This window comes from Pseudoalteromonas sp. SR43-3, from assembly GCF_014163875.1.
GTDB classification, from domain to species: Bacteria; Pseudomonadota; Gammaproteobacteria; order Enterobacterales; family Alteromonadaceae; genus Pseudoalteromonas; species Pseudoalteromonas distincta.
In genome coordinates this window covers 1-115,343 of record NZ_JACJEC010000004.1, presented here as the reverse complement: position 1 = coordinate 115,343, position 115,343 = coordinate 1, and the positions used below count along the sequence as shown (strand labels likewise).

97 protein-coding genes and 2 pseudogenes (1 of these 99 running past the window's edge) are annotated in these 115,343 nt (G+C 39.7%); 47 read left to right on the top strand and 52 right to left on the bottom strand.

The annotated features are described in order from the left end of the window. The 3 genes in view from H5088_RS06920 to H5088_RS20285 are tightly spaced (at most 56 nt apart) and all read right to left on the bottom strand, a layout consistent with a single transcriptional unit that may run on beyond the window. A protein-coding gene (locus H5088_RS06920) for a hypothetical protein (protein ID WP_182752528.1) crosses the window boundary here: on the bottom strand, window positions 1-318 show its 5' portion. It extends 63 nt beyond the left edge of the window; the window shows 318 of its 381 coding nt (coding positions 1-318); it begins with the start codon at window positions 316-318; its stop codon lies off the left edge, out of view. Between the two features lie 56 nt (window positions 319-374). After that, a complete protein-coding gene (locus H5088_RS20290) occupies window positions 375-869 on the bottom strand; it encodes a nucleotide-binding protein (protein ID WP_259398094.1) in 495 nt (164 codons plus the stop codon). Window positions 870-904: 35 nt separating this feature from the next. Beyond that, on the bottom strand, window positions 905-1,174 hold the full coding sequence (locus H5088_RS20285; RefSeq protein WP_259398093.1) for a hypothetical protein: 270 nt from the start codon (window positions 1,172-1,174) through the stop codon (window positions 905-907). 282 nt (window positions 1,175-1,456) lie between these two features. On the opposite strand from H5088_RS20285, the pseudogene H5088_RS06910 reads away from it, so the two are divergent. After that, a pseudogene (locus tag H5088_RS06910) lies at window positions 1,457-2,389 on the top strand (ChaN family lipoprotein). A gap of 39 nt (window positions 2,390-2,428) precedes the next feature. Here H5088_RS06910 and azu read toward each other — a convergent pair. The 5 genes from azu to H5088_RS06885 are packed head-to-tail and all read right to left on the bottom strand — an operon-like array spanning window position 2,429 to window position 6,252. Further along, a complete protein-coding gene (azu, locus tag H5088_RS06905) occupies window positions 2,429-2,872 on the bottom strand; it encodes an azurin (protein WP_182752527.1) in 444 nt (147 codons plus the stop codon). Then, complete coding sequence (locus H5088_RS06900) at window positions 2,869-3,612, bottom strand: HugZ family protein (protein WP_182752526.1); 744 nt, start codon at window positions 3,610-3,612, stop codon at window positions 2,869-2,871. Before H5088_RS06900 ends, azu begins: the two co-directional genes overlap by 4 nt. Then, window positions 3,609-4,397: a heme ABC transporter ATP-binding protein gene (locus H5088_RS06895; RefSeq protein WP_182752525.1), complete on the bottom strand. Its 789-nt coding sequence runs from the start codon at window positions 4,395-4,397 to the stop codon at window positions 3,609-3,611. The genes H5088_RS06900 and H5088_RS06895 overlap by 4 nt, the downstream gene beginning before the upstream one ends. After that, window positions 4,394-5,446: an iron ABC transporter permease gene (locus H5088_RS06890; RefSeq protein WP_182752524.1), complete on the bottom strand. Its 1,053-nt coding sequence runs from the start codon at window positions 5,444-5,446 to the stop codon at window positions 4,394-4,396. Before H5088_RS06890 ends, H5088_RS06895 begins: the two co-directional genes overlap by 4 nt. Continuing rightward, window positions 5,443-6,252 (bottom strand): hemin ABC transporter substrate-binding protein, encoded by an 810-nt coding sequence (locus H5088_RS06885; RefSeq protein WP_182752523.1) that lies wholly within the window; start codon window positions 6,250-6,252, stop codon window positions 5,443-5,445. Before H5088_RS06885 ends, H5088_RS06890 begins: the two co-directional genes overlap by 4 nt. A 139-nt stretch (window positions 6,253-6,391) precedes the next feature. Between H5088_RS06885 and H5088_RS06880 the strand changes: the two genes are divergently transcribed. Continuing rightward, window positions 6,392-8,473 (top strand): TonB-dependent hemoglobin/transferrin/lactoferrin family receptor, encoded by a 2,082-nt coding sequence (locus H5088_RS06880; protein WP_182752522.1) that lies wholly within the window; start codon window positions 6,392-6,394, stop codon window positions 8,471-8,473. Between the two features lie 262 nt (window positions 8,474-8,735). On the opposite strand, the gene H5088_RS06875 is transcribed toward H5088_RS06880, so the two are convergent. Next, complete coding sequence (locus tag H5088_RS06875; protein ID WP_182752521.1) at window positions 8,736-9,407, bottom strand: hypothetical protein; 672 nt, start codon at window positions 9,405-9,407, stop codon at window positions 8,736-8,738. 108 nt (window positions 9,408-9,515) lie between these two features. On the opposite strand from H5088_RS06875, the gene H5088_RS06870 reads away from it, so the two are divergent. Further along, window positions 9,516-10,391 carry a LysR family transcriptional regulator gene (locus H5088_RS06870; protein WP_182752520.1) on the top strand — a complete coding sequence of 292 codons (876 nt, stop codon included), beginning with the start codon at window positions 9,516-9,518 and terminating at the stop codon, window positions 10,389-10,391. 51 nt (window positions 10,392-10,442) lie between these two features. On the opposite strand, the pseudogene H5088_RS20480 reads toward H5088_RS06870, so the two are convergent. Continuing rightward, a pseudogene (locus tag H5088_RS20480) lies at window positions 10,443-10,550 on the bottom strand (hypothetical protein); the annotation flags it as partial. Between the two features lie 104 nt (window positions 10,551-10,654). Then, window positions 10,655-14,677, bottom strand: a complete 4,023-nt coding sequence (locus H5088_RS06860) for a rhombosortase-dependent M36 family metallopeptidase (RefSeq protein ID WP_182752519.1) — start codon at window positions 14,675-14,677, stop codon at window positions 10,655-10,657. A 149-nt stretch (window positions 14,678-14,826) separates the two neighbouring features. Here H5088_RS06860 and H5088_RS06855 point away from each other — a divergent pair, with 149 nt between their 5' ends. Beyond that, window positions 14,827-15,351 (top strand): hypothetical protein, encoded by a 525-nt coding sequence (locus H5088_RS06855; protein ID WP_154902851.1) that lies wholly within the window; start codon window positions 14,827-14,829, stop codon window positions 15,349-15,351. Here the strand turns inward: H5088_RS06855 and H5088_RS06850 are convergent. After that, window positions 15,348-16,865, bottom strand: coding sequence for a sensor domain-containing diguanylate cyclase (locus H5088_RS06850; protein WP_182752630.1), 1,518 nt, complete (start codon window positions 16,863-16,865; stop codon window positions 15,348-15,350). The two genes, H5088_RS06855 and H5088_RS06850, sit on opposite strands and share 4 nt — an antisense overlap. A 370-nt stretch (window positions 16,866-17,235) precedes the next feature. Here H5088_RS06850 and H5088_RS06845 point away from each other — a divergent pair, with 370 nt between their 5' ends. The 3 genes from H5088_RS06845 to H5088_RS06835 all read left to right on the top strand — a co-directional run bounded on the left by H5088_RS06845 (window position 17,236) and on the right by H5088_RS06835 (window position 21,956). Then, window positions 17,236-19,047: a glycoside hydrolase family 3 protein gene (locus H5088_RS06845; protein WP_182752518.1), complete on the top strand. Its 1,812-nt coding sequence runs from the start codon at window positions 17,236-17,238 to the stop codon at window positions 19,045-19,047. 1 nt (window position 19,048) lies between these two features. Next, a complete protein-coding gene (locus tag H5088_RS06840; RefSeq protein WP_182752517.1) occupies window positions 19,049-19,783 on the top strand; it encodes a 5-oxoprolinase subunit PxpA in 735 nt (244 codons plus the stop codon). A gap of 154 nt (window positions 19,784-19,937) precedes the next feature. Beyond that, window positions 19,938-21,956, top strand: a complete 2,019-nt coding sequence (locus H5088_RS06835) for a S9 family peptidase (RefSeq protein WP_182752516.1) — start codon at window positions 19,938-19,940, stop codon at window positions 21,954-21,956. Between the two features lie 549 nt (window positions 21,957-22,505). Here H5088_RS06835 and H5088_RS06830 read toward each other — a convergent pair. Further along, window positions 22,506-24,107 carry an isocitrate lyase gene (locus H5088_RS06830; protein WP_002959200.1) on the bottom strand — a complete coding sequence of 534 codons (1,602 nt, stop codon included), beginning with the start codon at window positions 24,105-24,107 and terminating at the stop codon, window positions 22,506-22,508. Between the two features lie 239 nt (window positions 24,108-24,346). Here H5088_RS06830 and H5088_RS06825 point away from each other — a divergent pair, with 239 nt between their 5' ends. Then, complete coding sequence (locus H5088_RS06825; RefSeq protein WP_182752515.1) at window positions 24,347-26,536, top strand: malate synthase G; 2,190 nt, start codon at window positions 24,347-24,349, stop codon at window positions 26,534-26,536. A gap of 210 nt (window positions 26,537-26,746) precedes the next feature. Here H5088_RS06825 and H5088_RS06820 read toward each other — a convergent pair whose 3' ends face one another. From H5088_RS06820 to H5088_RS06805, 4 genes are all read right to left on the bottom strand, one after another. Further along, window positions 26,747-27,472, bottom strand: coding sequence for a YebC/PmpR family DNA-binding transcriptional regulator (locus H5088_RS06820; protein WP_002959197.1), 726 nt, complete (start codon window positions 27,470-27,472; stop codon window positions 26,747-26,749). A 145-nt stretch (window positions 27,473-27,617) separates the two neighbouring features. After that, window positions 27,618-28,235 carry an HAD family hydrolase gene (locus H5088_RS06815; RefSeq protein WP_002959195.1) on the bottom strand — a complete coding sequence of 206 codons (618 nt, stop codon included), beginning with the start codon at window positions 28,233-28,235 and terminating at the stop codon, window positions 27,618-27,620. Between the two features lie 321 nt (window positions 28,236-28,556). Next, window positions 28,557-29,051, bottom strand: coding sequence for a DUF6702 family protein (locus H5088_RS06810; protein WP_138490128.1), 495 nt, complete (start codon window positions 29,049-29,051; stop codon window positions 28,557-28,559). Next, window positions 29,051-31,498 (bottom strand): M1 family metallopeptidase, encoded by a 2,448-nt coding sequence (locus H5088_RS06805; protein WP_154902844.1) that lies wholly within the window; start codon window positions 31,496-31,498, stop codon window positions 29,051-29,053. The genes H5088_RS06810 and H5088_RS06805 overlap by 1 nt, the downstream gene beginning before the upstream one ends. Before the next feature lie 579 nt (window positions 31,499-32,077). Here H5088_RS06805 and H5088_RS06800 point away from each other — a divergent pair. From H5088_RS06800 to H5088_RS06780, 5 genes are all read left to right on the top strand, one after another. Next, the gene (locus H5088_RS06800; RefSeq protein ID WP_002959190.1) at window positions 32,078-32,314 is read left to right on the top strand and encodes a hypothetical protein; all 237 of its coding nucleotides are present in this window, start codon (window positions 32,078-32,080) and stop codon (window positions 32,312-32,314) included. Window positions 32,315-32,392: 78 nt separating this feature from the next. Beyond that, entirely contained in the window at window positions 32,393-33,640 is a 1,248-nt protein-coding gene (locus tag H5088_RS06795) for an exonuclease SbcCD subunit D C-terminal domain-containing protein (protein ID WP_182752514.1), read from the top strand. Further along, window positions 33,637-37,287: an AAA family ATPase gene (locus H5088_RS06790; protein ID WP_182752513.1), complete on the top strand. Its 3,651-nt coding sequence runs from the start codon at window positions 33,637-33,639 to the stop codon at window positions 37,285-37,287. Before H5088_RS06795 ends, H5088_RS06790 begins: the two co-directional genes overlap by 4 nt. Before the next feature lie 28 nt (window positions 37,288-37,315). Beyond that, window positions 37,316-37,975 (top strand): class I SAM-dependent methyltransferase, encoded by a 660-nt coding sequence (locus H5088_RS06785; RefSeq protein ID WP_182752512.1) that lies wholly within the window; start codon window positions 37,316-37,318, stop codon window positions 37,973-37,975. Window positions 37,976-38,142: 167 nt separating this feature from the next. Further along, on the top strand, window positions 38,143-38,607 hold the full coding sequence (locus tag H5088_RS06780) for a hypothetical protein (RefSeq protein ID WP_182692390.1): 465 nt from the start codon (window positions 38,143-38,145) through the stop codon (window positions 38,605-38,607). A gap of 96 nt (window positions 38,608-38,703) precedes the next feature. Here the strand turns inward: H5088_RS06780 and H5088_RS06775 are convergent, their stop codons facing one another. The 3 genes from H5088_RS06775 to H5088_RS06765 are packed head-to-tail and all read right to left on the bottom strand — an operon-like array spanning window position 38,704 to window position 40,136. After that, window positions 38,704-39,096: an ACT domain-containing protein gene (locus H5088_RS06775; protein ID WP_182752511.1), complete on the bottom strand. Its 393-nt coding sequence runs from the start codon at window positions 39,094-39,096 to the stop codon at window positions 38,704-38,706. Between the two features lie 19 nt (window positions 39,097-39,115). Next, window positions 39,116-39,679 carry a DUF6942 family protein gene (locus H5088_RS06770; RefSeq protein ID WP_182752510.1) on the bottom strand — a complete coding sequence of 188 codons (564 nt, stop codon included), beginning with the start codon at window positions 39,677-39,679 and terminating at the stop codon, window positions 39,116-39,118. 1 nt (window position 39,680) lies between these two features. After that, window positions 39,681-40,136: a YaiI/YqxD family protein gene (locus tag H5088_RS06765; RefSeq protein WP_002959175.1), complete on the bottom strand. Its 456-nt coding sequence runs from the start codon at window positions 40,134-40,136 to the stop codon at window positions 39,681-39,683. Between the two features lie 130 nt (window positions 40,137-40,266). Between H5088_RS06765 and H5088_RS06760 the strand changes: the two genes are divergently transcribed. After that, entirely contained in the window at window positions 40,267-40,788 is a 522-nt protein-coding gene (locus H5088_RS06760; RefSeq protein WP_182752509.1) for a lipocalin family protein, read from the top strand. Between the two features lie 209 nt (window positions 40,789-40,997). On the opposite strand, the gene H5088_RS06755 is transcribed toward H5088_RS06760, so the two are convergent. From H5088_RS06755 to H5088_RS06745, 3 genes are read right to left on the bottom strand one after another with little or no spacing between them, the layout of a single operon-like run. Further along, window positions 40,998-41,333 carry a DUF3325 domain-containing protein gene (locus H5088_RS06755; protein WP_182695294.1) on the bottom strand — a complete coding sequence of 112 codons (336 nt, stop codon included), beginning with the start codon at window positions 41,331-41,333 and terminating at the stop codon, window positions 40,998-41,000. Continuing rightward, entirely contained in the window at window positions 41,330-42,931 is a 1,602-nt protein-coding gene (locus tag H5088_RS06750; RefSeq protein WP_182752508.1) for a PepSY domain-containing protein, read from the bottom strand. Before H5088_RS06750 ends, H5088_RS06755 begins: the two co-directional genes overlap by 4 nt. After that, window positions 42,928-43,269, bottom strand: a complete 342-nt coding sequence (locus H5088_RS06745) for a hypothetical protein (RefSeq protein WP_002959167.1) — start codon at window positions 43,267-43,269, stop codon at window positions 42,928-42,930. Before H5088_RS06745 ends, H5088_RS06750 begins: the two co-directional genes overlap by 4 nt. Window positions 43,270-43,496: 227 nt before the next feature. Here H5088_RS06745 and H5088_RS06740 point away from each other — a divergent pair, with 227 nt between their 5' ends. The 3 genes from H5088_RS06740 to H5088_RS06730 all read left to right on the top strand — a co-directional run bounded on the left by H5088_RS06740 (window position 43,497) and on the right by H5088_RS06730 (window position 45,550). After that, entirely contained in the window at window positions 43,497-43,853 is a 357-nt protein-coding gene (locus H5088_RS06740; RefSeq protein ID WP_024595859.1) for a VOC family protein, read from the top strand. A 150-nt stretch (window positions 43,854-44,003) separates the two neighbouring features. Continuing rightward, the gene (locus tag H5088_RS06735) at window positions 44,004-44,585 is read left to right on the top strand and encodes a uracil-DNA glycosylase family protein (RefSeq protein ID WP_182752507.1); all 582 of its coding nucleotides are present in this window, start codon (window positions 44,004-44,006) and stop codon (window positions 44,583-44,585) included. Window positions 44,586-44,671: 86 nt separating this feature from the next. Then, window positions 44,672-45,550 (top strand): bile acid:sodium symporter family protein, encoded by an 879-nt coding sequence (locus tag H5088_RS06730; RefSeq protein ID WP_182752506.1) that lies wholly within the window; start codon window positions 44,672-44,674, stop codon window positions 45,548-45,550. Window positions 45,551-45,866: 316 nt separating this feature from the next. Here H5088_RS06730 and H5088_RS06725 read toward each other — a convergent pair whose 3' ends face one another. Both H5088_RS06725 and dgt read right to left on the bottom strand, forming a co-directional pair. Then, window positions 45,867-47,465, bottom strand: coding sequence for a cell surface protein (locus H5088_RS06725; protein WP_182752505.1), 1,599 nt, complete (start codon window positions 47,463-47,465; stop codon window positions 45,867-45,869). A 72-nt stretch (window positions 47,466-47,537) separates the two neighbouring features. Then, window positions 47,538-49,004 (bottom strand): dGTPase, encoded by a 1,467-nt coding sequence (gene dgt / locus H5088_RS06720; protein ID WP_182752504.1) that lies wholly within the window; start codon window positions 49,002-49,004, stop codon window positions 47,538-47,540. Window positions 49,005-49,166: 162 nt separating this feature from the next. Here dgt and H5088_RS06715 point away from each other — a divergent pair, with 162 nt between their 5' ends. Next, the gene (locus tag H5088_RS06715; RefSeq protein ID WP_182752503.1) at window positions 49,167-50,387 is read left to right on the top strand and encodes an alkaline phosphatase family protein; all 1,221 of its coding nucleotides are present in this window, start codon (window positions 49,167-49,169) and stop codon (window positions 50,385-50,387) included. A gap of 89 nt (window positions 50,388-50,476) precedes the next feature. On the opposite strand, the gene H5088_RS06710 is transcribed toward H5088_RS06715, so the two are convergent. Both H5088_RS06710 and H5088_RS06705 read right to left on the bottom strand, forming a co-directional pair. Then, window positions 50,477-51,220, bottom strand: coding sequence for a zinc-dependent metalloprotease family protein (locus H5088_RS06710; RefSeq protein ID WP_002959157.1), 744 nt, complete (start codon window positions 51,218-51,220; stop codon window positions 50,477-50,479). Between the two features lie 120 nt (window positions 51,221-51,340). Then, window positions 51,341-52,045, bottom strand: a complete 705-nt coding sequence (locus tag H5088_RS06705; protein ID WP_182695288.1) for a hypothetical protein — start codon at window positions 52,043-52,045, stop codon at window positions 51,341-51,343. 378 nt (window positions 52,046-52,423) lie between these two features. Between H5088_RS06705 and H5088_RS06700 the strand changes: the two genes are divergently transcribed. Further along, the gene (locus H5088_RS06700; RefSeq protein WP_002959155.1) at window positions 52,424-53,581 is read left to right on the top strand and encodes a benzoate/H(+) symporter BenE family transporter; all 1,158 of its coding nucleotides are present in this window, start codon (window positions 52,424-52,426) and stop codon (window positions 53,579-53,581) included. A gap of 113 nt (window positions 53,582-53,694) precedes the next feature. Here H5088_RS06700 and H5088_RS06695 read toward each other — a convergent pair whose 3' ends face one another. The 5 genes from H5088_RS06695 to H5088_RS06675 form a co-directional block, all read right to left on the bottom strand. Beyond that, window positions 53,695-54,744 (bottom strand): DUF2955 domain-containing protein, encoded by a 1,050-nt coding sequence (locus H5088_RS06695; RefSeq protein WP_024595851.1) that lies wholly within the window; start codon window positions 54,742-54,744, stop codon window positions 53,695-53,697. A gap of 10 nt (window positions 54,745-54,754) precedes the next feature. Beyond that, window positions 54,755-55,819: an HlyD family secretion protein gene (locus tag H5088_RS06690; RefSeq protein WP_024595850.1), complete on the bottom strand. Its 1,065-nt coding sequence runs from the start codon at window positions 55,817-55,819 to the stop codon at window positions 54,755-54,757. Window positions 55,820-55,827: 8 nt separating this feature from the next. Further along, window positions 55,828-56,295, bottom strand: coding sequence for a MarR family transcriptional regulator (locus H5088_RS06685; protein ID WP_182752502.1), 468 nt, complete (start codon window positions 56,293-56,295; stop codon window positions 55,828-55,830). Between the two features lie 133 nt (window positions 56,296-56,428). After that, window positions 56,429-57,313, bottom strand: a complete 885-nt coding sequence (locus H5088_RS06680; protein WP_165723800.1) for a spermidine synthase — start codon at window positions 57,311-57,313, stop codon at window positions 56,429-56,431. Then, window positions 57,306-57,929: a fused MFS/spermidine synthase gene (locus H5088_RS06675; RefSeq protein WP_182711952.1), complete on the bottom strand. Its 624-nt coding sequence runs from the start codon at window positions 57,927-57,929 to the stop codon at window positions 57,306-57,308. Before H5088_RS06675 ends, H5088_RS06680 begins: the two co-directional genes overlap by 8 nt. A gap of 168 nt (window positions 57,930-58,097) precedes the next feature. Here H5088_RS06675 and H5088_RS06670 point away from each other — a divergent pair, with 168 nt between their 5' ends. The 13 genes from H5088_RS06670 (at window position 58,098) to H5088_RS06610 (ending at window position 69,677) form a co-directional block, all read left to right on the top strand. Further along, on the top strand, window positions 58,098-60,179 hold the full coding sequence (locus tag H5088_RS06670; protein WP_182752501.1) for a TonB-dependent siderophore receptor: 2,082 nt from the start codon (window positions 58,098-58,100) through the stop codon (window positions 60,177-60,179). A 152-nt stretch (window positions 60,180-60,331) separates the two neighbouring features. Beyond that, entirely contained in the window at window positions 60,332-60,985 is a 654-nt protein-coding gene (locus H5088_RS06665; protein ID WP_182752500.1) for a thermostable hemolysin, read from the top strand. Beyond that, entirely contained in the window at window positions 60,982-62,451 is a 1,470-nt protein-coding gene (locus H5088_RS06660) for an AMP-binding protein (RefSeq protein WP_182752499.1), read from the top strand. The genes H5088_RS06665 and H5088_RS06660 overlap by 4 nt, the downstream gene beginning before the upstream one ends. Then, window positions 62,444-63,133: a TenA family transcriptional regulator gene (locus H5088_RS06655; protein WP_182725014.1), complete on the top strand. Its 690-nt coding sequence runs from the start codon at window positions 62,444-62,446 to the stop codon at window positions 63,131-63,133. Before H5088_RS06660 ends, H5088_RS06655 begins: the two co-directional genes overlap by 8 nt. Then, a complete protein-coding gene (locus tag H5088_RS06650) occupies window positions 63,130-63,900 on the top strand; it encodes an SDR family oxidoreductase (protein ID WP_182752498.1) in 771 nt (256 codons plus the stop codon). The genes H5088_RS06655 and H5088_RS06650 overlap by 4 nt, the downstream gene beginning before the upstream one ends. A 21-nt stretch (window positions 63,901-63,921) precedes the next feature. Continuing rightward, window positions 63,922-64,569: a hypothetical protein gene (locus H5088_RS06645; protein WP_182752497.1), complete on the top strand. Its 648-nt coding sequence runs from the start codon at window positions 63,922-63,924 to the stop codon at window positions 64,567-64,569. Between the two features lie 7 nt (window positions 64,570-64,576). Further along, window positions 64,577-65,236 carry a response regulator transcription factor gene (locus H5088_RS06640; RefSeq protein WP_024605199.1) on the top strand — a complete coding sequence of 220 codons (660 nt, stop codon included), beginning with the start codon at window positions 64,577-64,579 and terminating at the stop codon, window positions 65,234-65,236. 26 nt (window positions 65,237-65,262) lie between these two features. Beyond that, window positions 65,263-66,576 (top strand): ATP-binding protein, encoded by a 1,314-nt coding sequence (locus tag H5088_RS06635; RefSeq protein WP_182752496.1) that lies wholly within the window; start codon window positions 65,263-65,265, stop codon window positions 66,574-66,576. Beyond that, complete coding sequence (locus H5088_RS06630) at window positions 66,569-66,922, top strand: cupredoxin domain-containing protein (RefSeq protein ID WP_165743981.1); 354 nt, start codon at window positions 66,569-66,571, stop codon at window positions 66,920-66,922. The genes H5088_RS06635 and H5088_RS06630 overlap by 8 nt, the downstream gene beginning before the upstream one ends. Then, on the top strand, window positions 66,909-67,649 hold the full coding sequence (locus H5088_RS06625) for an iron transporter (protein ID WP_182752495.1): 741 nt from the start codon (window positions 66,909-66,911) through the stop codon (window positions 67,647-67,649). Before H5088_RS06630 ends, H5088_RS06625 begins: the two co-directional genes overlap by 14 nt. Next, on the top strand, window positions 67,646-68,362 hold the full coding sequence (locus H5088_RS06620; protein ID WP_002959122.1) for a hypothetical protein: 717 nt from the start codon (window positions 67,646-67,648) through the stop codon (window positions 68,360-68,362). Before H5088_RS06625 ends, H5088_RS06620 begins: the two co-directional genes overlap by 4 nt. Before the next feature lie 240 nt (window positions 68,363-68,602). Beyond that, entirely contained in the window at window positions 68,603-68,812 is a 210-nt protein-coding gene (locus H5088_RS06615; RefSeq protein WP_002959120.1) for a cold-shock protein, read from the top strand. 82 nt (window positions 68,813-68,894) lie between these two features. Beyond that, a complete protein-coding gene (locus H5088_RS06610; RefSeq protein ID WP_309294877.1) occupies window positions 68,895-69,677 on the top strand; it encodes a transporter substrate-binding domain-containing protein in 783 nt (260 codons plus the stop codon). 2 nt (window positions 69,678-69,679) lie between these two features. Here the strand turns inward: H5088_RS06610 and H5088_RS06605 are convergent, their stop codons facing one another. From H5088_RS06605 to udk, 3 genes are all read right to left on the bottom strand, one after another. Next, complete coding sequence (locus H5088_RS06605; protein WP_182752494.1) at window positions 69,680-70,390, bottom strand: ABC transporter substrate-binding protein; 711 nt, start codon at window positions 70,388-70,390, stop codon at window positions 69,680-69,682. A gap of 294 nt (window positions 70,391-70,684) precedes the next feature. Next, window positions 70,685-71,911: a NupC/NupG family nucleoside CNT transporter gene (locus tag H5088_RS06600; protein WP_039488805.1), complete on the bottom strand. Its 1,227-nt coding sequence runs from the start codon at window positions 71,909-71,911 to the stop codon at window positions 70,685-70,687. Between the two features lie 17 nt (window positions 71,912-71,928). Further along, window positions 71,929-72,561 (bottom strand): uridine kinase, encoded by a 633-nt coding sequence (udk, locus tag H5088_RS06595; RefSeq protein ID WP_024596281.1) that lies wholly within the window; start codon window positions 72,559-72,561, stop codon window positions 71,929-71,931. 192 nt (window positions 72,562-72,753) lie between these two features. Here udk and H5088_RS06590 point away from each other — a divergent pair, with 192 nt between their 5' ends. Continuing rightward, complete coding sequence (locus H5088_RS06590; protein WP_182752493.1) at window positions 72,754-73,986, top strand: phosphopentomutase; 1,233 nt, start codon at window positions 72,754-72,756, stop codon at window positions 73,984-73,986. Next, entirely contained in the window at window positions 73,986-74,690 is a 705-nt protein-coding gene (gene deoD / locus H5088_RS06585; RefSeq protein ID WP_007376638.1) for a purine-nucleoside phosphorylase, read from the top strand. The genes H5088_RS06590 and deoD overlap by 1 nt, the downstream gene beginning before the upstream one ends. 885 nt (window positions 74,691-75,575) lie before the next feature. Here deoD and H5088_RS06580 read toward each other — a convergent pair. After that, window positions 75,576-76,466, bottom strand: a complete 891-nt coding sequence (locus H5088_RS06580) for a TPR end-of-group domain-containing protein (RefSeq protein WP_182752492.1) — start codon at window positions 76,464-76,466, stop codon at window positions 75,576-75,578. 904 nt (window positions 76,467-77,370) lie between these two features. Here H5088_RS06580 and katG point away from each other — a divergent pair. Beyond that, window positions 77,371-79,551 carry a catalase/peroxidase HPI gene (gene katG, locus H5088_RS06575; RefSeq protein ID WP_182752491.1) on the top strand — a complete coding sequence of 727 codons (2,181 nt, stop codon included), beginning with the start codon at window positions 77,371-77,373 and terminating at the stop codon, window positions 79,549-79,551. 103 nt (window positions 79,552-79,654) lie between these two features. Here katG and H5088_RS06570 read toward each other — a convergent pair whose 3' ends face one another. Continuing rightward, complete coding sequence (locus tag H5088_RS06570; RefSeq protein WP_002959106.1) at window positions 79,655-80,227, bottom strand: hypothetical protein; 573 nt, start codon at window positions 80,225-80,227, stop codon at window positions 79,655-79,657. Window positions 80,228-80,418: 191 nt separating this feature from the next. On the opposite strand from H5088_RS06570, the gene arfB reads away from it, so the two are divergent. Further along, entirely contained in the window at window positions 80,419-80,832 is a 414-nt protein-coding gene (gene arfB, locus H5088_RS06565; RefSeq protein WP_182752490.1) for an alternative ribosome rescue aminoacyl-tRNA hydrolase ArfB, read from the top strand. Window positions 80,833-80,957: 125 nt separating this feature from the next. On the opposite strand, the gene eat is transcribed toward arfB, so the two are convergent. Genes eat through H5088_RS06550 form a run of 3 tightly spaced genes read right to left on the bottom strand, consistent with a single transcriptional unit; the run spans window position 80,958 to window position 84,711 of the window. Beyond that, on the bottom strand, window positions 80,958-82,361 hold the full coding sequence (gene eat, locus H5088_RS06560; protein ID WP_182725021.1) for an ethanolamine permease: 1,404 nt from the start codon (window positions 82,359-82,361) through the stop codon (window positions 80,958-80,960). A 59-nt stretch (window positions 82,362-82,420) separates the two neighbouring features. After that, the gene (gene eutC, locus H5088_RS06555) at window positions 82,421-83,308 is read right to left on the bottom strand and encodes an ethanolamine ammonia-lyase subunit EutC (protein ID WP_182752489.1); all 888 of its coding nucleotides are present in this window, start codon (window positions 83,306-83,308) and stop codon (window positions 82,421-82,423) included. Continuing rightward, window positions 83,305-84,711 carry an ethanolamine ammonia-lyase subunit EutB gene (locus H5088_RS06550; RefSeq protein ID WP_182695276.1) on the bottom strand — a complete coding sequence of 469 codons (1,407 nt, stop codon included), beginning with the start codon at window positions 84,709-84,711 and terminating at the stop codon, window positions 83,305-83,307. Before H5088_RS06550 ends, eutC begins: the two co-directional genes overlap by 4 nt. 220 nt (window positions 84,712-84,931) lie before the next feature. On the opposite strand from H5088_RS06550, the gene H5088_RS06545 reads away from it, so the two are divergent. Then, window positions 84,932-85,888 carry a helix-turn-helix domain-containing protein gene (locus H5088_RS06545; RefSeq protein ID WP_182752488.1) on the top strand — a complete coding sequence of 319 codons (957 nt, stop codon included), beginning with the start codon at window positions 84,932-84,934 and terminating at the stop codon, window positions 85,886-85,888. Between the two features lie 70 nt (window positions 85,889-85,958). Here the strand turns inward: H5088_RS06545 and H5088_RS06540 are convergent, their stop codons facing one another. From H5088_RS06540 to H5088_RS06525, 4 genes are all read right to left on the bottom strand, one after another. Beyond that, window positions 85,959-86,942, bottom strand: coding sequence for an IS110 family transposase (locus tag H5088_RS06540; RefSeq protein ID WP_182752487.1), 984 nt, complete (start codon window positions 86,940-86,942; stop codon window positions 85,959-85,961). Between the two features lie 580 nt (window positions 86,943-87,522). Beyond that, on the bottom strand, window positions 87,523-87,723 hold the full coding sequence (gene arfA / locus H5088_RS06535) for a ribosome alternative rescue factor ArfA (protein ID WP_182693223.1): 201 nt from the start codon (window positions 87,721-87,723) through the stop codon (window positions 87,523-87,525). A gap of 205 nt (window positions 87,724-87,928) precedes the next feature. Next, the gene (locus tag H5088_RS06530) at window positions 87,929-90,469 is read right to left on the bottom strand and encodes a TonB-dependent siderophore receptor (RefSeq protein WP_182752486.1); all 2,541 of its coding nucleotides are present in this window, start codon (window positions 90,467-90,469) and stop codon (window positions 87,929-87,931) included. Between the two features lie 255 nt (window positions 90,470-90,724). Further along, complete coding sequence (locus tag H5088_RS06525) at window positions 90,725-91,678, bottom strand: sensor histidine kinase (protein WP_182693303.1); 954 nt, start codon at window positions 91,676-91,678, stop codon at window positions 90,725-90,727. Between the two features lie 224 nt (window positions 91,679-91,902). Between H5088_RS06525 and H5088_RS06520 the strand changes: the two genes are divergently transcribed. Together H5088_RS06520 and hemH are read left to right on the top strand one after the other, a co-directional pair. Then, the gene (locus H5088_RS06520) at window positions 91,903-93,231 is read left to right on the top strand and encodes an HD domain-containing phosphohydrolase (protein ID WP_182725023.1); all 1,329 of its coding nucleotides are present in this window, start codon (window positions 91,903-91,905) and stop codon (window positions 93,229-93,231) included. A 74-nt stretch (window positions 93,232-93,305) separates the two neighbouring features. Then, the gene (gene hemH / locus H5088_RS06515; protein WP_024597461.1) at window positions 93,306-94,325 is read left to right on the top strand and encodes a ferrochelatase; all 1,020 of its coding nucleotides are present in this window, start codon (window positions 93,306-93,308) and stop codon (window positions 94,323-94,325) included. Between the two features lie 420 nt (window positions 94,326-94,745). Here the strand turns inward: hemH and H5088_RS06510 are convergent, their stop codons facing one another. The 6 genes from H5088_RS06510 to H5088_RS06485 all read right to left on the bottom strand — a co-directional run bounded on the left by H5088_RS06510 (window position 94,746) and on the right by H5088_RS06485 (window position 100,837). Beyond that, entirely contained in the window at window positions 94,746-95,066 is a 321-nt protein-coding gene (locus H5088_RS06510; RefSeq protein ID WP_076924937.1) for a hypothetical protein, read from the bottom strand. A gap of 9 nt (window positions 95,067-95,075) precedes the next feature. After that, complete coding sequence (locus tag H5088_RS06505) at window positions 95,076-95,819, bottom strand: nuclear transport factor 2 family protein (RefSeq protein WP_002962106.1); 744 nt, start codon at window positions 95,817-95,819, stop codon at window positions 95,076-95,078. A 250-nt stretch (window positions 95,820-96,069) separates the two neighbouring features. After that, window positions 96,070-96,813 carry a ferredoxin--NADP reductase gene (locus H5088_RS06500; protein WP_182752485.1) on the bottom strand — a complete coding sequence of 248 codons (744 nt, stop codon included), beginning with the start codon at window positions 96,811-96,813 and terminating at the stop codon, window positions 96,070-96,072. Between the two features lie 639 nt (window positions 96,814-97,452). Then, window positions 97,453-99,051: an ABC-F family ATPase gene (locus H5088_RS06495; RefSeq protein WP_076914907.1), complete on the bottom strand. Its 1,599-nt coding sequence runs from the start codon at window positions 99,049-99,051 to the stop codon at window positions 97,453-97,455. A gap of 291 nt (window positions 99,052-99,342) precedes the next feature. Further along, on the bottom strand, window positions 99,343-100,083 hold the full coding sequence (locus H5088_RS06490) for an ABC transporter substrate-binding protein (RefSeq protein WP_182695268.1): 741 nt from the start codon (window positions 100,081-100,083) through the stop codon (window positions 99,343-99,345). Window positions 100,084-100,096: 13 nt separating this feature from the next. Then, the gene (locus tag H5088_RS06485) at window positions 100,097-100,837 is read right to left on the bottom strand and encodes an ABC transporter substrate-binding protein (protein ID WP_182695267.1); all 741 of its coding nucleotides are present in this window, start codon (window positions 100,835-100,837) and stop codon (window positions 100,097-100,099) included. Window positions 100,838-101,168: 331 nt separating this feature from the next. Between H5088_RS06485 and H5088_RS06480 the strand changes: the two genes are divergently transcribed. The 5 genes from H5088_RS06480 to H5088_RS20165 all read left to right on the top strand — a co-directional run bounded on the left by H5088_RS06480 (window position 101,169) and on the right by H5088_RS20165 (window position 107,764). After that, complete coding sequence (locus H5088_RS06480; protein ID WP_182752484.1) at window positions 101,169-101,768, top strand: bifunctional 2-polyprenyl-6-hydroxyphenol methylase/3-demethylubiquinol 3-O-methyltransferase UbiG; 600 nt, start codon at window positions 101,169-101,171, stop codon at window positions 101,766-101,768. After that, window positions 101,765-103,303 (top strand): HNH endonuclease, encoded by a 1,539-nt coding sequence (locus H5088_RS06475; RefSeq protein ID WP_182752483.1) that lies wholly within the window; start codon window positions 101,765-101,767, stop codon window positions 103,301-103,303. Before H5088_RS06480 ends, H5088_RS06475 begins: the two co-directional genes overlap by 4 nt. Window positions 103,304-103,951: 648 nt before the next feature. Continuing rightward, window positions 103,952-105,790 carry an RNA-directed DNA polymerase gene (locus H5088_RS20175; RefSeq protein ID WP_220488842.1) on the top strand — a complete coding sequence of 613 codons (1,839 nt, stop codon included), beginning with the start codon at window positions 103,952-103,954 and terminating at the stop codon, window positions 105,788-105,790. Further along, on the top strand, window positions 105,783-106,883 hold the full coding sequence (locus tag H5088_RS20170; protein ID WP_220488841.1) for a hypothetical protein: 1,101 nt from the start codon (window positions 105,783-105,785) through the stop codon (window positions 106,881-106,883). The genes H5088_RS20175 and H5088_RS20170 overlap by 8 nt, the downstream gene beginning before the upstream one ends. Then, complete coding sequence (locus tag H5088_RS20165) at window positions 106,850-107,764, top strand: hypothetical protein (RefSeq protein WP_220488840.1); 915 nt, start codon at window positions 106,850-106,852, stop codon at window positions 107,762-107,764. The genes H5088_RS20170 and H5088_RS20165 overlap by 34 nt, the downstream gene beginning before the upstream one ends. Before the next feature lie 405 nt (window positions 107,765-108,169). Here H5088_RS20165 and H5088_RS06465 read toward each other — a convergent pair whose 3' ends face one another. Further along, the gene (locus H5088_RS06465) at window positions 108,170-111,322 is read right to left on the bottom strand and encodes a DUF3427 domain-containing protein (protein WP_182752482.1); all 3,153 of its coding nucleotides are present in this window, start codon (window positions 111,320-111,322) and stop codon (window positions 108,170-108,172) included. Between the two features lie 381 nt (window positions 111,323-111,703). Here H5088_RS06465 and H5088_RS06460 point away from each other — a divergent pair, with 381 nt between their 5' ends. Next, window positions 111,704-112,495, top strand: coding sequence for a hypothetical protein (locus H5088_RS06460; RefSeq protein ID WP_182752481.1), 792 nt, complete (start codon window positions 111,704-111,706; stop codon window positions 112,493-112,495). A gap of 537 nt (window positions 112,496-113,032) precedes the next feature. Here the strand turns inward: H5088_RS06460 and H5088_RS06455 are convergent. Beyond that, window positions 113,033-114,037 carry a nuclease-related domain-containing protein gene (locus tag H5088_RS06455; RefSeq protein ID WP_182752480.1) on the bottom strand — a complete coding sequence of 335 codons (1,005 nt, stop codon included), beginning with the start codon at window positions 114,035-114,037 and terminating at the stop codon, window positions 113,033-113,035. A gap of 362 nt (window positions 114,038-114,399) precedes the next feature. Between H5088_RS06455 and H5088_RS06450 the strand changes: the two genes are divergently transcribed. Further along, window positions 114,400-114,726 carry a helix-turn-helix domain-containing protein gene (locus tag H5088_RS06450; protein WP_029753647.1) on the top strand — a complete coding sequence of 109 codons (327 nt, stop codon included), beginning with the start codon at window positions 114,400-114,402 and terminating at the stop codon, window positions 114,724-114,726. Then, window positions 114,710-115,093 carry a HipA N-terminal domain-containing protein gene (locus tag H5088_RS06445; RefSeq protein ID WP_259398092.1) on the top strand — a complete coding sequence of 128 codons (384 nt, stop codon included), beginning with the start codon at window positions 114,710-114,712 and terminating at the stop codon, window positions 115,091-115,093. The genes H5088_RS06450 and H5088_RS06445 overlap by 17 nt, the downstream gene beginning before the upstream one ends. Window positions 115,094-115,343: the final 250 nt, after the last annotated feature.

Below are 115,343 nucleotides of genomic sequence, written 5' to 3'. Positions count from 1 at the left end.
AAACATTACGCTTAATGTAAATAATATAAAGTTTTCATTTTTTGATATAGCTGCTCCTTTAAGGAGTATTTCACCGCTATTAAGTGCATCTACTCCTACATAGATCATCAACGGAATTACAAAAAATGCATTGCTGAGCTTAATAAGTAAGTCCTTTGATGAAAGACTTACTAATTGAGAAGCTTCATGGTCTTCTTCGTCTCTATTTAATAGTTCGGCTTTTAATAGCTCAAAGCGTTCAGGGTACAAAGCCCTATCAATAGACGTAATAGCTTCTTGCAATTCGGTAACAGAATATTCTGAATAATTTGGTTCCATCTATTAAACCTTCTCCAGTGCCTAGCACCTGTGTAAGCGTTAGTCTTTGATACTTATTAGAAAAATGATTTTAAAGTGTAGCCACATTGAACTAACTCTTTTGCTACTTGGTTTTTCCATGCACCAGGATCATCAATAGTGACATACAAAACACCACTTATATCATTTGGAGTTTCAAGAGCCCCTTTAACTAAAGGGCAGACATTTTCTCGACCAAGCTTCGCAATAAGGTAACCATGTTCAAACACTACATTTTGTCGTGCTCTATTTTTTGGAGGGTTTGGCTCTGTTATAGCTCTCCCTAAATCACATGGAGTATATAAAACAAGAGCAAAATCAGCATCATTTGAATAATGTTCAATTTTTTCAATAATTGTCATTCCTGCGTTAGCTTGCTCATGCAGGATAATAGCTTCTAAACCAAGTTGCTCGACAAAGCGACTTACTTCTTGTTTTACTTCGTTGTTATGTCCATGAACAATAAACACTTTCCGTTTGTTACGAGGAACTTCTTTAGCTGGAGGCACTGGTGTATTTGTAGTAGTTGGCATTATTCCCTGAGTTGGTTGCCCGAACTCCAATTGATCTAATATTGGTGTGAACTCACCAGATAAATACGTACGTCTTTCGGCGTAACTACTAAATTTGGCTGAATAAACCCCCAAAATGAATCTAAATTACGGTGCTGTCGTAACCACTGAGGAAGCATTGATGCAAGATTAGAATTACTCAGCAATTCAGAGCGTAATACTTCAAATTCACCTGAGTCAGATGCAAGTCCAGTTGCTCTTGCAGTGAGCAAATTCAAAAGGTAGCTAACCTTATCGAAATCCGTTTCTAAAAATTCAATACTCAATTAGATCTCCTATAATTCAATCTAGAACTTAAAAGCACAACAATTTTGCGTATATTCCTGCGGTTGTCACGCTCATTTTATACTTTACACAGTTTTAACAAATTACCTAAGATATTGCTATCAAAAGCTATTTAATATTTACAAGCAAAGTTAAGGCATATAAATGCGCATTTCGCTCATTTCCTTGATTATGTAAGTAAGCTGCAGTTTGGCTGGCTTAATACGCATTACAAGTATATGATATTGATAATTATTTGCATTAAAAGGTTTTGAAAGGTGTGTATGAAAAAGTCTATGTTAACTCTGGCGTTAGTTATGGGTTTGAGTGGTTGTAGTACAACAATTGTGCAGCCTGATAAAAGCTCATCGTTATATTTTTCAGCACTTTACAATGCACAAGCAAAACCTGTTAGCTCTATATCATTTGAGCCAACTCTTTTAAATGCCGATGTGATTTTAGTGGGAGAGTGGCATACACATCCAGGTGTGCATTTATTTCAGGCTGAGTTATTTGAGCAATTAAGTAAAGATAATAAACGCGCTGCCCTTTCGCTTGAGCAATTTAGCCGCGCCGATCAGCTTACTTTAAACCAGTACGTTAAGGGTGAAATTGGCGAGCAGTATTTAATTGATAACACGCAAGCGTGGCCTAATTACAAAAGCGATTATCGAGCGCTTATAGAGCTGGCTAAAGCGAACAATAGCGATGTAATAGCTGCCAATGCGCCTAAAAATATTGTTACCTGTATTGGCAGGCAAGGCATAAATTACCTAAATGAACTTGATGAAACACAGCAGAGCTATATTGCAGCCGCTATTGATACGTCCCCCAGTGATTATAAACAACGTTTTATGACCTCAATGCACCATGGTTCGCCCAGTTAAAACGAGAATTATTATGCTGCGCAAGTTACATGGGATGAAACCATGGGGGAGTCTATCGTTAACTATTTAAATAATCATAAAGATGCGCAGGTAATGCATATAGCGGGCGATTTTCATGTGAAAAATGGCGAAGGAATAGCGCGCGTTATTAAGCGTTTAGCGCCAGAGCTCAGGGTTGTGTGGATATCGCCGGTTACAAGTGTGCAAGCTAATCAAAGTGGATATCAGTTGCAGGTTAACTCTTTGCCAACCCGTTATGTACAAAAAGAACATCAGCAAGCCGCTTTTAAAGCTTTAGCCAAACGAGGCAAAAAAACACAGTGCCAATAATAGGTTGGCACTGTGTTTGTGTAATACAATTTTTGCTATTTATTTAAGTGTAAATGTGCCTTTCATCATGGCGTAATGCCCCGGAAAAGAGCAAAAATAAGTATAATCGGTTTCGGCGGTTAAGCCGCTGGTATCAAAGGTCACTTCGGTTGTTTTACCGCCACCAATAATGTCTGTTGCGGCAAGTACGCGGCTATCGTTAGGCTTTAAGTACTGGTTGCTAAGCCCTGCTGCGTTGCCATCGGTGATAATACCTTGCATGTTTTGCTCAGTAGATAGCACCCAGTTATGGCCCATTACATTGGCGGGTAATTTACCGGTGTGGCTAAGCTTTACGGTTACTTTTTTACAGCTTTTAGGGGCGCTTAGTGTTTTAGTTGAAAACTGCATCATGTCGTTTGCATCTACATTTAGTGTACATTCGTCTGCATATGCAGCATTGGCACTAAGTAGTAGTGCAAAGCTTAGTATTAACTTTTTCATATTGTTTCCTCTATATTCGCTAAGTTGTTGCGTGCTTGATTGGTTAGTGCAACCAACGCTTTACGAACCTCTAACGGGCTGTTGCACTGGGTTTTAAAGTTAATAAAGTAATTACGCTTTTGGTTTTGTATATAAAAACCAGTGGGTAATAGGCCGCTCATTATTGGGGTGTTATCGGCTACGCCGTAGTGCTGCATTAATATGAGCGACATAGCATCTTGGTGATCTTCATTCATATGGTTAATCATGCTTTGCTGTTGGCTTTCATCCCAGTTTTTTGCCTCGCCCTGCCACTCGATTTGTTCAAGCCAAAATATTTTGCCAAAGCCGCCAATGTAACGCACTCGCACTACGTCTAATTGCCATAACTGAAAGTCGTGCGCATTGCGATAGCTAGCGGCTTCGGGGTATAGGGCAATATAGTTATCAAGTAAAGTGTGTGCTTGCTCACTTGGCACAATAGAGCCATCGCCTACGAGTGTTACGCGGCCGTGCTCGTTTTGATCGCCGTAGTCGGCGGCATCATATACAGTTAGGCTCATACGAGAGTCGTGCTTTAGATTTTTAGTGTGCTGGGCTATATCGCTAATAAAAAAGTAAACACGGCCTTGTTCGTCGCACATATAGGGGGTTACTGAGCCAAACGGGTAGCCGCGTAAATTATTAGAAATGGTCGACATAACACCGGCATTGGTTTTGTAAACCAAGGTGCGTGCATCGTTTAATGCTTGCTCTCTCATAAAAACTCCTGACGTTGAGAAAAAACCATGGGTGCATCGTTATAAGGATGAGAATTTACGTGCAGTTTCATGGCGTACATTTGTTGTAAATTTTGTTCAGTTAATACGGTGTTTATAGGCCCACTTTGCAGCACTTTTTTGTTGTGCAGTAAAATAGCGTCGGTTGCATAAAGGCTGGCCAAATTTAGATCGTGTATTGCAATAATGGCGCTGTTACCCTGCCCTACAAACGCTTTAACGCAGCTGAGCAAAGCATGTTGATGGCGCATATCAAGTGCTGATGTAGGTTCGTCGAGCAGCATTAGTTTTGGCTCGGCTGATTGTGTAAAAGCGTTTAGCTGCGCTAAAGTACGCGCCATATGCACGCGTTGTTGCTCTCCGCCCGAAAGCGCACTTACGCGGCGAGTTAAATAATGGCTTAAATCCATAATAGCGGCGTATTTATTTACTTTTTCGCTTTGCATTTTTAATGACTCTACATACGGGTAACGGCCCATTGCAATAAGCTCAAATACAGTAAAATCAAACCCTACGTGGTTAGCTTGCATCATAACTGCGCGCTGTGTGGCAAGGCGCTTTTTAGCATGAGCAGCCAGCGGCTTAGCATTAAAAAGTACACTGCCTGTAAAGGAATGCATACCTGCTAAGGTATGCAGCAAGGTAGATTTACCTGCGCCATTTTCACCAAGTAGTGCTACAAGTTGCCCTTGTTTAGCGCTGCCATTAATAGCGTTTAAAACGCTGTGATTATCAAAGCCAACGCTTAGATTGTTAAACGTGATCATGACCAACCTCGCTTATTTTTCACTATTAAATAAATAAACAATGGCGCACCCAATAATGCAGTAATAATGCCAATGGGTAGCTCTGATGGCATGATCACAATGCGTGCTAGCCAGTCAGAAAGTAGCAATACCACTACGCCAATTAGCATACAAAGCGGCAGCATATTACGTAAATGCGGCCCCACCATTAAGCGGGCAATATGCGGGACTACCAATCCAACAAACCCTATTAAGCCGGTAAGTGCCACAACCGCCCCTACTCCTAGTGCAACAAGTATAATTACATATAGTTTGAGCTTGTTGGTGTCTACCCCTAGGTACTGAGCTTGTGACTCGCCAATAAGGAGTAAGTTCATGGGCTCTTTTAACCGCCACAGGCCAATTAGGCTGATAAACAGTAACGGCGCAGCTTGAATAATCGTGCTCCAGCTTGCTCCGCCTAATGAGCCCATGGTCCAGTAATTTATTAATCGTAATGCACTGTCATCGGCAAAAAAGCTCAGTAGCCCAATAACCGCAAAGGCTAATGCGTTAATAGCAACCCCCACCAATATAAGTGTGGTGATATTAATTTGCCCTTGCTGCTTGGCAATAAAATATACCAGCGAGGTAACACCAAGCGCCCCTAAAAACGACGCATAAGGTAAATACAACTGCGCGTTAAAATTAAACTGCGCGCTAAGTGCTATAAACGCCACAGCAACCATAGCCGCACCCGCACTAATGCCAATAATAGATGGATCGGCCAATGGGTTGCGGCACAGCGCTTGCGTTGACGCGCCTGTTTGGGCAAGCACCACCCCTACAAGCACTGCAAGCACAAAGCGTGGCAAACGTATTTGCATTACGACATTTATTTGCAGCGCATCAAACTGATTAAAGCGCTCGGGTGCAAGCCAAGCAATGGCTAAACGCCAATCCCACCCTGCTGGCCCATACCCTATGCTAAGTAGCGCCAAAGCAAAAAAACACACAGAGGCTAATAGCATCCATTTATGGGTTTGGCTAAGTGTTACAGGGTTAAAACGGCTCAATGTTAGGGTGTTCATAAGCGGGTTTTATACTCGTTAAGCTCATTAATTGCTGTGGCTATACGCGGCGACATGCCAAGCGAAAGTAGGCTATCCATTACAAGTAAGTTACAGGTTTGCGCCGCTTTTAATAAGTGTAGTGTAGGTTGCTCACAAAAAGCCTGCTTACCGCCAAGGCTTTGTACAACATGGGCTGAGGCTACTAAAAAGTCGGGCTGATTTACAGCCAGTACTTCACTATTTATTGCTTTAAAGCCTGAATGCGTAGCGCCTATATTGGTAATGCCTGCATAGCTAAATAATAAATTAGGGACGGTTTCTTGCCCGGCGGCAACAAGCCCGCGCTCATTAGCTGAGAGTAAAAATAGCGCGCTGTGTGTTTGCGCTTTTGCTTTTTCAGGTAACGATTTTGTAATGTGTGTAATAAGTGTTTGTGCTTTTTGCTTGGCGTTTAAATCGTCACCTAAGCGTTTTATTAGCTCAAGTAGCTCGTTAACTGAGGTCGGCTTTTTATAATGAATGAGCTTAACCCCTGTTGCCTCAATTTGCTTAAGTGCTTGGCTTCGCCCTGCGCCTTCAAGCGCTAACAAGGTGGTTGGACGCATTGAAAGTACGCCTTCTGCAGCTAAATCGCGATAATAGCCCACTTGCGGCAATTGCGTGGCTTGGTGCGGGTACATGCTCGATTGATCAACAGCTACAAGGGTATTTTGTTTGCCTAGCGCATAAATTATTTCAGTAAGGGTGCCGCCAGCGCTAATAACGCGCTCTTGTGCAAGTGCAGATTGGGCCATTAAAGCAAACAATATAAATAGGTATTTCATTACACACTCCGGTTTTATTTTTTGGCTATTATAACTAGTTAAATCTAAATGAAAATGATTATCATAATTAATTGATCTTATTTTGACTTAGTTGTAACATCTCTGTCGTAAATAATAACTATTATCATTTGGAGTTAAAATGAATCCCTCTGCGTTTAGAGTTACTGCTATAGCAACCTTACTACTTGGCTCGGGCACTGCCATTGCCGAAAACATAATTGACGATCATATTGTTGTAAGTGGCTCGCGCTTTGAGCAAAAACTTAAAGATGTAACAGGCTCAGTCACTGTTATTACCGAGCAAGACATAGAGCGTCAGTTAGCTGTAGATTTACAAACCATGTTTAAGTACGACCCAAGCATTGCAACGACAGGCAGTGGCGCAGGCGCGCAAACACTTACAGTACGTGGTGTTGGTGGTAACCGGGTTGTATTTATAAAAGATGGCCGACGCACCAACGATGGTTATGCAGGTGGAGGGGGCTATTTAGTTGGCCGTAATTATTTTGACGTAGCAGGTGTAAAACAAGTAGAAGTAGCCAAAGGTGCTGCATCGTCATTATATGGCTCTGATGCACTTGGTGGCATTGTGGTTATAACCACTAAAGATCCTAGTGATTATTTAAAAAATAACAGCAGCTTTGTAAAAATGGCGCTTGGGTATCAAGGTCAAAGTAATCAAGTTGCCGCCGATATTACTGCTGCAAAAGACTTAGGCGACTTTGCAGTAAGCGCCGTGTATAGCCACCGTGATAGCGAAGAAGTACAAAACTATGACGAAAACTTACCCGGTTATGATGCTAAGTCGGATGCTTTATTAGTTAAATTTGAGCAACAGCTTGATGAAAAACGCACACTTAAATACACCCTTGATTACTTTAATCAAACAACTGAGCAAGTAATAACCCCCGCTGTTCAAGAAACCGAAGAAGATGACACGAGTTGGTCACTGGCGCTCGATTACCATTCAGAAGTAGCAACCGCTGCGTTTGATAAATGGTACGGGCAAGTGTCTTATAGTAGTTACGAGCAACAAAGCGATCAAATTAGTGGCGCAAGCACCTACACCGATTATAACGACTATCGTTTTGAGCAAAATATTTTAGGTTTAAAAGCGGTATTTAATAAAGGGTTTAACGCAGAGAGTGCCGATCATGAAGTGGTATACGGTATTGATATAGACTTATACGACACCACCCGCCCACGTTTTAAAACCCGTATTTTAGCCGATGGCACTGTTGATTTTACAGATCAAAAACAAAAAGCATTCCCGGGGGCTGATACCTCTTTAATTGGCGCTTATGTACAAGACAGTATTTCGTTTAATAATAGCGCGTGGTCAGTTATTGCGGGTGTGCGATATGATTACTACACCCTAGAGGCTAAAAATGATGAGCTATACGCTGATGCGCAGCTTGGTGATATTACCGAATCTGCTTTTTCGCCTAAGCTAGGTGCTATATACCAAGTGGATGATAACTTGTCGTTGTACGGGCAATACGTACGAGGCTTTAAAATACCACCACACGACCAAGCCTATCAAAGCCACGGCGTTGAACCGTTTTATCAAATATTACCAAACGCCGATTTAGACCCTGAAAGCAGTGATTCGTTTGAGCTTGGGCTAAGATACGCCAGCAGCGATATTAGCGTAAATTTAAGTGCTTTTTATGCAGCATACGATGACTTTATAGAAACCGCCGTAGTGGGTGTTGAGCCAACGTACATTCCTGGCGTAAACAAAACGCTGTATCAGTACCAAAATATTAGCGAAACACAAATAAGCGGTGTTGAAGCAGGAATTGCCATGTATGTAGCTGAAAATATACTACTAGAGGCAAACGTGGCTTACGTTGATGGTGAAAATAAAGAAACCGATCAGCCACTTACCAGCATTAGCCCGTTAAATGGCTCAGTATTGTTAAGTACAGAACAGGGTAATATTAACTGGACCGCCGCGTTGCGTTTGGCTAAATCGCAATCGGATGTAGTACTTGATACAAACGGTAATAAAACTACGCAAGGACATGGCTACGGCGTTGTTGATTTATACGCAAACTACGAATGGCAAGCGTGGCAGCTAAATGTAGGTGTACTTAACTTGCTCGATAAAGAATATGTACCTTTTGAGTTGATTGCAGGTCAATCACAAGGTGCTGATTTTAGCCAATATACCCAACCTGGGCGTAACTTTTCAGCCAAAATAAGCTATGAGTTTTAATTAGCTCCTAGAAAATTAAATAGCAACAAACGCTGCATGAAGCTGCAGCGTTTGTTGAGTTTATTTTTATGATGACACCCAACCTAATTTTTTATTTATTGATTCCTAGATTCTAATTGGAAGTGCACCACCTAATTCATTATGGCTAAAGTACAAAATTAACGGTGGGTGTCATCTCAAAATTTCATCTTAAAATTTACTAAAAACAAAGCAACACTTCATAAAACCAGCGATTTAAAGCCAAAATTACTGGTTTTATAAATTAATTAACTGCAAAGTCTTTTGTTTCTAAATAGCTTGGTACGGTTTTAAAACATGCCTCTAGTTTGCTTTTAAGCGCAGTGCTTATCGAAGCATCACACTTCAATTTCCCGTTATATTTACTCATAGTAAGCGGTACTAAGCTTAACGAGTCATAGCTTGGCTTGCTTTGTATTTTATGAATTACTAAACCTTGCTGCTCTGTTAGCTTTATTAATGTAAACACATTTTTTTGTGCTTGATTAGTCGTTATTTTTTCAACATATAGCGGGTTTTTAAAGGTTAGCTTTGTAGTAAAAAGTGCGTTGCCACCGCGTTCAAAATGGCCGTTAAATACAGTTACATTTAAGGTGGGTGTCTTTTTATTTATTAATAAATTTAGGTCAAATTTGGTTGGTAAAATAGTGATCTGTTCTTGCTCGTCTGCTGCTTTATTTAAAATATTTTTGATTGTTTTTAAGTGGGTGTCATCCGTAGTTACTTCATACACTATTTGGTAGTTGTGTGGAGGGGCGTATAAAGGCATGTGGCTGGCAAGTACTTTATCGCCGGCTAAAATAAGCGCCATACCATGGAAGCCATTATAGCTGTGGGTTTTGTGTGAATTGTGTTGAGGTGTATTTGCGTGCGCTGCACTCGATAATAAAATAAAAAATAGCAGTATGTGTTTCATGTTAGTGCTCAAAAAATATATATAGCGCCACTATAAGCTGATTTTTATATACAAATAATCGATAATAAGTGATTGGTTGTTTCCTTTTAGTTAATACGGTTTGGCGCTATGCATTTAGATGACATTGAAAAAGTAATTCATATGGCGGGTTCGCAAAATCTGCATACAACCGCTAAGCACTTTAATATTACCCCAGGTGCGCTGTCTAAAACGCTAAAAAAGGTTGAGGCAAATTTAGCCACGGAGCTGTTTAACCGTGTAGGTAAAACCTTAGTACTTAATGATAAAGGCAAAGAATTTGTTAAGCACAGTAGCGATTTAGTTCATAATTACCAGCAGCTTACTAGCCGTTTTAAAAGCGATAGTCATAAATTTAATGCGGTTATTGCAGGCCCTGCCATTTTACTCAACAGTGGCGTTAAAAAGCTGCTTACACCTCTTAGCAACCTGCCTTGCTCGGTGCGTATTAATAATGTATTTGAAGGTGAAGCCATAAGCCAAGTTGCATCAGGTTCGGCGCATATTGCGCTAGTTACTCGCGAGGCATTAAACAACAGCTCACATACTAATTTAGTGGCGGTTGACGAATTTAATACTGAGTTTAGTGTAGCTGCGTCTCCTTCACATCAGCTAGTACAAAAAGGCTTTTTAACACTCAATAAAAACCAATTACTACAGTTGTCTTTTGCATGCCCGTTGTTTTCACCACTGTGCGGCCTTGAACAAGGTATTGGCTCCGACGGTTGGCAAGATGAAATAGCCCCGCGCAATATTGTATTTAGATGTAGCGATTACAGTGCATTAATAGAGGTGATACAAAGTGGCTTGGCGTTGGCATATTTACCAAATTTCGTGATTGATGATTTAGGGCTTAAAAAATTAACTGTAAAGGGGGTTAACAGTCGCTACAGCGAAGACATAGTAATGATTTACAAACCATCAAAAGCTGATGGCTGGCTTAATAAACTCATGCACTCTTTGTAGAGAATTTATCAATTTAAGTTCAATGTAAAGTATTACTTAGCTAAGCAGTGGTTAGCTAATATCAGCAACAATGCACTGATTACGGCCATGTTCTTTTGCATGGTAAAGTGCTTTGTCAGCACATTTGTAAACTTGGTTTATGTCGTTACTGTGCTCAGGACTAAAAAAATCAAACTAAGTGCATAAAAAAGGCCAGATGCAAACGCTACTGGCCTTTCATTAAAACCGTCATGTATTTAGAGATGACGGGATGTTATTTAAACTTATTTACTTACGTTTTTACGGCGTCTATTAAACCATACTAATGGAGTAAGTAATAAAGCTATAAAGCCAAAACTACCACCACCGCTAGATTTTGATTCAGTTACAGGCACTGTTGCTACCGCTTCATTTTTTACCATTACAGTACTTTGTTGAGTCACAGTTGTTACACCATCACTTACGGCAACTTCAAAAACAAGCTCTTCATCTGCAGTAATAGCTGCAGGTGTGAAGCTTAAAGTTTCAGTGTCAGTACCAGTGAGCGTAGCAGCACTACCGCTAACCTGAGTCCAAGCATAAGTTAGTGTTTGACCATTGCGATCTGTAGCTGTTGCTGTAATTGTTCCTGTAGCAGATTCAGTAATTTCCGCCGATGCACTTTCGACTAAAACAAGTGGGGCTGCGTTATCACATGCTAGTGAATCACCCGCTACAAGCTCTGAAAATACAGGAGATAAAACGTTAGACATAGTTAGGTTATCAATCCACCAACCTAAATCATCAACTGCGCCATCTGATGAGATTCTAAAGCGCACTTTTACTAAGTTGCCGTTTAGAGCATCACCAAAGTTGATAGTTTCATAATTACCATACGCGCCACTATCTTGTACGTTATTACCTGTAAAAGTTTCACGTTCTTGAAGTTCTTGCGAATCGTTTTCGATTAGAACAGCGTCGTAGCCAACATCAAATGTGCCGCCAATTTCAGTAGCATCAACCCAGTCACCGCCATTAACACTAACTTCTACAACACCACCATCCCAGTTTTGCTCAATACTATAGAAATGCCAAAACGAGATTTCAAAGTCGCCTGAGTAACCAACTTCGAATGGCTTACTCTCTATTGCTACATCTGATTGGAAGCCATTATTTACAAGGCGCATTGCCTGTGTGCCTAGCTCAAACCCACCTTGTTCAAAGAAGGCAATATTACCACTATTATCCATAACCTGAGTGCCAACAGCTAAGTCACCGCCAAACATTACGTTTTCTTTTAAATCTAATAGTGATGAACTTGCTACTTCCATATCATCTGAAACTACAGCTCCAACAGGCATTTCTGACTTAAAGCCCATATTTACTTCAAACGTAAGTGTTTGATCAAGTGCTTCAACGATATCATCGTCCGTTTCAATTTCAGGGAATGTGACTTCAATTTCTAGTGTTTCAGCTGTACCCGCTTCGTTCAAAGTAACTTTAATATCGTTACTAGTTATTGCTTCGTACGGTTGAACTTCACCAAAAGTAAGTAAACCATCATTTTCAAATGTTACATCATGATCGCTTATAACAGTCAGTTGTGCTGTTGTACCACTAAGTACTTCACTACCACGGTTAGTAATTGTTACGCTAACCGTACTCGTTTCGCCTTTATCTAAAATATTGTCGTTAGTACAAAAACCAAGCTCTGTACCATTGTACATGTTGTTTAAGTCAGCACTTGCAAATGCATAGCTAGAAAGCTGTGTTTTATCTGATTCAACCACACCAGTAAGGTCATTACTGAAACGATCTGGCGATACTGCGCCAAGACCCATACCACGTTTAGCAAATGCACCTACCATTAATTTGTAATCAGCAGGGTCTACTGCATAGGCAGCAGCTAAAATAGCATCACGTGCTTCAGTGTAGGTTGGTGCTATAGGTGTTAATTTGTAACCTGCAACTAAGTAATCTGCCATTCGAGTTTGTGCTTCATTAAAGCCATGCTCGTTAATAAGCGCTACATAGTTTTCCCATAATACAGTTGCCCAAATTTCGCCGGCAGCATGAGGAGAAGCCACGCTTGTTGGTGATATTCCAATATCAGCACCAGCATTTTCAGTAATATGGCGGAACGACAATGCATTTACATCTGTATCAGTTGAATAAGGAAGACGACGAATACCGAAGTAGAAGTCTTCTACAAATGTGCCGCTACCATATGCTTTTTGGAACTTATCGTTACCTGTAATATTTATATCGCTTTCTTTAGCGATAAACATTAATGAGTGGAAATCGCCCCAGCCTTCGCCCATTGCGCGGCCTTGGAAGTTAATAAGGCCTGATGAATTACCGACTAAGCGGTTACTAATGTAGTGACCCCATTCATGAGCAATAATACCATTATCAAACGTACCATCTTTTAATGTTGCTTTGGTAAACATGTCTACAGTAACAACTTCACCAGCATCAATTAGGTCATACATTGCATGACCATCAGCGTAATTTAAACCCATATTTGGAATGGTTACAGTATCGTCTTCACCGCCCATTGGTGCCGGTTCTGCCGTATCTGGGTCATTATTAACAACGATAGTTGCTATTGCACCTGCATCTTGTGCATTTTTTACTTTAACCGTAAAAGCACATGAGCCACGATCTACAATTGCAATTTTCCCTGCTAGTTCAGCAGCATTTATAGCAGGCTCACAACCATCATTAATACTTGTTGAATCTACTGTATTTCCATCATCTAAACGAACAACTTCTGCAGCCACATCACTGAATTGGTATTTACCAAAGCCAGATTCTTTTGTTGAAGCTAAAAGGCCTAAAGAGTCATGTGAAGTTACTGTAATACCAAAATCTACACCTACAGTGGCATCTTTACTGTTGTACAAGTACATTTGCATACGTGGGCTAGCACCATCGGCTGGTGTAGACATATTTGCATTATTACGACCTGAGTTATCTTGAGCCTGTGCTTCAATCGGGTCACCTTCTACGCCGCCACGACCAAAGTTAGATACCTGCGCTACATTTGATGTTTCATCAAAACCATGATCATAGAAAAAATCATGTAAAAAGTTATTCATATAAAACAAGTTAACAATAGCTGCTTTACGGTTTGCGTAGCTATTTGCAACTTCATCTACTTGGTAAGGGTAGTCAAATGTGAAGTCTGCAGTTGTTTCAGCGGTAAAGTCACCTTCACTAAAGTCTTGAGGTGCAATCACATCGGCGTAAGCAAATACGTTATTACCTGATGTTGTCGTTGCATCATCAGCTAACCATGGGTCCATTGTGCTTAGTTTGCTGTAGTAGGATAGAGATACCATTGGCGCGTCTAAAATCTCAGTCTCGTCTACTTGTCCTGGGCCATCTGCAGGAATTACGTCACCGTGCGGGCTTTCCATTGGGTAGCCATCTTGGTTAGCGTAAACACGGTAATTAAAGTCAGCTGCATGAGATTTCAAATCTTTCGCAAAATATACTTTGCTGTTATTCGAATCTACTACGTAACTAAAGTAGTCACTTTCTAAAGAGCCAACTTCTGCTACTTCTACTTCAATGTAATAAGCAGATTTAAGCTCGCCTGCCACTTCAAAAAACACTTCTTTTGCACGTGGCGTACCTAAAACAATCTTAGAGTCATCTAATGATTTAGCCTCATATTTTGCATAGCCACCTTCATTACCAATTTTACGAAGTGAGACATCAATATTAGCTAATTCACTAAATGCTTTTTTTATACTTTGCTCAGAGTTTACAAAACCCGTTAATGCAGCAAGTTTATTTTTAGATGACGACGTATCAGCAAAATACCCCGAGCTTGCTACTAGGTTGTACTCTTTATCCATTAACAAGTTGTATTCGCGGTTAAAAACTTCAACACCGTTTACTTGTTGCTTGTATTTTGCACTAATAGAGCCACGTTTTTGCTCTGATAAATCAACCATAACAGCAGAAGATGCTGTTGCTTTACGATTACTAATACCTGTTAAAGTTTCAATATAAAAGTCAGCAGCATATTGGTTACGGTTATCAGCAGCGATTAAAGCCATGTCAGGCTTACGCTGACCTATTGCTTGCCATAAAAACGTTGCTTTACCCATTTGTGCATCGTAAATTGATTTTTGACCCGAGACAGTGGCGCGTTCGGCTAAGGTTTTCTGCTGAACAGCAGCTAAAGAAGTACCCTGAGTAACTGCATTTGTTGCACTTACATCATAAAATCGAGTTTGTTCAGCGGCCGTTAGCTCACCTGCTGCTAATGTAGATGCTACAACCATGGCAATAGTTGTTAATTTAAATTGAGACATGTATCCACCTGTTTGTATTTATTATGTTTAAACACTTAATGTTTTTAAATTGATTATTTTATGTAAACGCCTGGTTAAGTTGTTAATATACAGACTTGAATAAGGCTGAATAGCTTTAAATTTAAAGAAAAGTAAACAAAGGTAAACGAATGCAAAAAATAATTTTTACAAGTGCAGTGCCAATAATCGCAGCTTTATTACTATCTGCATGTAATAACAGTGAAAAAACAGAGGTTAACAACTCTCAGGCACAACCTAAAACAGCAGAAATCATTATAAAAGAACCATCTAAGAACCAGAAAAGTGACACTATTTTCCCTAAAAAAGAAAGTAGTCAAGGTGTTATTAAAAATGCATCTAAAAGCATAAATTCATCGGGTGATAAACTTATCTTTAACTCTGAGCAGTTATTTAAAGGCGACGTTATTTATAATCAGAACTTAAAACAAAAAGGTGTAGTAACAGGTACTCTTACCATTACATTAAATACCGATTCTGTGCCTGATGAGTTAAAAAATAATTATGAATTAATCAAGTCAACAGCTCACAATTACACATTACTTGTTGAAAAAGGTGTTGATATTGCAGGATTGTCTAGTGCTTTAAACAGCTATAAATCAGTGACCAATGTAGAAATTGCAATTAACTATTCACCTATCGAAACACACTTTTAATCAGCAACAATGCACTGATTACGGCCATGTTCTTTTGCATGGTAAAGTGCTTTGTCAGCACATTTGTAAACTTGGTCTATGTCGTTACTGTGCTCAGGCCAAGTTGCAATCCCAATTGAAATTGTTATAAAGCCGATAGTTTCCATATTTGTAGACTCAACAGTTTTACGTAGTCGCTCTGCTATTTTGAGCGCACTTTGGCTGTTTTCATTAGGCAAGACAAGTACAAATTCTTCACCACCTATACGTGCTACGATATCGTCTTTTCGAGATAATTTTTTGATAATATCAGTAAGCGATTTAAGAGCTTCATCTCCTTTATCATGGCCAAAGGTATCGTTAACTCGCTTAAAGAAATCGATGTCTATCTCTAAAATAGCAAATGGAGTTTGCTTAAACATCAACTGGTTTAATAAACCGTTTAAACTCCTACGGTTGTGAGTATCAGTTAGGGGATCTGTTTGCGCATCATGACGAAGCTGACCTATCTGCATTTGCAAAGTATTAACTCCATTGAGCATTGCAATTTTTAGTCTTTGGCTTTCAAAGTACCAAGATTTAACACTTTTTAGCTCTTCAATACTTGTTGGATCGTCAAGTGTGTTTGCTTTGTCTGCTAGTTGTTTTAAAGGCCTAGAAATAAAGTGAGCAAAAAAACCGATTAAAAGAAACGTAATAACAGCCATCGGTAATGTACGTTTTATTACTTCAGTTATGAGTAAATCAAGTGACGAAAGCGTTGCTCTTACAGGGCGCTGAGCGACAATTACCCATTTTGCTTTAGGCACAGAGGAAAAGCCTGCTAGCATTTCTATCTCTTGGCTATTTTTAACAATAGAAGTACCGCTTTGGCCTGTAATCATATTATTAGTGATTGAATTATTTGTGACGACTGTCCCTATTAGTGCCTGATCTGGGTGATAGAGAATTCGCCTACTGGCGTCGACCACATAAATATATGTTCCACCCTCATAATAATGCTGCTCTAATAAGCTATTTAAAATATTACGCTCTTTTAGATAAAGAGAGCCACCAATATAACCAAGGTAATCTCCACTTTTATCAAACAAAGGATGAGAAATAAAAACAATAAAGTTCCCAGCAGCCGACATATAAGGCGCGCTGATTAATGGTCTTTTTTCTTGTAGCGCTTGTACAGCGCCAGGTGAGTGGATTGATTCACCAATAAGTTGCGGAAATTTAGGAGAGGTTGCGACAACAACACTATGCTTATTAATTACAACCGAGTTAAAGCTATTCGTTTGTAAGTGTAAGCGGGTCGCTTCTTGGTTTAATAAATCTTCATCATCAACTCTTTGCTCTATTTTTTTAGCTGAATAGGCCAGTTGTTGCATTGCGGATTCTAAAAAATTATCTGTTGCTGATGCCAGTTTATTGGCATAAGCATAGTTACTTTTTAGCGTGTAAGCTGTTAACTGCTCTTTTTGTACTTGGTAGGTAGAATAAAAGCTACTTACTAAAGTACTAATAGAAGCCGTAATCGCTAAAAGCAAAATAAGAAATCGAAGATTTAAGGCCGTTAATAATTTTTTTCGCAAACGTATGCCATCCTAAGTACAGGTATTCAGTACCCGAACCTATAATTGTATATAAAGCCCGCAATTATACCCTCTGGAAAATTTATTATCTAATATTAACAAAGCCACAAAAAATATAACTAAATATAACTTTTCGCTAATAGCAAAATTATAAATTTTCTTTAACTTTTACAATATGTTATTGGTTCCTCTGCAAAAAATCCTTCTTTTGCAGTTACCTCAAAAAGTAGTTAAGCTGCTTACACTTATCTACTTTTTAGCTTTGGAGTGTGTTTTGCTAAATAAGTGTATTGTATCGTCTATCGTTTTTTTATCTGGGTGCTTAATGCCATTACAATCCTCGCTTGCTAAACCCGTGCTTTCTCTTGAACAAAAACTTGGGCAAAAGCTAATACTCGACTTTCGTTACTTCTGCCAGCAAGGAGTAAGTAATAAATGCCGAACTCCAATGACCGAGTTACCTAATGAGCTCGCTACCGCTATTGCAAAATACGATATTGGTGGGGTAATTTTATTTTCTGAAAACACTCAATCGATAGAGCAAACAATTACGCTTAATAGCCAATTGCAAACAGCTGCAAGTAAATCCAGTAGTAAGCTGCCGCTATTTATATCAATAGATCAAGAAGGCGGACGTGTAGCGCGTTTACCACGCGATGTTGCCACCTCATTTACCGGTAATATGTCGATTGGCGCAACCTACAAAAAACACGGTACAAGCTTTGCGACAAAAACAGCAACAGTTATAGCTAAAGAACTAAACTCGCTGGGTATAAATGTAAACTACGCGCCCACGGTTGATGTAAACATGAACCCCGACAACCCAGTTATTAACGTACGCTCGTTTGGTGAAAACCCAGCATTAGTGAGTAAATTGGGCGCCGCACAGGTTGCAGGATTTGAAAGCAATGGCGTGATTACCTCGTTAAAGCACTTTCCGGGTCACGGCGATACAAACGTAGATAGCCATACAGGCTTGCCTAAAGTAAACCATGCAAAAGAAGTTATTTACGAGCAAGACCTAGCACCGTTTAAACACATTATCGCCAAGCAAAACCCAGGTATGATAATGACGGCGCATATTCAATACCCAGCGCTTGATAGCACAACGTTTATAAGTGTTAATGGCAAAACTATGGTAAAACCAGCAACAATGTCGCGCGCAATCATTACTGATATTTTACGTGGCGAGCTTAATTACCAAGGAGTTGTAGTAACTGATGCGCTTGATATGGCTGGTATTAGTAACTTCTTCACACCAACTCAAGCGGTAATAAATACATTTGCCGCTGGAGCTGACATTGCCCTAATGCCTATTGAAATTAGAACACCAGATGATTTAAATAAACTCGATGATCTTATTAAAGATCTTGTTGCAGCGGTTAAATCAAACCAACTTGATGAGCAAGAAATAGCACAATCGGCACAGCGTATAATTACACTTAAAAATAAATTTAGATTAAGCACTAATTTTGACCCTATTACCGCGCTCATAAATGCAAAGCAAACAATTGGCAGTGCAGCACATCGCGAAATAGAAGCGCAGCTTGCTGTAGAGGCAATAACGCAGGTTAAAAATAATAACAGTACTTTGCCACTTAATTTAAAAGCAGGAAGTAATGTTCATATTATTATGCCCGACACGCGTAAATGTATGGCAATGCAGCAAGCGATTGAAGCTATCAGCCAGCAAAAATTCACTTATAGCTGTAGTAGCTTACAAGGGTTCGACCCTGCACTCGCAAAAGCACAAATACACGCTGCTGATGTAGTTATAGCCGGCAATGCAACACCTAATCAAAGTGCGGTAGAAATTGGCGGTATGGATGATTTAAAAGACGACCCTAATTTTGCACTTAATAATGCAGAGCAACCAAAAGCACTTGAGTCATTATTAAATATGGCAAAAGAGAAAAACAAAAGCACTGTTTTTATAAGCCTAAGAGCCCCTTACGACATTGCTAAATTTGGCAATTATGCAAATGCTGTACTTGCATCCTACGCATATAATATTGATGTAGATAAAAACGATATTGTATCTGGTCCTGCTTTTACCGCACTTGCAAAAGTGTTACTAGGCGAAGCAACTGCTAACGGCGTATTACCTGTCACAATAAAACCGCAAAAGGCGCACTAATATGAAGCTCAATTGTGATTTAGGTGAAAGCTTTGGCGCATGGAAAATGGGACTAGACGATGACGTTATGCCACATATTGATATGGCTAATATTGCGTGTGGGTTTCATGCAGGTGACGCCGATGTAATGGCAAACACTCTTGTACTTGCCAAGCAACATAACGTACAAATTGGTGCTCACCCAAGCTACCCAGACAAGCAGGGCTTTGGTAGACGCTCAATGGTACTTAGCGAAAAAGAGCTTACAAATTGCCTGCACTATCAAATAGCCGCTATTGAGGGTATGGCAAAAGTACAAGGTTTAACACTTAGCTATGTAAAACCCCACGGCGCACTGTATAACGACATGATGGCAAATGATCAAATATTACAAACCGTTATAAATGCAATTGCCAGCTACCCAACAGATTTAAAACTAATGGTTTTAGCGACTAAAAATGCCAATAAGCACATTCAAATAGCTAAAAGTTTAGGAGTTGAGTTAATACTAGAGGCCTTTGCAGATAGGCAGTACACCGACGATGGGCATTTAGTGTCGCGAACACTTGAGGGCAGCGTTCACAACAAAGCCGCATTACTAGAGCAAGTAACTCAGCTTTTATCCGATGGTAGTGTAACAACACGAACAGGAAAAAAACTAACGCTCAACGCCCATAGCTTATGTGTACATGGCGACAACGCTGATGGCATATCACTTATAAAAGATATAAAAGCCCTGTGTAACTCAGCCAATTAGGCTTTCCACACAACCTTAAATTATAAGCTGTAAAGCCCCTTTACAGCTTTAACTCATAGAGTTAAATAAGAGCTTCATCGCATCCTACTGTTAATTTAATAATCCCTAACATATAACTACTTAGAAAATTAAAAAAGTAACAACAGGGATAAAAATGAAAAAGTTTTTAACACTTAGCCTCGTTTTAGGCTGTAGCAATTTAGCCTACGCTGAAAAAAATACACTACAACTGCAAGATGTATTTAATTTAGAATATGCCAATCAAATAGATATAACCGAAGACGGTAAAACGGTTTATTTTGTGCGTAATCGCATGGATATAAAAACAGATCGTAAAGTGGGGAATATTTGGTCTGTTGATTACAAAACCAAACAAATGCAGCCATTAACCTCTGGCGTGCACATGGATTACTCGCCAGTACTCTCTCCTGATGGCCAACGCCTTGCGTTTATATCAACCCGCGATGGCAGCAGCCAAATATATATTAAATGGCTTAAAACAGGTGCTATGGCAAAAATAAGTAACTTAACAAGTAGTCCTCGTTCGATTACATGGAGCCCTGATTCCAACCAATTAATATTTAGCATGTTTGTTCCAAGCGCTAATTCAGCACCAGTGAGCTTACCAGGTAAACCAAAAGGTGCAACGTGGGCAGAGCCTGCTAAATTTATTGATGATGTTTACTACCGTTCAGATGGTGGCGGTTACACACAAAAGGGCTTTAGCCAATTATTTTCCATAGATGCTAACGGTGGTAATGCCAAACAACTCACTCATGATGAGTTTGATAACGCGGGCGATGTAAGTTTTAGCAACGATGGTAAGTCGCTTTATTTTTCTGCAAACAGGCACACAAACAACCAACTAAAACCCACAAACAGTGAAATTTATAAACTCGATTTAGCTTCGCAAAATATAACAGAAATTACCGATAGAAATGGTCCTGACGAGCAGCCTAAAATCTCTCCCGATGGGCGTTACTTAGCGTACACAGGTTACGATGATAAACGCACTAACTACGAAAACGCTCAGCTTTATATTCGTAATTTAAAATCTGGAGAGACAGTTAGCTTAACGCCGAATTTTGACCGCAGCGTAGGTCAAATAAAGTGGAGTGCAAACTCCAAAGGCATATACTTTAGCTATGCAGATAAAGGCCAAACTGCCCTTGCGTATCAACCACGCAGTGGCAAGCGTAAAATAATAACAACCCAAATTGGCAGCGTTGCATTTGGTCGCCCTTATTCTGGTGGCGACTTTGATGTAAGCGAAGATGGCGAAATAGCCTTTACCCTTGCAGATACTCAGCGCCCTGCTGATATAGCAACAATTAAACGCGGTAAAGCGCAGCGTTTAACTACCCTTAATGCTGATGCTCTAGGTGATAAAGCTTTGGCTAAAGTGGAAGAAGTTTGGATTAAATCAAGCTACGATGAACTCCCTGTTCAAGGATGGATTGCCTATCCGCCAGGTTTTGACAGCAGCAAAAAGTATCCGTTAATACTAGAAATACACGGCGGCCCTGTCGCTAATTATGGGCCGCATTTTAGCGCCGAAATTCAACTGTTTGCAGCAAAGGGGAATATCGTTCTATACATGAATCCACGCGGAAGTGATTCATACGGTAACGAGTTTGCACAAACCATTCATCATAATTACCCAAGTAACGATTTTGACGACTTAATGACGGGCGTTGATGCGCTAATAGGGAAAGGCTTTATCGACGAGTCTAAATTGTTTGTAACCGGTGGCTCTGGTGGCGGTGTATTAACTGCATGGATTGTGGGTCATACCGATCGTTTTGCTGCAGCTGTAGTTGCTAAGCCTGTTATCAATTGGATCAGTTTTGTACTAACAGCAGATTTTTATCCGTTTTTTGCTGATTACTGGTTTCCGGGTAAACCGTGGGATCATATTGAACATTATATGAAACGCTCGCCTATTAGCTATGTTGGAAACGTCAAAACTCCTACTATGTTGCTCACTGGGGAATCTGACTACCGTACACCAATTTCAGAAACTGAGCAGTTTTATCAGGCATTAAAGTTACAAGGTGTTGATACCGCAATGGTGCGAATTCCTAATGCATCGCACGGCATTACAGCTCGCCCATCAAACTTAATGGCTAAAGTAGCTTATATTCAATGGTGGTTTGATAAACACTCTAAATAAACTCTGGGTAATAAATTTTAGCTCAAATAAAAGCCACTCTAGTTAAGTGGCTTTTGTATCTACCGCCGTAGTATTCAAACTGTAAACCCCCTTTACACTTCTATGACAGCTAAATATCGGACTTAGCTAAAACTTCAGTTAGTAAAATTTCGGTTTATAGCATTTTTTGTAACTTGAGTTGGTAAAAAATCGGTTTGAGTCACTGTTTATAACCTCTCAGTTAGTAAAATTTTGTTTTATAGCAACGAGAAGTTAGTAAAAAATCGGTTTATAAATTATCTGCGTTTGCCTATTAAAGCAAAAATCAGTCACTTATCCGCTTTTTTTAGTTGCCGTAAACGCTAATTACAGCAGAATCACCTAAAAAAGGTTGTTTTATGAAACGTTAGTTAAACTCTGATCTGTAAATTCACTCAGGTAGTTAAATCGTGATCCAAAATTATTTGGTTAGTTAAAGTCTGATCTGTAATTATGCTTCAATGTTCTAACTTTACTTAAAGCAATAAAAAAGGGCCTATTGGCCCTTGAGTAACACTATCTAGTTAGGAATTAAAATTGGTTCATGGTGTTGTCTTCACCACCGGCTTTTAGCGCGTTATCACCAGAGAAGTATTCTTTGTGCGTATCGCCCATGTTAGACCCTGCTAGGTCTTGGTGTTTAACAGAAGCTTGCTCACGGCGAATTTCTTGGCGTTGTACATCACGCACGTAAGCCAGCATACCCATATCGCCAAAGTAACCTTCTGATAAAATATCAGTGCTTAGCGCAGCTGTATGGTACGTAGGCAGAGTAATTAAGTGATGGAAAATACCTGCTTCACGTGCGCCATCGCGCTGAAAGTTTTGCACTAGTAAATCGGCTGCTTGTGCAAGCTCTGTTGCATCCATTTCTGGTGCCATAAGGCCTTTATTATCGCCAAGGCTTGGGTAAGCACTAAGGTCACGGCCTGCTTCTTCCCACTCTTGATACACTTGCTCACGAAACTTAAGCGTCCAGTTAAACGAAGGCGAGTTGTTGTATACCAGTTTTGCATTTGGCACGTGTTCTTTTACACGATTCACCAGTTCTGCAATTTGTTTAACATGTGGTTTTTCTGTTTCAATCCACAGTAAATCAGCGCCCGACTGCAAGCTAGTAATACAATCTAATACTACGCGGTCTTTTTCAGTGCCTTCGCGGAACTGGTATAAACCGTTATCTAGGCGAGTTGGTTTACATAACTGGCCATTAATTTTCATTGCCGTATCGCCTTCATTTAAATCATCAACACCGTTAATTGGCGTAGTTTCTAAAAATGCATTGTATTGGCTTGCTAAGTCACCAGGTGTTTGCGACACAGGTACTTTTTGAGTAAGGCTGGCACCCAATGAATCTGTACGTGCCACAATAATGCCGTTATCAATACCTAGCTCTAAAAAGGCGTAACGTACTGCGTTAATTTTTGCTAAAAAGTCTTCGTGTGGAACGGTCACTTTACCCGCTTGGTGACCACATTGTTTGGCGTCAGATACTTGGTTTTCTATTTGAATGGCACATGCACCGGCTTCAATCATTTTTTTAGCCAGTAAGTAAGTTGCTTCTTCGTTACCAAAACCGGCATCAATATCAGCAATAATTGGCACAACATGGGTTTCAAAGTTGTCTATTTTATCAATAACAGCTTGAACATCGCCGCCGTTCGCTTTTGCTTCATCTAGGTCGTTAAACAAGTGATCTAGTTCACGTGCATCAGCTTGCTTTAAAAACGTGTAAATTTCTTCAATTAGCGCAGGTACCGATGTTTTTTCATGCATGCTTTGATCTGGCAGCGGACCAAATGCAGAGCGAAGCGCTGCAACCATCCAGCCACTTAAGTATACATAGCTGCGTTTAGTTGTTTTTTGATGGCGCTTAATAGCCATCATCATTTGTTGGGCAGTAAAGCCATGCCAACAGCCTAAAGATTGCGTGTACTGGCTTGTGTCGGCGTCATATGCAGCCATATCTTCACGCATTACGTCTGCTGTGTATTGCGCAATTTCAATCCCTGTACGAAAACGGTTTTGTAAACGCATACGGCTTGCGTATTCAGGGTTAATAGCTTTCCATGCGCTGCCTTGTGTTTGGCAAAGAGTAGAGAGTGTGTCTGTTTCGCGTTGATATGTTGTCATAATAAAATCCTTCGAACGAGTGTGTAAATTATTTTAATGTTGTGAGAGTGGCTAGGAGTGTGTTCCATAGCGCTTAATTCAACATTAGGCTCCTTTTCTAGATTTAGTAAATTTATAGTTGTTATTGTGGCTATACATTTTGTGAATAGCTAAAAAGCACTCAACATTGCCTTTTTGAGTTATTGTTGCCTTACGCACAAGCACACAACAACATCGCGACCGTTTAAAGGAAGGCAACTATGTCCCACACTCTCACACATTCAGGACTCAGCGTAGATACACAACTCGCTGATTTCGTTAAAAATCAATTGCTACTAGGCACTCACTTAAGTGAGTCACAATTTTGGCAAAGTTTTGCACATATCGTTCAAACACTTACCCCTATTAATAAGGCACTGCTTGAAAAGCGAGAGCTGCTTCAACAGCAAATAGACGACTACCATCTTGCTAATAAAACCTGGGATAGCGCTAAATACCAAGCCTTTTTGCAAGATATTGGCTATTTAGTTAAAGAGCCTGCCAACTTTGAAATTGAAACCCAAAATGTAGAGCCCGAAGTGGCCCTTACAGCAGGCCCTCAGTTGGTTGTGCCTGTAAGTAATGCACGCTTTGCACTTAATGCCGCTAACGCTCGCTGGGGCTCGTTATACGACGCTTTATACGGTACTGATGTGTTAAGCGAAGATGACGGGGCTGAAAAAGGTAATACCTACAACCCTGTTCGTGGTTTTAAGGTAATGGCCTACGCTCGCCAGTTTTTAGATAAAGCATTGCCGCTGACCAATGGCTCGCATATAGAAAGCACGAATTACTCAGTAGTAGATGGCGCACTTTTAATTACCTTGCGTGACAGCTCTCAAACCACATTAGCTAACCCATCTCAGCTTATTGGCTATCAAGGAGAAGCACAAAACCCAACTGTAGTGTTATTAAAAAACAATGACTTACACATAGAGCTACATATCGATCACCACCACATTATTGGCCAAGCTGATAAGGCTGGTTTAAAAGATGTAGTGCTAGAGGCCGCTCTTACCACCATTATGGATTGTGAAGATTCAGTAGCTGCGGTAGATGCAGAAGATAAAGTACAAGTTTATAAAAATTGGCTTGGGTTGATGCAAGGTAACTTAGTTGAATCGTTTAAAAAAGGCGATAAAACTGTTGAGCGTACCCTGCAAAGTGATAAAACATACACCGCACTTGATGGCGGCACCGTTACTTTAAAAGGCCGTAGCATGATGTTTGTAAGAAACGTTGGCCATTTGATGACGAACCCTGCTATTACTGATGTGTTTAATCAACCGGTGTTTGAAGGCATTATGGATGCGATGTTTACAGCCACTGCTGCCCTGCACGACCTAAATAAAAAAACAGGTATCAAAAATTCAAGCGCGCAAAGTATTAATATAGTAAAACCCAAAATGCATGGCCCAGAAGAGGTGGCATTTACTAACACTTTATTTAGCTTAGTAGAGGAAGCGCTAAGCTTACCTAAAAACACGCTTAAAATGGGTATTATGGATGAAGAACGCCGCACTTCTGTAAACCTAAAAGCCTGTATTTGTGCAGCCAAAGAGCGTGTTGTATTTATAAATACTGGATTTTTAGACCGTACCGGCGATGAAATTCATACCTCTATGCAAGCGGGCGTTGTGCTTCCAAAAGCACAGATTAAGCAGCAACCATGGATACAAGCTTATGAGGATCGCAACGTCGATATTGGCCTTGCTTGTGGCTTAAGTCATAAAGCACAAATAGGTAAAGGCATGTGGCCAATGCCAGATAAAATGGCATTAATGATGGAGCAAAAACAAGCGCACCCTAAATCAGGCGCTAATACTGCATGGGTGCCCTCCCCTACAGCCGCTACCCTGCATGCAATGCATTATCACGATATAAACGTATTTACTGAGCAGCAAAGTATAGCTAAACGTACTATTGCGAGCCTTAATGACCTGCTTACACCGCCGCTAATGGCAGACCCTAAAACGCTTTCAAAAGAAGATATTCAAAGTGAGCTAGAAAATAACGCACAAGGTATTTTAGGTTACGTTGTACGTTGGATTGATCAAGGCGTAGGCTGCTCAAAAGTACCTGACATTAACCATATAGGTTTAATGGAAGACAGAGCCACACTGCGTATTTCAAGCCAGCATATGGCTAATTGGTTGCTAAATGGCGTGTGCTCACAAGCGCAAATAAAATCAACAATGGCTAAAATGGCCAAAGTGGTTGATGGACAAAACGAGCATGACACTGCGTATACACCTATGGCAACAAGCGAAAAAACCCTTAATAACAGCATTGCCTATCAAGCCGCTACGGCATTAGTTTTAGAGGGCGTAACGCAACCTAGTGGGTACACTGAACCACTACTACATAGCTACCGTATAAAATATAAAGCACAAAAATCGAATACGCTTTAACTGCTTAATCAAAGTTAAAATTAAGTACTAAACCAGCTTTAAAGCTGGTTTTTTATCGCCTAAAATTAGAATAACAGCACTTTTAAGGCATTTTAAAAATATATATTCAAATAAGCATAATACACATGAATATCTAACATTTATTTAAACGTAAAAAAGCGTGTTTTGCATACACAAAACACGCTTTTTAAAGCTTTTAACCTTTTACGTTTAATTTTTTACAATGGCATTGTGATAAATATTTTGTACATCGTCACAATCTTCAAGCATATTTATAAACTTATCAAAGTTAGCAATAACTTCTTCGTCTTCAATTTCAATATTAACTTGAGGGATAAACGTAATTTCATCTACTTCAAAGTTAATGCCTTCAAATGCGTCTTCAAGGGCAGTTTTAGCTTTAAAGTATTCTGTTGGCGGTGCAAATACTGATATTTTACCATCCTCGGCTTCAACATCGCTTACATCAACATCAGCCATCATTAATGCTTCTAATACGACTTCATCGTCATCGCCTGCAAAGCCAAGTACCGCATAATGATCAAACATATGCGCTACACAGCCAGGAGTACCAATTTTTGAGTCTGTTTTAGTAAATGGTAAACGTACATCTTTGATAGTACGGTTCGGATTGTCAGTTAAACAGTCAACAATAACCATGCAGTTACCAGGGCCATAGCCTTCATAACGGGCAACAGAGTAATCTTCTCCTGCGCCACCGGCTGCTTTTTCAATTGCTTTTTCGATAACGTGTGCGGGTACTTGGTCTTTTTTAGCTTTTTCGATTAGACGGCGAAGTGTTTGGTTTACTTCGGGATCGGGATCACCACTTTTTGCTGCAACGTAAATCTCTTTGCCGTACTTTGAGTTTACTTTTGTTTTTGCATTGGCTGTTTTGATCATAGAACTTTGACGAACTACAAATGCTCTGCCCATTTTGTGCCCCTAATGAATACGTTACGTTTTGCGGTATTTTACCAATTCAAAACGTATTGGGCTAGCTCCGCAATGGGCAAAACTTGATTAATAAAAACTTTTATAACTACATACTCATTTCAGAATAAATCAAATGGCATGCTATTTAACATAACTCTATTTTTTCAGAATAACTCTCAACTAATGTCACTAAGTCAGCAAAGTCATGTAAAACGTAATCGGCCTGATCGGCGTAAGCTGGCGTTAACTCTGGAGCGTATAAACATGCACGCATATTTGCATTATGCGCAGCTTGAATATCGTAAAGGTAATCTCCTACATAAAGTAAGTTTCTGGCATTTATGTTCCAAAGTGTAGCAATAGCATTTAAAGCGCTGGGATCTGGTTTTGCAGGTGCATCGCTTCTTGTTAAAACTGTACTAATAGGAAGTGGGTTATTTTGTAATTTAATTGCAGCCGCTTTATCAAAATTGCGAGTAACAATTGCCATCGGTATATTTTTAGACTTTAAAGCATTAATAGCTTCACTCACCCCAGGTAAAATACTGGCATGTTGTGCGTCTATTAATTCGTGTTGGTGAACTATATTCATTGCCTCTTCACGCATATACGGTGAGGGCAACTGAGCAATGTAATCAAGCAAGTCTTGCTCGCAAGGGCAACCTATTTGGGCTTTAATTAATGTAAAATCTAGTTCGGATGAAACTAATGTTCCATCTAAATCAAAAATTACTCCAAAAATAGCCTCAACCTGAGTAGTCATATCATTCCCTGAATTTAGTTATTACTAAATAAAATTTAAACATAAAATTCTCTACTGCTTATGCCCAAGCCAGTTATAGCTAAAGGGATAAATGAAACTAACTATATTTAAATTATTTATTTGCACTGCTATCAATCTATTGATAATACAGTAAATATAATTGGTAGTTGTAGCATGCGCAAAAAATGGTAAATATACAAATTGAACTACCAATTTTTACGTAAATTTACATATACCAGATCAAAAATGAACGTAGTTTAAACGTATAAAGAAAACGCGCACATTAACTGCAGTGCGCGTTGGTTGGGGAAGTTTTAACTGTTAATTTTGCTCAAAGCGGGCTTCGAGCCAAGTATCATCTTGTGCAAAGTTTAAAGTTTTAATCTTACCTTTGCCCTCAACGTTTACCATATTTACCTGAGATGGCCATAAATCACGAAGCGCGCCATTACTCATTTTGATTCCTTCAATGTTTTCAGGAATTGGTGCTTCTTGGTAAACCCAAAAAAACTTACCATCTACTTGCGCCCCTACAAAGCTAAGTGGTAAAGGTTCACCACTTAATGTTTGTAGAGCAACATGCGATTCAACATATTTAGCAAAACGTTGTTGGTCGGCTTTATTGCTAATAATATCGATTTTGCCTTCAAATAATGTTCCTACGGCGTGTTCGGTATCATGTAAATAAAAGCGATGCATTAACTCAACATTATGCGTTCGTTTATTAAAAAGCACGGTTGTAACTGACGATTTTAGTTGATGCGCCATACTCGGCGCAGCAACTAAAAGGCAAACAATAATAAGCAAAAAGCGCATTATTGCGGCTCCTCACCGTTATCTTTTTCGTCTTTCTTCTCATCAGTTTTAAGCTCAGTTTTAATATCTTGCATGATATCGCGACTTACTTTAGCTTTACTCTTTTCCTTTTTAAACACTTCAATACGTGAAGGAATAATGCGACGAGGGTAGTTATTATTTTCAATATCTACATCCGCAGTTTCCCAATTAGGATCTACAGTAACTGATACAAGCGGTTTGTTTTTATCGGTAACAATTAGCTTTTGAACATTTTTATAATTACGACGCCAAATTTCAGCAGGAATATAACGCTCTTCAGTTGTGCCATCTTCATATGTTAGCTCAAGTAATATAGGCATTACCAAACCACCTAGGTTTGAAAACTCCATAACGTAGTAGTTTTTATCTTCTTCTAAAGCACGTTCAAGCGTTTTACGCTCCCACGGCTCTAAGCCTTTTAAAAACTTATTGTACGAGTTACGTTCTTTATTGGTTACAGTAAAGCGGTCATTTTCGTCATAAAAATCGGTAACATCAGGGTTTTGCTCAACCCATGTTTTTTTACCTTCGGCGCGGTTACGCTCAACAAATAATGACGTAGGCTTGTCTGCTTCAATATCACGTAAACGGCTGTAATCAATATCAGGGTTTTTAGTGTCTAAACGTAGTTGATATACTTTATCTAAAGAGATATCAACATGGTCTGTGGTGTAAAACCAGCCACGCCAAAACCAATCTAAATCAACACCAGAGGCTTCTTCCATTGTGCGGAAAAAATCAGCTGGGGTAGGGCGCTTGTATTTCCAGCGCTGAGCATACTCTTTAAATGCAAAGTCGAATAAGTCACGGCCTAAAATTACTTCACGTAAAATATTAAGGGCTGCGGCAGGTTTAGTATAAGCATTAGGGCCTAAACGTAATACGCTGTCTGACTGAGTCATAATTGGTACTTGGACTTCTGACTTCATGTAGCTCACTATATCGCGAGGTTCAACACCCCAAGGAATAGTAGGATCCCATTCACGACCAGCAACACCATCTAAAAAGCTGTTTAAGCCTTCATCCATCCACGTCCATTGGCGCTCATCTGAGTTCACAATCATCGGAAAGTAAATATGACCAACTTCATGAATAACTACGCCAAGTAAAAAGCGCTTTTCAGCCTGAGAATAAGTACGAGTACCGTCATCTTGTAACTTAGTACGCGGACCGTTAAAGGTGATCATTGGGTATTCCATACCACCAACGGGGCCATTAACCGACTGTGCAGTTGGGTACGGGTAATCAAAAGAATACTTAGAGTACACTTCCATTGTGTGTACTACCGCTTCAGTTGAGTACTTTTTCCATAAGTCACCACCTTCTTTAGGGAAGAACGACATTGCCATAACTAAAGGCTGAACGTCACCACCTTGTTGATAACCTTTTGCATCCCACATAAACTTACGAGACGACGCCCAAGCAAAGTCACGAACATTCTGCGCTTTAAAGTGCCACGTTTTAGTTTTGTCGGTGCCTTCTTTTTCGTTTTCTAGCGCTTCTTCTGCGTTAACAATAAACACAGGGCGCTTAGATGTTTCAGCTTGCTTTAAACGTTTGCGCTGAGTACTTGTAAGTACTTTACTCGCGTTATCAAGCTTACCTGTTGCCGATACAATGTGATCCGCAGGAACGGTAATCTCAACATCGTAATCACCAAACTCAAGCGTAAACTCACCAGAGCCTAAAAATGGCTTGTTTGTCCATGCTTCGTAATCGGTATAAGCCGCTAAGCGAGGGAACCACTGAGCAATTAAGAATATGTCGTTGCCATCTTCTTCAAAGTGCTCGTAACCAGAACGTGCACCTACAGCATCTTCTTCAACAATGTTGAATGCAAAGTTCATGCTAAATTCTACTTCTTTACCTGGTTTTAATGGCTCGTTTAAATCAATGCGCATTAAAGTATCAACTACAGTTACGCGTAGCTCTTTACCATCGTCATCCTTTACGCCACTGATTGTATAACCCAGTTCGTTGTCGCTCATAAATTGCTGACGGCGTAAGTCACCTAAACTTAATTTAGCAGGCTTTTGAGCTGGTAGGCTTTCTAAAGTGCTTTTAAACGTTTTAGTTGTTTCGGCAATAGAATCACTTTTAAAAATATTTTGATCTAACTGTAACCATAAATATTTAAGTGTATGCGGAGAGTTATTTTTATATTCAATGCTTTGGCTACCGGTAATACGGTGCTTTTTTTCATCTAGCTTTACATCAATATCGTAGTTTACACGTTGCTGCCAGTATCTTTCACCTGGTTCGCCAGCGGCACTACGATAAACGTTGGGTGTAGGAAGCGCTTCGTCTAATTGACGAAATTTATCAACAAAAGAACCTTTTGTTTGCTCAACCGAAGACGCCATAACCGCACTAGATATTGCCAAAGGCAATACAAAAGCACTTAGCGTAAGACCTATTTTTTTCATTGTTAGTCCTAATATAATTTTGTGAGCATACTTTGACAAATATACCAGTTAGCTTCAATAAATTAGCGACCAAGTACCGTATTTTTAGGGTGATGTTCACTTAGTTTATTAGATTGAAAAGTACAATTATTTTGTAACAAAATACGAATAAATAAAAACTGTAAAGGGGCTTTACAAAAGTGGGTTTTAATAATGGTTTTGAGCTGTTAAATACAAGTTTTAGAGCTTGGTAAAAGCACATTAATTTTACCTACGTTGCTAAAAAAGTATTGCTTTAACATTATCAGGTAAACCAATAATCCTATGTATAAGTGTCTCAAATTTCCAACAAGTAAAATGAGCTAAAAGCCCACTCTACTGAACAAAAATACAGTGAAAACAGCTGAATTATTGGCTCAAATATTGCCGAACTTCCTTAATGTTCGCTATTTTTACGATAAATGATAAATAGTGCAATTTTAGGTTGATCTTTAGTGCAGTTTATATTTAAAATCGCCAACCTTTTTATTTGAGGCAAATAAATTCGTCACATTTATCCTCAAATTAATATCGATTACTAGCAAGAAATGCGGTGGGCTTATGGATTTTTACATCCTAAAAAAACAACAAGAACTAATTGCGATTCCAGCAAGTGAGAATAACTGTAAGCAGTATCTCGATTCGGGTTATTTTTATATCGATAAAGTAGCAGCGTGCAACGAAACTAATGCATTAAAGGCGCTACACGCAAAACAAACTAAAACGTTAAAAATTCCATTATTAATGGCACTTTTAGCATTACCGGTTGTTTTTTCAGCTTGGTACAGTTTAACCTAAGGTAATACACGGCTTGGGCTTGCATCTTTAACTGCCTTGGGTATATTGGCGCTCTTACGGTTTAATTAAGAGCGCGACATGAAAGTCCTCCACACCTCAGATTGGCACCTTGGCCAACAATTCTACGAACACGACCGCCGTGTTGAACATCAAGCCTTTTTTACATGGTTATTAGCCACTCTTGTTGAACAACAAATAGACTTACTTTTAGTTGCTGGCGATATTTATCATACCGCGACTCCAAGCGCTAGCGCCGAAAATCAGCTTTACCAATTTATTAAAGACGCCAAAAAGGCATCCCCACAATTACACGTAGTAATTATTGCGGGTAACCACGACTCTGCAAATCGTATTTTGGCAGCTCAGCCATTACTAGCGCAATTTGATACGCACGTAGTAGGGCGCTTTGATGTCGCAACACCCGATGAAACTGTTATTACCATAAATACCAATGGTAAACGCGCTGTAATCGTCGCTATGCCATTTTTACGTGTAAGCGATGTAAGTTTACTTAGCCAAACCGAAAGCGGCCCTAGTTATGCTCAAGGCGTTGCAAAAGCTTATGAACTTGCATTAGAGCAAGCTACTAATATAAACGAGCAAAACTCACCATTAATAGTTATGGGGCATTTACACGCAAAAGGCGGGGATATCTCAAGTGATTCTGAGCGTAACTTAGTAATAGGTGGTGAGGAGTCTATTTCAGCCAATGTATTTGGTAAACAAGCCAACTATGTTGCCCTTGGGCACTTACACAAAGCGCAACAAGTCGCTAAAAGCGATATTATTCGCTACAGCGGCACACCTATACCTATGTCGTTTTCAGAACGTAACTACACGCACCAAGTAAATGTTGTTGAGTTTATTATTGATGAAAAACAACATATTAGTACAACTGTAAACCCCCTTTACATTCCGCGCTCTGCCGATGTAATTGTTTTACCAAAAGGGGAGTGTGTGCCATTAAGCGAACTATGCGAGCAAATTAAAGCGCTCGACACTGCACAAAATACAATAGCGCCTTATTTACGTGTAAAGCTTAAATCAAGCGATACCGACACCACCTTCAGAGAACAAATAGAACAAGCACTTGAAGGCAAGCATATTAAATTTTGTGGTATTGAACGTGTACGTGAGCAATCGACTCAAAATGACGACAACACCGTATTTGAAGATTTAAGCGAAGTTGAAATGCTCAACCCGCTTAACTTATTAGAACAAGCATTTGCAAACGATAAAGATATGGCAGGGCAAAGCGTACCCGATGAGCTAAAAGTACTTTTAAGTGACGTGATAAACGAGCTAACGGAGCAAGAACAACTATGAAAATAACCGCAGTTCGTATTCATAATTTAGCTTCAATAGTTGATGCTGAAATAGACTTTACTCAAGCCCCATTAAAAGATGCAGGCTTATTTGCAATAACAGGCGATACCGGCGCTGGTAAAAGTACCTTTTTAGATGCGATTTGTTTAGCCCTTTATACAAAAACAGCGAGGCTACGCGGCGATAAAGGTAACTTAATTGAGTTTAATGGCGACAGCATTAAGCTTAATGATGCGCGAAACCTACTACGCAGAGGTACATGGGAAGGCCACGCCGAGGTTGACTTTTTAGGGCAAGATAAACAGCTTTACCGTGCGCGTTATACAATTGCACGGACCCATAAAAAAGTAACTGGCAAACTTAAAGTAGCAGAGCACACATTAGTAACCCTGCCAGACGAAACCCTTATAGCTGACAAAAGCCACACAATAAAAGAAGTTGAGAGCAAAATAGGGCTTAACTTTGAGCAGTTCTCCCGTGCCGTACTTTTAGCGCAACATGAGTTTGCTGCATTTTTAAAAGCCACTGGCGATGAGCGAGCGCAACTTTTGGAGTGCTTAACAGGCACCGATAAATTTAGCCGTATTGGCGTGCGTATTTTTGAGCGCCATAAAGAGCAAGTGGCAAAGCTTGAAGCGCTTAAAGCAGGCCTTGAAAGCTATACCTTATTAACACCAGAAGAACTCGAGTTACAACAAACCAAGTTAACCGATTTAAAAGCGCAAACCGAACACACTAAAAAAGAGCTATCCAAAACCGAAAAAGCACTTAACTGGTATCAGCAAGCTACAGTACTTGAGCAAAACTTACTGCAAGCACAGCAAACCCAGCAACAAGCAAGCTCAGCGCTTGAAAGTATCGTTGTTCAAAGCGAGCAGGCAAAACAAGCTAAACAAGCGCTTGAAATAAAAGATAACCGCAGCCGTTTTAATTTGTTAACCGATCAAAATACGGCGTTAGATCAGCAAATAGCATCGCTTAAAAGTGTTGATCATTTAGCGGTAATTAACGAGCGTAATACCGCGCTTACTAAACACACCGAGCTGCTTAATAACGCCAATGAGCAAAAACAAAATGCAGCGCCCGTTATAGCTAAAGCGCGAGAGCTCGACAGTAACATTGCCTTGCAAAGCCAAAGTGTAAAAGGTACTGAGTCGCAAATAACCAAAGAGCAATCTCAGTCTGATGAACTCAAACAGCAGCTTAAACAAAGCAATAACGAGCTTGAACTCGCTAATACCGACTCAACTAAAAGCCAGCAATGGCTTAATGAGCATGCACAGCTGCATGTTTTAGCAAAAGACTGGAGCTACTATCAGCAAAGCTTTAATACCTACTTAAATGCACAGCAGCAATTGACCGCAAACCTTACGCAAAGCCAAACTCTTAATACCGAGCTTGCAAGTCAGAGCGAGCGTTTAAATACACAAAATAACAAAGTGCAGCAGTGCGAGGTGGCACTTAGTGGTGAGCAATCAACTTTACAGGCATTAAATACTCAGCTTAATGAGTTTAATGCAGAGCACTGCGACGCGCAGCTAAAAAGTATTGATTACTTGAAAGAGCAGCGAGAGCGCTATAAGCAATTTAACGCAGAACTAAAACAAAGCACTCAACGCCAACAAGTACTTAATCAGCAGCTAAATGAAAGCCAGCAAGCCCATGCTTTACTTAATCAGCATTTAATAACCAGCGAGCAAGCACTTAAAGGCAGCGAGTACTCACTTAACCAAGCGCGCTTAAGAGCCAGCGAAAACGTAGAGCATTTACGCACTGAGCTTCGCCCTAATGAGCCTTGTTTAGTGTGCGGCGCAACGGAGCACCCGTATGCGGTAAACCAAAATCAGCAATTAAATAACTTAATTACCGATTTTGAAAATGCTTTTAATACCGCTAAAAAGCAATTTGACCATGCACAAAGCGAGCTGCATAAGCATCAAACTCAACATGCTGTATTAACTGCTGAACACGGACAACTTGAGCAAATAATACAAACAGCAAAAGCCAAACAGCTCGACATTAAAAATACCATGCAAGGCGCACGTAGTGAGCTTAACGACTTAACGCCTGATCAGCTTGAAGTAACTTATAAGCAATTAACGCAGCAAAAAGCGCAATACTTTGAGCAGCAAAAACGCCAACGCACACTGCAAACCAAAGTAAACGAGCTACAAGCAGCACTTAAAGCAGAGCAGCAAGTACAGCAGCAGTTGAGTAATAAACACCTTGAGCTTACACACCAGCAAAACCAGTTAACGAGTAAGCATAGCGAGCTAAGTGCGCAAATTAACGAGCTGGGTACAACGCTCAATAATCAATTTGAAAACAGTGATTTTTGGCAGCAACTACAAGCCAATACGCTTGAACTTAGCGAGCTGAGCGAGCAGGTTACGCAGTATCAGCAAACTCAAACGCAACTTGAGCAAAGCCAAAAGCGCCAAGACACAGCTAATGAGCAAATAAAGCAGCTTACCCCGCTTGTTAGTAAAAGCGAGCAATCGTTAAAAGCACTTAATGAAGAGTTTGTAAAAGCAAAAGAGCTATTAGACGCTGTACAAAGTGAGCGCTCAGCTTTATTTAATAACGAGCAAATAAGCGCAGACGACTACCAAGCAAAACTCACAAGTGAGCAAGAGCAAAAACAATCGCAGGTTCAAGCGAGCCAAAAAGCCTATGACGACGCGATAAAACAACGAGATGAGCACGCTATAACGCTTAAAAATGTGGAGCAACGCTTACTTGAAAACAGCCAAGAACTAGCAACACTTGAGGCACGTTATAACCAGTGGTTTACTGACTTTAAAGCGCAATACAGCGACGTAACGCACGAACAGATCAAAATTTTACTAACGCTAAGTAGCGAGACTATTAAAGCGCATTTAAATCAACACGAGCAGTTAACTCAAGCATTAACAGATGCAAATGCCGCATTAAAACAGCAGCAACTTACGCTTGAAAAACACAACAGTAGCGATAAGCCAACACAAAGTGCAGAGGCTTTAAGTACGCAATTAAGCAGCTTAAATGAGCAACAAACGCAGCTGCAAAATTCATTACTAGCAACTAATACCGCTATTGAGCAACACAACCAAAACGCAAAGGCGCTTGAAGGCAAACAAGCCGAGTTAACTACGCTTAAAACACAGGTAGAGCAGTGGCACTTGCTTAATAAAGTATTGGGCGATGCAACGGGTAAAACCATGCGTAACTTAGCACAAACACAAACGTTAAAAATATTACTGCACTATGCCAACAGCCATTTAAAAACACTCAACAAACGCTACGAATTAACCGCCATAGCGCAAACGCTCGACATTGCAATTATCGACCGCGACATGGCCGACGAGCAACGCTCTGTTAATACGCTCTCGGGCGGTGAGTCATTTTTAGTATCGCTAGCGCTTGCACTTGGTTTAGCATCGCTTTCGTCTAACAAAGTACAAATCAATTCTTTGTTTATTGACGAAGGGTTTGGTACGTTAGACAGCGAAACCCTAAGCATTGCAATGGACGCTTTGGATTCTTTGCAAGCACAAGGCAGAAAAGTAGGCGTTATATCGCACGTAACACAAATGAGCGAGCGTGTAGCCACTCAAGTGCATGTAGCCAAAAAGCCAGGTGGATATTCCACAGTTGAAGTTTTATAAGCAACATTACTGAAAACAAGGAGATACAATGCCAACGTTTACAGGCGAGCAAGCAACACAATACGATAGCCGCATAACCCGTTTAGTGCCTGGTTATGAATTATTACATCAGCTCACTAATGCGCAACTACAAGCAACGCTAAGCGACAATGCGCATATTTTGGTAGTAGGGGCAGGCACAGGCAAAGAAGTACTTGCACTGGCTGCACTAAACCCTACATGGCAATTTACTGCGCAAGATACATCAGCCGATATGCTTGCTATCGCACAGCAGCAATTTGATGAACAAGGCATAACAAGTCGCGTAGATGTACATAATGGCCCAGTTGATAAGTTATCGGTTAAAGCCGATGCCGTTTTATGTTTACTAGTAATGCATTTTTTAGAAGATAACGGCGATAAAAAAGAGTTATTAAAAGCGATTAAAGGAAGTCTTAAAAAAGACGCAAACCTTTTTATTGCAGATTTAATGCGCCCCGAAACTTCATTTGAGCGCGAAGCCCAGCTCACAACGTGCGCGCAATTGGGTTTAACCGAAACAGGTAAAACACAAACAGGGCACGACTTAGAAAATGAGTTTTACCCGCTTGATAGAATGCGCTTTAGCGAATTGCTAAATGAGTGCAAATTTGGCATTCCGAAGCTGTATTTTAAAGCCCTAGGTTTTAGCGGATATGTAATAAAATAGTTTTAAATTTAAGTAATATAGCCACATAAACACCGAGTAAGCTTACTCGGTGTTTTATTTTATACATACATTTACAACTTCTCACAGCTGCATACAAAGCACATACATATTTTTTATGTTTTAAGATTTACTATTTCTATATCAACATAAGCAAATAGAGAATCAACATGAAAAAATCGTTAATTGCTGTTTTACTCCTCTCGGGTTGCGCATCACAAGGTGTTGACCGTAACGATCAAAATCAAATAATTAAACGCTATTACGCCTCGGTAGAATCTATGCAACGTGTCACACTCTCATCAGAAGTGGGTACAGGCATAGCCGCAGGAGCTGGTTTTGGGTTTGTAGATAGCTTAGATGGCAATACAGAAGAAATGATAGGTGGGGCAATAATCGGCGGGTTAGTTGGAGGGTTATTTACCGCATTGTTTGAAGGCGGCAACGATGCATATCAGTATAATCTATACGCTGCCAGCGAAGGTGAATTTACCGTAATTCAAAAACAAAAACTCGATCAAAACACTCAATGCGTAGTAGTAAATGCCGGTAAAAAAATTAAGCTTGAGCCAGTAGATAAACAATACTGCGAAAATAGTCCAAATGTGTACAAAAAAGCTGATGTTGCTCTATAGCAATATCAGCTTTTGTATTGTTGTAGGTCGGTGAAGCGAAGCGCCACCCGACGATCTAATATCCACATCACTCAAATCGTTGTTGTGCCAGCAATCCTAACCAATCTCACAAAGCGCTTTCATCGCGGCTTGTGCTTTGTCTGTTTGTACAAAAATATGGTCGTGATAAAACGCAGCTACCACATTAGCGCTAATGCCATGCTCAGTTAGCTTTGCAGATACCGCAGCTGTTAACCCAACGGCCTCTATACTTGAATGTACGTTAAGGGTAATTAAATTATATTTACCCTCGTAAGTAATACCTGCTTTATCGGCGGTTTCAGCTTTTAAAATAAGGGTTAGGCCTTCCTCTTCAACGTAAGTGGCAAGTGGCTCTAAGTGAACATAATCAGCCAATTTCCCTGCCAAACAGCAAAATATGTATTCACCTTGTTTAAGCACAGGCTGCATTGATTTTAATAATTCGTTTAACTCTAAAATTCCGGCCATGGTCGTTCCTTACAATGTGTTATTTAGTGCCTTTTAGCTGCGCGACTAGCTCGCTTAATCTCGCAATTTTTATATTACTTAACTGTCTATAATCAAAATATGGGCACACAATAATGTTGTTACTGGTGTCTATTGCAAACTCGTCGTCGAGCCAATCGAGCTGCGCATGTAACTTACCTAGTTGTAATAAGTCTTTAGCGTGCGTACGACCGGCAATTATGTGTAGCTGGTTTTTATTGCTAGAAGCTTTATCAGGGCAAGTACTAGTAATGTTAGGCGCGCTAAATAGCAGAGCAGTTTTACTATTTTTTTGCAGTAAAAACTCATCGCGATATTGTTGCCAAGTAGGGGCTTGTTTAGCAAATGAGTAATGCTCACTTGGCAGGGCAAATAGCACTTTTGCATACACGTTAAACACTTTGCGCCAACCATTACCACAGTGCTGGTTTATGGTATTTATTTGCTCATTTATAACCGGTTCTAGGCATTCAAGTGTTTCAAAAAACGGCATGGGCGGCGCTTTTGCTACGTATACCGCAACGCTAAATTGCGTATCACCTAAGCCAACTAATTGGGTGTTCAAGTTAGTTAGCCTTGTTTTGCGCTAAAATACGGTCGAGGTTATTTGCAAAGTTTTGGCGATCGGTTTGGCTAAGTGGCGGCGGCCCACCACTCATTTCTACGCCGCTTGAGCGCATGGTATCCATAAAGTCGCGCACGTTAAGTATTGAGCGGATATTCTCGGTGGTATAAAGCTCGCCACGTGGGTTGAGTGCTTGCCCGCCGTTATCAATTACTTCACTTGCTAGCGGAATATCGCCCGTAATAACTAAATCGCCTTTTTCAACACGTTTTACTATTTCGTCGTCGGCTACATCAAACCCCGACGATACTTGAACGCGGCTTATGTATTTTGACGGCGGAATACGCATTGCGTGATTAGCCACTAAAATAGTCTCGATTTTCATACGCTCTGCAGCTCTAAAAAGTATTTCTTTTATAACAACAGGACACGCGTCTGCATCTACCCAAATTTTCATGCTATGGTCATTTTTATTGCTTTAGAATTAATACGATCCTATAGCAAATTTTTTTAATCGGCTAGCAAACTTTATATCCATCTATATTTAGATAATACGTACGATTTATGTAATTAAAAAAGGAGCTTACATGAAGGCTATTAAATACGGTTTACTTATTACAGGGTTATTTTTTCTTAGTGCCTGCACCAGCCCTCCTGAGGGAATAACACCCGTTAAAAACTTTGATATACAAAAATATAAAGGCAAATGGTTTGAAATAGCGCGGCTCAATCACTCATTTGAAGATGGTATGGAGCAAGTTACCGCGACTTATTCAATTAACGACGACGGCACAGTAAAGGTCCTTAACAAAGGGTATTTAACGGATGATAAAAAATGGGATGACGCAGAAGGCTTAGCCAAGTTTGTTGAAGACACCGATACAGGACATTTTAAAGTCTCGTTTTTTGGTCCATTTTATGGCGCTTACGTGATTTTTGAGCTTGACCAACCCGATTATCAATATGCATTTATAACCAGTTACAACAAAGATTACTTGTGGTTTTTGTCGCGTACACCAACGGTTAGCAAAGAGCTTAAAGAACACTTTTTAACTAAAGCTAAAGAGTTGGGCTTTGCTACCGATGAAATAATTTGGGTTGAGCAATAAACAATGTAAAGCCCCTTTACAGTAGTAATAAAAGAGTAATTTAACTGTAAAGTAACTTAAATATATTATGGTTATATTGTGTGTACTTGCCGTGAGACAGCAAGTATTGGAAACACTGAATATCCCCTATTGTTGGCAAGCTATATAGCTTGCCATTTTTTTTGCCTAATATATGGGAAAGTAACGGATCACGTTTTTACTAACTAAGGCTAGTTTAATGCTAAAAACAACCCACTTAGTACAACTAACACGCTATTTAAAACACTAAACCACTTCACGTAGCCTACTAAAAAATTATAAAAAACCATTATAATTAAGACACTTAGGCTCATAAATCCGCAAAATAGTAATGCACCATATCCATCTTGAGTAACTATACAAAGCACCAAGCTTAGTAAAATACTGATCCAAGCAGCTAATAGCAGCTTTTTACGTTGGGATTCTGTAGGGCGTTTTTTAAATACATCTTTAAAATGATTATACTTAGCCAGCGCAAAACAGTTAAAACTGAGCAGGCATAGGCTAAACCCAAGTAAATCAATCATGGTTTTTGCCTTTTAAGGTTATTAGATTGACTAGGGCTGATTATTTTTGAGTTGTTTTTAGCAGTACGTAATTTTTCGGTTTGCATAAAAAACAATATACTAAATAACAAAAACAGTGCATCAAAAGTAAATAAAGCCCACTGTTTGTGCATCAAATAGCTAACTAGATTACCGTTAGTTGTAAGGGCATTAATAACCGGTACGCTTAAACATGCAACAGCATTTATAGCTGCCATAACTCGCCATTGCAGTGTGTCGCGCTTTATAAGTGCTAAAAGAGCAACCGCTAGCCATGTTAAAAAGAACGCGAGTATTTCTTTATCGGCGCGCTCTGCGGTAGTTGAGCTAAGTAGTCTGTTAGCAATAAAAAATGCACACGTTGCCAGTGGAAGTCCCATAATAGTGGCTAGGTTTAACCCTTCAACTAATTTTAAACCAAACGAAGGTTTAACGTTATTTTTAGTTCGCTCGCGAATTCGCTTAGCCCACATAATACAGCCAGAGCCAATCATTACACAGCCTGCAATACCGCCTAATACGTATAACCAGCGCAACAACCACGTAGCTAAACGCCCTGTATGCATAGAATTAAGCGATTCGTAAAGCGCTTTGCTGCTAGTTAGCTCGTCATCAGTTTTAGCGACCATTTGCCCTGTAGCACCACTAAATATTAAGCGTGGTGCTTGGTCACGTAGTGTTTTACCTGCGCTTACCAATACGGTAATTGTTGAAGCTGCCATATTTGGTTGGTTAACTTGTACGCGAGTAATATCTGCATGAGGCCACTTAGTATAAACCTGATCTAAAATGCGTTGTATTGGCACCATTGACAATTCGCCTTGGGCTTTATCGGTCATGGTATTGCGAGGTGTTACATCGTTAAAAAAGCCACGCATGCCGTCATCATAAGACGTTTGCGCAGGGTAGGGAAACAACATAAATATAAGTGTAATTATACCCGTGTAAGTAATCATTAAATGAAAAGGAAGGGCAAGCACAGAGCTTAAGTTATGGGCATCTAACCATGTACGGCTACCTTTGTTACGCCTAAAGCTAAACATATCTTTAAAAATACGCTTATGAATAACCACCCCCGATATAATGGCAATCAGCATAAAAAAGCTAGCAAAGCAAACAATCCAGCGTGCGGTTATTGCATCCATGTAATGTAAATCATAGTGCAGCCGATAAAAAAAGTTACCGCCTTTAGTATCTACAAAGGGCTCAAGCTCTTGCATGGTATTAGGGTTTAGCTGTGTGTTTTCAAACCGGCTGCGGCGCTGGCCTGGCTCTTTTGGTTTTGCATAACCATAAATTAAATAAGGAATACGCGGCTCGGGTAATGTAATACGCCAGCTTGATGAGTGAGCTCCATGGCTAGCTAAGTAATCAAATCCGGTAATTATTTGTTGTTTTTGCGCTTCTATACGCTGTGTTTGGGCTTGCACATTATGTATGGCTGGTTGATTCCACAACGTTATTTCGTCTCTAAAAAAGCTAAGAGTCCCTGCAAAAAATATTAAATATAATAACCAACAAACGAGTAACCCTACCCAAGTGTGCAACCAAGTCATCGATCTGAAAAAGCTGTCTTTCATACCCAACCCTTCAGTAATGCAAGCAATCCTATGAACGCTCCTGTACTTAGTAAAATACTGATCCACACTGTTTTTAATGATTTAACGCTAAAAGCATAAATAAATACAACGGCATAAATTAAAATGCTGATTGAAACACTAAACAGCACAGCGTCTTGTTTAGCTATTGGCAATACAAAACTTAATAACGCAGTGCTTGCAGAGGTAAAAGCATAGCCACCAATTATGGCAATAAAAAAACGTAAAAATACCAAAACTCGATAACTGCTTACGCTTTTTACTATAAGCGCAATCACGTTAACCTTATCGAATGGCGCACTGTGCAAAGGTGCCTGCATAGTTAATTAATCCCTTTATTTAAAGCTGAGGATAAAACAAAGGCGCTATTATATATGTTACAAATACAAAAGATAGTTATTCTCATTTGTGATATTTAATTTTTAAGTAAGTTATGCTTACTTAATTACTTAGTAAAATACTGATCTGATATTGTTTAATGATATTGCACAGGCTCTATGTAAAGCTTAAGGTTAATAAACTGAGTAAAAATAAAGAGTGAATAACGATGAGCGATCACGAAAAACTAAATTACGTTGAGTTTCCTGCATGCGACTTACCCGCAACTAAGGCCTTTTTTAGTCGTGTATTTAATTGGCAGTTTACTGACTACGGCCCAGAATACACGGCGTTTAGTGGCCAAGGGCTCGATGGTGGCTTTTTTAATGCGCCGCTTAAATCGCTAACTCAAAACGGTGCTGCGCTATTGGTTTTTTATAGTAACGACATTCACGCCACGTATAGAAAAGTACAACTCCATGGTGGCACAATATTAAAACCTATTTTTGAATTTCCGGGTGGTTGCCGGTTTCATTTTGCAGAGCCAAGCGGCAATGAATTTGCTGTATGGGCCGAGCAACGCTAGGTTTTACAAGGCTTGTAGCGCGAATGAGCTTAAAGATCACGATTTTACTAACTAACGCTCGTTTTAATTAAAATAAACCGATTTTTTACCAACTCATTTATCCTAAATGGCCATTTAGGATAAATATTAAGCATTTAAGGCCAAATAAACATGAATAGTCACCAATTAATAGAGCAAGTTAGTAAATGCGTGATCTGTGAACCTCATTTACCTTTAGGGGCTCGTCCTGTTATACAATTTAACCCAAACGCACGTATTTTAATTGCAGGGCAAGCACCTGGAATCAAAGTTCACGAAACAGGTGTGCCGTTTAACGATGCAAGCGGAAACCGCCTGCGAGAATGGCTTGGGCTAACACGTGATGAATTTTACGACGCTAATAATATAGCCATTTTACCTATGGGCTTTTGCTACCCGGGTAGGGGGAAGTCGGGTGATTTACCACCGAGAAAAGAATGTGCGCCTGCATGGCGCGAGCAATTATTGGCTGCACTACCAAATATTGAGCTGACAATAGTGCTTGGTAAATACGCGCAGGCGTATCATTTACCAGAGACTAAAAAAATGCCACTTACGGAGTTAGTAAAATCGTGGCGTGAGTATTGGCCAAATTATTTAGTGCTTCCACATCCGAGTCCGCGTAATAATATATGGCTTAAAAAGAACCCATGGTTTGAACAAAATGTACTTCCGGAACTAGATAAGCACGTTGCTGCTATTTTAAATAAGTAATACTTCTAGTTATTGTAAAGGGGCGTTACAGTTAACTTAAAAATTAACACTCTAATTAAAAACAATAACAAACGAGGCTGTCTAATTTGAATGCATCTATATTAACCGAAGTAATACTTCCGCTCGCTCTTGCACTTATTATGTTTGGTATGGGTCTTGGGCTCACAACAACCGATTTTACTCGTCTATTTAAACGCCCGCTTGCCATTGTTATGGGTTTAATAGGCCAACTTGTAGCAATGCCTTTATTAGCATTAGGGCTGTGTTATTTACTAAACCTACCAACGCCTATCGCTATTGGTTTAATGATATTAGCTGCCTGCCCAGGTGGTACTATGTCAAATGTAGTAAGCCAGCTTGCTAAAGCTAATTTAGCGCTTTCGGTAAGTTTAACAGCTGCCTCTACCGCAATTAGTATAATAACCACACCGTTTATTATTGGCTTTGCTATGAGTCAGTTTGCCCCAGCAGACGATGCTACTTTTTCTATTTTAACTACTTCATTAGGGCTATTTTTTATTACCTTAGTGCCAGTTGCTATAGGCATTTGGTTGCGTCACTTTAAAAGTGATTTTGCTATTAAAGCAGAGCCGTTTTTTAGACGCTTCTCGTTGTTTTTTATGCTTATGATGATTGCCGCACTAGTAATAAAAGAGCGCGATTTATTAGTTAGCTCATTTAACAACGTATTTTGGGCGTGCATAGCGCTTAATATTGGTTCAATGGTTGTTGGTTGGTTAATTGCTAAGTGTTCAAAATTAAATTTAACTGATTCGCTGACGCTTTCAATTGAGGTTGGAATTCAAAATGCATCGTTAGCTATTTTAATCGCTATTAGCTTTTTAAATAAACCAGAATACGCAGTTACCGGTGGCGTGTATGGCCTTGCCATGTTTATAGGGCCACTGCTATTAATTGGCGGGTTAAAGCTTAAAAATAAACGTACCGCTTGGGCTGTTAACTAGGACTTTTAATTAGGACATGTTGACCAAGTTACTTTAATTTATGGCTGCGGATAACATAGCCGTATACTCCAGCCTAAAAATACCACCAGTTAAATGTATGCACTGCACCCATCGCGTCAATAAGTTGTAAGCTTATAAAACACTCTCAAGCTTGAATATTGCACTAGGCGCTGAGCTTACTTGCGCAAGGAGCGAAGCTTCTAATTACTAAGGCGCATTTTTGGGGGATAAGAGTGTAAGTAATACGGTAAAAAAGCAGTTAATTATTTAGTTACTAAAACAGCGCCTCAAATATGAGGCGCTGCTTTAAAACTTACTATTTGGTTTGCATGTTTTTAGCGCGTTCTTCTGCATCTATTAATGCTTGGGATTTAGGCGCGCGTTTTTTCTCTTCTATTTTGGGCTTTTCAGTTGAGTCAGGATCCCAGCTTGAGTCTAAAGACAAGTTAGCAAATGGATTGTGACTGTCTGCTTTTTTAGGCTCACTTACTGGCTCATCAACTTGCGGTGTTGTTTGTGTTTGCTCAGGTGTTGCGCTTTGTTTTTTAGGCATCGGCTTTTCATCAGGTAATGGTGCATCTGGGTTAAATGTACGTACCTCTGGTTCTTTAAAGTCTTGCTCTGTTGTATATGTAGTCGATTGAGCGTCAGCTATTTGCTCTGGTGCGTGTAAATCTACAACCGGCTCACTCGCTGTTACTGGCTCAGGAGTACTAATAACCGGCTCTACAGTGTTGTGTTCGGCTTCTATTGGCGCAGGCTCCGTTACTTGCGCTGTATGGTGCTTACGTTGTTTTTTTACAGGCTTTGCATCTGGATCAAAGTCGCGTACTTCTGGCTCATTAAAGCTGCTGGCATTTTTAATACGCTCTAAAGTTGTTTTTGCTGCTGCTTCAAACTCGGCTGTATTAGGCTCAGGTTTTTGCTTTACTTCGTTAAACGTAGCGGTACTTGTTTGCACTTGTGTAACTACGTTGTTTTGCTCATCTGAAATTTGCGGTGGTGTATGTTCAATATCAGCATTTTGTGTAGTGTTCGTAGGCTCTAAAGGCTCTTCATTTTCCTCTACGCTGCTCTTAACTGGTTTATTATTTTGTGTTACTTCGTTGATGACAACAGGCTCAATCTCTGGCTCTTTTGTTGTTTTAGTTTCAGGTTTCACTGGCGTAGCAATTTTTTCTGATTCAACTTCAGGTGGAGCCGCCATAGTAGGTTCTGCCATCGCTTTACTTTGTTTTGCACGGCGCAGGCGCACGACTATCATAGCGCCAATAAGTACCACTATAACAAGTATTAAAGTGGGTAAAAGTAAAGAGCTTGGGCTTTGTGCTATAGGTTGCGGCGCAATAACTGGCGCTGGTTTAGTTAACACCGGTGCTGGTTTTACAGGTACAGACTTTTCAGGCGTAGGTTGAACGTTTTGCTCTGGCGTCGCAGGTTTTACTTGCTCTATTGCGGCTTCGTTTTTTTGCTCTGTAACTACTTGCTCGGGTACTGCTTTTGTTGGCTCTGCATCAATTACTATTTCGTTACTGTTGGTATTTAGCTGATCGTTAATTTGTTGTTTTTGATCATTAGTTAAATTAAGGGTTTGCTCGTTGATGCTTTCTTTAACAGCTTCTTCAGTGGGTTGTATTACAGGGGCAGGTTCAACAGTTTTAGGTTGTGGCTGAGTAATAATAGTCGGCTCAGGCTCTATTATTTGGGGCTTAGGTTGTGCTTGAATTTCTTTTGGCTTATTACAGTTATTTTTGTAATCACGCGCAGCTTTACGGTATTTTTGACTCGCTTTATTATTACTATTTTGCTGCATTTCTTGTTTAATTAAAATGCACATAGCTTCGTTGTATGCAGCACTTTGCGCACTATAAAATAAGGCAAAGCAAAGGGTAAATCTAATTAGTTTTGATATCATGAAGTTATGCGCGCTTAAATATTAATAGTTTGATTTTAAGCGCAAAATTAAAAATTATCCAGAGTAATACGACTAATCAATAACCATAAGGCTGCGATATTCATCGTAAGCAAATTGGTCGGTCATACCGCTTATATAATCTTGAATTAATCTACAGCGATAATAAAATTCATACGCCGCAAAGTGATCGGGCTCTTCTTGCATTGCATCTATTGCGTGTTGGTAACTATTTAAGTGCTTTTTAGAGAGCTTTTTAACAAGTCGCGACTCAATTAATAAACGCGAATCACCATTTAGAGCGCGCCTAAAGTCATCGCTGTTCAACTGAAGTAGCGGTTTGTAGCAATCGAGTAAGCCATTAATTATTCTATAACCTTGCAGCTCTAATTTTTCGACTTCTTTATTTGAAAAAACATGCTCAAGTGCCACTTGCTTTAGCATTTTGGTTACAGCGTGTAGATGACTTCTATCTTCTAAAAGTGCTTGGTTAAAATCGCCATGATAAATAGGTTCTATGTTCTCAATAAAGCGTTTTGCAGCATGTCCAACTAGCGGATGTAAAAGTGCTACGCGCAGGTATATAAAAAATTCGCTGTTAAAGTTATACGGTTGTGCTTTGGCGCGCTCATGTGCGTAGTCAACTGCTTTATCTACAAAAGTTTGGTGCTCTGTATCGTCTATTGTTAGGTTTATAAGTGCTTTTTTATAATGACTTTTAAGCTGTGTACATAAGAATTCGGTGCTTATGATCCCTTTTTCAACAGCATCCTCTATATCGGCTAGGCAATACGAAATGTCGTCGGCGGCTTCCATTATATAACTTGCTGGATGGCGGCAATATGGCTCAATAGTGAGCTCTTTTTGTAGTGCTTCAACAAAGTTTTTTTCGCTGTAGTAGTAACCTACTTTTTTCATTAAGTAGTTTTTATTTTGCGGTATATCTTTTATATCAAGCCCTGCAGGGCGAGTGTATTTTAAAATACCAGCACTTTGGCTGTAAGTTAAATTAAGCGTTTGCAACGAATGAATTATACGTATGCCTTGAGCGTTGCCTTCAAAGTTACAAATATCAAGCGCAAGGTGTTTAAAAACAACACCTATACCGGTATTGGGCTCTTTGCAGCGCTCGGGTGTTACGCTTGCTAGGTTGTTATTAAACCAGTGGTTTATTGCAGCTTCGCCAAAATGTCCAAACGGTGGGTTGCCTATATCGTGCATTAGGCAGGCCATTTCTACTAAGCTTTCTAGGGGGCGTTCTAGGTCGGTTAAACCGTAATCTTTTTGTTGTTGGTAGCTTAAATTTGCAAAAATACGTTGCACTATAAAACGACCAACCTGTTGTACCTCAAGCGAGTGAGTTAAGCGCGAACGAACAGCTGCGTTACGCTCAAGCGGAAACACTTGGGTTTTTTGCTGAAGCCTGCGAATAGCGGCACTGTTAATAATACGGCCACGGTCGCTTTCTAGCGCCATTTGTAAGTTAGAGGTTGTGCGATACATTCGTGCTGGCGTTATTTTTTTACTAAAATCTATGGTCATCTTTATACTTATCCTTTTTACAATTGATGACTGGCATAGTTTTTAGCACATAGTCATTTGTCTTTAATATACAGGGTTTAATCTATCAGTTTGTATCATAAAGTAACAACTTGCTTTAAAATAATTTTTTGAGTAATTGTTGTGCATTTATAGGTGTTTATAATGAAACAGTGGATTTTAAAGGCAGTATCAATTTGCCTAATGTTAGGAATGAACAGCGCATTTGCTGCAAAAGAGCAAACTGTGGTGCTTGTATCAATTGATGGCCTGCGTTGGGATTATATTGAAAAACACGGCGCACCAAATTTAAAAGCAATGGCCGAGCGCGGTGTTCGCGCACAAAAACTAATACCTGTTTATCCGACTAAAACGTTTCCTAACCATATTTCTATTATTACGGGCTTACTGCCAGTCAACCATGGCATTGTTGATAATAGCTTTTGTGATAAAGCGCGTAAAAACGACTGTTACAGCATGGGCAAAGCATTGGGCGATAGCACTTGGGTGAAGGGGATTCCGCTTTGGAATTTAGCAAAAATGCAGGGGCTTAAATCGGCTACTTATTTTTGGCCTGAGTCAGATGCACTATTTAACGGCATGACACCAGATTACTTTTATCACTATTCTAAATACAGCGATTACCAGAGCCGTGTTGATCAAATTATTCAGTGGTTAAGTTTACCAAAAGCACAGCGCCCACGTTTTATTGCGAGTTACTTTTCGCTAGTTGATAGCATGGGCCATGAATTTGGGCCAGACGCACCACAAACGCGTGATGCAGTTAAACAGCTTGATGAATTAATGGGGCAATTACAAACTCGCTTAAGTAAATTAGAGCAAGAGGTAAACTTAGTTATTGTCTCGGATCATGGTATGGCGAGTATAGATCCAGATAAAAGCATTGATGTAACCACACTGCCTCAAGATGAAAACTTTTTAGTTAAAAACACCGGTCCACGTTTACTCATATACACTCAACCCGATGCAATAAATGCTGATATAGCCGGCTATAAAGCTCGTTTACAAAAAGCAGCAAACGGTCGTTATACAGTATTAACTGACGAGCAGTTAGCAGCGTACCATTACAATAAAGGCACTCGTGTAGGCGATATTGTGGTGCAAACTACAGCGCCAGCGGTATTTACCAATGGTAAAAAACCAACCTATTTAGGGACTCACGGTTATGCATATACCGAGGATATGGCAGCATCATTTCTTGCTGTAGGCCCTGCATTTAAACAAGGTGTAAGCCTTAATGAAGTGAGTAACCTTGATATTTACCCAGTACTTGCAAAAGTGATGGGGCTTAAATTGTTAAATAAAGTAGATGGCAATGGTAAAACATTAATGCCAGCAATTAAGCAAAAAGTGGTTGTGCATTAGCTTAATTTATAAGAGCGCGTAAGCGCTCTGCAGGGAAGAACATGTTAAAACTTTAAAGTGGGCTATTTAGCCACTTTTTAATGCGCTACTTATTTAAAGTTAGCAATACTTGTTTTTGTAGCAGTAACCGTGCGAATTGCATACGCTTGGTTTGTAATACCAAATGCAATACCGTTTACACTCCAGTTAGGGTTAGAGAAGTAATCGTACTGAGTTGCACTACCGTAAACGTGCGGGTAAGCCATAATACTTGCAAACTCATTTTGTACGCCATGACCCATGCCATCTACATATACACCGCCAGATGTGTCACCTTGTTTGCGTGAATGCGCTAAACCTTGGTTATGACCAAGTTCGTGTACAAATGTAGTTGCACCACAATCAATTGCAGTGATTGAGTACATACGGCTGCTCATTGAGCTATATAGATTGCCATTAGTGCCTTGGCCAACCCACGCTAAACCACATGAAATAAGCCCATTGCCAGCACTTTGGCCAGTACCTAATACGGCAATCATGTCGGCTTTCCAATCGCTGCGTAAACCATCTACGTAGCTGCTATTTGTAACCGAATCTAACCAATCCTCAGACGGCGTTACTGCGTAGTCACCTAAGTTTTGTTTGCCAGCTAAGCGTAGTGTTATATCAACGCCATTTTGGCTATATACCTGATTACTAAAAGCAATTAGTTGATTTATTTTAGTGTCAATATTACTAGTTGCGGCAGCTGATTGGTCGGTATATAAAATACCGATATCGATTGTTTCTGCTTGTGCAACACTTGCTGCACATAATGCCGCAGCCAGTGCTGTTGTTGTGATTACTTTTTTCATTATTGTATTTCCTTACTCTTGTTGTGGTTGGAACTGTTTTTAACTTGGTTGAGATCATAAAAAGCAGACACACTAAAGCTGCCTTATAGTGCGGCTTTAATTGCTTTTTATATTTTTTGGTTAGCCATCAATTTTTGGTGCAAATATATCGATGCTTTTATCTGATTTGGGTTTTGGTGCGGTTACTTCATGCTCTATGTGGCTTTTATATAAATCGCGTTTTGCTGCAATCCATCCGTACTTACCTTTACTTTCGAATACATAGTTGCCAGAAGGTGCAGTAAATTGGCCATATACGGCATCTTTACCTACCGTTAAAACGGTATTATGCATGCGACCGTCAACACCCACTATTTTACCAAATATGCTCTTATCGCCATTTTCAGACTCAACCACATTAGTCACTTCTGCGGTGAATGTTTCGGCTGTTTGCGGAATAGCTAAATCAAAGTTTTCGCCAGTTTCTAACGCCTGTAAAGAATTTAAATCAAACTCAATATAGGCCTCGTTATGTAAGTCAGTCGGTAAAACTTTTGCATTTATAAGCACTTGCTTTGCTTTGTCTGATAGGCGATTTACGGCATCAAATTCTTCAAACGGTAAGTTGTTGTCAGGGGCAGCAATGGGTTTAACAGTAATTGGATCTTTACTCATATCAATAGGTGCAGGGGGATGCGTATTGCGCGTTTTTTGTAAATCAATAGGAACAAAATCAATAGCAACAGGCGCGATAGGTTCGCCCGTTTCATCTGCATTAAAAAATAGCCCATAAACTGCAAATGCCGATAATGGTATAGCAATTAGTAAGACGACAGATCTCTTCATTTGTTTCTCTTTTAGTGTTTTTGGTTAACTATTTGTTACGTTTTATATTATTAAATGGATTAGATCAAGATAATAAATGTAACCGAAAAGAATTATTTCTTAATTTTATAATTCCTTATAAAATATAAGGATATTTATTTTTGGTGTGTTTTTTGCTCTTTTTAGTATTGGTTTTTAGTAGTGTTTACGCGGGCTTTGGCGCAGTTGTAGGTACTTGTTTGTTTAGTTAAATACAATGGTTAAAAGTGACTTTTTGACGTTAATTACAATGAAAAATAAAAAGTGAATTTATTTCACCTTTTGTAAACCAATCGCTAATTGCAATGTAATTATTGGGCACGTATGTTGTGAGCTGCATAAATGCATTACGAGGAATTTATGAAGGTGTCTGATCAGTTGCTTAACCGAATTACAGCAGGACTTGTGGCTGTAATTATTGGTTTTTCGAGTTCTATTGCATTAATTTATCAGGTAGTGATAACCCTTGGTGGTACGCCCGATTTAGTAGCTAGTTGGATTTTAATGCTCGGTTTAGTGATGGGCACAACGTCAATTGGTTTATCGTACTATTACAAAGTACCTGTTTTAATTGCGTGGTCTACCACGGGAGCTGCATTACTTATTTCAAGTGCCCAAGGGTATAACTTAAATGAGGCTATTGGCGCGTTTATGCTCAGTGCATTGCTCGTGTTTTTGTCGGGGGTTACGGGCTGGTTTGAAAAAATAATGAACCGTATTCCAAGTGAGCTTGCATGCGCCATGTTGGCCGGCGTGCTTGTTACCTTTGGTATCGATGTGTTTAATTTTATGAACGACATGCCTTTAGTAATTGGTTTAATGGTCGTTATGTACTTTATTGGTAAACGCTTTTTTGCCCGCTTTGCTATGTTAAGCGTGCTTATTATAGGTGTATTACTCGCTTGGCAAATGGGCCATATTGATACCAGCGCGCTGCACTGGAAAATGAGCGAATTTGCTTATATTGAACCCGCTTTCCACTTGCAAGCATGTATTAGTATAGGTTTACCACTTTATATAGTTACCATGACTTCGCAAAATTTACCGGGTATTGCGGTTTTAAAAGCACATAAATATAAAGCGCCTATATCTGCATCTCTTAATGTTACTGGCTTTGTAAATATGCTTAGCGCTCCTTTTGGAGCCTACTCTATTAATTTAGCCGCGATTACCGCAGCTATATGTATGAGTGATGAGGCGGATAAAAATCATGATAAACGTTATTGGGCGAGTATAGCGGCTGGCGTATTTTATATTTTAATGGCGTTGTGCGCAGCTACATTAGTTGGCTTGGTAGCAAGTTTACCCCAGGCACTTATTTTAGCTTTGGCGGGCATTGCGCTATTTGGCACCATTGCTAATAGTTTGCAGCAAGCCCTTAGTAGTACTGAATATACTGAGGCCGCAATAGTCACTTTTTTAGTAACTGCATCTAACTTAACATTACTTTCAGTGGGGTCTGCTTTTTGGGGGATTATAGCGGGTGTGCTAACGCTTATTATCACCAGGAAAGACTAAAAACTGTGAATATGTAAAGCGAAAATACTGCTCATATAGATGATTAAAATAGTTTAACCAAGCTTATTAAAAAGGCTGCAATTGCAGCCTTTAGTTTTACAAACAGGGTTTACCTAATCATAAGTATGATGGCGAGTTACGCTAAACCGATTAAGTATATGGTGCATAACATACACAACACATAAGCTTAAGATTATAGCCACAGATACCGAACTAAACCGGTACATTGCACTATAAACAAGATCTTGGCCTGGCCCGAGTGAATTTCCAAACAAAATACCAAATGTAGTCAATACACCAAAACCAATGCCAGGTATGCCTCCGCCTAAAATATGAAAGCGCGCAAAAACAAACGAAAGTATCCATAAAATAGCCATCGGAAAAAGTAAAAAATCAGAGTGACTATACAAAAATAGTTGCGATAGTAACGCTGCATTACAGCCTATAAGCGTTCCAATTGCTCGCTGCCAACCGGCCATACCTGCGGCTTTCCAGCACAACGAAAATAAAATAAGCACAGAAGCTGCCTGCGCAGATATTGAGTCTTGTAAATCAAGAACCTGAAAAACAACAAAAGAGAGCGTAGCCACGGTTGAGCATAACAATACCTCATGGCGAATACTTTCTTTTGCTTTAGCTGGCATTACTCGCCCGGGCCTTGCGGTTACATCAGGAAATAGGCCATGCATTAATGCTCCAATAATAACGGTTAAAAATATAGCCAAACCATTAGTTAAAATTAATGGATAAATACTGCTTCCTTGATCAACATAGCTGGAAAAATGCAGCTGAATAGAAAGACTGATCACGCCTAAAGCGCCAAATAAAAAGGCACTACCGCTACTCATTTTATGAAATAAAAAGCAGAAAACACCAAACACTAACAATGTCATAACGACTGGTAAGTGAGAAAATAATCCCTGCATTATCAGCACTATAAGTGCGCTAAATGCAGCAGATGCTATAAATTGATTTATAAGCCCACGACTTAACGTAGGTACCATGCCCAATATCAACATAGGATAAACGGTAAAAAATATACCATTGGGCCAGTTCATTAATTCACTAATAGTAAAGCCAAGGGTACAGCCACCTGCAATGCGCAGTGCTTGGCGAAGGCCGTTGGAGTCTAATTGTGGGCCTTGGCTAACAATTTGAGTCATAAAGCCTCCATTAATAAATGTAGTGTAACCAGCTAATAAACCTGATTTGTGCAGAGCCAAACCATTGCCCAATTGTTGATTCTGGTAATAATTGTACTGTTGCACGTGAGCCACTAGGCATGTTTGCTATTAAGTCTTGATGATTAATGAGCTTTAAGTGAATGCGTTGACGCTGTGCATCACGCACCCAACGATTACTGGTTTCTGTTGTACTTAGTAAACCATTAGCACTAAGTTGACCACTGCTAACGCCTGCTTCAAATGTTTCAAGTATTGCGTCGTAAACTTCACCTGGACGGCTATCAAATACTACGCGCGCTTGGGTGCCTTGCTTCATATTTGAGAGTGACTTTTCTCTAAAGTCGGCAACTAAATCTGCCTTTTTAGCAACAATAGCTAATAATGGGCTGCCTGCAACTGCGTATGCGCCGTCTAATAATTGTAAGTTAGCAACTACGCCGTCACTTAATGCGCGCACTTTTGTGTAGGATAAATTTAGCTCAGCTTGCGCTAACTGGTTAGCAGCGTGGCGCATGGCTAAGTTTTTGTTCCCTGAGTCACCTCTAGCTAAAACCGCTTCAGCTAACTGCGCTTCAAGGGCTGCAACATTTGCTTTACTCGCTTCAAAATTAGCACGAATGCTTTCAAGTTCTTGCTCCGATATAGACTTTTGCTTATAGAGCTTTTCGCCTCTGCTTTTTAATAGTTTTTGCTCATGCTGTTTAGCGTTTGCAGCACTTATTTGTGCCTCAAGCGCTTTAACATTGGTATCAAGGCGTTTATTTTGTAATTTGGCATCATCAAGGGCGAGTTGAGCTTGTTCTTTAGCTAAATTATATGGGCCTTCATCGATACTAAATAATATATCGCCTGCTTTAACTGATTGGTTATTACTAACTTGCACACTAGTGACTCGGCCACTAATTTGCGGTGATATTTGCACAACAGGGTGATAAACACGTGCTTGTGGTGTCACAGGCAAAACCATATCGGCCACTAAATAGTAAATAAATACTAAGATAAACCCTATGAGAGAAAACCTTACATAGCGTGCAAACTTTTGATCCGGTGTCATTTTTAGCCTTACTTATTAACTTGAATACATTTAAGGGCGTTTTGCTCTATTTTGATCAAACCAAATGCAATCGCATCTAGTTGCTCAACAGATAAACCGCTGTATAACTGATTTTTTATATCGGAAATAGTCTCTTGCAATGAATGTAAAATGGCATCACTTTGCTCAGTAAAATAGAGTCTTTTACTGCGCTTATCATGTTTGTCTACACGGCGAAAAATTAACGATTGCTTCTCTAATTGCTTAAGCGTACGAGTCAATGAAGGCATTTCTATCCCTAAGCTATTAGCAAGCTCAAGTTGTGTTAGTCCCTCACCACGCATACTAATATGCATTAGTGCAGTCCAGCGCGATTGAGTAAGCCCTAAAGGCTCAACTGCAATGGTTACCGCTTCGCGGCATAAGCGATGAACTCGGCCCATATTACCGATAACAGTTAAATCGAGTGTTTCGTGAAAAGGTTTGTGTGTAGGCATAGCCATCCCAACATAGTTAGCAAGCTAACTATTTTATCATTACTTAGCTTGCTAAGTAAATATATGAAAGAGTGGGAAATGGTAAAATATTTGCTAAACCTCACTTGTAGAAATGGTGAGGTTTAGCAGGAGTTTAAAAGTTAAGTAAATTAGCAGGGGAGTATTGATCGGTAAGTACTTTTGTATTTGCGGGCCAATCTTGGTCGTTTTTAGTAAATTGCATAAATTGGCTAATCGCTTTTATGTCTATACCGTATTTTACTAATTTAGGGGCGAGAGCATTTACACGCGTGTTAATTTGCGCTTCGCTCGGCATTGATTTAAGTCCCGCTAAAATAATACGATTACTACGATTTTCGCGACTTACATTTATAAAGTCGCCAAATACAGCGTGGTAAGTTGCCGACTCATGCTGATAAAGTTTACTACTTGAAAACGTATTTGCAGCTATAACACCGCCTTCGGCTAATACGCTTTGTACTTCTTCAAAAAACTCTTTAGTAAGCAAATGCTCCGGAATATAGTCGCCGTTAAATGCATCCAAAATAATCCAATCGTACTTTTGTTTTTTAATTGCGGCACGTTTTATAAAAATACGGCCATCTTGCACGCTTGATGTCACTAAATCGTTTTCTATAAAGTTAAAGTAATCGCGTGCAACTTTAGTTACTGCGGGATCTATTTCAACATTATGAATTTTTGCAGTGGGGTATAGCTCATGAATAACGTTAGAAAGCGTACCGCCTCCTAATCCTATAATAAGTACATTTTTAGGATTATCGGCTACTAAAAGGCTCGCAAAAGTAAGTTTAGTGTAATTAAAAACAAGTTTGTCGGGATTGTTTTTATACATACAGCTTTGGCTTGTTTGGCTACTTTTAGTATTAAATTTAAGGCAACGTAAGTCGCTCGTTTCTTCAACAATAATATTGCGATAAAGCGAGCGCTCTTCGTGGATAACTTTACTGCACGCAAAACCCGAAAATGCAATTAACGGCAGTAGTAGATATTTAAGCATGAGCAAGCTCCTTATTATTAGCCAAGGTATTAATTACAATCGCGACTAAACCCAGTGACCCAAGCGTTAGAGCAAAGGCGCTAATAATAGTATTTACGTCAAACGCGAGTACAAAGTAAAACGAGGTAATTATAGTACCCAGTGCACTACCAAGCGTACTTACAAAGTATAAACGCCCAGCCACTTGGCCGCTTTTATCTCTATCGGTTACTAGTAAGCGCACAGAGTAGGGCGAGATCATGCCTAAAATAACGGTAGGTATAAAAAATAAAGCACTTGACGCTAAGAGTGAGCCGTAGCGGCTATCTTCAATATGGGTAAATATAAATTCCATTATTGGCTGCGAAAATAATGTAATAGGCACCACCATAATGCTGGCTATTAAAAATATTAAACCATATTTGGTAAGTGATGCATTTTTAGTGCTGAGTTTACCGCCAAGTAAATACCCAAAAGATAAACTAAGCATAAATACTGTAATTATACTGCCCCAAATATGTACGCTACTACCAAAAAAAGGGGCGAGAATTCTCCCTCCTAAAAGTTCAATCCCCATAATGCAAAAACCGCTGCAAAAAGCTAAAAAGTAAATTAACGCGTTTGTTTTTATGCTCATGTAATTATCGTTATGTAACTTAAGTAGAACACTATACTAACGTGATGACACGGCAGTCGCTAGTGCATTAATTAATCGCTCAGTGATTTTTTAAAAAGAAGTTTTGTTATAAAGTAACACATGCTACAATTTTGTTATACTATAACACTTGCTTAGTTAATCAATCACATGAAGTACTCTTTAATTTATTTAGCCTGCCTAGGAATTAGTGCGCCCAGTATTGCCCAAGATCAAAAAGAAGAAATCGAAAAAATATCTGTCACTTATAAACAAGCTTATCGCGGTGATATTCCTCAAAAGCAAATGCCACAATCTATAGTTAGTATTAATAGTGCTGAGCTTAATAAAAAAGGAATTACTCAACTACAAGATGCGCTTGATTTTTCAGCTAGTATTTCACGTAAAAACAATAGCGGTGCATTGTGGGATAGCTTTTCTATTCGTGGCCTTTCGGGTAACGAAAACATGCCATCGGGCTATTTAGTTAATGGCTTTAGCGGTGGGCGTGGTTTTAGCGGCCCGCGTGATGTATCTAACATTGATTACATTGAAGTACTAAAAGGCCCAGGTTCAGCACTTTATGGGCGATCAGAGCCAGGCGGGACTGTAAATATTGTAACTAAAAAGCCACAGTTTGATTCACAAGGTGAGCTAAAACTAAGCTTAGGCAGCGACAGTTTTAATCGCGTTGAAGGCGATTACACCAGCGGCATTAACGATACCACCGCGTTTAGAATAAATGGCGCATGGCAAGATAGTGACAGCTACCGCGATGAGGTATACACCAATAAAAAGGTGATTACGCCGTCTATATATCATCAAATAAACGCATCGACCAGTGTAACTTATGAGTTTGAATACGTAGATTTAGCTCAGCTATTCGACCGTGGTATTGTTGTACTCGATAACGATTTTGACACCCTACCAAGCTCGCGCTATTTAGGTAACCCAAACGATGGAGACACGCAGGTTTACTCTCGAGGCCACCAAATTACGTTAAATCACGATATTAACGAGGAATGGTCACTCGTTGTAGGTGCAAATTATCGAGACTCTAGCTTAACGGGTTTTTCGTCAGATGCAGAACTTGCACCGTCACGCCAATCGTTATTTGACGATGGCCGCACACTTACCCGCCAGCAGCGCTATCGCGACTACGAAGTAGAAGATTTAAGTGTAAAGTTTGAAGTTAGTGGAAGTTTAGATACAGCCGGCATTTCGCATCATTTATTAATAGGTATTGATGCATATAAATACGATTTGCGCACGGCGCTTTCTCGTTATCGTGGCGGTAATGGCACTTATACTATTGATATTTTTGAGCCTGATTATTCTGGTGAACGTCCTGCTGTTTCGCTACTTTATGAAAATGATGAAGAGCAAAACGCTTACGGTATTTACATTCAAGATCAAATGGATATCACTGATAAGTTTAAACTTTTACTTGGCCTTAGATTTGATAGCGTAGACCAAGATATTTTAGAAACAAACAGCGGCGTGTTTTCGACCAGCTCTGAAAGCCAAATAAGCCCACGCGTTGGCGTAGTGTATGAACTAAATAATACTATAACCTTTTACAGCAGTTACTCTGAAGGCTTTTTACCACTGAGCGGTACTGATGCAAACGGCGACCCGTTTGGCTTTGAGTACAGCGACTCGTTTGAAGTTGGTGCTAAGTTTGAATACCTAGGTGTAAACGGTACTGTGGCACTTTTTGATGCTTCTAAAAGTAATATGTTAGTGGCAGATCCAGTAAACGTTGGTTTTTCGGCTCCCATTGGTAAAGCTGATAGCAAAGGGTTTGAGCTTGATTTAAATACCTATATTACCGATGCAACAGCATTTAACTTATCGTACGCCTATATAGATGCCACCACAGCAAACGACATTATTAATGCCGATTGGGGCGTGCCAATAGAAAAAGGCAGCCCACTGGTAAATGTACCAAAAAACAATCTAAACCTTACACTTAGCCATCAAACAGCATTAATGGGTAAAGAGCTTGAATTTGGTGCAAGTTACCAATATACCAACAGCCGCCTAGGTGATGCCGCAGATTTGAGCTTTAGACTACCAAGTTACCAATTGGTAGGCCTGTTTGGTCAATTAAATCTAACAAATAAAACAGAATTAAATGTGAGTATTAATAACATTTTTAATGAAGACTATGCTCAAAGTAGTTACAACGCTTTGTGGGTTTATCCGGGGGCGCCTACGCAATTTAAAATGTCGATAGCTTATAATTTTTAATAGCTTAGCTTATTAAGCTTTTAAACAGTTTTCATCCTGAAGCGTCTTAATTTAATATTTAAGGCGCTTTTTTATTTAAATTAAGGTTTCTTAAGTTTTCTTTAAGTTTCGCTCGCTAAGTTACAAACATACACTTTATATGAGCGATGTTTATGCAATTAGCACACCTACCTTCATCACCCGTTTATATTCAAAATAACTCACGCTTTGTTAGTGCTCGCATTAATGATGAGCATAGAAGTGCGTTAGAAAACACAGTTAAAGAAGGGTTTTTAGTCGCTTACAACGCCACGCTTACCTCTTTTATGCCATTACTTTGCCAATACACGACAAACGAAGGGCAATGCACATTGGGTTTAAGGCAAGCAACAGCTCCTCTATTTATAGAGCAATACTTAGCACAGCCCATTGAGCATTTTTTACCTGAGAACACTCAGCGTAATAAAGTATTTGAGCTTGGCAATCTATGCTCTACACATCGCAAAGCAACGCTTGGGCATTTTATTGTTGTTAATGAAGCCCTGCAAAGTGTAGGAGCAAAACATTTAGTATTTTGCGCCACTAAAAAAGTGCGTGCACTGCTGCGTTTATTAGGCGTTAACTGCACTGAAATTGCTGTGGCAAACAGTTTTGTTGTTGAGCATCCGCTAAGTTGGGGAAGTTACTACGCTAATCAGCCTACCGTATGCGTTGTGAGTTTAGAGCAAGCTCACCAACAAGTATTAAATACCCCAATGCTTTATAGTTTGACGCAGCAAAACCACTCAAATATCAATTCTTTGGTAAATGCATTGGTGAACGTATGAATTACTATAATACACATTCAGTACCGCCATTAATTATTGCCCATAATAAAGAGCAAACACATGAAATTAACGGTGATGAGTTTAACCAGCAAATACAAAAAGTAGTAAAAATACTATATAGCTTTAACGGCAAATGTGTTGCTTATAAGCTCGATAATACGCCAGCTTGGCTTGTTATTGATGCCGCTGCTGCAGTTTCTAATAAAGTGGCTGTGCCAATTGCTCACTTTTTTAGTGAACAACAAACTCAATATGTACTAGCTCAATGTGGCGCTAATGTATTTATGAGCGACACACTAAACCCTTTATTTGGGGAGCCGGCTGCATCAATTACTTTATTTGAGTGTTACACATTATATATTTACGAAATCGTTGTAGCTAAACCCGTCAGTTATTTCCCAGAAACTCAAAAAGTAACATTTACATCAGGATCGACTGGGCAACCAAAGGGCGTGTGTTTATCTGCAAAGAGTCAAATGCAGGTAGCGCAATCTCTGTGCGATAAAATTAACATTAAAAAGCCTGTTCATTTGTGTTTATTGCCACTTGCTGTATTGCTTGAAAATATAGCCGGTGTGTATGCCCCTTTAAAAAGTGGCGGTACAGTGCATTTAATGCCGTTAAATGAATTAGGCTTTGTTGGTACTGCATTAAAACAGCCCGCACAGCTTATAGCTGCTATAGATAAAGTTAAGCCAAATACGCTTATTTTAGTGCCTGAACTATTAGCATGCTTAGTTACTTTTGCAGAAGATGGGTGGCAACCGCCTAGTTCGTTACAGTTTATTGCAGTAGGTGGTGCGCTTGTCAGCGAAATGCTATTAACCAAAGCGCGTAGCTTAAATTTACCGGTATACCAAGGCTATGGGCTGTCTGAGGCGGCATCTGTAGTTAGTTTAAATACACCCACAAACGATAACATCCACAGTGCCGGCTCTGCGTTACCTCATATTCAAACCAAAATTGAAAATGGTCAGCTTTTTATAAAAGGCGATTTGTTTTTAGGTTACTTAAACCATCAACCTCACAACAAAAACCAGTGGTATGCAACCGGCGATCTAGTCGAGCAGCGTCAAAATACTTTATTTATTAAAGGCCGATTAAAAAACCTAATTATTACCAGCATGGGTCGTAACATCAGTGCCGAGTGGCCTGAATCACTATTACTCAGTCAAAGCGGTATTTTACAAGCCGTTGTGTTTGGTGAGGGGCGACCTTTTCTCAGTGCCATTATTTACGCCGATACAAAGCTAAGTAACCCAGTGTTAGCGCAGTACATTAGCGAGATTAATAAACAACTACCCGACTATGCTCGAATTCAAAAGTGGCATCGTTTAGCTGCCCCATTAAGTGTGCAACAAGGATTATTAACAACAAATAATCGCCCAAAACGAGATGCCATAAGTAAGCAGTACCATGCTGTGTTTGAGCAATTTTACCGACTTGGAGAAGTAATTAATGAGTGATTTTTTTAACACCCTTAAAGAGCAAACTAAACAAGAGCAAAACTACCTGCTTGCAGCGCCGATTATCCAGCGTGTTTTTAAAGGCGAAGCATCACTTGAAGAATACGCCTCGTTTTTAGCACAAGCGTATCACCATGTTAAGCACACCGTGCCATTAATGATGTCGGTTGGTGCGCGATTAACCGACGATCAAGAATGGCTGCGCGAAGCCGTAGCAGAATATATTGAAGAAGAGATTGGTCATCAAGAGTGGGTACTTAATGACATTGCAGCCTGTGGTTTTAACAAAGAAACAGTACGGAGTAGTCAGCCGCAATTTGCTACCGAAATGATGGTGTCGTATGCGTACGACTCCATTGCACGTAAAAATCCGTTGAGCTTTTTTGGCATGGTGCATGTGCTTGAAGGCACTTCTATAGCGCTTGCTGATGGCGCGGCTTCAAACATTGCAAATGCTGTGGGCTTACCTAAAAAAGCATTTAGTTATTTAACCTCTCACGGCGCGCTTGATATAGAGCATGTAAAGTTTTTTGAAAACCTAATGAACCAAATAACAGACGAGGCGGATCAGCAAGCCATACTTCATGGTGCAAAGTGCTTTTATCGTTTATACGGCGATATATTTCGTGGACTCGATGACGAACCATTTTTTAAAGCACGTGCACAAGGCAAATTGGCATGAGTAGTTCTTTGTGTGTGCTCACTGGTGCAACAGGCGGAATAGGGCAAGCGATTGCTAAAGCCCTATATGCAAAAGGGTGGAAGTTACTGCTTGTAGGGCGAAATACCCAAGCCCTTGAAAAACTGGGCCGTGCATGCCCAGACAGTGAAATATTTACGGGCGATTTAACCGACGATACAGCACGTATTAACCTAGCAATAAAAGCCAAGCAACTCGGCGGCGTTAAATTACTTATTAATAACGCAGGTATAAATACGATGCAAAGCCTTGAGCACACAAGTAATGAGCAAATAGATAATATACTCGTTACTAATTTGTCGGTGCCTATTAAATTATGCCAGCTATTTTTAGGGCAGTTAGCGTATACCAAAGGCACTATTGTTAACGTGGGATCATCGTTTGGCAGTATTGGCTACCCGTTTCAAACGCTTTATTGCGCCAGTAAATTTGGTTTACGTGGCTTTACAGAAGCGTTATCACGTGAGTTGAATGGTTCAGGCGTTAAAGTGACCTATTTAGCACCAAGAGCAACAGATACATCCATTAATAGCAGTAAAGCGCGGGCAATGAATAAAGAGCTCGGCAATAAAATGGACTCGCCAGAATTAGTTGCTCAAGAGTTATTAGCTCTTATAAGTTCAAACCAAACAAGGCGCTTTATTGGTTTTCCTGAAAAATTATTTGCACGCATGAATGGCGTATTCCCAAGCGTTGTTGATAACGCTATTGCAAAGCAACTTCCTAAAATTAAACGTTTTTTAAGTTAACAAACACACAAGGGCAAAATTATGTATAAATTTACACTCGCATTTTATTTAATACTAACCTCTGTATTTGCAACTGCAGTACACGCAGATGAAGCGCAAGACTTAACCGATATTCAACAAAAGTGGGCAATTGCTAATTACGAACTTGAAGACGATGCGCAAATAGACGCGTTTACGCAACTAAGAGAGCAAAGCGCATTATTTGTTAAAAACTATCCAAGCTCAGCGCAAACACATATTTGGAATGGCATTGTGTTAGCCAGCTTTGCTGGCGCAAAAGGGGGCTTGGGCGCACTTGGTTTAGCAAAAGAAGCAAAAGCGTCACTCGAAAATGCACTCTCGATTGATGGCACTGCATTAAATGGCTCAGCTTACGCAAGCCTTGCAACGCTTTATAGCAAAGTACCTGGTTGGCCAATCGGTTTTGGTGATGACGACAAAGCTGAAAAATTATTTAAACAAGCGCTCGCTTTTAATCTCGAAGGCATTGATACTAATTACTTATACGGTGAATACTTGTATGACGAAGGCGATTATAAACAAGCTAAAGCACGACTACTTGTAGCACAAGCTGCTGGGATTCGTGATACTCGGGCAAAAGCAGATAAATATCGTCAACAAGCAATAAGTCAGCTATTGGCAAAAGTAGATAAAAAATTAAAAAGATAAACACATAATGCATTTATTACTCGTTGAGGACGATCATTTAGTGGCGCAAGGGCTTATTCGCTCTTTGCGCCAAGAGGGCTACAGCGTAGAGCACAGTGGCACAGTAAAGCACGCCTTAGAGTGCCTTTCTAGTGGTGAGATTGAGCTTGTTATTCTCGATTTAGGGTTGCCTGATGGCGACGGTTCGCAAGTTTTAAAGCATATTAAAGCGCAAAAAAAAGTTATTCCTGTGGTTATTTTAACTGCTCGCGGCAGTATTGACGACAAAGTCCAAGGGCTCGATATGGGGGCAGATGATTACCTTGCAAAGCCGTTTGACCCCGCTGAGCTATTTGCCCGTTTACGTGTAGCAAGTCGGCGTATTAACCAAACACAATCAAGCTTATTACGCTGTGGTGATGTAGTAATGGATACTTCTGCTCATACAGTTAAACTAAGTGGGCAGTCACTTACACTACCTCGAAAAGAATACATGCTTTTAAAAGCGCTGATGGAAAATCAGGGAAGGGTACAATCAAAACAGCAACTCGAAAACAAACTTTACCAATGGGGTGAAGAAGTTGGCTCTAATGCCATAGAGGTGCATATTCATCATCTTCGTAAAAAATTTCCTAGTGATTTTATTAAAACCTTACGTGGCATTGGCTACGTGGTTGGTAAGCGTTAGAGTGTATTTGTTTTTCGAGGTTGAAAATGTCAATTCGTAAACGTCTGACCTTAATTTTACTTTCAATGATGGTGCTAACTTGCTTTTTAGCATTAGTAAAAGGCTATCAAAAAAGTATGCACCACGGCGAAAGTTTGCTTGATGATGAACTTAAAATAGTAGCTGGCGTTTTAATTGAGCAACCATTGGCACTAAGCACAGATGCAGTACAAGTAAATAATAATAGCGCTCAGTTGTTGTATCAAATTTGGCAAAATAATAATTTACTTAGTGGCTCATCGAGTTTAACGAATAACCAAATTAGTTTTAGCGAGGGCTTTCAAACGGCCAATCTAGCAGGGCAGCGTATGCGGGTATTTGTGATGAGTAAAAACACCCGTAAAGTCATCGTTGCTGAACCTATGGCAAAGCGTTTTGAATTAGCTGAAGCCGTTATTTTATCTGCAATGTTACCTATGCTATGGGCAGTCCCTCTGCTTGCTATTTTTATTAGCTTTTTTGTTAAATACGCATTAGCCCCTCTTACTCGATTATCTAAGCAGTTAGCGTCTCGCCAAGCGAACGACTTTACGCCAATTAACTGGCAAGTAACCGACGAGGAAATTAAACCGGTTATTAATCGTTTAAACGACTTATTTAAACGCGTAGAAACTGCCTACTTACGGGAGCGCTTTTTTGCCTCAGATGCAGCTCACGAATTACGTACTCCACTTAGTAGTTTAAAAATTAATGTACATAATTTGGCTAATAAACAAAGTAATCTGCAAGACCATCAAGAATTACAAGCTATGTCGCAAGGCATTAATCGCTTAAGTAATATTGTTGAGCAAATGCTAATTTTAGGACGCACTCAGCCTGAACAATGGCAGAGGCAATTTAGCGAACAATCATTGCTAACGATTACTCAGCAAGTCGTATCGGAGCAATACGACAAAATAGATGAAAAAAACCAAACCATTAGTCTTGAAGGTGATGATTTTGTAATTAATGGTGATGAGTTTACATTAACCACGCTTATCGCTAATTTACTTAGCAACGCCATAAAATACACACCCAATAATGGTCAAATTATAATTAAATTAGTACCAAGTAATGACGGCTTTAGTTGGCAAATTGATGATTCTGGTGCGGGTATGACTGAAGAACAAAAAGAGCGAATATTCAATCGTTTTTATCGAGTAGGAGGTGATCAGCATCCATCAGGCGAGCAAGGTGCTGGTTTAGGTATGGCGATTGTGCAACATATAATTGCTATTTATGGCGCAAGTATTCATTTAGCGAATAGCCCTTTAGGCGGACTAACCGTTAAGGTTACTTTTACAGGAGTAAAAAGTGACTAAACGTTTATTTAATCGGTGCCTTTGTTGTTTGCTATTTTTGTCGTTTAACGCGGCGAGTAAAGAGTACCTTATTGTTTTGAAAGATCACTTGTTCTACCCCTCACAAATTACCATTCCCGCAAATAAAAAAGTAAAACTATTGATAGAAAACCAAGATAGCACACCAGAAGAGTTTGATAGCTTTGATCTAAACAGAGAAAAAGTACTCTACCCAAACCGTAAAAGCATTATTTATATAGGGCCGCTTAGTAAAGGGTATTACGAATTTTTTGGTGAGTTTTCGCCCAATACAGCAAGGGGCGTTGTAATAGTTGGTGATGAGGAGGCGAAGCATGCTAATAACTAGTTTAGTCATGAGCCTTAATCAATTGCTACCTGTGGCTATTTTATTAGTGCTACTACAAGTAGTTAAAAAACAAAGCGCTTTAAAAATAGGATCTGCTTTATTAATTGGCGCGCTCATGTCGTTTTTGTACATGCAAAGTGCGTCGTGGGTGAGCCAGTGGTTTGAACACCAAGGGCTAGAGTACTCACAAATAGGGCTATGTATTACTATATTTATAGCCGTATTAGTATTTGCAATAAAACAAAAATCAGCGGCTTTTTATATTGCTGTTATAAGCACAATAACATTGTATTTAAGCCACTATATTATTTACCTCACCAGTTTTTGGCAAAGTAATGATGCAGGGCAAAGCTTATTTATTGGCACTTTATTAGGTGTTGGAATTTGTTTAAGTTTTAGCGTATTGCTGTACTTTTTAATGAATGCAATTAAGCACCGCTTTGGTATGTATCCGCTTTTTACTTTGCTTGCTTTTAACAGCGCGGCTAAGTTATTAGTTGCACTGGATTTGGCAAGCCAAATAGACTTAATTACCAACACCGCAACCGTGTGGGATTTACGCGATGTTTTAAGCGAAAACTCTGAACTCGGGCGCGTACTGCGCACCCTGGTTGGTTACGAGGCTACCCCGGATCTAATGAGTGTACTTATATATAGTACAAGTAGCGTGATATTTTTATCACTTTGTTATGTTATTTCGGCTTCAATTTCTAAGGAACGTGTATGAAAGCACTCAACCTATATTTAGCGCTTAGCTTTACCGTTTTTTGTTTGTTGGTACTTTCAACCCCAGCAAAGGCCGATGGAATTGTTGTTGATAAGGTATATCACCCCTATGTTTTACCTTTTGAGCGAGAGTTTGAATGGCGGTTAGTGTCGCACCAAACAGATAGTGGCAACATACTAGCGCAGCGTTTGGGTGGTGGCGGTGCTATTAACGATACAATGGCACTAGAAGGCTATTTAGTTGGTGAGCGAGATGACAACGGCGACTTTGGTTTAGAAGCTTATGAGCTTGAACTACGCTGGCAATTAATTGAGCAAGGTAAATTATGGGCTGATTGGGGGGCATTATTTGAGCTTGAAAAAAAACATAATGAAGATGTGTATGAAGCAACTTCGGGTTTTGTGATCGAAAAAGAGTTTGGCAAAACAAGCTTAACTATGAATGCTTTTTTGGTTTACGAGTGGGGGCAGGATATACAAAATGAATGGGAAAGCGAGTTTAGAGCGCAATATCGCTATCGCTATCGTTCTGCTTTTCAGCCATCTATTGAGGTGTACGTAGGTGAAGACTTTGTTGGCATAGGGCCTGGGTTTATAGGTTTGCAGCGTTTTGATGGACAAAAGCAGTTAAAATGGGAAGCGGGTTTTATCACTGAGATAAGCCAATCAGAAAAAAATCATAGTTTTAGGCTCGCATTAGAATTTGAATTTTAATAACCAAGGAAAGCGGTTTTGGTTGTTTATCACTCTGATTATAGATAGGTACTTGACATATTTTAAAAAATCTATATAGTGGGCTGCAGCTAGAAAGAAAGCATGTAAGCTATAAATCTCCATTTCGATGTTGTATAAGTAATACTTGTAGTACCGTCCTGAAGTTTTTAAAGTACCATCTCATTTTTTGCTACACCCGCTCTTATGAGCATATTTTTTATTTTATATCAGGATATTACAATGTCTAACATCGTATCAGGTACAGTTAAGTGGTTCAACGAGTCTAAAGGTTTTGGTTTCATCGAGCAAGAAAATGGCCCAGACGTTTTCGCACATTTCTCAGCAATCAAAAGCGAAGGTTTCAAAACTTTAGCTGAAGGCCAACGTGTAGAGTTTACTCTTTCACAAGGTCAAAAAGGTCCACAAGCTGATAACATCACAGCTGTATAATTTTACTTTTTAAGTAAAATGAAAAAAAGCGCTTAAGGCGCTTTTTTTGTGTCTGAAATTTGACTCAACCTAAGCTGCACCTATTATTAATGTAAGTTCATCAGTAGGTATCGTTATCATTAAATCCTTCCTTATACTTGTTTTTATATTTATCAGTCATTACGCACAGGCTGAAGATTTCAAGCTCACGGTCTACACTGAGCACTTTTCGCCATACAATTTTGAAAACAAAGCGCGTCAACTTGTTGGCATAAATCTCGATATTGTAAAAGATGTATGCATTGCGTCAGACATTACCTGTGAATTTAAAATACTTCCTTGGAAACGTGCTTACAGCCTAGTCCAAAAAGAAAAGCATTCAGGTATTATCTCTATCGCTAAAACATCTCAAAGAACGCCTATTTTTAATTGGGTAGGGCCTTTGGCATCCAGTGAAACATTTTTTTATAAACTTAAAAAAAATACTCAGTTAAAAATGAATAGCTTAAATGAAGCAAAGCAGTTTTCACTTGCTATCGTAAGAGGGGATATTTACGAATCCATAATTAAAAAAGTAGGGTTTGAAGCAGGTAAAAACCTTTTGTCCATAGGTGATGAAAAGCAATATATGCACTTGTTTTTAAATAGTAAAATAGATTTGATTTTAGGCTCTGAATACACCATTGGTTATCAACTTTCGCCTTTTGGGTATAGTGAAGACGATGTCGTTAGGCTGCAGGAATTACCATTACCTGAGATAGCAGGTAACTACATCGCGTTTAATAAATCAGTACCCAATTACATTGTAGAGCGTTTTAATAGGGAGTTTGAAAAGCTTAAAAAGAAGGATAACTTTTCGGCTTATAAAAAACGTTATAAGCGCTAATGTTAGTACCTGTAAGGCAGCCCTTTCTTTTGCTTTATTTTTAAAAATGCAGCTTGCAGTGATTCTATTAAATGCATATCTGTTTTTTTATTCGCAGCTAAATAAGCATCAATTGTTAGCTCATCTGTTTTATAAATAAACTTTAAGTGTGCTGGTTTGAGCTTTAGATAATCACTCATCTGCTGCATATATAAAGGATCGTCTACAATTAAATCTACTTTTTTAGCGAGTAGTAAAGAGTATGACTTTTGAATATCAGAGGTTAAAACAACTTCAAACCCCAGTTTTGCGAGGGTTTGTGTTGAAAAATCATTGCGCTGCATAGCAATTTTGTACACTTTAGCTTGTTCAGTAGTGTTTATAATAAGATCATCTCGCTCTGATAGGCCAATAAAGCCTAGTTCAAAACGTTCGACAGGTCCTATCCAATAAAATTTGTCTTCTCGCTCTACAGTGCGTGCAAGGCTGTATATAAAGGTATTTTTAAGCTCATCTGCAATTTTATAAGCACGTGCCCAAGGGTACATTTGAATGTTAGGTGTTAGATCAGCCTCAGCAAATATATCTCTAATAAATTGAGTACCTTCACCTGCTACCTCACCATCAATCAACACCTGGTTTGGCGGTGCTAACTCTGTAACAACAAGGATGGGTTCTTTTGCTTGAACATACACAGAGCAAATTAAAAAAAGAGAATAAAGAATATATTTCACAATAGCGGATCGTTAGTCGGTTAGCTTAAGTAATATAAGTGTGGCTGAAAATACGAAAAACACAAAAAATATTTATGTGAATTTGTTACTAAGATATTGGTTTATTTGAGTTATATATAACCATAAATAAGGTTAAATAGCTTGAAGGTGGGGGAGTGTATAAATGTGGAAGGCCTAAAACGATAAAAGGGCCTTGCGGCCCTTGGTGAAGTATCGTTCAAGTCAGATAGAGCTTTAACCCCTTAAAGCGCTATCCTCTTGTTTTGCAACACCGGTGTTCATCTCAATAAGTTTCTAAGCTAGCGAGAGGAAAAACCCAGCAATTGCTGCGCTCATAAGGTTAGCCATAGATCCTGCTAACACTGCTCTGAGCCCTAAGCGTGCGATATCCTTCCGCCGACTAGGCGCCATACCGCCTAACCCACCTAGTAAAATGGCTATCGATGATAAGTTAGCAAAGCCACATAGAGCAAAAGTAACAATTGCTTGTGTGTGCGCGCTTAACGTATCGCGATAATTTATAAAGTCTAAGTAAGCAACAAACTCGTTCACTACTATCTTTTGACCAATAAAGCTGCCGGCTATAATTGCTTCATCCCATGGCACACCTAGTAACCATGCAACAGGAGCAAATACATAACCTAATATTTCTTGAAGCGTTAATGTTGGGTAATCAAACCACCCACCAATACCACCTAATAAACCGTTTAGTAGTGCAATTAGCGCTACAAAAGCAAGTAACATTGCACCTACATTAAGTGCTAAATGCATACCGTTTGCTGCACCTGATGCAGCTGCATCAATTACATTTACAGGCTTATCTTCGTCATCTAAATCTAAATCAGCTAAGTTATCTTTAGGCGTTTCAGTTTCTGGCACAATCATCTTGGCCATTAAAAAACCACCTGGAGCAGCCATAAAGCTCGCTGCTATTAAATACTTAAGATCTACGCCAATAATAACGTAACCGGCCATTACAGAGCCTGCCACAGTGGCTAAGCCACCTACCATCACTGCAAACAATTCCGATTTAGTCATTGTTGCTATAAATGGCTTAACTATTAGCGGTGCTTCAGTTTGGCCAACAAAAATATTTGCTGTCGCTGAAAGCGATTCTGTGCGAGAGGTTTTCAATAATTTTTGTAAACCGCCGCCTAAAATCCTAATTATCCAATCCATAATGCCAAGGTGATACAACACAGCAACAAGTGCTGAGAAAAACACGATAACGGGCAAAACTTGAATCGCAAAAATAAAACCTAATGTGTCTTGTGAGGCAAGTGGGCCAAACAAAAACCCAATACCGTCGTTTGCATAACCAATAACCGACGATACGGCTGCTGACATGCTCGTTAACACATTTTTTCCTGCTTCAAAAAACAGGACAAAACCGCCAATAACAACTTGCATCGCAAATGCTATACCAACGGTTCTTAAATTAATTGCCTTGCGATTAGTTGATGCCGCAAAGGCAATGCTTAGTAGCACACACATGCCCACTAAGCTCATAAATGTTGTCATACAAATGTTTCCCGTTGTTATTCTTGTAGTAAATATTTTATCTTACTTTTTATTATATCAATCGCAACGCGGTTCATACCGCCTCGAGTCACAACTAAATCTGCGTTATGCTTAGAAGGCTCAATAAATTGATAAAACATCGGTCTAACAGTTGCTTGATACTGCTCAACAACAGATTGTAATGTTCTGCCTCGTTGCTCCATATCACGTTGCATACGACGCATTAAGCAAATATCTAAAGGCGTATCTATAAACACCTTAATATCAAATTCTTTATTAAGCGCTTTGTCACTCAATAATAAAATACCTTCAACAATGAGTATTTTAGCAGCAGGCACTCGGCGAGTTTTCTCGCTACGTGTATGCTGTGCATAATCATACGTTGGTACTTCAACTGAATTTCCACTACGAAGCTGTGTTAAATGCTCAAGCATTAACGCATGTTCAAATGCATCAGGATGGTCGTAATTCGTTTGCGTACGATGCGCCATCGGTAAATGCGACTGATCCTTGTAGTAAGCATCTTCTTCAATAATGGCGATAGCGCCTGGTTCAAGCTCATTAACCAATTCATTGTATATAGTTTGGCTAAAAAGAGATTTGCCCGACGCAGACGCGCCTGCAATAGCTATAATAGTAGTTCGTGTCACTAAAGTTCTCACCCACACAGAAGGATATATTGTTGGTAGATCACAATAGCAAAAAAGACACGATTAATCTCTTTTGCTTCGCTTAAGAATGCAAATTTATAATGTTTAGGTTTTATGAAACAGGACTTTTGTCCTGTACGGAAAAATCGATCAGCGGATAAAGTAACCACCTAGAATCAAAGTGAGGTCAAAATGGCAAGAGCAATTATCTTAATGGCAGATAGCCTAGGAATCGGTGCAGCACCAGATGCAGATAAATTCGGCGATCTTGGGGCTAATACATTCGCTCACTTACTAAAAGCATATTACGACGAAACAGGCGCTGCATTATCGCTTCCTAACCTATCAAAACTTGGGTTAGTGGATGCATGTGAAGCTGCCGGTGGAGAACCGTGTTTAATTTCAGACCGCCAAGCTTCTCAAGGGGCATGGGGTTACGCTAAAGAATTATCTAGCGGAAAAGACACGCCATCAGGTCATTGGGAAATGGCAGGAGTACCTGTGTTATTTGATTGGGGATATTTCCCAAAAACACAGCCAAGTTTCCCACAAGAATTTATAGACGAGTTTATAGCTCGTACTGGTATTCCTGGCATTGTAGGCAACTGCCATGCATCGGGAACAACCATTTTAGAACAGCTAGGTGAAGAGCACGTAAAAACAGGTAAACCAATCTGTTACACCTCAGCTGATAGCGTGTTTCAAATAGCCGCGCATGAAGAGTCATTCGGCCTAGAGAAGCTTTATCAAGTTTGCGAAATCGCACGGGCGCTACTTGATGAAATGAATATAGGACGAGTGATTGCGCGGCCATTTTTGGGTTCAAATAGCCAAGACTTTGCTCGAACGGGTAATCGTCGCGACTATTCAGTGCTTCCGCCAGCACCAACATTGCTAGATGTGTTAGCAAAAGACGGCGGCGAAGTAATTAGTATTGGTAAAATTTCAGATATTTACGCGCATCAGGGCATAACCCAAAAGCATAAAGCACCTGGGCTTATGAACTTGCTAGAAAAAACCAGCGAAGTAATGAAAAGCGCACCAGATCATAGCTTAATCTTTACTAACCTAGTTGATTTTGATGAAAAATTTGGTCATCGCCGTAACCCAGTAGGTTATGCAAAAGCATTAAAAGAATTTGATGACTATTTACCAACTATACTAAAGCAGTTAAACGCAGATGATATATTAATGATCACTGCAGATCACGGTTGTGACCCAACCTTTCCAGGTTCTGAGCACACTCGCGAATACGTACCGGTTATTGCATATAAACCAGGTATGAGTAACACACCTCTAGGTGAACGCAACAGCTTTGCAGATATCGGTCAAACACTGGCACAGTGGTTTAACTTATCTGCGCTTGATTACGGCGACAGCTTTTTAAATGAGCTAACAACGCCAAATAAAAAGGAAAACAATTAATGAGTACTCCGCATATCAGTGCAAACGTTGGTGATTTCGCCGAAACAGTATTAATGCCAGGCGATCCGCTACGTGCGCAATATATTGCTGAAAACTTTTTAGATGATGCAGTACAAGTTACAGGTGTTCGTAACATGTACGGTTTCACTGGTACTTACAAAGGTAAGCCAGTAAGCATCATGGGTTCAGGCATGGGCATTCCATCAATGTCTATTTATGCACGTGAGCTAATTGTAAGCTTTGGCGTTAAAAATATTATACGTATTGGTACGTGTGGTGGTATTGGCACAGATATCAAAATCCGTGACGTAATTTTTGCACAAGGTGCAAGCACAGATTCAAACGTAAACCGTGCACGTGTTCGTGGCTACGATTTTTCTGCTATTGCTAACTTTGACCTACTTTTAAACGGTGTAAACGCCGCTAAAGAGCTAGGAATAGAGGCAAAAGTAGGTAACGTATTTACAACCGACACTTTCTACCAAGCAGACGACTCGTTCTACAAAGACTTAGACAAGTTAGGCATGCTAGCAGTAGATATGGAAACAGCCGGTTTATATGGCGTTGCAGCTGAATACGGCGCAAACGCAATGGCATTATTTACAGTAAGTGACCACGTAATCACCGGTGAAGCAACACCTGCTGATGAGCGTCAAAGCACGTTTAACGAAATGGTTAAAATTGCATTAGAGTCAATAGCTTAAATAATACATAACAGTTCCTTGGTAACGTATTCACTAAGTTTTGGAGACACGCCCAAAGTGAAGTGAGACTAACCTCCAAAGCCGCATTTTATGCGGCTTTTTTTATGCCTGAAGAAAACTGATAGCAGCTTCTAATTACTTATATCAATTCGCTTAATTAAGTGATCTATTTTGAGGATGGAAAAACGTGTTGATAGCTAGGCAAAAAATTCGCTATTTAGTTGTTCTAAATGAGAATTTTTTAACGCAGGTAGCGACACGTTTAGCCCCTAAAAATGATTAAGTATTATTTCGGGTTGGTATTAATTCAACCATCCTAAAAACTACGTTTTTAAACGCCTGCAAGCAGCGCGTCTACAGGTAAATTAAACTGCTGAGTGTAAGTTTCTCAGGTAGGTACTAAGCTTGCTCGCGCGAGAAGCACTTAAGCTAACTACTCTAAAAGCGCAGCATCTCTAAACCTATTTGTGTATAACAGCCCTAAAAAACAATATGCACGCAGAGAAGAAAAGGAGGAGCAAATGAGAAGAGCAAAACCAATGCTGACTCGGCATTATAAAAGTACAAGCGTTGCTTTAAAAGCTTGTAACCTGCGCGAATAGCTGTGTTTATACCAAGTTTAGAGTATGACTTGTTGCTCATGTTAGAAGCACAGTTTCAGATTGTTTTTATTATTTTAACTTCTAAGCTCTTCTCTAAAAGCGCAGCGTCTCTAAACCTCTTTGTGAATTAATCACTTTTGATCTTAGCTCTACGCTAGAGCTGAGTTTGTAGAGCGCAGTTAAGCTTCTAATTACACAACAAACTTTACCTTTAAAAACAAAAAAGGGCCAAGGCCCTTTTTTATGGTGTTGCGCCTAATCATACAGGCCAAATTCTGAGTGCTTAAACAACTTCACCAGCCACTATCGTATTAAAGCTGTTGTTGTCATGCAGGCTTGCAAATGCGCTCTCGTGTAATAATTCATTACGTAAGTTTGGAGAGTATTCAAGTGCCATTTTAATATCGGCTAATGCATCAGCATGCTTATGTGTTAGTGCATAAGCACATGCTCGTTGCCAATAGGCATAACCATAGTCACTATCTATATCAATAGCTTGATTACACAGCTCAATGGCTTGTGCTGTTTCATTAATTTCTAGTAGTGCATCGGCTTTATAAGCAATGGCTTCCACATCTTCTGGTTTGCGATTGAGTATTTCATTAAAAATTTCAATTTTATTTGCAAAATCACTTTCTAGGTTTGCGCGCATCCACAACGAATGAACTTCGTTAGTCACCGATATGCGCTCTTGGTTGCTGAGTATTTCTTCTGAGCGAACGCGTAGTTTTTCTTCAAGAATTTTTAATCGGTCTTCATACTCGTCTGTAATTACACTCACACGCGTATTTACAATATCTTCTACTTTGTTTTTAACATCGCGCAACGAGTTCCAACCCACTAAAACTAAAATCGACGCCGTAGCGGTAATTATAAAAAACACATTATTAATGGTATCTGTAGTGTACGTTAATGCGCGATCGGCAGTATCAAGCTGCGCATGAGTAACCTGCTTAGTTACATCTTCACGAAGCTTTTGCTGATCTTGCCTAACTGCTTTTAGCTCATCTAATATGTAGCGCTCCATTAGCGGCTTATACATAGGCTCTTTGAGTTGTTGAAGAGCTTGTTGCTCTTGTTGTGCTGTAGGTGAAGCTGGTTGCTTTTCAGCAGAGTTCACTATGCCTGAAAACAAATTTAAACAAACAAAAAGTACAGATAGGTAATAACGCATTGGTACGCCTAATTAAATTAATTACTGTAATAACTTTAACATGCAGGGCTTAATGGCACTAGGGCGTGTTGTTCTTTGTGGATTAAAATTGACCTAATTTAGATAGGAGCAATAGTTGTAAAATTTATTTAGCCTAGTGAGCTTAGCAATAATAGGGTAAAGCGTGAGCATATTACCCATGCTCAGGTAATTTGAGTAAAAATAGGCAAAAAAAAACCAGCTCAAGGTGAGCTGGCAAAAACTGCTTAAAACAACAATATGTCGTAGGGATTCACAGGAGAACAACTTCATACTAACTGAATCTTTATGAACAAATACTTAATTCAATTCAACTAGTTAAAAATATAAGAATACTCAAAGTATTCGGTTTATAAAGTAAAGGTGCATTGGGCTTAAGTAATGCACCTTTATCATTATAACTATCTAACTACAATTTCATGGTGAAGGGGGGTATTCCAATGTGCGCTTTAGTAAACTAAAGCCACTTTCAAACCCTTCATATACCATTACGCCGAAATTTTTCAATTCGATCACAGGTCTAGTAAAAAGATTAAGGTTAATTCACCGATTTTGAATTTTTATTTTGCGTAATGCTTTATATGCGCGCCATCTGACTTTTTTACTATTATTTTAAACGCCACTTTAAGCCTATTGTTAAATACATCATTAACGTAAGGGCAATCAAAAATATAAATTGGAGCAATCGTTTTAAATAGTATGTTGAGGCTGGCGTAGCATAATTTATACGCCTATATTAAGGATACGTAAGCACTTAGGTAGGCACGCTGAGTAAAAAGTAAGCCTATTAAATAAAAATAACCGTTACTTTTTAAAAAGTTATAAACACATAAGCAATAATACTGATTGATTAAGTATTTTACTTTTCTATTTTAAGGATTTCACAATGAGCAAGCCAACAGCGGGTAAATGCCCTGTTATGCACGGTAGTAATTCAGTTGTTTCTAAAGTAAACACCGATTGGTGGCCAAACACACTCAACTTAGACATTCTTCATCAACACGATACTAAATCAAATCCATACGGCACTAATTTTAACTACGCAGAAGAATTTAAATCTCTAGATTTAGACGAAGTAAAAGCCGACTTAAAAACCTTTATGACCGACAGCCAAGATTGGTGGCCTGCCGATTGGGGCCATTACGGTGGTTTAATGATTCGTATGGCATGGCACTCAGCGGGTACGTACCGTTTATCTGATGGTCGTGGTGGCGCAAGTACCGGTAATCAACGTTTCTCGCCTTTAAATTCATGGCCAGATAACGCAAGCTTAGATAAAGCACGCAGACTTTTATGGCCACTTAAGAAAAAATACGGTAACAAACTCTCATGGGCCGATTTATTTATTCTTGCTGGTAATATGGCATACGAATCAATGGGGCTTAAAATTTATGGTTTTGCGGGCGGCCGTGAAGACATTTGGCATCCAGAAAAAGATATTTACTGGGGTGCAGAAAAAGAATGGTTAGCACCAAGTGATGAACGCTACGACAATGTAGAAAAACCAGACACCATGGAAAACCCATTAGCCGCAGTACAAATGGGCCTAATTTACGTTAACCCTGAAGGTGTTAATGGTATACCAGATCCACAAAAAACGGCAGATCACGTACGTGAAACATTTGCTCGCATGGCGATGGACGATGAAGAAACCGCAGCGCTAACAGTGGGCGGCCATACAGTAGGTAAAACTCACGGTAATGGTAAAGCAGAGCACTTAGGTCCAGAGCCAGAAGCAGCAGACGTACACGAGCAAGGTTTAGGTTGGAACAGCACCAAAGAAGGCGGCTTTGGTCGTCATACTGTAACTTCTGGCCTTGAAGGCGCATGGACCACACACCCAACTACATGGGATAACGGATACTGCCACTTACTTTTAAATTACGAATGGGAACTTACTAAAAGCCCAGCTGGCGCTCATCAGTGGGAACCTGTAAATATTAAAGAAGAAGACAAACCAGTAGACGTAGAAGATCCATCAATTCGTTTAAACCCAATGATGACCGATGCCGATATGGCCATGAAAGTGGACCCTGCGTACCGTAAAATAATTGAGCGTTTTTATAACGACTTTGAATACTTCTCTGATGTATTTGCACGCGCATGGTTTAAGCTAACTCACCGCGATTTAGGTCCTAAAGCATGTTACTTAGGTAAAGATGTACCAAGCGAAGACCTAATTTGGCAAGATCCTATTCCAGCAGTTGATTACACATTATCAGACGATGAAATCACAAGCTTAAAAGCACAGCTACTTGATTGCGGTGTAAGTGCAAGTGATTTAATAAATACAGCGTGGGATAGTGCACGTACGTATCGTGGTTCTGATCGTCGCGGTGGCGCAAATGGCGCACGTATTCGTTTAGCACCACAAAAAGATTGGCTAGGTAATGAGCCAGAGCGCTTAGCAAGTGTGCTTAGTGCCCTTGAAAAAGTACAAGCGGGTTTATCTAAGCCAGTAAGCATGGCTGATTTAATCGTATTAGGTGGCACAGCGGCTGTAGAGCAAGCTGCAAAACAAGCCGGTGTTAATGTAACAGTACCATTTGCACCAGGACGAGGAGACGCAACAGACGAAATGACTGATGCAGAATCGTTCGATCCGCTTGAGCCTGTTCATGATGGATTTAGAAACTACCTTAAAAATGACTTTAGCGTATCCTCAGAAGAGCTATTGTTAGAGCGCAGCCAATTAATGGGCTTAACAGCACCAGAAATGACTGCACTTATGGGCGGCATGCGTGTACTAGGCACAAACTACGCAGGCACTAAACATGGTGTATTTACTGATAATGTAGGCACGCTATCTACCGACTTTTTTGTAAACCTAACCGACATGGCTAACAACTGGAAGCCACTAGAGCCAGGTATATATAATATTGTTGAGCGCAAAACAGGCACCATTAAATGGACTGCCACACGCGTAGATTTAGTGTTTGGTTCAAACTCTATTTTACGTGCCCTAAGTGAGTTTTATGCACAAGACGATAATAAAGAACGTTTTGTACATGACTTTGTAAATGCATGGGTAAAAGTAATGAACGCAGACAGGTTCGATCTTAAATAATCTGTACGCTAAATAAAAACGGGGGAGTATTGAATACTCCCCCGTTTTTTATGCGTTTTAATTTCACGGCTAGATAAGCCCGCTTTTTTTAAAGCAATAAAACTTATAAAAGTGCAAAAAGCTTTTGTAGTTGTGGCATATATTCGCTCACAAGTTCAAGGTTGTTTTCGCTTACTAAAGATTCTGTAGACTCCTCAGCTGCGCTTGACGATTTACCAAACGAACCCATTAATGAGCTAGCGCCTTTATCTTTAGCACTTTTCATACTTTGAAAACCGCCCATTACTTTATTAGCAGTTTCTTGATTATCAGCAGAAAGGCCCGACTTAAGATTTTCGATATAAGCCATTGATACTTCAGAACCTACAGTTACTAGCTGCTCTGGCGTAAAACCGTAACGGTTTGTAACACTCGCAAAGCTTTTGTATAGGTCTTGTTCTTTAATCATGCTTAATGCACTGTTAGCTAAAGAGCTTTGTTCGCCAACACTTTGATCTGCAGAACCACCTAGCATACTTGCTAAATCTAAGTCTTTTAACGACTCTTGGCTGCTTGCCCAGCTAGTCACAGCTGGCAGTGCTTTCATATAGCTTTGAAGTTGACCTTCGTTAATATCCTCTGCAAGGCTTGAGAAACTCATCGCTAATAAGCTAAGTGATACAAGTATTTTTTTCATTGAGCATTTCCTAGTATTAAAGTAGTGCCAATTAGAAACTAATAAGCAACACTTGCCAACACAAAATAAAATATTGGCTGATTTATAGTACAATTTATGAGAATTTATTTAAGTTCTAAGAATTTAGTTGATTCACCACAAGCTAATGTACTGATGATATAATGTATTTTTGACAAATAGAGCTGAACACAATGTTAACAATTTCAAATACTGTCACTATCGATGAATGGGAACTAGAGCTCACAGCTATTCGTTCGCAAGGTGCCGGTGGTCAAAATGTTAATAAAGTAGCAAGTGCAATTCATTTACGTTTTGACATTAACCGCTCTAAATTACCTGACTTCTACAAAGAACGCTTACTTGCCTTAAATGATACAAGAATTACCAAAGACGGCGTCTTAATAATTAAAGCGCAAAGCCACCGTACCCAGGAGCTAAACAGAGAAGATGCCCTTAAGCGTTTAAAGGATTTAATCCTTAGTGCTACGGTAGTTAATAAAGCGCGTCGAGCCACCAAGCCCACCCGTAATTCACAGCGAAAGCGCATGGACAAAAAAACCAAGCATGGGCAAAACAAAGCGCTACGCGGCAGCATAAAGTTTTAGCTTTAAATGATATTAATAAAGTAGATTAGGGGCTTGATATTTACATGCATGCACTATTTTTACACCGTATTGCTTGTATAAAAATATAAGTGAGGGCTAGCCTCACTTATAATAACTATTAATATTTACTTAGCCATCTCTAAATCAGATTCTGCATCTGCCAACATTGCAAACTCTTCATCAGCGCTTTTAGCAACTAAGTGTTTTGAGCTGTAGCCAAAGTAATATACGGCGCCCACAATAAACAGCATTATAGTGTATAAAAATGCACGAGGGTCGAACGCATACACACCCGTTAATGCTATAAGCGAAAGCACTAAAGCAATACTTGACGTTACTACGCCCCCTGGGGTTTTATACGGGCGAGGTAAATCAGGTTGTTTAACGCGTAGCAAAATATGGCTCAGCGCCATTAATGCATACGATACAGTTGCACCTACTACAGCCATTGCAAGTATTAAATCACCCTCACCACTGAGTGATACTAAAAAACCAAATACGGCAGGTACAATCAACGCACGTGCTGGCACTTTGCGATTAGTCGTAATCGACAACGAACGCGATAAATATCCGGCTCTAGATAAAGCAAACACTAAGCGACTATAACCATAAATAATAGAGAAAAACGAAGCAACTAAACCCGCAAGCCCTAATATATTTACTACAGTTGCTAAGGCCTCGCTACCCGATGCATTTAATGCATCAACTAAAGGCACTGCACTTGCGCCCATTGCAGCCGCACCGCCAGCGCCAGGCACTAAAACAACAACTAAAAATGCAGTAAATAACAAAAAGATCATTGCACCAATAATGCCTTTTGGCACATCTTTAGCGGGATCTTTTGCCTCTTCTGCAGCAAGCGGTACACCTTCAACCGCTAAAAATAACCACATGGCAAACGGTAATGCAGCCCAAACCCCGTACCAACCTAAAGGTAAAAACTCACTGGCTCCCACTGCATCGGTTACGGGGACGTCAAATAAGCGTGATGCATCAAAATTTGTAATTAAAACAAAAGCCGTTGCAATAATAGCTAATACTGCTAAACCACTTATTACCATCATTACTTTAAGTGCTTCTCCTACGCCTGCTAAATGAATTCCCACAAATAGTAAGTAAAATAATGCATATACCCATGGTCCATTAAATCCGGTAAGGGCTTCAACTGCAGAGCCTATAAAAATAACAATAGCAGCGGGTGCTAAGGCGTATTCAATTAATACCGCAAGCCCGGTTAAATAGCCTCCCGCAGGCCCCATAGCTTGGCGCGCAAAACTATAACCACCGCCTGCTGCAGGTATTGCAGCTGACATTTCAGCAAGCGACAATACCAGCGCTAAATACATAACTGCCATTAACACTGCAGCAATGGCAAAGCCACCCCAACCCGCTTCGGCAATACCAAAGTTCCAACCTGCAAAGTCACCCGATATTACATACGACACACCCAAACCTGCGAGTAATAACCACCCCGCAGTACCTCGTTTTAACTGTCTTTTAGCAAGGTACTCTGTATTATTAGTAGACATAACGCTTCTCCGTTGATGTTTAGTTTTTATTGTTTTATTTCATGTGTTTTTAATTAAAATTACTCAGCAATTAAAAAGTTAGTGGTTGAAACCTGATGCTCAATTACATCGTCTTGTGTACGGTCTTTTAAATTAACCCCAGTTAGTTTTAGTTTTTTAGCTTCACGTAATAAGTACAGCGCACGCCTAGCCGCTTCTGTATAAGGTAGGCCTGCTGGGCGAATATTCGATATGCAATTACGACATGCATCGTTAAGTCCTGTTTTAGGCTCCCATGTTAAATACAAGCCAAGGCTATCTGGCGAACTAAGTCCTGGGCGCTCTCCTATTAACACCATAACCACCTGCGCATTTAGCAACTCACCTATATCGTCGCCAATTGCTACTCGACCTTGTTCAACCAAAGTAATGGGGGCAATTTTAAATTGCTTGTCTGTTGTAAGGTGCGCTAATAGCTCTGTTATAAATGGGCATGCATTTTTTTGTACCGCTAACGAGGAGAGTCCATCAACCACTACAATCGCTAAATCGTATTTAGCCTGTGTAGTGTGCTTTTGTTTATTCATATAGCTGAGAAGTATTTGCCTACCATTTTCATCAAGCTTGCGGCCTAAATCGGGTCGCTGAAGGTAAGTAACCCTGTCAACAGCTTGGCTGTGTAAATGCAGGGGAGGGGCAACATCTTTTAATACGCTAATACTGCCTAGTTGCTCAGTCATTTCGTTAATATCAAGCGGAAAACTCACTGCATCGCGCGCTTGTGCATGAGATAGCTGAAAAGCCAGCATTTCTGAGGTTGGCAAACTTATACCGGCGCGGCCAAGACCAATACGCGCATCGGTAAAGCGGCGTAAATCACTCCAAGGGTTGTGCACTACATTACCGTTATTTTTATGCTTGTTTACTGAGTTATCTAAAGGAGTGCTCTGTTTTGAACTTGATTTCATGAGCCACCTCCAGTAATTGCACCCAGAGGTTTGGCAAAGGCGGGAGGCAAGGTATCTGAAAGTGTAATATCGGAAGTGCTTTGCATAATTTTCATTTTGCTCAGCCATGCCTCAAACTCAGGGGCGGGTCTAGAGCCAAGAACACGACGAACATATAATGCATCATGAAACGACGTAGTTTGGTAATTAAGCATAATGTCGTCAGAGCCAGGTATTCCCATTACAAACGAGCAACCTGCAACGCCTAATAGCGTTAGCAAGTTATCCATATCGTTTTGATCGGCCTCTGCATGATTGGTGTAACACACGTCGCACCCCATCGGTATACCTAGTAACTTAGCGCAAAAATGATCCTCAAGTCCTGCTCGAGTAATTTCCTTACCATCAAACAAATATTCAGGGCCAATAAACCCCACCACGGTATTTACCAGTAACGGGTTAAACTTACGAGCAACGGCATAAGCGCGAGCTTCACACGTTTGCTGATCAAGCTCATGATGCGCATTTGCAGAAAGCGAACTGCCTTGCCCAGTTTCAAAATACATCACATTATTGCCAACAGTGCCGCGCTTTAAACTCAAAGCTGCATCTTGCGCTTCAGCTAAGGTATTTAAATTAAAACCAAAACTTGAATTAGTCGCCTCTGTGCCACCAATCGACTGAAATACTAAATCAACTGGTGCGCCAGCTTCTATACATTCAATGGTGTTAGTAACATGGGTGAGCACGCAACTTTGGGTCGGTATGGCGTACTTTTGAATAACATCATCCATTAACGTCATTAATTTAATGGCTTGGGCAACGTTATCGGTTGCTGGGTTTATACCTATTACTGCATCGCCATTACCGTATAGCAAACCATCAAGCATGCATGCAGCAATACCATTAATATCGTCAGTTGGGTGATTTGGTTGTAAACGTGTAGATAAATGCCCGGGGAGGCCAATAGTATTTCTAAAAGCACTCGTAACATGGCACTTTTTAGCAATTAATATGAGATCTTGATTGCGCATTATTTTGCTAACTGCAGCAGCCATTTCCGGCGTAATACCTTGCCTTATACTTGCAAGTACAGCAGGTGTTGCAAAGTCACTTAAAAGCCAATTACGAAAATCGCCTACGGTTAAATGTGCAATAGCCATAAAGGCATTTGCATCGTGCTCGTCAATAATTAAGCGTGTAATTTCGTCATCTTCGTAGGGAATAAGTACCTCATTTAAAAATGTTTTAAGAGGTATATCCGCCAATGTCATTTGTGCCACAGCACGTTCTTGTGCTGATTGTGCAATTACGCCCGCTAAGCGATCACCCGAACGCTGCGGTGTAGCTTTAGCCATTAACTGGGCTAAGTTCTTGAATTTATAAGTATGTGTACCTAAAGTGTAACTGTACGCTTGCCCCATGATTTACTCCACATAACTAATATGATCAACCTTGGTATAGGTTTTGCTGCATCTTTAGCTATAAATCAATATTGAATAGTTACAAGACAGCTTATTTTGTACCAAGTAACTATCGAATTTTGGCAAAAGATTCTTTATTAAACCAATTCAATTGGTTACACACGCAAAGCGGTGTTAACTTAAGCATAATGAAAGTGTAACGAAAAAGAGCATCCCCGATATGGCGCAGCAAAGTAGCTTCAGCGCACCACTAAAGAGCAAGGTGCAAACACACGATATAGACGAGCAAGCGCATAGCCTTACTCAATGGCAGCAAAAATACGATCAAATGAGCTACGGCAGCTTTTATGGTTGTATTGAAGAAACGGATTACGCCAATATTCATGTGTTTAAAGAATACACTGAGCGAGCGCTTCGTCAGCAATGTAACATAGCCCCTAATTCGGTTTGGCTCGGCATTCCTTGTCAGTCACAGCAAAGTAAAATTAATGGTTTAAGTGTGGCAAGTAATCAATTTATGTGCCGTACCAGTGATAACGACTTTGAGTTGATAACCCCTGAGCAATTTAATATTTATGGTTTGGTAATCGATTGGAACTCAATTGAATATATGGCGCAGCTCCAAGGCGTAACATTGAAAAACCTGGCATCTGCACAATCAGCTCGTTTATCGGTGAGCAACTCATCTTTGCAAACGGCAAGACAAATAATTAATAGCATGGTTGTAGGCAAGGGCTTTGGACTTAGAACCGAATCACAACAAGATATGCTAAACATGTTGGCACTACACTTATTACAAGCAGACAATACGCAGCAAAATATTGCGCCAAGTTATAAACACCGCAAAGCCGTAGTAGATAAAGTAAAAGATTACGTGGCCACAAATCCACAAAACCCAATAACCATAACCGAGCTGTGCGAGCTTTCCTTTGTAAGTAGGCGCACACTTCAGTATAGCTTTGAGAGTATTTTAGGAATTAACCCTTTGCGGTTTTTACGTTTAACACGCTTGAATAATGTAAGGCGGGAACTAAAAAAACCAAACCAAGATAAGCCCATTTCAGTAATAGCAGCCAATTGGGGATTTTGGCACGCGGGACAATTTGCTAAAGATTACACGCAACTATTTGGTGAAAACCCATCACAAACAGTTAAAAATAATAGTTTTAAAGGTTAAAAACTACACTTCTAACTTGAGTATAAACACCTGTAGATACCATCTCTCATTTTAAGCTTCAAGGCCGTATTTAACTTTCTTGGAGCTTAAACGCTTCCTGGTTTTTTATTACACCAAAACATATATGAATTAGCTTTCGCATATTTGCACACACAGCTTGCATCGGTGTTTTACCATTGTTTATTAACGTTAACTTGTGTCTCTTTATTGTTTTATTCCATTGCCCTGCAACAATGGCCGCCATATAAAGTTTGCATCGAATTCTGGCTGGCCCAAGTTTACTGATTGATGTTCGCCCTTTTAATTTACCCGATTCATTATGCCGTGGAATTAATCCACAATAAGCCGCCGCTTCTTTGGCTTTATTGAATTTTTTAGCCGCAAATAAATACGTCAGCTCTCTCGATAGTACGGGCCCAATGCCAGGAATAGACTCAAGTAGTTTCCTGTTTCTTTTTAAATCAGGTTCATTATCTATGTGGTTATCAATGTCAGATTTAAGCTGTTTAATTTCATCGTCTAAAAACGCGATAGTCACTTTTATCGATTGGCAAACACGCGCGGAAACGTTGCTGAATTCACTTGCTTCTAATCGGTTAGCTTCTCGTTGTCGGTTACTCTCAAGCGCATCTAAACGACGAATAAGGGCTTTAAGCTCTCTAATTGCTAATGCTTCAGGTTGCCAATAATTAACGACTGCGTGCTTAGCACAGCCGTAATGAGCAAGCATCGTTGCATCAGATTTGTCTGTTTTATGAATTATGTTTAAAGCGTCTGCATACTTTTTAGCTTTACCGGGATTCGCTAAAATAATATTAAAGCCTTGCTCGTATAAAAAATACATCAGTGCTTCATGATAAACACCCGTTGGTTCGAGTGTGATAATGAACTCATTAGCAGCGCTTTTAGTTGTATTTAAAAGCCATTTTTCTATTGTTACAAAGTCTTGCAGCTTGTTTTTAAAGACTTTTGTTTTAATTTTATTTGTAAGTTGGTCTCTCAACCACGATAAATCAATCTTCTCTTTACTAATATCAATGCCGATAAACATCATCTCTACTTACTCCCCTTGTACATACAGCATCTACTTAAATAAAAGTGTGCTTGGATACCATTCAGTTTCTGAGAATAGAAAGTCAGGGCTTTATCTACCGAGCAGTATTAAATACTAGACGCACAGGCAAGCTCACTGACTTCGATGTGATAAATGATAGCTAATCATTTATCAATGAGAGATACAAGACGCGCAGCTTGCTGGCGTTTAAAAGCACCGCTTTTGCATTTAGTCGGATGCATTAGTAACAAGTAGCTTAATCACCACCGAGAAGTGAAGGAGAAAACAAAGAGCAGTGACTAACCATTACTCGTGTTTTCTTTGTGTAGCGCACAGCGCCTCGGTGAGCTCGGTGGTGAAATATCATATAACTTAAACAAATGGACTTTGTCTGCTCACTTGCTCCTCTTTTTCTTCTCTTTGTGCATTCATATTTTAAGGGCTGTTATTCACAAAGAGGTTTAGAGGCGCTGCGCTTTTAGAGGACAGCTTGGAAGTTAAAATAATAAAGAACTAAAAGTAAAAGCGAGGTATAAAACCTCGCTTACTATATTCAAAAGCCCTATTTGATCGGTGCTATTTAAGCCGCGATTAAATAGGACTCTTGTCCTGAATGCTTGTTGTTGCGTTTAAACGAGCCTTTGCCTTTTTTAGCTTTAACTACTTGTGGTTTAAATAATTTAGAGGTGACCATTGCCGCTAGTGCATTGTGGTTTATAACGCCTCGCCCTGTGTCTACCGCGCTGGTATTTGCGGTTTTTGTTTTAGATTTTTTAGTCATATATTTCCTATAAACTAATGGTTATTTTAAGTTAAATAATAAAGAGGCTTTTATATTGGCCTATTTAAGAGATGGAGATTGTAGGCTTAATTTTCAACCGCGCAAGTATTTTTAACATCCATTTGGTAGTTTTTTAATAATAAAAAAGCATAAAAAAAGCGCAGTTAATAACTGCGCTTAATATTACTTTAGTTTGCTTGATAAATTAAAAACTAAAGCTTACTTTTGCGTAGTACGTTCTGCCGTCAAAGCCGTATGGCAATGCGCGTACTGGGTATTTAAATGCGCCGTTGGTGATAAAATTAAGTACTTCGTCGTCGCCTAATTCATCTGGTGTTTCGTCAAATACGTTATCGGCACCTACCGAAAGCGCAAACATGTCATTAATTTGGTAACTAACATTTAAATCAACTAACACAGCAGACTCAACCGTACTTGTTGGTTTAAATGACCCCGTAGGCGAAAGCTCACCTGGTAATGAAATATGGTCGTTACCAAAGTATTTTACGTCTGTTTCACCAAAGTAGTTAAAGCGAATGGTTGATGTGTAGGCATCGCGTTCGTAGTCAAACGTAAGCGTTGCACGTTCGCTCGGTTGTCCGTCGGTAAAAAAGCTACGTTGTAAATCATCAAAAGCAACCGCTTCAGGAATACCGTCTTCTGCATTTACGCTGTCAATTTTAGTATCGTTTAGGTTACCTGCAAAGGTTACTCCTAAATTACCGCCTTCAACTTCAGTGCGGTACGATGCAATAATATCAACACCTTGTGTAGTAGAATCAACCGAGTTTGAGAAGTAGTTAGCTTGCACTGCTCCCGTTGCTTGTAGCGCTGCAACTGCTTCTGAGCTAAACGATACATCGTCAACCGAAAGTAAGCTGCCAAGTGTAATACGGTCTTCAATTTCTACGCGGTAAAAATCAACCGTTAACGAAAGCTCGCTTGTTACATCGTAAACAAAACCTGCGCTGTAGTTTGTTGATGTTTCAAGCTCTAAGCTATCTACGCCTAGCGCACTTGGGAAAGCGGTCCCTGTGTTTGCCGTGAACGACTGCGTTAATGTGCCGTCTGAGCCTAAGTTAGTTGTAAAAGCTGTATAACCACTTTGTTGAAGTGATGGCGCTCTAAAACCAGTAGATAGTGCACCACGTACTGCAAAGTCATCTGAAAATTCATAGCGTGTTGCTAATTTACCAATTAAATCATCCCCAGCATCTGAGAAATCTTCATAGCGTAGCGCACCACTTACGTTCCATGCGTCGGTGATCATAGTTTCTACGTCTACATAAACTGCGTAGCTGTTACGGTCGCTATCGTTAGCCGCTTCAGGGCGAAGGCCGTTATAAGCTTGAAAACCACACTGTGCAAATTGATCCGGATCGTTTACTGATGGGTACGAGGTATCCATATTTGCTAACCCACACGCGTATGATGCTTCATCGCCAGGCACTATTTCGTAGTTTTCTTTACGGTATTCGGCGCCTACTGTTACATATAAAGGCTCATTACGGCCAATATCTACAATACCGTTTACATCAAGGTTAACCGTTGTTTGATCGAATCTAAAACCACCTGAGTAACCGCCAGTAGGCCCTGAGTTTGCTGCAATGTCGGCATCGCTTGCATCTGGGTTATTAAATAAATACTCAGCCGCGTAAGAAGCATTTAATGTATTGCGTGATGTAAAATCGTATTGGTTTTCACCATAAACAGCCGATACATCGTAAGTCCAATCTGTGTTTATATCGCCTTTAAAACCAAGCGCGACTGAAATATCTTGTGCTTCGTTATATATGCGCGGTAAAAAACCATCACTATATACTTGGGTTACGTTTTTAGAGGCTTCGTTAAAGTTACGATAAAAACCATTACCTAGCGCCGTGCGCTCAGAGTAGCCACCAAACGAGTAAAGCTCGCCGTCGCCCATTGGTAATGCCATGTTGTAAAATAACGACGTAAATTCACTTTCTGAGTTACCTTGGCCCCAGCGTACATCTTCACTTAGCGTACCTGGTTCAACATTAAGCGAACCCCCCGTATCGCGCTCGGCGCGGTTAGTGCCATCGGCATCACGGTACTCAAGCGATAGGTTAATAAAGCCGCCTTCGTTACCTAATTCAAAACCACGGTTTAAACCTGCTGAAATAGTGTCGCCGTCACCTTCACTTGTGCCGCCGTATTGTACAAAACCCGTTGTAATACCGGTTGAGTTATTAAGAGATAAGTTAATAACACCTGCAATAGCATCAGAGCCATACTGCGCTGCAGCGCCATCGCGTAATACTTCAACGCCTTTAAGCGCTGTTAGCGGAATGGCATTCATATCAGTACCCGCAGCGCCTGCGCCTACTGTACCGTTAAGGCCAAAAATTGATTGGTTATGACGACGTTTACCATTTACTAATACAAGGGTTTGATCTGGTTGTAAGCCACGAAGTGTTGCGGGTCTAAATAAATCTGAACCGTCTGATACTTGTGTACGCGAAAAGTTAAATGAAGGCGCTGTCGCTTGAAGGCTTTGGCCTAACTCGGTAAAACCACCTTTAGTTAAATCATCCGCGTCAATTAAATCAATAGGAGAAGAAGACTCTGTAGAGGTTCGGTTAGATACACGCGATCCTAATACAGATATTTGCTCTATGTTTTTAGCAGCTTGCACTGGTGCTTCTTCTGCGTTAACAATGCTTGGTGCGCTAAACGCGAAAGCAACGGCTACAGCAAGTGTGTTTAAACGGTATGTTGACATAGTGACGACCCTGTTTTTTTGTATTCTTAATAATATGTGTGTGGTTATAATGCTCATAACCTGTTGCAAACATCCTAGCAACATATGCAAACAAAAAGAAATGAAAAAAACTAAATATTTGGTCTAAGTATGCAAATAAACTTCAAGATAAGAAAAAACCACATCAAATCGGTTAAAATACGCGCTAAGAAAGGATTAAACATCAAAAAACAGAATGTTTAACACTTTATTTACAATGTGGTTTTGTTCGTTATTTTACACTTTTAAAGGTAATAGGCAGCGAATGGTCGTACCTGTGCCTAATGTACTGTTAACTTCTACTTTTCCACCGTGATCGCTCACCATAGCGTATACAAGTGTCATACCCATACCGGTGCCTTTTCCGACTTCTTTTGTTGTGTAAAAAGGGTCAAACATATGTGCTATTGTGTCTTCATTCATGCCACAACCGTTATCTTTTATTTCAATACAAATATTTGTGTGTAGTTCAAAAATATTGACTTCAATAATGCAGCCTTTTTCTAAATCTAACTCGCAAGCTTGCCAAGCATTCATTAAAAGATTTACAAAAATCTGATTAATTGACGATAAATTGCACCAAATGAGTGGTAGGGGTTCAAACCGCGTTTTTATTTCGCATAATTTAAGTTTGCTACTCAATAACCTTAAAGCATTATTAGCACCCGTTGTTACATCGGCTAATTGTTTATCTTGAGAAGAGGTGGGGTGGGCAAAGTTTAATAAGTCATGCACTATTTGTTTTATACGTTTAAGTCCTTCAACGCTGTCGTTAATTTGCCCCTGCAAATTGTTATAAATCCACGCGTACGGATACTGTAAATTGAGTATGTCAATTTCGTGTTTAAAACGGCTCTCTTTAATTTCGTTATTTAAATATTGTTCGTTAAGTTTCAGCAGCGCTACCAGTAAAGGGCTTGCGTTTTGTAGGCTCTCTACGTTACTCATTGCATAGGCAAGCGGGGTATTTATTTCGTGGGCAACGCCTGCGCTCAGTGTACCTAAGGTTGCCATTTTTTCTGTTTGCACAAACAGCATTTGTTGGTGTTCTAAGTCGGCTACTTTTTTTTGTAGTTCATTATTTATGGCAACTAAAACGCTACTTTTATCTTTGAGTAATTGCTCTGCAGCTAAGCGCAGCTTTTGTTCGTTTAAAAAAGCACGTTCAAAATTACCATCTGATCCATCCATTCCCTTCATCCATATAGATAACTTTATACTTAACGTTTAGTCGTCTGTATGCAAATTTGCAACTTTAGTGCAGCCAAGGCCTAATATTATGAATAAGTAATTATCTACTTATTGCTAATAACTCCATTATATAAATACCACTTAATATAAAAGGTAGGCACAAACACACCATAGAGTATTTTTTTAAGCTATTATTTAACCAGAAGTAATTTAAAGGCGACTCAATGACTCAAGTAACACCAAGCACACCAATAAATCAGGTTGATGTACTTTGCATTGATGATGATGAAATAGTACTACGCACGTTAACACGGCTACTTGAAGTAAATGGCCTGTCGGTTATTGTTTGCGATAACCCGCAAAGTGCACTAACGCTTTTTAAAAATCATGAGTTTGGTTTAATTATTAGCGATATGCGTATGCCGGTAATGAACGGTGCCGAGTTTTTAGAAAAAGCGCGTGCGCTGGCACCCGACACCCAACGCATTTTATTAACCGGCTACGCCGACATACAAACCACCTTAGCGGCTGTTAATCAGGGCCAAATAAATGGTTATATTCAAAAGCCTTGGCAAAACGATTTATTACTTCGTAGCATTAGAGATAGCCTAGAAAAATTTGCACTAAAAAAACAAAATCAAAAATTAGAGGCACAAGTTAAAGCGCAAAACCAAGAGTTGCTAGAGCTTAATAATTCGCTTGAACAACGGGTAGAAAAACGCACCTTACAAATCAAACAGGTTTTAAAAAAGCTTGAAGACGCCAACGAGCGCGAAAAACAAGAGCATAAATCGACCGTAGAGCTGCTATATAATTTTGTTAACGCAAACCCTTACCTAGATGGTAACAAAGCACAAAATATTGCTAATACCTGCACACAAATAGCACTTTACTTAAACTTGTCGCAAAAAAGCATTGATCTTGCCCCTATGGCTGGTTACTTGGCGCAAATAGGCTTGCTTGCTATGGATCCTGATCTTTATAAAAAACCAGTTAACCGCTTAAACGAGCAACAACGCAAAACCTTTTATACTCACCCAAGTACTGCACAATTAATGTTAATGCCAGCAATACATTTACATGACTTATCGGATGCTATTTATTATCAGTTTGAGCGCTTTAACGGAAACGGAATGCCCAAAGGCCTTGCCGGAAACGACATACCGATAGGCGCTATGGTGCTAGGTTTAGCGCGCGACTATTGGGATGCGTTTGAGCAAAGCAATGCAAGTGATGAAAAGCAGCGCCACGATGACGCACTCGAAAGTGTAAAACTTTATAGTGGATCGTTTTATCATCCTAAAATTGTACGTGCACTTGAAGCAAGCCATGCAAAACTTCACGAACAAAAAAGTTCAGCAGGATCAGTGCTAATTTGTAACGCCCATGAACTCAAAGAGCAAATGGTACTGGGCCATGCTCTACACAGCCATACCGGCATAATGTTGCTGCCCAAAGGTCATGTATTTGGCAGTAAATCGATAGAAAAACTCCAACAGCTAGAATCGAAAAAACCAACTCCGTTCAGAATAATGGTGAAAACTGCTAAATGATTGATCTAAACCGCAGTTTTTTTCGTTACAATGTGCATAAAATAGATTATTGAATTTGCTTGAAGGAGCACTCTGTGTCGCGATTTTCTGCGGTTACTGACAACCCCCATGATGGGCGTTTTAACCAAAAAACGGGAATACTGCTAACTAACCTAGGCAGCCCTGATGCACCAACAGCGGCTGCGCTTCGTACATATTTACGCGAATTTTTATCAGATCCACGCATTGTAGAAATACCACGCTTGGTATGGATGATAATTTTACATGGCATTATTTTACGCGTACGCCCAAAACGTTCGGCTAAATTATACGAGAGTATATGGACCGAAAACGGCTCGCCACTTACCCACATTACTCGCCAGCAAAGTGTAAAGTTAAATACTTTATTAAAAGAGCAAGGTTATACCAATACTGAAGTAGTAATGGCAATGCGTTATGGCAACCCTTCAATAGAGGCAGGCCTTGAAGAGCTTCGTGATAAAGGCTTAACGCGTATAATTATTTTACCAATGTACCCGCAATATTCTAGCCCAACTACGGGTTCTACGTTTGATGCTGTATCGAGCGTACTGCGTAAATGGCGCTGGGTGCCAGAACTTCATTTTATAAATGGCTATCATAAAAACACCCGTTACATTGAGTCGCTTGCTAATAGTATTAGTGAGGATTTAGAAGCGAATGGTATGCCACAAAAAATTGTTTTTTCGTATCACGGTATGCCTAAATTGTTTTTAGATCGCGGCGATCCGTACCATTGCCTATGTTTACAAACCACGCGTTTAGTTGTCGAAAAACTAGGCCTTGATAAAGACAAAGTAATTAGTACTTTTCAAAGTCGATTTGGTAAAGCAGAGTGGTTAAAGCCTTATACCGACGCAACTCTTGCAGCCTTACCTGATGAAGGTATTACCGATGTAGCTATTATAAGTCCTGCTTTTAGCGCCGACTGCCTAGAAACACTTGAAGAGCTAGAAGGTGAAAACCGTGAAATATTCGAAAACGCAGGCGGCGAAAAATACCGTTATATAGCGGCACTAAACGACAGAGACGACCATATAGAAGCTGTGTTTGATGTTATAAAACCTATGTTGTAATCCAAGCTTACTAAAGCTAAATATATTTCGCATTAAGCGGTGTTAAAATTAACACCGCTTTTTTGTTTTTAATGCTTTTAAAATATTTAGTTAATTAATTCACAAAGAGGTTAAGAGGCGCTGCGCTTTTAGAGTGAGTGATAAAACATAACAATACTGTTTTTGTTTCGGGATTTTTGGCTTCCCCTTTTACTTCTCATTGTGCAAATAAAAGCTTTTAAAGAGCTAATTATTCACAAAGAGGTTAAGTGGCGCTGCGCTTTTAGAATAGTGATACATATTGGCTGATCTGGTTTTTCTCAGTTATTACTGATTACCTTATCTTTGTGAAAGAAATTACTTATATTATTTAATAATAATTAAAATAAATAAAAATGTACGTTTGAGGGGAGGCAATACCTAAGCAACAGCAATTAAACGCTATCGCTTAAAGTATAAATCAATCGCTTTTGTGAGGAGCTCGTCGAGTTGTTCTTCAAATTCTTCAATATTAATATCAAAGTGCTTTAAGTAAGCCCGAGCCTGAGCAAGTGATAAATTACGGCTGTTAACGCTGTATTGTCGCTCGTCTATGGTTTTATCGTAACGTGGTAAAAATACAAATTGGCCATAAAAGGGGGATTTAATATGCTTGTTTGCAAAACGACAAAAATCTTCAACATGCTCAGCACCCTTAGGTCCAAGGCAACCTGGCTCAATGCGATACATTAAGCGAATTTTTTTGTCGTCATTTATTTGCATTTAAAGCCTTTATCTAAAAAACAGTACGCGTACTATTTTCCCATCTTTAATTTGGTAGCTCGAAATAAGTTCTGAGCGTTTATCAACTACGTTTTCGTCAGTTGAACAAGTTTCTGAAAGTTCGTGATCAATCACTATATCACCGTGCACTATGCGCTTAATTGGTGATGAGTGAATACACTTTAACTTTTTAAACATTAGCCCATAACGTTCTATTAGTTTTTCTTTACCTTTAAATAATAGCTCATTAGGGAAAATATAAAACTCAACATCTTCGGCATATACACGAAGAAACTCTTCAATGTTACGTGCGTTATATGCTTTAACTAGCTGCTCTACCACAGCAAGTGATTCGCGCGATTGTTTAGCTTTAGTTTGCTGCTTAACTGTAAGTGCTTCTTTTGCTTGAGTTACTGCTTTTTCAGCTTCGGCTACAGCCACTGCTTTTTCTATTTTATTTTTAGGCTTTTCAGCAGGTTTAATTTGCTCGTTACCTAATACTTTTGAATCGTCTGGTTTAGTCGCATCAATTGTTGGCTTTTTAAGCTCTGGCGCTTTGTATTCAAGCGTATTTACTTTGTCGTCAGTGTTGGTTTGAGTTACTGATTGCTCATTTTCAACTTTTGGTTTTTCAACGCTTGTTTGAGCTTCAACTTGCGGCTCTTTTTGCTCAGGCTCGCTTTGCTCTGCGGCATAAGTAATTAGCGCAACGGTAGTGACTAATGAGGCTAAAATAATAGATAACGGTTTCATAACTTTCCTAAAATGAACACTAAATACGTGTAATACCAATTACATTAAATAGGCGATCTATTATAGCGTTAAAAAATAGCGCAATAACAACGCGAAAATTGTGACATATAGATGTTCTATATGAATAACTTTTAACGCAGTTAGTGAGTTATTTAATGCGATAGAATGATCATATTTTTGATAAAATTAGTATAAGGGTGCAACATAGCAAATTTTAACGTTATCGGGTAGTTAATACCACCACTGAAGCCTACCAGTACTGCTCTACCGTAATATTGCCGGGGTTTTTACGGCGGTTACGCGTAAAGTTTTTATCGAGAAGTAGCGCGGTTGTGTCTTTTACCATTTGTGGATTTCCGCAAATCATAAATTGTGCATTACTAGGCTCAGGGTTTAATTTTACATATTCAAACAAACGGTTGCTCTCAATTGCGTTAGTAATTCGCCCACTTAAGCCTTGTAATGGCTCCTCTCTACTTACAACCGGAATATAGTTAAGTTGTGCTGGGTACACTCTTAATAGCTCGTTAATAAGTGCCTGATAGCTCAAGTCGTTATTAAAACGTACGCCATGCACTAAATTTATAGTTTTGTATTTTTTCCATACATGGGGCTGTTGTAATATCGATAAAAAAGGCCCTATGGCAGTGCCAGTCCCTAACATCCAAAGCTGATCACTTTGTGGTATTTCATCAAGGGTAAAAAAGCCGGTTGCGTGTTGTTCTATTAACACGGTGTCGCCAGGTTGTAAGGTAGCTAAACGAGGAGAGAGCAAACCGTCAATTACGTTAATAAGATAAAACTCGAGATCGGGGTTTTCAGGGGCATTCACATATGAATAAGCCCGAGCAATACGTTTGTCGCCATCCATTATTGAAAGCTTTGTAAATTGCCCAGCTTTAAACGGCTCTACGTTTGCATTAACGGTTAAGCTAAAGAGTGTTTCGCTCCACCACGTGACATTTTTTACTGTTGCTTCAACCCAATTAGACATAGTTACCTCTTGGTTTAGCTATTAAAGTTTTAAATAATTCACTCCATCAACATTAGCATTAAGTGACAAAGACTTACAGGAGAATATGACTAGATTTAAAGCAGTGATGTGTTCAGTAATTACCAATAAAATAATGTGAATAATTAGCTCTGTGATAAGAGTCATTAATTGCATAAGAGAAAGCGATGCTGCAGTAACTAAGAAAAATAAAGTCAAAAAAACAGTGTTTTTTATTTTATCACTTACTTTAAAAGCGCTGCGTCTTATATCACCATTAGTGAACTATTTACTTGAAAAACTATTGCACTAGGAGAAGCCAAAGAGGAGCAAATGAGAAGAGCTAAGCCAGAAACGAGTATTTTATCACTTACTTTAAAAGCGCTGCGTCTTATATCACCATTAGTGAACTATTTACTTGAAAAACTATTGCACTAGGAGAAGGCAAAGAGGAGTAAATGAGGAGAGCCAAGCCAGAAAACGAGTATTTTATCACTGACTCTAAAAGCGTAGCGTCTCTTAACCTCTTAGTGAATTATTTATTTAAGCCTTTATTAATTAATTTTATAGTTAAACTCAAATTCCACACATAAAAAAACGGCGCTAAATTTAGCACCGTTTTTATAAGTAATAAGAAAAAGTTTACGCTTTTTTCTCTTCACAACTTGCTAGGTATTCGTCAAACGTACCTTGGAAGTCGATTACTTTTTTATCTTTAATATCAATGATACGTGTAGCTAATGACGAAACAAACTCACGGTCATGGCTTACAAAAATAAGCGTACCTTGGAAATCTTTTAACGCGTTATTAAGCGCTTCAATGGCTTCCATATCCATGTGGTTAGTTGGTTCGTCCATAACAAGCACGTTAACGTCTTGCATCATTAACTTACCAAATAACAGGCGATTTTTTTCACCACCAGAACAGTTACGCGCTTTTTTGTTTGAATCGTCAGCTGTAAACAACAAACGGCCTAACATGCCACGAACCATTAAATCGTTGTGCTTAGCTGTACGCCATTGCGACATCCAATCAAACAACGTCAAATCGTTATCAAAATCTTTAGTGCTGTCTTGCGGGCAATAACCAAAGCTCGCATTTTCAGACCATTTAATTTCGCCTTCATTACTTTTAAGCTCGTCTACTAAACAGCGTAAAAATGTAGTTTTACCCACACCATTTTCGCCAATTACGGCAAGCTTAGCGCCAGCTTCAAGTAAAAAGTCGCCGCCGCTAAATAACGTTTCGCCATCAAAACCATGGCCAAGCTTATTAACTTCAAGCGCCTGACGGTACATTTTTTTACCTTCGTCAAACGAAAGCGATGGGCTCATACGGCTTGAAGATTTAACTTCATCAAGCTTAATTTTATCCATTTTTTTAGCGCGCGAACTTGCTTGCTTAGCTTTTGAAGCGTTAGCACCAAAACGGTTAACAAAGTCTTGTAGCTCGTCAATTTCAGCGCTCTTTTTAGCATTTTCAGCTAAAAGTTGCTCGCGTTGTAAGCCCGCAGCTTCTAAAAATTTCTCATAGTTACCAGGGTAAATACGCAGCTCACCGTAATCAATATCGGCCATGTGTGTACATACCGAGTTTAAAAAGTGACGGTCATGCGAAATAATAATCATCGTACATTTACGTTTGTTAAGCTCGTTAGCAAGCCACGTAATTGTATGAATATCCAAGTTATTGGTAGGCTCATCAAGTAGCAAAATGTCAGGATTTGCAAATAATGCTTGTGCTAAAAGCACACGTAGTTTCCAACCTGGGGCAACGTTTGCCATTAAACCGTAATGAAATTCTTTATCGATACCCGCTTCAAGTAAAATTTCTTCAGCGCGGCTTTCTGCGGTGTAACCGTCCATTTCAGCAAATACACTTTCAAGATCGGCAACTTTCATACCGTCTTCTTCGCTCATTTCTGGTAACGAGTAAATACGTTCGCGTTCTTGCTTTACTTTCCAAAGCTCCACGTCGCCCATAATTACCGCGTCTACAACGCTGTATTGCTCAAAAGCAAACTGGTCTTGGCTTAGGTTACCTACTTTTAACCCTGGAGTAATAGATACATTACCCGCACTTGGAACAAGCGCACCGCTTAAAATTTTCATGAAAGTCGACTTGCCGCAGCCGTTAGCGCCAATTAAACCGTAACGGTTACCGTTACCAAATTTAGCTGAAATGTTTTCAAACAACGGCTCTGCGCCAAACTGCATCGTAATATTTGCGGTGGAGATCAAAAAAGGTAATCCTAGATTAGTACTGACAGGAGTAAGCTGCAGCAAAACGCCACAAACAAGAACCAGACAATAGGGTAAATTAGCTGGCGAATTATACAGATCAGCCACAACGAATGAAAGATAAAAGGCAGCTAATTTATAACCAAGTAAAAATAACGGCAATTCTCGGTTTTAGGTCACTATTTTTAACGTATGTAGTGTTGAATGTACTTACAGCCACAATGTAAATAATTACTAATGCCAAGCAATATTAAAGAGGGGGCGCCAAATAGCTAAGTTATTAGCTATGTTTTAATGCATAGGTTGGTAAATTGACTTTATCGCCGCCTCGTTTTTGGTAATTAACTGATTAACAGTCGCCACGTCATCAAGTGTTAGCGACTCCTTGCTTAGCATAAAATGCACATTGTTAACGTTAATCGGTGTAATAGTTTTTACCTGCGAAATTGAGGAGTGTTTTTTTACAAAGTACTGCGCAACAGCAGAGTCTTCAATAACATAGTCAATTCGTTTTTTATCTAACATGCTAAATCGATTATTTGCTTGAGCAGTAAGCACGACCTGTTTTGAATATTTGGTTTTGAGTTGTTCAAGCTCATCACCAAAAAAGCTTCCTCGGTTAATACCTGCTGTAAAATCTTGACTAAAAAGATCAGCTAAGCTGGTTACATCAGGCGAGTCTTTATGTTTATAAAGATGCATAACTTCTTCGCGGTAGGGCAAACTAAAGTGCGCATATTGTGCGCGTTTTTTTGTGTAACTTGCCGCGTAGGTCATATCTACTCGGCCATTTTTAAGCTCAGCTTGAACACGCGAAAAACTCGGAAAATAAGTCCATTTAATACAAAATTTTGAATCTTTAAAAATAGCGTTTACAGCATCCACTTCTGTGCCTAAAAATGTATCACCTTGCTTAACAAGGTAAGGCGGCCAATTAGTTTCGTTAGTGCCCATTACCAATGTTTTTGAACACGCAAGGGCATTAAAGTGAGTAAATAGCAGTGTAGTAAATGTTAAAAATAAAGTTTTCATTACACTCCTTAAATTAGTGTTCAAACAACGCTTTAAGTGCTGTTTTATTTTTGTTTATATATTCATTAATTACCGCAAGCTCAGTAACCGACACCGTTTGTTTGCTAAACATTAAATAAATATCGTCTTTATTTACATGCTCAATATTGGTTACTAATTTTATATTTGAGCCTTTTTTGCCAAAATAAGCCCCCACTAACTCGTCTTCAATAGCAAAATCAATACGTTGTTTATTAAGCATTTCAAAGCGTTTACTGGTTGCACTGGTGTATTCAATCTGCTTTTTATATTTAGTTTTATATTGCTCAAACTCCTCACCGTAATAGCTTCCAAAGTTAGCGCCAACAATAAAGCCTTGTTTAAAAATGTCTTCGAGGTTTTTAACACTATGCTGATTATTTTTGTTTTCGTATAAGCGCATAACCTCAGTTCGGTAGTTATCACTAAAGTGCACATATTTAGCGCGCTCGTCTGTATAACTTGCAGCCCATCCTAAATCAATACGGCCGTATTTAAGCTCAATAAAAGCTCGCTTAGAATTTGGCAGTAACTTAACTTCAAAACAAAAAGGGGAATCAGCAAATATAATGTTAAGCGCATCAACCTCCAAGCCTTGCAGCTTACCGTTAATGCCCATTACATAAGGCGGCCAAAAAGCATCGTGCGATGCCACGCTAAAGGTTCTTTCACAAGCAAATACATTAAATGGAGCCGTAAACAGCAAACATAAAAATACGGTTATTAATTTATTCATTACGCCTCATAGTTATTATTTTGCTCATTATTACAACAGTATAAACCAGCTTTTGTATTTTAGCGGCACGGGTTTGTTTAAAGATGTAAAAACCATCCGTAATTATGAGAATGCCCAGTATGCAGGTGTTTATAGAAAGGTGGTTGTATTTTATATTTTATACAGCGTGTGTCACTCAGCATCAGTGCTTAATAACAACGGCGTATTAATTTAAAAATTTCTACTTATTAAGCCTATATTTAATGCGCTTGTTCCTGTAGATTAAACACCAATGAATTTAATATTAACAGCGGCTTAGCTGTTAAACGATTAGCCAAGGAGCGGGTGTATCGTGCCAAGTACCACACTCACTTACTACAACAACAACGCGCAAACCTTTAGCGACTCAACGCTTAATGTTGATATGTCGGCGTTGTATGCTGAATTTCTACCGCATGTAAAACAGCACGGCCATATTTTAGATGCTGGTTGTGGCTCTGCCCGCGACGCTATGTATTTTAAAAACCAAGGGTTTACTGTCAGCGCGTTTGACGCAAGCCCAGCGCTTGCAAAGTTAGCCAGTAATTACTTACAGCAACCTGTAGCGGTTAAAACATTCCAAGAGCTAAATTGTGTAAATCAATACGACGGCATTTGGTGCTGTGCTAGTTTATTACACGTTCCAAAGGCTGAGTTACCGCAGGTATTTTTAAACCTACAAAACGCACTTAAACCTAATGGTGTTTTATATGTATCGTTTAAATACGGCACGCAAGAACGCGTACATAATGGTCGCGAGTTTACCGATTTAAATGAAGATGGCCTAACCGCGCTAATTACTCAACACACCGAGCTTAAAATACTAAAACAGTGGCAAAGTGTTGATCAGCGGCCAGAGCGCGAGAGCGAAGTATGGCTCAATGCGTTAATTAAGGCTGTGCCTGTTTTATGATTGGCGCAATGCAGCAACAGCTCGACTTTATTGCATACATACAACGTATGCTGGTTGAGGGCGATTTTAGCGCTACCTATAAGTTTGCGCTTTTACACGCCATTGCCGATGTATGCGTAGAGCAACCGTTGTTGTCAGAGCAAAGCCAATTAGTAATCGAGTTGCCAACCCTTGCTGACAAACTCATTACCTTATACTGGCATCATGCAATGCCGTTTTCGTCAGAGCACACCGGCGAAAGCGCCTTACTTAAGCAAAATACAGGCGCGCAATCAAAAGTAATTAGCGTATTGTTTGAATGCCAGCAAAACAACATACGTAACTTTCGCCAGCTTAAGCAAAGCCCGTTTTATAAGCCCACATTTAATGCGGCTATGGCAACACTAAAAACAGGGCCGCTTTGGCGCTTACAAATTCTCGCCAAACAAGAGGAATGTTTTTTATACCCGCATACAAACAGCACTCAATTTATTACGCTAAATGCAGGTATCGCGAGCTGCTTTAGGCGCTTTTACGATTTAGTTGTGTATTTAGCTAAAAATGCATGGCTTCAAAAAATTCAAAGTATAAAGCACAACCAAGCGCTAATTGGCCCGCAAAGCCAACTACAAGAGTTTTTATTTGGGGTAGACCGTAATGCACTTACCAAGGCAAAGCCTGTTTTAGTTGAGCTGCAATCAAACACGTGTTTTTATTGCCAAAAGCCAATGAAAAACGATGTGGAGGTTGATCACTTTATACCGTTTGCCCGTTACGCTAACGATTTAGGCCATAATTTTGTGGCAGCGCACCGAGCATGTAATAACAACAAACGCGACTTTTTAGCCGCACAGCAACACCGTGAGCGCTGGCAAAATCAAAACTTAGTTGTTAACAGCCAAATAATTAGTAACGAGCTAAATGCGTATTTTCACTGCGATGCCGATAAGTCACTCGCAGTGAGCAATTGGGCGTACCAGGTGGCACAAGCCAATAACGCAAAGTTATGGCTTAGAAATAAAGACCATTTTGAAGAAGCAAAACTAACTGCCGACATAGTGGCTTTCCCGCAAGCAAAACAACCTGAGTTAAATCAAGTTGCTGAACCAGCCGTTAGTTTAAAATCGAGTGATAACGTATTAAAACTGCCGTACTTCCCTAATATTAAAATTGCCTGCGGGCATTTTAAAACAGGGGATGAAAGTGATATGGAATTGATGGAAGCGCCAATTGGCGCAGGCAAGCTTGATCCAAACGTGCATTTTTTAGCACGCGCATCGGGCAACTCTATGAATGGTGGTAAACACCCAATACTTGATGGTGATTTACTGCTGCTTGAGCTTATAACCTCTGATAGAGCCGGATCGCTACGCGGCCAAATAGTCGCGATAGAGCGAGATGATATAAGTGGAGATGGGCAGTATTTACTGCGCAAAGTTAATAAATTACCTAATGGGCAATATGAGCTAATTGCTCAAAACCCAGATTATGGAGTAATGATTGCAGATGAAAGTATGCGAACCTTCGCGCGGTTTAAACAAGTGGTTACAGGTTAGTTTGTAGTTACGCTTTGACTTGTAGGCGCTGAGCTAAAGCGCGAAAAGCGAAGCTTTTAAATTTGTAGATCGTGCTGTAGGCGGGAGTTTGCCTAGCGCTTTTAAAGTGTAGAAATTAGCTTTAGACGTGATTTTTACAGGTTTTGGGAAAAGGGATTTAATAACCTCTATTCGAGGTTTTATCGCGTTGGCGATGGCAACCAAAGAGAGGCTGCCGCCGACCGCCCTTTGGAATCCCACGGCGCACCCGAGGATCACACTGTGTCCTCAAGTTAAAAATTGATATGAACGTAAGCGCCGTGTATTCGCCATCCATGGCGAAGTCACGGCTTAACTTGCATCCATGCAAGTGATTATTCATCAATTTTTAACTTTTGGGTGTGATCACGGGGAGTTGGAGTGTGTTGGTAGATTGTTGTTTATGAATGTAGGCGATGGTTTATCTCATCAAGTGACGGAGAATGTAAAGCTAACAAATCAAGTAACTCGGACGCTGCAAGCAGCACCAGTTCTTGAAGCATTAGGTGTCTTGGAAGCTCAGTGTTTGAGGAAGTATTGTGGTTAGAAAAAATGGAGAAATGGGATTACCCGTTACACAGGAGTGGCATTCGACATTCTGTGAGACTGTTGAAACTATAAGGAATATCTATGCCAGTGATTGATAAAAAATATGAGGAAATATCGCTTACAGATGAGTATTTAGGCGATCCGCTTCTCATGGCATTAGCATGGAAAAAGAGTCACCAATATATTCGCACCACTAACTGGTATGCCGATAATTTTGAGCTAGACTTATCTGCGCTTAATTTGGTTGACCACTGTGACCAATGGGTTACAAGTCTTGCTCAGCCGATTGAATTTTCAAAGCTTGAATTGGTGCCAGCCCCTAAAACTTATCAATGGGAGTTCGTCGAAGCCGAGATTTTTGACGCTATTGGCGAACCGGAAACGCCTAAAGACCACAACTTAATCTGGCAACCTAAACCTGATCACAAGAAGAACAACTCAGAATCACCTTTGAATATAAGGCCGTTGGCACACATACCTATTCGTGAACAGTCGATGATGACTTTACTTATGATGGGGTTAGCAAATAAAGTTGAAACAGCTCAAGGCAATCCTGAAATGCCTTTTAGTGACGTGCATGAAAAAGGAGTAGTGAGTTATGGAAATCGTTTATATTGTCAATACCGAGACGATGGGCAAGCCAATCATAGTTATGGTGCGACGACAATCTACAGTAAGTACTTTGTTGATTATCGGCGTTTTTTAGAGCGGCCTTACTACTTTGCAACGCAGCAGCTTGGTGAAATATCACCAGATGAGCGTGTTTACCTAATAGAGCTTGATTTGTCTAAGTTCTTTGATTTGATCAAGCGTGAATGGCTAATCAAAAAGATCAATAAGCTAAGCGGACGCCAATACCTAGAAGGTGATTATAAGTGTTTAGATCATTTGCTGGCTGCATTTGAACAATGGGCATGGACTAAAAATGCGGCTAATGCATACGAGGAGCTTTGCAAATCAAATGAAGTACCTTCCGCACCAAAAGGTCTGCCACAAGGTCTAGTTGCTGCAGGTTTCTTATCTAATGTATACATGCTTGATTTTGATGATCAATTTCAAGAGTATATCGGTAAGTGCTTCTCAAATAGCAACTTGCGACTGGTCGATTATTGTCGCTATGTTGACGATATTCGCTTGGTGGTCGTAGGACCTAAAAGCTTTGACAACAAAAACCGCATAAGCGTAGTGACTGAGGCCGTTAATATATTAGTTGAGAACCTAGACTGCTGGGAACAGTTAAATCTTAAACTAAACAGTAAAAAAACTAAGGTCGAAATTTTTCATGGCCGTAAAGTTGGCCTTTCCAAGAACTTAGAAGAAATTCAAAGCCGGTTAAGTGGTCCAATTTCTTTTGATGAAGCAGAAAATCAATTAGGTCAACTAGAGTCTCTGTTGTCACTATCAAATAAAGTGTTAGTTAAAGCTAAAGAAAATGGTTTTCCCGTTAATTTACTCGCCAATATCGAAAATCAACGTTTTGATGTGCGGGAAGATACATTGAAACGCTTTGCGGCAAACAAGTTGGTAAAGGTGCTAAACGAAATGCGGCACTTTACTACACAAGAGCCTGATGAAAACGGCCAGTTACAGCCAGGAGATTGGGATTATTTGCAAGAGCGTATTGCTAGACGCTTTATTGCTTGCTGGAGTTACGATCCTGCATTGGTTTTATTGCTTAAAAAAGGATTAGAGCTTTTCCCTTCTACTAAGTTGCTTGAGCCTGTCTTACAGCAGCTTGAAGCGTTAATGTTGCGAGAAAATGAGCCCAAACAACAAGCTGTGGCAAGATACTGTCTATCAGAGGTTTTCCGTCATGCTGCCACTGTGATTCACAAAAAAGACTCTTTGGCGATTCCTGCTCATGCCAATGTGGATGAGTTTTTTGAGTTACTTCAACATTCGGCGGCCAATTATGCCTAGTGATAATTTCGATTTACTAAAAGAACAGGCCCGTTTCCTATTACTGGTTCGAGGCGATACCAAGCTTGAACAAAAAAGCAGTGATGAGAAGTTTGATTTGATTTCTAAGCTCAACCGAGGCTTTAGAGAAATTACACTGCCAGAGAATATTACAGGGCAAGGTTTGGCTGCTGCAATTTTAATGGCGAGCCAGATTAATGACATGAGTAAATGCTTTATTCGTGCAACGTCATGTCTAATTGAAAAAATAAAACAGCAGGCCTCTTTTGAAGAATGCCTCACTTTACTTGCCAAGCAAGATAAACAATTGGTAACGACTTTGATTCGTCATGCCAGAGGTGTAAAGCAAACTTGGCAATTAAGCGAAGTTGCGAAGGATTTAAATGAGTCGCTGTGTCTTGAAGTTAAACCTTTAGCTAAGTCTCTTGATCAGATCAAGGAGAATATAAGTTTGTTACGACTAATTCTTCGAGATGATAATCCATTCGCTAATGAGGTGATGGCGTTAAAATTGATGCAAGCTGCTTTAGCAAACGTTGAACAATTGAAGAACAAAGGTGAACACACAATTGATCTTGCTGCTACAAAGGTTAAGTTTTTACATTTTTCCACCATAGTTAAGAAAGAAGCTTTTGATGCAGAGCTTGAGCTTACTTTTGCATTCAAGCTCAAAGGTAAGTTAGACCAAACTTGGGAAAACTTTAGTTCTGAAGTTGAAGTAGACATTGTATTTTTAAGGTCTTTGGGTGAGTTTATACGAGCTGCATTAGTTGGCGGTCAAGACTGGACTTCTTTTGGTCAAACCTTTGATGTGAAAGCGGGTTATAGAGGTATTCGAACAAGTGCTTATAAAAGACAGCTAGGCTTAATGACTACTCCTGAATCTATATCAGGAGTGGGAGCGCAAGTGTCAGGTTGGATAACGGGTTTAATTTCGAAATTGTTGAAATGGCCGGGAATTAGCGTCAATGATCATGGATATAAATGGCCTTCATTATGGTCTGTAGAGGTGGTGACTAAGTTGGTCGATGAGCGATTAAAGCTATTGAAAGAAGCGTATTGCACGCTATCTGGTATGCCAAGCAGGCTTTAGACTGGTCAAAAGATAAAAAAGCGTTATCTGTGGTGATGGTGCAGTCGAAAATGCCGTTGAAAAAGGATTTTTCTAAATTCGGCATAATGTTGGCTGATTTTAAATATCGTTCGAAGCACAGAAAACATATCGCATCTGTTGCTGAGTTAGTTCTGAAGCATCTCGAAGCACAAAACACTGATGAAAAAGAAAAAAAACAACGTGCGGACCTTATCGTTTGGCCTGAGCTTGCGATCAACAATGACGATTTAGATGTGTTGGTAGCTTTGTCAAGAAAGACTAAGGCCATAGTATTTGCTGGTCTTGGTTTTATTGAGCAAGATGGAGTTAAAGGCCCAAATAATTGCGCAGTCTGGATTGTACCCACGAAGCATCAGTCAAGTCAGCGAGAAATGATACGTTTGCAGGGCAAGCAAAATATGATGGCTGATGAAAAAGGTAAAATTCAACCTTGGCGTCCATATCAATTACTACTTGAGCTAGTACATCCAGCCTTTAAAGGTGAAAAGGGTTTCGTTTTAACTGGTTCTATTTGTTATGACGCCACGGATATTGCCTTAAGCGCAGACTTGCGTGATAAATCAAATGCTTATTTGGTTAGTGCTCTTAATCAAGATGTAAATACTTTTGATTCAATGGTGGAGGCGCTTCACTATCACATGTACCAGCATGTCGTATTATTAAATTCAGGGGAGTTTGGCGGTTCGTTTGCAAAAGCACCTTACAAGCAACCACACAAGCGCCTTATTGCCCATGTACATGGCAATGATCAGGTTTCAATTAATACCTTTGAGATGAATATGTTTGATTTCAGGAGAGATAAAGTTGGTGAAGGGATGCGCAGTAAGATAGAAACTAAAGCTAAACCTGCGGGGATCTAGATAGAGCGGTCCCCATCATTGTCTTCTAAACGTCAAATGGGCAGTCATTTTTATTTGTAACGATCAAAGCTAGGTTTTTTGCGCTAAAAGTATTTAATCATGGTTGTCCAATTTATTTTGTATAGTCGTGTGATAGAAAGCACTCGAACGAGTTATCCGACTCAGTAGATACCATACAATAATGTAAGTAACAAAGAGCTTACTCATAAAATACAGCTGTTAGAACGTTCGTAAAGTACTACTCCAGCTAATAAAGCAAGAGTCATGGGATCACGTTTTACAACGTTCATAATGTACTTAGGCTATATCTGCTTCTGGTACTTACCCGCCAGCTATTAGAAATCGTATTGATAAGCCTATTAGTAGATTAGGCACATAGCATTCAAGCTATTAAATTTATATCCATTATCCAACCGCCAACTTCCCCGCCTCATGCCACATTTCACTTGGCATGGGGTTGGTTAATTCCCATGTTATATTTATCGGTTGGCTGCCGTTATGGCTTTGGTATTTAACCTCGCCGTAGTTTACAAATCCCATAGTTCGGCCGTTTTCATCTTCCCCTTGCTCCCGCACAAATAACAGAATGGTTTTTCCTTTTTGTTGATGCTCAATATAACCTTTACCGCGGCCTTTTTCAGGTCGTGATGGGTTTTGGCTTTGCCAATGAAATAGATTCGGGCTAATTGCATAGTCGTGATACAGCGTTGTGGGTGAATAGGTTTTCTCACATTTATTTAGAGTTACAAAAAGGAGAGTAACCTTTTGTTCTTCAATAATTAATACTCCCTCACGAGCAGGTGATTTCTGCTCAAACATATGCACGCCAAACGCGGCGAGTATTTGCTGGCGAGTGTAGCGGCTGTGTAATTTTATGGCATGATTTGGCTGGCTCGTTAAATCGCTTTCTTGCTGGTGTATGCGGTTTATTAACAGCGCGATCACTTGTGCAAGTTCCTGCTGTAGCTCTTTGTGTTTAAGTGCTTGTAAGCTTTGCTCAAGCGTTTTAAAACCTAAAGACGTGCCTGTGCTATCCCAAAAGTTGTAATGTGCCATAAGCGCGTACTGTTGGCTTTGTGGTGTTGGCGTAAAGCTAAAATCGTTATTACATAAATCACGTAAAAAGCATAAGTAGCTAAGCGAGTTACAGCCGAGTAACTGGGTGTTGATTGCGCGGTAATACGCGGCGTAAATGTCGGCTTGGTCTGCGGGTATTTCATCACCTTTTAACCAGTGCCAGCCACCCAGTTTTTTATCTTTTGGTTTGTATACATCTTCAAGTGTAACTTGTGGGTTTATACGTAAAAAGTTACTTAGCGTTAGCGCGTCATTAGTGTGTTGCGAATAGCTATTTATAAGCTGCTGTAAACGGCGTTTAGAGTTTATAGCTTGCTGAATATTTTTTAATATTGTTTGTTGTGTGCGCTTTTGTAACTCTATACGGCAACCTAGCGGTAGATGCGGGAAGTTGTTTTCGATTTCGGTTTTTATTGGCTGGTTACTTTTACCAATGAGTGCGCGGAATTTACTCGCAAAGTCATATTCTGGGCGAGCATTGCCTACAAAGTCGAGTACGGTACAGCACTGCTTTTGGCTGTTATCGGGCAGGCGCAAACCACGGCCTAGTTGCTGCAAAAACAGCGTTAGGCTTTCAGTTGGGCGTAAAAACAGTAAAGTATCGACTTCTGGAATATCGACACCTTCGTTAAAAATATCAACCACGCAAAGTATTTGTATTTCGCCTTGGCGTAGTGCTTGCTGTTTAGCCGCGCGCTCATTGGTGTTTTTACTGGTCAGTACATCGGCGTTTATGCCTGCTAAATTAAACTTTTTAGCCATAAATTCAGCGTGTTTTTGGCTTACGCAAAACGCGAGTGCTTTAATGGTTTGAACATTGGTTACGATATCAGCAAGGCTCGATATAATTTTGTTAGCGCGGCTGTTCTCCCCTGTATAAAGGTTACTTAGCTCACTTATATCGTAACGGCCGCCTCGCCATGTTATTTGGCTTAGGTCGGTGTCGTCATCCAATCCAAAGTATTGAAATGGGCATAAATGGCGTTGATTTATTGCCTCTGGTAAGCGAATTTCAGCGGCTATTACTCCGCAAAAATCATCGAGTATATTTGCGCCATCTTGTCGCTCTGGTGTAGCGGTTAAGCCAAGTAATATTGTGGGCGTAAAGTGGTTTAATATAGCGCGATAACTCGCCGCGCTTACGTGATGTACTTCGTCTATCACTATGTAGTCGTAGTAATCGTGAGTTAAATTGAGCGATTCAATTTGGCTGTTCAGCGTTTGGATTGATGCAAATAATTGATTGTAGCGCTGTGGTTTGTAGTTACCTACCCACAGCTCACCAAAGTCGTTATTTTTAAGCACACCACGGTAAGCGCTTTGTGCTTGTTTTAGTATTTCTTCTCGGTGGGCTACAAACAAAAAGTGTGCGTTTGGGTTTTTATCGTAAACAGTTTTAAAGTCGAACGCCGATATGATGGTTTTACCTGTGCCGGTTGCAGCAACTACTAAGTTTTTAAAGCGTTTATGTACGCTGCGCTCAGCACTTAGCTTTTCTAAAATAGCGAGCTGGTGCGTTTTTGGTGTTATATCAAAATAAAACTGGCTGCTTGATTGCCCAACACCGCGTTGCTCGTTAAGTGAATTAATGAGCTTTTCTTTACACTCAACAGCGCCTGTAAATAGCTCGAAGTCTTTTGATTCCCAGTAGGTTTCAAACGTACTTTTGGTTTTAGCTATGATGTGCGGGATTTCTTGTGCGGTAATTTTTAAGTTCCATTCAAGGCCGCTGGTAAGCGCCGAATGCGATAAGTTAGACGAGCCAATATAGCCTGTGTGAAAACCCGTATTGCGCATAAATAAGTAGGATTTAGCGTGTAGGCGTTCTTGCTGATTATTATAACTTAGCTTTACTTCGGTATTTGGTAGGTTTGCTAAAAACTCAACGGCTTTAGCATCCGTTGCGCCCATGTACGAAGTAGTAATAACTTTGAGCTTATTGCCGCTTTTAGTAAACGCTTCAAGCTCGTTTTTAAATATGCGTAGCCCCGTCCATTTAATAAATGAGACAAGCCAGTAAATAGTGTCGGACGATTTAATCTCGCGCTTTAGCTCGGTTTCAAGCGATATACCTGCATTAGCACCGCTAAATAATTCGCTTTGCGTAAGGCCTGTGAGTGGGAATATATCGCTTGAGTAATCTTTAAGGTTGGCCGCAATAGGGTTTTGGGTATTAAATAGCGCGGTAAGTATTCGGCCTTGGCTGTCGATAAGATTTTCGTTAATTAGCTCGTCATCGCGAATATGAGCTTTAAGCCAAAGTACAAGGCTGTTAGCTAGGCTAATTTGTTCTTGTAGGCGCTCTTTTGAGTTGGGAATAGCATTTATTGCATGCTCAACAAGCTTACCTAAAAAACGTGAAAGCCAAGTTGCCGCTTCGGCCGTTTCAAGCTGGCGCTCACCCACATAAAATTGATCACGATTTAAGTTTTGCTTAATTACTTGCGTAATTAATTGTTCGTAAATACCAATTTGCTGCATTAAAACCACTCCCTGTTTGCGAGTAGTTAGTTTACTAAAAAGTGCATTGTAAACAAGCATTAACTCATTATTGAATTGAAGGCTGTTGCTTAGGCCGCTCCCCCGTGATCACACCCGAAATTTAATTAATGATGAGTAATAAGAGCGCATGGATGCGCGTTAAGCGATGCTTACACAAGGACGTGTTTCATCGCGTTTACGTTCATATCATTATTTAAATTGAGAAAATAGTGTGATCCTCGTGGCGCCGAGAGATTCCAAAGAGAAGTCGGCGGTTACTTCTCTTTGGTTGCCATCGCCAATGCGATATTTAAGACGTGTATTATTTTAGAAACGTAGATATGATTAAAATATAGAATAATTAATTTAAGGGATTAAAGAATGGATTTGTCAGAAGCAGTAACGGAGATGCTAAACGACTTCAAAAAAAATACGGGGGTATTACTCCCCATCACAAAGTTCTTACTAAGCAATTTATTTTTACTTAGTTTATTAGTTGTTGTTCCATTAAAAATAGCGTTTTGGATATTTCAGCTTGGTTATCTTTCAACCTTCGGAATAACATATGAAACAATTCAAAGAAATGCAATTCAAGCGCAACAATTGTGGGTTGATATGTTTACTGTTCTTTCTCCTGTTTTGATCTGGATAATGGGCCTTAGTCTTTCTTTGTGTATTTTTGCACTTTTTTATCCCCCTATAATTAATTACTTTAGACTTAAGAGGCTAATTAAAAGACTAAAAATTAATAATATATCTCCAATTATGCAATCAAATATTTCTTTAAAGAAGAGGTTTTGGAAAGTTTATTTTAATAGAGTTGAAAAGCAGGGGAAGATATTTTTTGGTTTTGCAAAAACTTCTTACGCTCTCACGTTAATATTCATAATCCTTTTAATTTTTCTCACACGAGGCTCACTGTATATGTACGAGCATGCTACTGATATAGCCGAACAGAAAATCACAGAGTTTAAGAAAAATGGCACTTGTGACGATGGTAGTGGACAATTAGGATGCTTTTCTTTAAAAACTAAGACAATTGAATATAGGGGGTTTTTAGTTGCTACATCTAACGAGTCTGTGTACTTTTTGAGCGAGGAAATGGAATTACTTATTGTAGCTAAACCAAACATACTTGTACTAAGCCGCGATAATGTCCAAGTCAATGATTAGAATCAAGACCATCTCCTAGAATTTAAAAGCTTTGCTTTTCGCGCGAGCAAGCTGAGCGCCTACAGCAAATTTTAAGGCCGCTGCTAAGAAAGTTCTCCCGTGATCACATCCGAAATTTTATTAATGATGAGTAATTAACAGCATGGATGCTGTTAAAAGCGTAGCTTGGCCATGGATGGCCTATCTACGTTGGTTACGTTCATATCATTAATTTAAATTGAGGTGATAGTGTGATCCTCGGGGCGCCGTGGGTGACGAATGACCAAAGCGTAGCTTTGCAGCTTGAGGAAGTGGAAACATGGATGCTGACAGGAACCCGGCTTCAGGGATGAATTATTAACAGCAGAGTTTATTTGAAGGTTATCCGCCCCTTGGTTGCCATCGCCAATGCGATATTTGTAAATTATTTTAAAAGCTACGCTTTTCGCGCGAGCAAGCTGAGCGCCTACAGGTGTTTAGGTGGGTTTTGTAGCGTTGATTGAGGTAATGAGCTAGTTACTAAAGAGAAAGCGCGATGTAAAATCGCACCTACAAGTGCTAAAGCTTAATAGGCGTACTTATCTCACAATCTTTGCATACTAAAGAGTAATTTTCTTTACGTTTGCTTGTTTTAGTATTGATGCTTGAGCACTCTGGGCATGGTGATTTCATTGGTGTGTTTACACTGCAATTGCCGCATTTTACGAAGTAGCCATAGCGTCCAGAAAGAGGCTGTAAGTTAGTCGAACTATTACATTGCTTACAAGCTAATGTTATCTCTTTGATTAGATCAGTTTTAGGTTTTACTTGTTCAGTAATGGTTTGCTTGGTCGCTATTAAAGTATCATCGTAAACAGGTTCTGATTCGCTTATCTTTGCAGATACATATGAAGGCTCTTGTAAGGTAGGTGATATATTTTGCTCTAAAATAAACTGGCAAATTCTATCCAGTGTTTCTTCACTGAACCACGGTCGAACGTTCGTTGTAAAAAGATGAAGCGGATTAGGTTTAGACGCAGGAAGCTTCATTATTTCGAGTAATTTATCAGTTATAAATTCTGATTTAACTAATCGATCTTCAATTGCTTTTGGTGTGTTTTTCCGGTTGATAATGGCGTTGCTCGATATGGCACAAATACTATGCCACTCTCTGCCACCAAAACCCTGTTGCAGCTTGCCAAATAATTTAGTGAGTAGCTTTGGTGCATTGTCGCGCATTAGGCTTTTTAATAGCTCTAGTTGTAATTCAACCTGTTTTATTGGCGATGGCATACCTTGCCAGTTGCCGCGATAACTGCGACTCCATTCTTGATGTTCATTAATCGTTACTTCGCCTGTAATGCTTTTAGATTCGATAAGAATAAAGCCATAGGTGTATGCGATTAGATGGTCTATTTGTGCGGTTTCGCCATTGTGTTTAAATTTTACATCGTTAAACACAAATACCTGACTATGATCTTTAAAGGCGCGGCGTAAATAAAAGGCAACGTCGAGCTCTTGCTTTTGACCTGCTTGTATTTTAGATGAGTTGCTGTTGATGAGGGTTTTATCTTTTAGAATCATGAGGCGTCCTTTCAATCATGTATTTGCTTAGAATATCATTGAAGTACCGAATAAGAATACTGCTTAAGTTCAAAAAACGCGAGAGAAACTCCCACCTACAATTTAAAAGCTTCGCTTTTCGCGCGAGCAAGCTTCGCGCCTACAGGTGTTGGGCTTGGCTATTAAGCTCAAAATGTCATTAACTCCCCATAAGTAACTTATGTTTTACTTATGGGGTTGTGTTTTTATTTTACTCTCTATAAATAAAGTAAAGTTTACTTATAGGAGGTAAATATACGTTCAAACTTAAAAGTAAGTTATATTTGACTTTTGGGTGGGCTACCCTAAAATAAATTGTATAAGTAAACTATAGTTGACCTTTAATGAGTGAATTACCAGCAAAAAAAACACTTGGAAGAGTTGTTAAACGCACTGAAATGCCTGATCTATCAAAGCCGTTTTCGTCGGTGCGACTCGCTAAAGCGATTACTTCAAAGCGAACAGGCATGAAGCTTACGCTGGTTGATGTATCGCAAGCACTTAATATTTCAAAGCCTACGCTGATAAAAATAGAAAAAGGTGATGTGAATGTGCAGTTTTTTAATGTACTCAAAGTGATGGAATACTTGGGGTTGTCGTTTAGCCTTGTCAGTGATGACGAGTCGCACCACAATAACAAGGATGAGGTGAGCGATGAGCAGTGGTATTAAAAAAAACAGCTTGGATGTATTTATTGGGCATACGCAGAAGATAGGTGCGATAGCCCTTGATATAGGCTCTGAAAATGATATTGCATTTACCTATGAGCCTGAGTGGATTAATAAGGGGTTTGCTATTTCACCACACTTACCGCTCAATGGTGATTTTGACTCGCGTGCTGTGCGTAATTATTTACAAAACTTATTACCCGAGGGCAAAGGTCTTGATGAGATTATAAGTAGTACTACTATCTCTAAAAATAATACGTTTGGTTTGATTAAAGTAATTGGCGAGGAAACGTCAGGCGCTTTGTCGTTTAGAGCAAGTAACAGTACTTTAAAGCAAACATCTTTTCGTGAAGTAACTAGGGTCTGTTGATCTTTGCGGATTAAAATTTGTCCAAACTAGGAGCTATTTAATCGCGACGCGAGATTTGCAACCTAGTGGGCTAAGTAAAAACCGAGCAACAAAGAGTAAATAGCTCCTAGGAAGAACCCTTCGGGCTGAGGGATCCCCACTTTATCCAGCGGCCTCTTTTTCGTAATTCAAAATAAAGTTTTTTAAACTTTTTTCTATATAGCTTTGTGTAATACGTCTCTTACATAGCTTTATGACTTGCTTGGCTAAG

Excerpts from the sequence above, each read along its gene's own strand:
- H5088_RS06855 (WP_154902851.1), top strand. The coding sequence starts at position 14,827 with ATGCAAAAAATAATTTTTACAAGTGCAGTGCCAATAATCGCAGCTTTA.
- H5088_RS06710 (WP_002959157.1), bottom strand. The coding sequence starts at position 51,220 with ATGAAAAAAGTAATCACAACAACAGCACTGGCTGCGGCATTATGTGCA.
- H5088_RS06650 (WP_182752498.1), top strand. The coding sequence starts at position 63,130 with ATGAGTAGTTCTTTGTGTGTGCTCACTGGTGCAACAGGCGGAATAGGG.
- H5088_RS06450 (WP_029753647.1), top strand. The coding sequence starts at position 114,400 with ATGAGTGAATTACCAGCAAAAAAAACACTTGGAAGAGTTGTTAAACGC.
- H5088_RS06510 (WP_076924937.1), bottom strand. The coding sequence starts at position 95,066 with ATGCAAATAAATGACGACAAAAAAATTCGCTTAATGTATCGCATTGAG.
- H5088_RS06780 (WP_182692390.1), top strand. The coding sequence starts at position 38,143 with ATGAAAAAATCGTTAATTGCTGTTTTACTCCTCTCGGGTTGCGCATCA.
- H5088_RS06580 (WP_182752492.1), bottom strand. The coding sequence starts at position 76,466 with ATGCGTTATTACCTATCTGTACTTTTTGTTTGTTTAAATTTGTTTTCA.
- H5088_RS06670 (WP_182752501.1), top strand. The coding sequence starts at position 58,098 with ATGAAGTACTCTTTAATTTATTTAGCCTGCCTAGGAATTAGTGCGCCC.
- eat (WP_182725021.1), bottom strand. The coding sequence starts at position 82,361 with ATGTCTACTAATAATACAGAGTACCTTGCTAAAAGACAGTTAAAACGA.
- H5088_RS06890 (WP_182752524.1), bottom strand. The coding sequence starts at position 5,446 with ATGAACACCCTAACATTGAGCCGTTTTAACCCTGTAACACTTAGCCAA.
- dgt (WP_182752504.1), bottom strand. The coding sequence starts at position 49,004 with ATGACCATAGATTTTAGTAAAAAAATAACGCCAGCACGAATGTATCGC.
- H5088_RS06835 (WP_182752516.1), top strand. The coding sequence starts at position 19,938 with ATGAAAAAGTTTTTAACACTTAGCCTCGTTTTAGGCTGTAGCAATTTA.
- H5088_RS20290 (WP_259398094.1), bottom strand. The coding sequence starts at position 869 with ATGCCAACTACTACAAATACACCAGTGCCTCCAGCTAAAGAAGTTCCT.
- H5088_RS06825 (WP_182752515.1), top strand. The coding sequence starts at position 24,347 with ATGTCCCACACTCTCACACATTCAGGACTCAGCGTAGATACACAACTC.
- H5088_RS06490 (WP_182695268.1), bottom strand. The coding sequence starts at position 100,083 with ATGAAAACTTTATTTTTAACATTTACTACACTGCTATTTACTCACTTT.
- H5088_RS20175 (WP_220488842.1), top strand. The coding sequence starts at position 103,952 with ATGCCAGTGATTGATAAAAAATATGAGGAAATATCGCTTACAGATGAG.
- H5088_RS06635 (WP_182752496.1), top strand. The coding sequence starts at position 65,263 with ATGTCAATTCGTAAACGTCTGACCTTAATTTTACTTTCAATGATGGTG.
- H5088_RS06725 (WP_182752505.1), bottom strand. The coding sequence starts at position 47,465 with ATGATATCAAAACTAATTAGATTTACCCTTTGCTTTGCCTTATTTTAT.
- H5088_RS06845 (WP_182752518.1), top strand. The coding sequence starts at position 17,236 with ATGCCATTACAATCCTCGCTTGCTAAACCCGTGCTTTCTCTTGAACAA.
- H5088_RS06700 (WP_002959155.1), top strand. The coding sequence starts at position 52,424 with ATGAAGGTGTCTGATCAGTTGCTTAACCGAATTACAGCAGGACTTGTG.
- H5088_RS06545 (WP_182752488.1), top strand. The coding sequence starts at position 84,932 with ATGGCGCAGCAAAGTAGCTTCAGCGCACCACTAAAGAGCAAGGTGCAA.
- H5088_RS06870 (WP_182752520.1), top strand. The coding sequence starts at position 9,516 with ATGCATTTAGATGACATTGAAAAAGTAATTCATATGGCGGGTTCGCAA.
- H5088_RS06880 (WP_182752522.1), top strand. The coding sequence starts at position 6,392 with ATGAATCCCTCTGCGTTTAGAGTTACTGCTATAGCAACCTTACTACTT.
- H5088_RS06455 (WP_182752480.1), bottom strand. The coding sequence starts at position 114,037 with ATGATTCTAAAAGATAAAACCCTCATCAACAGCAACTCATCTAAAATA.
- H5088_RS06625 (WP_182752495.1), top strand. The coding sequence starts at position 66,909 with ATGCTAATAACTAGTTTAGTCATGAGCCTTAATCAATTGCTACCTGTG.
- H5088_RS06740 (WP_024595859.1), top strand. The coding sequence starts at position 43,497 with ATGAGCGATCACGAAAAACTAAATTACGTTGAGTTTCCTGCATGCGAC.
- H5088_RS06785 (WP_182752512.1), top strand. The coding sequence starts at position 37,316 with ATGCCAACGTTTACAGGCGAGCAAGCAACACAATACGATAGCCGCATA.
- H5088_RS06775 (WP_182752511.1), bottom strand. The coding sequence starts at position 39,096 with ATGGCCGGAATTTTAGAGTTAAACGAATTATTAAAATCAATGCAGCCT.
- eutC (WP_182752489.1), bottom strand. The coding sequence starts at position 83,308 with ATGAAATCAAGTTCAAAACAGAGCACTCCTTTAGATAACTCAGTAAAC.
- H5088_RS06540 (WP_182752487.1), bottom strand. The coding sequence starts at position 86,942 with ATGATGTTTATCGGCATTGATATTAGTAAAGAGAAGATTGATTTATCG.
- H5088_RS06505 (WP_002962106.1), bottom strand. The coding sequence starts at position 95,819 with ATGAAACCGTTATCTATTATTTTAGCCTCATTAGTCACTACCGTTGCG.
- H5088_RS20170 (WP_220488841.1), top strand. The coding sequence starts at position 105,783 with ATGCCTAGTGATAATTTCGATTTACTAAAAGAACAGGCCCGTTTCCTA.
- H5088_RS06735 (WP_182752507.1), top strand. The coding sequence starts at position 44,004 with ATGAATAGTCACCAATTAATAGAGCAAGTTAGTAAATGCGTGATCTGT.
- H5088_RS06620 (WP_002959122.1), top strand. The coding sequence starts at position 67,646 with ATGAAAGCACTCAACCTATATTTAGCGCTTAGCTTTACCGTTTTTTGT.
- H5088_RS06690 (WP_024595850.1), bottom strand. The coding sequence starts at position 55,819 with ATGACACCGGATCAAAAGTTTGCACGCTATGTAAGGTTTTCTCTCATA.
- H5088_RS06715 (WP_182752503.1), top strand. The coding sequence starts at position 49,167 with ATGAAACAGTGGATTTTAAAGGCAGTATCAATTTGCCTAATGTTAGGA.
- H5088_RS06660 (WP_182752499.1), top strand. The coding sequence starts at position 60,982 with ATGAATTACTATAATACACATTCAGTACCGCCATTAATTATTGCCCAT.
- H5088_RS06525 (WP_182693303.1), bottom strand. The coding sequence starts at position 91,678 with ATGGATGGATCAGATGGTAATTTTGAACGTGCTTTTTTAAACGAACAA.
- H5088_RS06520 (WP_182725023.1), top strand. The coding sequence starts at position 91,903 with ATGACTCAAGTAACACCAAGCACACCAATAAATCAGGTTGATGTACTT.
- H5088_RS06840 (WP_182752517.1), top strand. The coding sequence starts at position 19,049 with ATGAAGCTCAATTGTGATTTAGGTGAAAGCTTTGGCGCATGGAAAATG.
- H5088_RS06745 (WP_002959167.1), bottom strand. The coding sequence starts at position 43,269 with ATGCAGGCACCTTTGCACAGTGCGCCATTCGATAAGGTTAACGTGATT.
- H5088_RS06550 (WP_182695276.1), bottom strand. The coding sequence starts at position 84,711 with ATGGGGCAAGCGTACAGTTACACTTTAGGTACACATACTTATAAATTC.
- deoD (WP_007376638.1), top strand. The coding sequence starts at position 73,986 with ATGAGTACTCCGCATATCAGTGCAAACGTTGGTGATTTCGCCGAAACA.
- H5088_RS06820 (WP_002959197.1), bottom strand. The coding sequence starts at position 27,472 with ATGGGCAGAGCATTTGTAGTTCGTCAAAGTTCTATGATCAAAACAGCC.
- H5088_RS06830 (WP_002959200.1), bottom strand. The coding sequence starts at position 24,107 with ATGACAACATATCAACGCGAAACAGACACACTCTCTACTCTTTGCCAA.
- H5088_RS06530 (WP_182752486.1), bottom strand. The coding sequence starts at position 90,469 with ATGTCAACATACCGTTTAAACACACTTGCTGTAGCCGTTGCTTTCGCG.
- arfB (WP_182752490.1), top strand. The coding sequence starts at position 80,419 with ATGTTAACAATTTCAAATACTGTCACTATCGATGAATGGGAACTAGAG.
- H5088_RS06665 (WP_182752500.1), top strand. The coding sequence starts at position 60,332 with ATGCAATTAGCACACCTACCTTCATCACCCGTTTATATTCAAAATAAC.
- H5088_RS06750 (WP_182752508.1), bottom strand. The coding sequence starts at position 42,931 with ATGAAAGACAGCTTTTTCAGATCGATGACTTGGTTGCACACTTGGGTA.
- H5088_RS06655 (WP_182725014.1), top strand. The coding sequence starts at position 62,444 with ATGAGTGATTTTTTTAACACCCTTAAAGAGCAAACTAAACAAGAGCAA.
- H5088_RS06590 (WP_182752493.1), top strand. The coding sequence starts at position 72,754 with ATGGCAAGAGCAATTATCTTAATGGCAGATAGCCTAGGAATCGGTGCA.
- H5088_RS06895 (WP_182752525.1), bottom strand. The coding sequence starts at position 4,397 with ATGATCACGTTTAACAATCTAAGCGTTGGCTTTGATAATCACAGCGTT.
- H5088_RS06685 (WP_182752502.1), bottom strand. The coding sequence starts at position 56,295 with ATGCCTACACACAAACCTTTTCACGAAACACTCGATTTAACTGTTATC.
- H5088_RS06475 (WP_182752483.1), top strand. The coding sequence starts at position 101,765 with ATGATTGGCGCAATGCAGCAACAGCTCGACTTTATTGCATACATACAA.
- H5088_RS06485 (WP_182695267.1), bottom strand. The coding sequence starts at position 100,837 with ATGAATAAATTAATAACCGTATTTTTATGTTTGCTGTTTACGGCTCCA.
- H5088_RS06695 (WP_024595851.1), bottom strand. The coding sequence starts at position 54,744 with ATGACTCAAATTGTTAGCCAAGGCCCACAATTAGACTCCAACGGCCTT.
- H5088_RS06500 (WP_182752485.1), bottom strand. The coding sequence starts at position 96,813 with ATGTCTAATTGGGTTGAAGCAACAGTAAAAAATGTCACGTGGTGGAGC.
- katG (WP_182752491.1), top strand. The coding sequence starts at position 77,371 with ATGAGCAAGCCAACAGCGGGTAAATGCCCTGTTATGCACGGTAGTAAT.
- H5088_RS06640 (WP_024605199.1), top strand. The coding sequence starts at position 64,577 with ATGCATTTATTACTCGTTGAGGACGATCATTTAGTGGCGCAAGGGCTT.
- H5088_RS06765 (WP_002959175.1), bottom strand. The coding sequence starts at position 40,136 with ATGAAAATTTGGGTAGATGCAGACGCGTGTCCTGTTGTTATAAAAGAA.
- H5088_RS06570 (WP_002959106.1), bottom strand. The coding sequence starts at position 80,227 with ATGAAAAAAATACTTGTATCACTTAGCTTATTAGCGATGAGTTTCTCA.
- H5088_RS06600 (WP_039488805.1), bottom strand. The coding sequence starts at position 71,911 with ATGACAACATTTATGAGCTTAGTGGGCATGTGTGTGCTACTAAGCATT.
- H5088_RS06705 (WP_182695288.1), bottom strand. The coding sequence starts at position 52,045 with ATGAAGAGATCTGTCGTCTTACTAATTGCTATACCATTATCGGCATTT.
- H5088_RS06675 (WP_182711952.1), bottom strand. The coding sequence starts at position 57,929 with ATGAGCATAAAAACAAACGCGTTAATTTACTTTTTAGCTTTTTGCAGC.
- H5088_RS06885 (WP_182752523.1), bottom strand. The coding sequence starts at position 6,252 with ATGAAATACCTATTTATATTGTTTGCTTTAATGGCCCAATCTGCACTT.
- H5088_RS06805 (WP_154902844.1), bottom strand. The coding sequence starts at position 31,498 with ATGAAAAAAATAGGTCTTACGCTAAGTGCTTTTGTATTGCCTTTGGCA.
- H5088_RS06615 (WP_002959120.1), top strand. The coding sequence starts at position 68,603 with ATGTCTAACATCGTATCAGGTACAGTTAAGTGGTTCAACGAGTCTAAA.
- azu (WP_182752527.1), bottom strand. The coding sequence starts at position 2,872 with ATGAAAAAGTTAATACTAAGCTTTGCACTACTACTTAGTGCCAATGCT.
- arfA (WP_182693223.1), bottom strand. The coding sequence starts at position 87,723 with ATGACTAAAAAATCTAAAACAAAAACCGCAAATACCAGCGCGGTAGAC.
- H5088_RS06815 (WP_002959195.1), bottom strand. The coding sequence starts at position 28,235 with ATGACTACTCAGGTTGAGGCTATTTTTGGAGTAATTTTTGATTTAGAT.
- H5088_RS06465 (WP_182752482.1), bottom strand. The coding sequence starts at position 111,322 with ATGCAGCAAATTGGTATTTACGAACAATTAATTACGCAAGTAATTAAG.
- H5088_RS06760 (WP_182752509.1), top strand. The coding sequence starts at position 40,267 with ATGAAGGCTATTAAATACGGTTTACTTATTACAGGGTTATTTTTTCTT.
- H5088_RS06460 (WP_182752481.1), top strand. The coding sequence starts at position 111,704 with ATGGATTTGTCAGAAGCAGTAACGGAGATGCTAAACGACTTCAAAAAA.
- H5088_RS06875 (WP_182752521.1), bottom strand. The coding sequence starts at position 9,407 with ATGAAACACATACTGCTATTTTTTATTTTATTATCGAGTGCAGCGCAC.
- H5088_RS06755 (WP_182695294.1), bottom strand. The coding sequence starts at position 41,333 with ATGATTGATTTACTTGGGTTTAGCCTATGCCTGCTCAGTTTTAACTGT.
- H5088_RS06810 (WP_138490128.1), bottom strand. The coding sequence starts at position 29,051 with ATGCGCTTTTTGCTTATTATTGTTTGCCTTTTAGTTGCTGCGCCGAGT.
- H5088_RS06645 (WP_182752497.1), top strand. The coding sequence starts at position 63,922 with ATGTATAAATTTACACTCGCATTTTATTTAATACTAACCTCTGTATTT.
- H5088_RS06790 (WP_182752513.1), top strand. The coding sequence starts at position 33,637 with ATGAAAATAACCGCAGTTCGTATTCATAATTTAGCTTCAATAGTTGAT.
- H5088_RS06860 (WP_182752519.1), bottom strand. The coding sequence starts at position 14,677 with ATGTCTCAATTTAAATTAACAACTATTGCCATGGTTGTAGCATCTACA.
- H5088_RS06900 (WP_182752526.1), bottom strand. The coding sequence starts at position 3,612 with ATGAGAGAGCAAGCATTAAACGATGCACGCACCTTGGTTTACAAAACC.
- H5088_RS06795 (WP_182752514.1), top strand. The coding sequence starts at position 32,393 with ATGAAAGTCCTCCACACCTCAGATTGGCACCTTGGCCAACAATTCTAC.
- H5088_RS06800 (WP_002959190.1), top strand. The coding sequence starts at position 32,078 with ATGGATTTTTACATCCTAAAAAAACAACAAGAACTAATTGCGATTCCA.
- H5088_RS06680 (WP_165723800.1), bottom strand. The coding sequence starts at position 57,313 with ATGCTTAAATATCTACTACTGCCGTTAATTGCATTTTCGGGTTTTGCG.
- H5088_RS06445 (WP_259398092.1), top strand. The coding sequence starts at position 114,710 with ATGAGCAGTGGTATTAAAAAAAACAGCTTGGATGTATTTATTGGGCAT.